Here is a 115,343-nt window from a genome sequence, read left to right as displayed (position 1 = left end):
CTGAGCGATCAGTGGCGCGAGGGCGTGCTGCGTCTCGGCGTGCCGGAAGATTTCGCCGCGCCGACCGCGGGCCTGCTGGCGAATTTCAGTCGTGCCCATCCTCAGCTGCGGCTGGATGTGATGAGCGGAATGCAGGTGGAGCTGCGGCGGGCCTGGCAGCGTGAAGAGCTGGATATCATGCTGATCAAACAGACCTATGGCGAGCGGCCGCTGGCGTCACGTCCGGAACCGCTGCTGTGGCTCGACAGCGCCGCGTCACCCTGCTTTGAGCAGACGCCGGTGCCGCTGGTGCTGTTTCCGCAGCAGGGATTGTACCGCGATGAGGTCTGCCAGACGCTCGACGCGCTGGGCCGTAGCTGGCGTATCAGCTACAGCAGCGCCAGTCTGGTGGCGCTTGCTGCCGCCAGCGCCGGGGGGCTCGGTCTGACGCTGCTGCCCGCCAGCTGTCGCCTGCCGCAGCATCGGGTGCTGGGCAGCGAACAGGGACTGCCGGTGATCGATAGCTTCGAGCTGGCGCTGTTCTGCCGTCAGCCGCAGGATCCGTTGCAGCGTGAACTGGCTGAGGCGCTGGTAACATTTGGTCAGTTGCGCTGGCAGTGACATTTCGAATAGCCAGCAGTGGAAAATAGCGCAGCAAGCCGGGCTGCCGTTTGTCAGATTAGGGTCTTGTTCATTTTGCAGGAGCCTCTGATGCCCACTTCCCCTTCTCCGAGCCGTCGTGACTTCCTCGGCCAGAGCGTACGCTGGACCGCAGCCGGTGGTTTACTGGCCGCAGGCCTGAGCCAGGCCAGCGTGGCGACCCGCGTCGTATCCCCTGTTGCCGACCGCGCCGCTGCCCTGCCGCAAAAGGATCACTACCTGCTGCGTAATGTGCGGCTGGAAGAAGGATTTGAACGCGAGGGCGATGAGATTATTGCCACCCGGACTGCGCTGTATGACATCAGCGTGCGGAACGGAAAAATCGATCGACTGCAACCCGCAGGCCAGGGCGACGGCACGTTACCGGCGTGGGATGCAGAGGGCGCGCTGCTGCTGCCTTCGACCCAGGATATGCATATCCATCTTGATAAGACCTTTTATGGCGGCCCGTGGCAGGCACCGCGTCCGCGTCAGGGCAAAACCATCATGGATATGATCGCCCGGGAACAGGTGCTGATCCCGCAGTTGCTGCCACATTCTCAGGCACGTGCCGAGGCCCTGATTGCGCTGCTACACGCCAAAGGCACCACCCGCGCCCGCAGCCACTGCAATATCGATCCGGTCAGTGGTCTGCAAAGCCTCGATCATCTGCAGGCCGCGCTGGCGAATCACCCCAATTTTCCCTGCGAAATCGTGGCGTTTCCGCAGCATGGATTGCTGCATTCTCAGGTCGATGGCCTGATGCGCGAAGCGATGCAGCGCGGCGTTCAGTATGTCGGCGGCCTCGATCCCACTAATGCGGATGGCGCAATGGAAAAGTCACTGGATGCGATGTTCCTGATAGCACTCGACTATCAGCGCGGCGTCGATATTCACCTGCATGAAACGTCCGCGGCCGGCGTGGCCGCGATTCAGTACATGATCGATACCGTGGCCCGCAACCCGGCGCTGAAGGGCAAAGTGACGCTGAGCCACGGTTTTGCGCTGGCCACGCTGGAGGGCAGCGCGCTGGACAGGATGATAGAGGGGCTGGCTGAGCAGCAGTTCAGCGTCGCCTCGACTTTGCCGATCGGTAAACTCACCATGCCGATTCCGCAGTTACAGGCGGCTGGCATTCACGTCATGACCGGGACCGACAGCGTGATCGATCACTGGTCGCCGTTTGGCACCGGCAGCATGCTGGAGAAAGCGAATCTGTACGCGCAGCTTTATCGGGGATCGGATGAGTTTTCGCTGTCACGGGCGCTGTCCATTGCCACCGCTAATCAACTGCCATTGTCAGCGACCGGCGAGCGTCAGTGGCCGAAATCGGGTGATGAAGCCAGCATGATGCTGGTTGCAGCAAGCTGTTCTGCTGAAGCGGTGGCCCGCATTTCACCGGTGGTGGCGACCTTTTCGCGCGGCAAGCCGGTCTTTGCGCTGGCCTCTGCCTGAAACAACAGAGCCTCCGAATCGGAGGCTCTGCATTTACCTGAATGGACCAAACCGTCAGGCGGTTTTAGCCCATTTATCATTCGACATTAATTCCATTGCCAGCGCATATAAGCGACGATCTTCCTGATCACAGGGCTCATCTTCCGCATAACAGCCGATCATTGAAGCGATCTTATCGGCTGATAAGCTCTCTCCATGAACGTGCAGTGTCAGTACGGCGCGGCCTACTATTTTAAGCACATTCTCATGTGGTCCCTGGATGCTATTACTCAATGAAAATACCCTCTACCGGTCGTTGTACCAGGAATATGGCGCGCTAAATATAAAGCAATTAGCGCCAGATTTTTATCGGCATTAAGGGTGATATTTTTTAATGATTAATTCTTTTACTGGAGTCACTATTAAGGAGTTATCTGATTAACAATGAAATAAAGTTTTAAAAACGGTGAGTTATAAACTAATAACTGGCCTTGATGGATAACCGTAACGGCAGGTCGTTCTTTCACCAGCGATAAAGGATTAAAAAAAACCACCAATTTCAGCCCCACTTCGGCTAATTTTTAGTCGTTCCGCCATAAATTGTTTCATACTGCTAACCTCAAGGTTCCCGTTGCCGTCAGCCCGGCTTTCTGCCAGACTTGCGCGCGCAATACTGCCCTTCACTATTAGCCTCAGAGGCCGCGCCCGTGACCGCTTTTTCTACCCTCAATACCCTTCCCGACAGCCAGCTCGATAACCTGCGCGAGATGGGCTATACCAGCATGACGCCGGTTCAGGCCGCCACGCTGCCCGCCATTTTGCAGGGTCGTGACGTGCGCGCGCAGGCAAAAACCGGCAGCGGAAAAACCGCCGCCTTTGGTATTGGCTTACTGCACCATATCGACAGCGCCCGGTTTCAGACCCAGGCGCTGATTCTCTGCCCGACCCGTGAACTGGCGGATCAGGTCGGCAACGTGCTGCGTCAGCTGGCACGCTTCACCCGTAACATTAAAGTTCTGACCCTGTGTGGCGGCCAGCCGATGAGCGCCCAGCGTGATTCGCTGGTGCATCCGCCGCATATTGTGGTCGGTACGCCGGGTCGTATTCTGGACCACATCAAGCGTGAAAACCTGAAGCTGGAACAGCTGCGTACGCTGGTGCTGGATGAAGCTGACCGGATGCTGGAGATGGGTTTCCGCGACGACATGGAAACCATTATTGAGGCGACGCCAGCGTCACGCCAGACGCTGCTGTTTTCCGCCACCTGGCCCGAGGGCATTGCCGCCATCAGCAGCCGCTTCCAGCGCGATGCGCTGAGCGTGGTGACGGAAGAAGTCAGCGAACTGCCGTCGATTGAACAGCAGTTCATTGAGGCCAGTCACGGTGAAAAATTAGCGCTGCTGATCGCCCTGCTGAGCGAGCGCCAGCCCGCCTCATGCGTCGTCTTCTGTAACACCCGTCGCGAATGCGATGAGATTGCTGCAGCGCTGAACGCGCGTGATATCAGCGCCCTGCCGCTGCATGGCGATCTTGAGCAGCGCGATCGTGAGCGGGTGCTGATCCGCTTCGCCAACGGCAGCGGCCGGGTACTGGTCGCCACCGACGTGGCCGCCCGTGGTCTCGACATCAAATCGCTGGCGATGGTGGTGAACTATCAGCTGGCCTGGGACCCGGAAGTGCATCTGCACCGCATTGGCCGTACCGCCCGCGCCGGCGAGCACGGCGTCGCGGTCAGCCTGGTTGCGGCCGATGAGATGGCACGCGCCCATGCGCTGGAAGATTTCCTGCAGCAGAAACTGCCGTGGATCGCCGCCAACACTGTGAAAAAGGGCAACAGCAAACCCTTGCCTGCCGCGATGATGACCCTGTGCATTGATGGTGGCCGCAAAGCCAAGATCCGTCCGGGGGATATCCTTGGCGCACTGACCGGTGAAGCGGGCTATCGCGCTGAGCAGATCGGTAAGATTGTGCTGACGCCGACTCACGCCTACGTCGCGATTGATGCCGCGCAGGCGAAAGGCGCACTGGTGAAGCTGAAGCAGGGGAAAATCAAAGGCAAAACCTGCCGGGCGATTCTGCTGAAGGATTAATATTCAGGGCGAGGCTGACGCCTCGCCCGGTTTATTATGGCTCGTCAATCTGCGTGACGTGCAGCGTGGTTTTGTCCCCTTTACCCTGCACCTTGCCGCTGACGCGTACTTTGTCCTCAGCGCTGTAGGTTTTACCATCAAAGGTTTTCTTCGGCGCAATGATCGGTAATGTGCCGGTATTATCGCGGAACTGATAGGTATCACCCTGCTGTTTCTTTACGATATAACCTTCCAGCGTCACGTATCCGCCCTGACGGAAATCGCGAATCTGGTTGATATGAGTCTGCCCGGTATCTTCCGATCCCTTATAGCCTGCATCCTCTTTATGCTGCGGCGGCGGTGCTTCACCCGCTTTGTATCCCCCCTCTTCGGCATACACGCCAGCACTCATTACCACCAACAGCGACGCTAAAATTACTTTTTTCATTTCACACTCCTGTATTGGAAAGGTGTCCATGTCGAACCTTCACCGATAAGCCTGGCACAATAATTGGCGTCCGTTTTATTTCACCCTTCTGTTCTCACCTTTTTCCTTTTGCTGCCGATAACCTGTTCACACCCTATTTCACCAGCTGCGTTAATGCAGAGGCAACGATGGATAATTTTCAAAAAGAGATTGATGAGAGAGCAAACCTCGCGTTATCGAACAAATTTGAACTGCTGCTGTTTCGCTTAGGCTCCGACCAGTTGAAAGGCAAGTCAGAACTGTTTGGCATTAACGTCTTCAAGCTGCGTGAAATTGTGCCGATGCCCGCCATCACCAAAGCCGCCGGGATGCGTTCACCGCTGCTGGGTATGGCCAGCATTCGCGGTCAGTTCATTCCGGTTATCGATCTGCCGGCGGTTGCCGGCTGCGTGCCGGAGACCGGCCTGAATCTGCTGCTGGTCACCGAGTATGCGCGTAACACGCAGGCCTTCGCGGTGGAGTCGGTGGAAAACATCGTGCGCCTCGACTGGAGCCAGGTACATACCGCAGAAGCCGGTATCGGTGGTCGCAACATCACCAGCATTGCCTGTCTCGACAGTGACAAACAGAGTAACGATCTGGCGATGGTGCTGGATGTTGAACAGATTCTGTATGACATCATTCCTTCTGTTCGCGGTGTGGAACCGGAAGCAACCAAAGCGCGTGAATTTAACTATCGCCCTGGCGCCGTCGCCATTGTGGCGGAAGATTCCAAAGTGGCGCGTCAGCTGCTGGAACAGGGCCTGAAGAGCATGGGCATCCCGTCGCTGATGTTCAATACCGGCCTGGAAGCATGGGAAAAGCTCAAGCTGATGAGTCAGGAAGCGCAGGCAGCGGGCGAGTCGATTCACGACAAAATTGCCTTTGTGCTGACCGACCTGGAAATGCCAGAGATGGATGGCTTCACCCTGACCCGCAACATTAAGCGTGACGAAGTACTGAAGCGTCTGCCGGTGGTGATCCACTCTTCACTGTCAGGCAGCGCCAATGAAGACCACGTACGCAAAGTGGGTGCCGACGGATATGTCGCTAAATTCGAATTAAACGAACTCTCTGATGTGATTTTTAACGTTCTCGAAGCAGCCCGCTAAGCAAAAGGCAGATTGAGGCGTTTCAGCATCGGTCTGCCGCTCTGGTCTGTTTCGTACTGCGTCTTTACTCTTTAGCCAGGAATTTACCCATGCACAGCGAAACCTTACCTGTTACCTCCCGTCAAAACGTGCTGCGTGGCCGTTTACGTCAGCTTGCCTGGATCAGCGCAGTGACCCTTAGCATTCTGTTCTGGGTCGGCCTCTATTTTTTAGTTTTCTAATCTTTCATCTCCCTGACGGTTCAGGCTGCCAGTGTCATGGCTGTCAGCCCAGCCGATCCCATCCGGCTTTCCTCTTTTATCGGGACGGTTTTGTTAAACACGATTAATCCAGGCGATTAATGGTGCGCTTTTCCCTGCCTGTTACTTCAAAAAAATTAAAGGTAAAGCTTAACGCTCCGATAACAGTGTGCGCGGGATCACCTTTTTTTCGGCGCCACGACGCCGGGCACAGCAGTGGAATCGCGCACAGCAGCAAGGAATCTGATTGCTGATAACAGAGTGATAAATAATAAAACGGGGAAAAGAACATGGTCAGTATCAGGAATATGAAGGTGGGTATGCGGCTCGGCGCAGCCTTCGGTATTGTTGTGACGTTACTGATAGTTATTGGTGTGACATCCATAACCAAAATTAACAGCATTAACACCGCCATTGCCTCGATCGTTGACGATCGGTACGTAAAAGTGCGACTGGCATTTGATGTGCGCGATGGTGTCAACGATCAGATCAAATACCTGCGCGGCATCGTGATCGACACCAACCGTCCGGAAATGAACGTGAAACGTTATGGTCAGCTGGATGAAGCCACTCAGCGGACTAACGTCGCAATGAAAAAGATCGCTGATATTCAGGTTACCGCGGTCGGTAAGAAAAAAATTGCCGGTTTGCTGGCTTCTGCTGAAGCGTTTGAAAAGGTTAAAGCGGAGTTGATTACGCTGGTGAAAAGCGGCAATTTCGATGCGGCCAGCGCTTATGTACTGAAATCGATGACCGCGACCCAGAACAAATTCCTTGATGATGCTGTCGCTTTTGCCAATTCTCAGGATGCTCAGCTGCGCGGTGAAGGTCAGAGCATTGTGGCGAATGGTGAGTCGGCTATCACCATCACGCTGATTTTCTCTGCGCTGGCGATTCTGGCCTCCATCATGCTGGGTATTTTCCTGACGCGTTCGATCGTGCGCCCGCTGGTGGCCGCGGTGGATGTGGCCGAACGCGTTGCTGCTGGCGATCTGAGCTCAAAAATTCAGGTGACGTCACGCGACGAAACCGGCGTGCTGATGCAGGCGCTGCAACAGATGAATGATAACCTGCTCTCCATCGTGACGGAAGTGCGTACCGGTTCCGATACCATTGCGGTGGCGTCGAACCAGATTTCCAGCGGCAATCTTGATCTCTCGACCCGTACCGAGCAGCAGGCCAGTTCGCTGGAAGAGACCGCATCTGCGATGGAGCAGATGACCTCAACCGTGAAGCACAACGCCGATAACGCCCGTGAAGCTAACCAGCTGGTGGCGAGTACCTCCAGCGTCGCGCGCGAAGGTGGCGTGGTGATGGAGCAGGTGATCGAGAAGATGGAGGCCATTGCCCTGTCGTCGAAGAAAATTGTCGATATTATCAGCGTGATCGATTCCATCGCCTTCCAGACCAACATTCTGTCACTCAACGCCGCCGTCGAAGCAGCGCGTGCCGGTGAACAGGGACGGGGTTTTGCGGTAGTTGCCTCTGAAGTGCGCAATCTGGCGCAGCGTTCGGCCTCTGCCGCCAAAGAGATCAAAGTGCTGATTGAAGATTCAGTAGCGAAGGTGGATGAAGGCAGCAAACTGGTGACTCACGCTGGCTCAACTATCGGCGAAGTGGTCAACAGCGTACAGAGCGTGGCAAACATCATGAGTGAAATCACCATCGCCAGCAGCGAGCAGAGCAGCGGCATCAGTGAGATCAACATGGCGATTACCCAGATGGAAGCGGTGACGCAGCAAAATGCCGCGCTGGTGCAGGAAGCGTCCGCGGCCTCACAGGCGTTGCAGGATCAGGCTGAGCGGATGGCGCAGGCGATGAGCGTGTTTAAAGTTGGACAGCTCTCGCTGAATGCTGCGCACACAGCGTGATAGTCGGTTTCTGATCACTATCCAGCGGCCTGCTTCGGCGGGCCGTGACGATGTTATCCCGCCGCGTTGTGGCCGGATGAGTGCCTGAACTGGCGTTAATATCGGTGGCATTGAGAAGCGATGACGTCAGGGCTTTCGCCAGCAACCCGCGGAGCCATGAGTAAGAAACGGAATAGCGGGAACATCAGAGGAAGAAGAAGCAGAAGCAGAAGCAGAAGCAGAAGCAGAAGCAGAAGCAGAATGACAGAAACAAAAAAGGCTGCCAGTGGCAGCCTTTCATTACAGTCAATGCAACAACGCTATAAAGCTCAGTTAGCCTTAAATCAGAAAGCGCGAGGCTGGTTCTGAAGTGCAATCCTCGCCGCGTTCACCTGAACAACGACAGATTTGCAGAAAATGCATTTCGCTCCATGCGGATTGGCTCTTGTAACATCAAAGTGTGATGTACGAAACTGTGAGCCATTACAGTGAGGACATTTAAATGTAATTTTCAGTCCTTAGAGACCAACAACGTTCGCAGCAGCTGGGCCTTTGGCGCCATTTTCTACTGTAAACTCAACTTGTTGACCTTCATCTAATGAACGGAAATCAGTGCCCTGGATTGCAGAGAAATGTACGAATACATCTTTGCTGCCGTCCTGAGGAGAGATGAAACCGAAGCCTTTCTCTGCGTTAAACCACTTAACGGTACCGCGAATTTTGTTAGACATGCTTAAATCCTTAATATATCGAGCCTTCCGGCATAATGGCCTGAGAACAGATTTTAATCAGAACGTAAGAGAAGACTCAAAAAGAAGGGATGTCTCGCGACAAACTTAGAGATGAGAACTGCTTTGGATACTTACTTTGATAGTGTCTGTTAATCAAACCGACGATTCATTAGGCCACACTTCGCCGGGTGACGCAAGCAGCAATTCAAATTAATCGTCAGTAACCCTTAATTGAATCGCCGCCAGCTTGGTCGCAACGGGCCCGCAGGCGCCTCAGTGTGAAGCGCCACCATTCAATCGGTTAAACAGAATGCTGCGCATCTCTGCAGAATCGGTCGGATTAAAGTTCATCCAGCTGAGCGTCTGGCGGTCGCTTTTCGTATCGTACTCAGAGAAGAGACCATGAATCGCCCCGTTAGTCGCTTTTCGTATCGTACTCAGAGAAGAGACCATGAATCGCCCCGTTATCAGGTGAATAAAGGATGGCGATAGATTGCACCGGGCAGTGATGAGGCTTACAACCGGAAAGAACCTGATACTTCACGCCTTTCATCACGACCTCATCGGCCGGAAAGCTGGTCCCGCCATTTCTGACCCATGCGGGCAACCTGTAGCGCTCAACCAGCCTGTTATAAGCCGCCCCACTCTCTTTAGCCTGAATAAAATCAAACAGGTAAGGCTTGTCAGCTGCATTCGCAAGAAATGACCCCATCGTCAGGGCAGCAGCCAGCAGAATTTTTTTCATCTCCGTTTCCTCGTTCAGGATGCTTCAGACGTCGGCCGATGGTCGTCCGGTACATCACTGCATCACTCCATCAGCGCCACGGGCTGAGAGCCAGCACGGGCGGTCAGGCTGAATATTACATCTGGCTGCAATTTTTATGGCCTCCTTAATAGAAGCAGGAGAACGGCTGTTGACGATCGGTTGTAGGGGATAAAAGGGAAGATACGGCTGGAAGGTAACTGACTGATATAACTGGTGCCGGTAAGAGGAGTCGAACCTCCGACCTTCGCATTACGAATGCGCTGCTCTACCAACTGAGCTATACCGGCAAACGGGTGGGATTAGCGAGGAAATACCTTAGAAAAAAAGCGGAAATGCGTCAAGAGAGCGGCCATTCAACTGCGGATTTTCGCACCACCTCATGCCAGAATGAGACCGCGGTGGGCGAGTTTCAGACAAAAAAGGGCGAGGCCGCCGCCTCGCCCAAAAAGTGCCGATCATCAATCGTAGTAAGGAACCTTACGGTCAACGCCGTTGATATTGATCAGCACAAACCCGGTTGGTGCCGTTTTGTTCGCCGGGGTTCCCGCCGCCGTGGCGAGCGTCACCACCCCTTTTTCATTGGCACCAATACCCGCCAGTCCGTTATGCATACCAAAGCGTGCCGCCGGTTTCAGCGTCCCGACTTTAGTGATATCGGTGACCACCGACATATCGGACTGGAACAGCGAACAGGAACCGGTATCGAAGCGGGTCGGCCCGGTGGTTTTGAGGTTGAACATGGTTTCGCCACTGTTGGCCCGCAGCTTAACCCAGACCACCGCATAGGTGGTGCCGACCCGGTTGTAACGGATATCCATCACCGACGGCTGGCCCATGTGATAGGCATCCGCCCACACCGTCTCCAGTCGCTGCAGATTAATCAGCGTTCTGCCGGTTCCCGGCAGGTTTACCGGCGATCCCGCCGTGCCGGAGGGCGTCGTGGTATCCGCTTTCCCGATCAGTTCCATAACCCACGCCTGATTAGGTGCCGGGAAATAGAGCTGCCCCAGCCGATACCAGTTATCAGTATCGGTATTGTTCACCACCTTATATCCGCTGAAATAGCCGACACGTAGCGAACCGGTTAAATAGCTGCCGTGGTTTTCATCACGACGATAACCATATTCAAAGGTCGACAGCCATTTACCGGCGGCCAGGTCATTACTGATTTTCGCCCCGGCCTGCAGGTTGATCTGACGCATGATGACGCGGGCATTGTTGAGATTGAGCGGCGTACCGCAATCTTCAATGTTCAGCGTATCGATGGTCCAGCCGCCATCCGACAGATCGCCGGGATTACGGGTATGCTCAATCCAGACGTTACGCAGGATGCCCTGAGTCATACGCGGCATATAGAGCGTGGCGTCGCCATAACCCGACTGGAAGTTGGCATTGCTTAACTCAATAGCGGTGGAGTGATCCCAGACGCCATTCGGCGAGTTAGACCAGCCAACATCAAACACCCGTGAGAAGGTGCTGGTGGTGTAGATCTGGTCGAACTTGCTGTCGAGCGTATCCTGCAGTTTAAATACCGTGCCGCCGGTGCTTTGCGCCCGGAAGCAGCTGATATTGACGGTTTGCCCTTCGATACAGGTATTTTCGAAGAATGGCTGATTGTTGCTGCACTGCTCGGGTAAAATGGTGACTTTGGCAGTGGTATCGGCGCTGGCCTGCCCGTTCCAGACGATCCCTTTGATCGCGGTACGGCGGGCCTTTACTTTAAACACGGTATTGGCGCTTTTATCGGAAACAATGGTGGTGCGCGGCAGTGAGCCCAGCTCCAGATCGTCGCCTAACAGGCCAAAGAACGGGATTTCCGTGTCGCTGAGATCGATGGGTGAAATCAGGAAGCGGCCACCGGGAAAACGTACCGGCAATGCTTTGACGTAGGTGTTGTAGGTCTGGGTCCACGCCAGCATCCGCTTAAACGCGTCGGTATCATCGGTGACGCCATCCCCTTTCGCGCCAAAGTGCAGAATATTCACTTCAGTGGGATCGTTAATGGTGCGTTTCCAGTAAAAACCGTTGCCAATCGCCACCGTACCGCCATCATCCTTCAGGACGGTGGTGCTGAGAAAGCCGACAAAATCCGCGCCGCCACGAAAACTGGAATCTTTATCGTAATAGCGTTTCAGAATCGCAACTTCACCTGATTTTGACGGGACTGTGGTGCGCAGTTCAGCAAAAGAGTTAACTTCGATCATAGAATCCTCCTCAGGATTACTTAGATAAAACACTGATTATCAGCAGGTTACTTAGCAGTGGCCGGATGGCCGCAGAGGGTGTCCCACATGTCGTTGTGGGTGTTGATAGCGCGCACGGTGCGAACGTCCATCTTTTGTGCGTCATCGCCGTAGGTATAAAGAGGGGAAAACAGCACGCAGGCTGAATCGGTTATCGCTACCGGCTCAGGGTTTGTGGTATTTCGACTGCTGCAGCTTGTCGCGAGCAGCAGCGTCATCAAGGTTGTGATTGTCAGTCGCCACACGGTTGGCCTCCTCACGGTTACGTTGTTGTTGCTGCGCGACCGCTTCGACGCGGGACGCCTGTTGTTGCGCGTTATCGACGTCAGAACGGGCTTTTTGCTGCACTTTGCCGATTTTCTTTCCGCCAAAATAACTGGCGCCCAGTGCCGCAATCACCGCAGCCAGCGCCGCGATCCAGTGCCAGCCGCCGCCGAGTAAAGTGGTTAACAGGGTCATGATTTGGTTACCTCCGCCTGCTGCTTCTCATTCAGCAGGTTTTTCTGACGAACAAACTGGGCAATGACCCCCATCGCCACCATGAAGGCGCCGACCAGTCCGAGGTAGTTGTGCGGCAGTATCGATTTGACGTCTTCCGGCAGCACGTTCCAGGCATCCACCGCCGCTGAGGGAAAGGATTGCGCCCAGGCGCTGAGCATTGATCCCAGCGACGCAAGCCAGACTGACCAGGTTTTGAATAACAGACGGGCATGGGAGACAAACTGCAGCGTGGTAAAGCGCTGAAGCAGCAGGAGAATAATGATCGCCGTCAGCACGGCGATGAGAAACATGAGCCATCTCATAGCAGCCCCCGATAAACGGCATAGGTGCCGCTGCGCATGACTTCGGCATGACGTCTGGCCCGGCCCGGCGTCTGACGCGCCCACAGGCTGTTCATCATGGCGTCAGCCGCCTCGTTGAAATTTTCACTGGTGATGGCGCTGAGCATGTTTCTGAACTGCAAGACGCCATCGACGCCCAGCTGATAAGCCATGCTCAGCAGCACATCGGTGCGGGCGTCATTACATTTCGCCAGCGCATTGCGCAGCAGCTCGCGGCTCTGCATCTCCTGCACCTTGCCTTCCACGATGCACTGCTTCCAGACATCTCCGACGCGTCGCGGCACCCGAAACGCATAGTTACTCAGCGAAGCCCCTTTCGGGCCGATGCGGATGCCGCCCGCGACGGTCGGGAAGCCCAGCGTGTCGAGATAAGGCACGTCGGCATACCCCTCTTCAAAGTTCAGCATTGCAATGATCTGGCTCATAACGATTCCTCAATGACGGGTCAGAGCGACTCAGCCCTGTGAAAAAATACATAACGCCCGCTGATCAATACCCACCACCACGCCCGCCGCAGAGAGGGATAACCCTGCAGCAAAACTGAACAGTAATTAACCGGATTGCGGCCAGTTAAAAATGGAGGTGACGGACGGAGAACGGAGGGTAAAACGGGGGATTTCTGACGCTATTCAGCGCACTGCGTAGAGATGCACATGCGGCAGACAGCAGTTGTCGAAACTGGGCGTTTCCTGATTTTTAGCGCGTGGCGCGGTGATAGCGCGATCCACGCGCGGAGTGACCTGACGCTGGCAGATTTGTTCCGCTCGCCGCAGGGTGGGTGTTTCCGGTGGGAAGTTCAGGGCCTGGTCAATGCTCTGTTTCAGGCTGCTGAGAGGTTGGCGCCGCCGATGGCGACGAGTACGTGCGTTGCCCATAAAAACGCTTTTGCCATAGTGAATTATCGCCATAACTCCTCCTGTGAATGAGTCTTTGGCGATGGGGTGGCAGGCGCGAGCTTTCGGCGAACCGAACGGGCCCGAATGTCGCGATTCACGCTCACACACTCACCGCCCGGCTGCGTGAGCAGCCAGGTGGAAAGTAGGCGAAGGGGAATAAACGGCATCTGACGACGCTGCATTTTGCGCATCCACCCCATCCCAAAGTTCACTGACTTTTGGGTGGTTTGATTCGCGCTTGTGCAGCGCCTCAATTGTTTAAGAGCGGCTCATCCCTGAAAGAACTGCTTCGTTCATCCATGTTCAAATTATTAACAGGTTCTTATGCTTTATCAAACACTGTTGGTTAATTTTTTATTTACCGCTGGTTAAATTTTTGAATTTATGTCGATTATTTTTTTGCAGGCAATCGGATCCGGACCGCTGACAACGGGCTTAGCCGAGGATCTGATAGTCTCGCGCCTGGCTCATGATGACTTTGGCGAGTACCTTGAGGCTGGCCACGTCATCGTGGTTGAGATACCAGGTTTCGTAGCGCTTATTGTCTGATATAACAGCTATTTTCTTATGCTGAAGCTGCAGGCGTTTCAGGTAGAGCTGCTCGTCCAGCGTGAAAATGTAGATGCCGTCACCGTCAAACATCCGCACGCTGATGTCGACAAACAGCTGATCGCGGGGCGCGAAGGTGTCCGCCATCGAATCGCTGTTGATGGCAATTAAGCGGATATTTTCTGCCGGGCGGCCATTGAACAGCACCCGCGCCTCATCCTGACCATATTCGATCGCGTGGATGGTTTCGACAAACTCATCGCGCGCAGGCACGCCTGCCGCGCTTTTCTGGCCGATATCGAGGCTATCAACGCGAAACACGTTTTTATGGCTGGTCAGCGCGCTGAACGTCACCGGTTCAGCCGGATGATCCATACCGTACTGCAACCACTCGACCCGGACGCCCAGCAGCTGGCTGAGGGCCAGCAGGTTACCTCCATCGGGCACTGACTGGGCGTTAAACCACTTCCACACCCCCGGCGTTGAAATCTTACAGCCTTGCTGTTGCAGGGCCTTAGCAACCTGTTTGTTTCGTCCATGTCCGACAATGCCGGCACTCTCACAGGCCGCAATCAGCCTGGCGGTGAAAGCTTGTCTTGTACTTTCTTTTTTAACCATTAGTTAATAATCAGCCATAGAGGAGGTACTGGATGTTATTTTCATTATTGCTACCAGTTCATTTTATATTACCGTCCGTTTACTACCTAACCGCTTTATCAAGCATTTCTAATTATCATTATCCTCTGCCGTTTGCGCCTGAACAAAAAATATTGCCTCAGGCCGCGTATAGCACCGGCTTTCAGGAATCTTCCGTAAGGAATTGCGTGAAATTCAGTCAGCTTTTTCCGCTGAAGCGACCCGACAGCGGCAGAAAATTATCTTACAGGCGAGAAACTCTAACTTTGAATGGCCCGGAATTGACCGATAAAAAAAACGGGAGTCTGTAAAAAGACTCCCGTTTTGTTAAAGAAAAGAGGGGGATTATGCCCGCAGGGTGTCGTCGCCCCAGGCAATCCATTTGTAGGTGGTCAGCGCCTCTAATCCCATCGGGCCACGCGCGTGCAGCTTCTGGGTACTGACGGCAACTTCCGCTCCCAGCCCAAACTGTCCGCCATCAGTAAAGCGGGTGCTGGCGTTAACGTAGACCGCTGAAGAATCCACCTGACGAACAAAGCGGGTAGCATTACGGGTGCTGCGGGTCAGAATGGCATCGGAATGCTGAGTGCCGTGCGTGCGGATGTGATCGATCGCCTCATCCATATTCGCCACCCGCTTCACATTGAGATCCAGCGACAGCCATTCATCATCATACTGAGACGGATTAACCGGTTTAACCTGCGCCGGCCCCGGTTGCAGCTGCGCCAGCACGTTGCTGTCAGCGTGCAGCACAATATTTTCCTGCGCCATGCGAGCGCTGAAGGCGGGCAGAAAACGGTCGGCAATCGCCTGATCCACCAGCAAGGTCTCCAGCGAATTACAGGCGCTGGGACGCTGTTTCTTGGCGTTTACAATCACCTCAAGCGCCGGTTCGATCTCCATGGTTTCATCAATGTAGATGTGGCAGACGCCGATGCCGCCGGTGATCACCGGAATGGTGGAGTTTTCACGACACAGCTTGTGCAGCGCCGCGCCGCCGCGCGGGATCAGCATATCAACGTAACGATCCAGCCTGAGCAGCTGATTCACCAGTTCACGATCGGGATTTTCAATCGCCTGGATAATCGCCGCCGGCAAGCCGTGCTGCTGCAGGGCGTTCTGGATAACGCGCACCGTGGCGGCGTTGGTGCGCCACGTCTCTTTCCCGCCGCGCAAAATCGCCGCGTTGCCGGTTTTCAGGCACAGGCTGGCGACATCCACCGTCACATTGGGGCGCGCTTCATAAATCACCGCCACCACGCCGAGCGGCACACGGCGGCGCTCGATACGCAGCCCGCTGTCAAGCAGACCGCCATCAATCAGCTGCCCGACCGGATCGGCCAGCTGACAGACCTGACGGACGTCGCTGGCGATGCCGCTCAGCCGCTGCGGATTCAGCGTCAGCCGATCTAACAGGGCTGCGCTCATGCCGTTCTGGCGCGCATCGGCTAAATCCAGTTCATTAGCGGCCAGGATATCGGCACTTTCGTTTTCCAGACGATCGGCAATGGTCATCAGGACCTGGTTTTTCTCTGCGGTCGACAGATCGGCCACGCGATAGGCTGATGCGCGGGCCGCTTTTCCCATCTCTTCAAGCATTGTTTGCTCCTTAACTGACGATCATGTCGTCGCGGTGAACCGCCACCGGGCCATATTCATAGCCGAGGATTTCACTGATCTGCTGGCTGTGGTGTCCGGCAATCATCCGCATGGCGTCGCTGTTATAGCGCGATACGCCGTGGGCGATATCCCGTCCCTGCAGGCTGCGAATGCGGATCACTTCACCGCGGGAAAAATTACCCTGGATAGCGCGGATGCCTTTCGGCAGCAGCGAACTGCCCCGTTCGATAATCGCCGCCAGCGCGCCGTCATCCACCGTCAGTTCACCGGCAGGCGGTGCACCAAAAATCCAGCGTTTGCGGTTTTCCAGCGGCGACTGCTGAGCGTGAAACAGCGTCCCTACCGGCTTGCCGTCAATCACATCACCGATCACGCCGCTGCGGCTGCCTGAAGCGATGATCACATCGATACCGGCACGACAGGCGACATCCGCCGCCTGCAGCTTGGTCGACATTCCACCGGTGCCCAGTCCCGAAACGCTGCCGCCTGCTAATGAGCGTAACGCATCGTCAATCACATGCACGTCGCTGATCAGCTCAGCGTCGGGATTACTGCGCGGATCGGCGGTAAACAGGCCCTGCTGATCGGTCAGCAGCAGCAGTTTGTCCGCGCCGCCGAGCATCGCCGCCAGCGCCGACAGGTTGTCATTGTCGCCCACCTTAATCTCGGCGGTTGCCACCGCATCGTTCTCATTGATCACCGGCACAATGTGGTTATCGAGCAGTGCGCGCAGCGTGTCGCGGGCATTCAGAAAACGCTCGCGATCTTCCATGTCGGCGCGGGTCAGTAACATCTGACCGATGTGAATGCCATAGATGGAGAATAACTGCTCCCACAGCTGGATCAGACGGCTCTGCCCCACCGCAGCCAGCAGCTGCTTTGAGGCGATGGTCGGCGGCAGTTCGGGGTAACCCAGATGTTCGCGTCCGGCCGCCATCGCGCCGGAGGTGACGATCACAATGCGGTGGCCTGCAGCATGCTGCTGAGCACACTGACGAACCAGCTCCACCATGTGCGCCCGATTCAGCCGGCGTGACCCGCCGGTGAGAACGCTGGTACCCAATTTGACCACTAAGGTCTGACTGCCACTCATATTTCCTGCCGTAGTGAAAAATTTTTACGAAAGGACGTTTTAACAGGAGTCGATAAGGAAGCCAACAGCCAGCGGGGGAAAAGCACGATTTTACGCGGACAAGGGCGTAGACCAAAAGTTCACGGTTAACAAGAAATCACGAAAAGTGTCATAAAAAGTTCATCGCCGACCGGTAAAAAGTCGGTGTTTTACAAAAACTTTCACAACTTTTTGACGTACACATTGGGATTGATAGCAAATGAAGAAAAGCACACTGGCAATGATCATCTCCGCTCTGGCGCTGGCGTCTACCGCACAGGCTGCCGAAGTCTATAACAAAGATGGCAACAAACTGGACTTTTACGGCAAAGTGAAAGCTGAACATTACTTCAGCGATAATGCCGGCTCAGATGGCGACAAATCCTACGTGCGTATCGGCTTCAAAGGCCAGACGCAGATCAACGACCTGATGACCGGTTACGGTCAGTGGGAATATCAGTACAACGTCAACAACTCCGAAGGCAGCGATGCCAACAACGGTAACAAAACCCGCCTCGGTTTTGCCGGTCTGAAATTCTCACAGTATGGATCTGTCGACTACGGCCGTAACTATGGCGTGCTGTATGATGTTGAATCCTGGACCGACGTGTTCCCGGAGTTTGGCGGTGACGGCACCGCGCGTTCTGATAACTTTATGACCCAGCGCGCCACCGGCGTGGCGACGTACCGCAACAACAACTTCTTCGGCCTGGTGGATGGTCTGAAATTTGCACTGCAGTATCAGGGCAAAAATGACGCCAGCAGCGCCAACAGCCGTACCGACATCAACCGCCAGAACGGCGATGGTTACGGTGCGTCACTCGGCTATGCCCTGGGCGATAGCGGCGTGAGTCTGATGAGTGCCATTACCTCCTCTGACCGCACCAACCAGCAGCAGGCGCGTGCCTATGGCGGCGGTGACCGTGCAGATTCATGGGGCGCAGGCGTGAAGTATGATGCCAACAGCGTTTACCTGGCGGCTATCTATACCGACACCCGCAACATGACGCCAATCAGCGGCACCAACCGCAACACCGGTGCTGCCGTAGCCGGTGCCGCCAACAAAGCCCAGAACATCGAACTGGTGGCGCAGTATCAGTTTGATTTCGGCCTGCGTCCGTCTATCGGCTATGTCCAGACCAAAGGCAAAGACATCGAGAACGGCATCGGCGATGCGGATCTGGTGAAATATATCGATGTGGGTGCCACCTACTACTTCAACAAAAACATGTCCGCTTTTGTGGATTACAAAATCAACCAGCTGGATGACGATAACGCCCTGTCAATCAACAACGATGACGTGGTTGCCGTGGGTATGACGTACCAGTTCTGATATCTGTCGCACCCGCGCCGTCCCTGTTGATTGCTGTGGCGGACGCGGGTACGCAGTGCGTTACCCTTAATCTGAATGTGTCTGCATAAAAAAAGGGGCGAGTGTTTAACTCGCCCCTTTTCTGTTATTAAACCCGCCGATCAGGCACTGAGCTTAACCGGTTTCTCATCGAAATCGCTGGCCGGAATCAGCCCAAGCTCAAATTCCTGCAGCATCGCTTTCAGGCGGGTATGGAAATTCCGTAAGGTTTCTTCCACGCGCGCCGTGTTCTCTTTGCCTTTTACGGTTGCCACCGACCAGTCGCCCTCTTTATCGAACAGACCGATATGGTAGACGTAGGTAAAGTGATCGGCCTGCGCTTCCAGCTCCATCCACCAGCCCCAGAACTCACGCAGTTCCGGTGCCGGTTTCACATTGACGCAGGCAGCCAGGCAGTCGAAAAAGAAACGGGTTTCACCACATTTCCCATCGCGAATATACGGCCCCAGCTCAGTGAAGCGCTTAAGCAGGCGACTGCGGGGATGACCACTCGGTAACGTCATGCTAATTCTCCATAGGTTTTGACCGATATCGATCCTCAATCATCCGGACTGCCGCCGTCTGCTCCACGTCATGTCGCCGGCATCACAGCCTGAGGTGAGTGAAGTGCGGCACCGCAGTCGGAATAATTCAGGTAATAGTTGTAGCAAATACTGTAAATTTTGCCAGTTACCTTTTTAAACGCTTCTCCAGCCAGTCGCAAATTTCATTTAGCGCCCGGTCAAAACTGGCCATCATCGGTTTCACCGGGATCAGCAACGCTTTGCCCTCTGCCGAGGAGTTGGCAATCAGCTTGCTCTCCTCTTCCGGGCTGAACAGGTCGTTCTGCCAGTAGCCGGACAGCATCGGCGTCGGCGTGCGGCGGCCCAGCAGTCCCTGAGTTTTCAGCGAATAGCGGTTAAGTTCGGTTCGCAGGGAGCGGTCAGACGAGGAAGCCATTCCCAGCCGGCTCGCCAGCATATCCATGTACATATCCGGAATCTCATCCTGCAGCGCCGTCTGGGTCAGCAGCGCATGCACAATCGGGCCGAGACAGGCCACCGCGCGCAGCCGCTGTGATTCGAGGTAAGCCAGCCGCACCGCCACGTTGGCACCAAAGCGATAGCCAAAGGCCGCCACGCGGGTGTGATCGATCCACGGCACGGTTTCCAGCTGGCGCAGCACCTGCTGGTGCAAAAAGCTGGTGTCCTGATTCAGGGTCCACTTCACCGAGTTGCCAACGGACGGCACATCAATGGTCAGCATCGCGATACCGCGCGGCGCCAGATAGTCATGAAACAGACGATAGTGGTCACTCTGGAGGGAATCGAGCGCGCCGCAGAACAGCACGGTGGGATAAGGCGCCTCGACGCCAGCGGGCATATGCAGGAAACCGCTGACCGGGCTGCCGCCGCTGATGGCAAATGTCAGCGGCTTCAGCTCACCCGGCAGCCGCTGCGTCGCCTCTTCATAAGCGCGATTCGCCAGCGTCTGCGCCTGATCGGCCAGCTCATCGCCTTTAATATAGGGATAGGCGGCCACGCTATAGAGATGCGCCGCGTGCAGCCAGTATTCGCCCGCTTCACTGTCGTCGCTGCACTCCAGCGCTTTCTGCTGCCAGATACCCGCCTGGCGACACCATTCAAAGTTCCAGTTGCCGCCACGGAAACCGATCACCGTGTCCAGCAACGTCTCGTCGGTATGCTCTACGTTGCTGATGGCGATGCGCGCCAGCACTTCGCTGATCTCCTGCGGCGTGAGGCCGCGCCAGGTCCACATCAGCTTGTTCAGCATACGATACCAGCCGCGCTGGCTGTCGCCATCCAGGGCGGAGTGCAGCTCGGGCGTCGCGTGATGCTGGCGACGAACTAAAGAAGAGGTTTCAGGATGTTTAAAGCGGGGTTTGAACAACTCCTCGCTGAGATTTTTGCTCGACATACTCACTTCTCCTGCGGCAGAAACGGCGATGGCTAAGTCTACTGTACGCCAGTTCAGGGTGCGAGGTGCAGAAAGCACAACGCCCGGAAAACCGGGCGTTGTTTGAGGCGCATCAATCAGCTTTTAACGATTGGCGGAATGTAAACCACGCCCATGTCCCACGGCTGCTCGATCCAGGTATTCTGCGGGATGTCGACGATGTAATCATCCACCAGCTGGCGTCCGGCCGGCTTGGCAAAAATGGTGCAGAAGCGGGCTTTCGGGTACATCTCGCGGATCGCCTGTGCGGTGCCGCCGGTATCGACGAGGTCATCGATCACGATAAAGCCTTCGCCATCGCCTTCTGCGCGCTTCAGTACTTTCATTTCGCGCTGATGATCGTGGTCGTAGCTGGAGATGCAGACGGTATCGACATAGCGAATCCCCAGTTCACGCGCCAGCAGCGAAGCCGGTACCAGACCGCCGCGGCTGACCGCGATAATGCCTTTCCACTGTTCAACAGGAAGCAGGCGCTGAGCCAGTTTACGGGCATGAATCTGTAGCATGTCCCAGGTAACGACGTATTTTTCGCTCATAGAATAGGAATCCCAGCCAACCGGAGTGGCTTAAAAATGTGCAACGGGGAAAAGGTTGCGCGAGATTATAAGGAGTTGACGCGCTAAAAACCAGCACCCGCGCATCGGTTGCGGCTTTTTAGCGCGTCTGAGTGCACACCCGACGAAAAACAGTGATATTCTCAGGCCATCTCGCCAGATTCTCTGGCGGCGATCTTTCACTGGAAACTCGCGATGTCCGGCTGGTCCGGCGCACTGACACAGGAGACTTGTCGTGTCTGAATTGTCTCAACTCTCTCCACAGCCACTGTGGGATATTTTCGCTAAGATTTGCTCTATTCCTCATCCCTCTTTTCATGAAGAAGCGCTGGCGAGTTACATCGTCGGCTGGGCCAAAGAGCAAGGCTTCTGGTGTGAGCGCGATCAGGTCGGCAATATCCTGATTCGTAAACCCGCCACTGCCGGGATGGAAAACCGCAAGCCCGTTGCGCTGCAGGCGCACCTCGATATGGTGCCGCAGAAGAATAACGATACCGTACACGACTTCACCAAAGATCCGATTCAGCCGTGGATTGATGGCGAATGGGTGAAAGCGCGCGGCACCACACTGGGCGCAGACAACGGCATCGGTATGGCCTCGGCGCTGGCGGTGCTGGCTGACAGCAGCCTGACTCACGGTCCGCTGGAAGTGCTGCTGACCATGACCGAAGAAACCGGCATGGACGGGGCTTTTGGTCTGCAACCGAACTGGCTGCAGGCTGACATCCTGATCAACACCGATTCGGAAGAAGAAGGTGAGATCTACATGGGCTGCGCGGGTGGTATCGACTTCGTCACTACCCTGCCACTGACCCGTGAAGCGGTGCCTGCTGCGTTCGAGACCCTGAAGCTGACGCTGAAAGGGCTGCGCGGCGGTCACTCCGGTGCCGATATTCATATGGGCCTCGGCAACGCCAACAAACTGCTGGCGCGTTTCCTGGCGGCGCACGCTGCCGAACTGGACCTGCGTCTGCTGGCGTTCAGCGGCGGTACGCTGCGTAACGCCATTCCGCGTGAAGCCTTTGCGACCGTTGCCGTCGAGAGCCACAAGGCCGATGCGCTGAAATCTGCTGCGGCGCATTTCCTGACCGCCATCCAGAACGAGCACGGCATTAAAGAGCCGAACATCGCGCTGGTCACCGAACCGCTGGCCCATCAGGGTGAAGCATTAACCACTGACAGCCGCGATCGCTTCCTGAATCTGCTGAACAGCACGCCAAACGGTGTGATCCGTAATTCGGATGTGGCGAAAGGCGTGGTCGAAACTTCGCTGAATATCGGCGTAGTGACGATGGACGCGGATAAAGCCGAAATCAACTGCCTGATCCGCTCGCTGATCGACACCGGACGCGATTATGTGGTGCAGATGCTGACCTCGCTGGGCCAACTGGCAGGCGCGCAGACCAAAGCGAAAGGCGGCTACCCAGGCTGGCAGCCGGACGCGGACTCGCCGATCATGGCGCTGACCCGTCAGACCTATATCGCGCTGTTCGACAAAACGCCCAACATTCAGGTGATTCATGCCGGTCTGGAGTGCGGTCTGTTCAAAAAACCTTATCCGCAGATGGATATGGTGTCGATCGGTCCGACCATCACCGGTCCACACTCACCGGATGAGCAGGTGCATATTGAAAGCGTCGGCCTTTACTGGAAATTGCTGACCACCTTGCTGAATGCGGTGCCAGAAAAGTAATCTCACCGCAAAAAGTTTAACCAGGCTCCGGCCTGGTTTTTTTATGCCTGCCGTGCCGCAATAGCATAATTCACCACCCTGAACGCCCTTCCCCACCTGAAACCGCCACGCTTTCGCGCTTCGCTGGTTATAGCCACCATTATGTCCAGATGTCTGGATGGCTAAGACCGTTTCGTGCTAGCTTATGCGCTTTCGGTCGTTGCCGCGCCTGAAGCTTCAGGAAAAAATGCGGCCAGTGATTCTTCAGGAGAATGGTGACATGGCTGCGTTAAACCGCCTTGAGATGCGTAACATCTCCATCGCTTTTGGCGGGTTCGCCGCGCTCACGTCGGTCGATTTTGTCAGCGAAGGCCACTCTGTTCACGCGCTGACCGGCGCGAATGGCGCAGGCAAATCGACCCTGATGGCGATACTGTCCGGTGCGCACAGCCACTACAGCGGCGAGATCCTGCTGGATGGTGAGCCGGTCTCCATCCGCACGCCGCGTGATGCTAAACAGCTCGGTATCCATCTGGTTCAGCAGGAAGTAGACGTGGCACTGGTGCCGCAGCTCAGCGTGGCGGAAAACATTCTGCTGGATCGGCTGGCGGAGCCGGGTCACGGCTATCACTGGGGCGAGATCCGTCGCCAGGCGCGCACTCTGCTGGCACAGCTGGAGGTGACGCTGGACGTTAACCGGCTGGTTGAGCGCTGCACTCTGGCTGAAAAGCAACAGATTCTGCTGGCGCGTGCGCTGTCGCATCATTGCCGCTTTCTGATTCTGGATGAGCCGACCGCCCCGCTGGATCAGCATGAGAGCGAACGCTTGTTCACCGTGGTGCGTCGCCTGCAGGCCAGCGGCATCGGCGTGATTTTTATCTCACACCGTATTCACGAACTGAAAGCGATCTGCGATCGCCTGACGGTACTGCGCGACGGCCGGCTGATTGAGAGCGGTCCGATGGCGGCGCTGAGTGGCGAGCAGATCGTGGAAAAAATGCTTGGGCATCAGCTCACCGATATCTATCCCGCCCGGCGTGAACCGCAACCGCAGCCGCTGCTGCTGGCGGTTGACGGGCTGCATGATGAACATCTGCTGCAGGATATCTCGCTGCGGCTGCACAAAGGGGAAATTCTCGGCATCGCCGGACTGGCCGGTGCCGGCAAAACCGAACTGTGTAAAGCGCTGTTTGGCGCCAGTAAAAGCCGCATCACTAAAGGCGAGCTGCACGGCCAGCCGTGGCGGCCGAAATCCCCGCACGATTCAGTCAGCCGGCGCATGGCGCTGGTGCCGGAAGAACGGCGTAAAGAAGGCATTTTTATTGATGAGTCGGTAGCGATGAACCTCAGCGTCAGTGCGGACGACAGTTTCTCACGCTGGAGCCTGTTCGGGCATCGCCAGGCGTGGCGGTGGGCAGAACAGGTGATTCAGCGGCTTCAGGTGCGCACCACCGGCCCGGCCCAGCCGCTTCGTCGCCTCTCTGGCGGTAACCAGCAGAAAGTGGCGATTGGTAAATGGCTGCGCAACAACGCCGATGTCCTGATTTTCGATGAGCCGACCAAAGGCGTCGATATCAAAGCCAAAACCGAACTCTTCACCCTGATCGACAGCCTGGCGCGCGAAGGTAAAGGCATTATCTACGCGTCAGGTGAATTTTCTGAACTGGTCGGCTTATGCGACCGGATTTGCGTGCTGTGGGATGGACGCATCGTAGCCGAACTGGCCGCGCGCGACGTTACCGAAGAGACGCTTTTGCTTTATTCCACCGGAGGAACCCCTGCGTGAGCAGCAAAGAAACCAGCCTGAATCTGCCGTCCACGTCGTGGCGTCATCAACTGTTCGATTTCCTCTATAAATGGGGCATGTTACTGACGGTGGTGATCCTGATCGCTGCCTTTGGCCTGGCCTCAGACAGTTTTCTCGAACCCAATAACATCATCAATATTCTGCGATCGATTGCGATTGTCACGGTCATCGCGGTTGGCGTATCGATTTCACTCACCGTCGGCGGCTTCGATCTGTCGGTCGGCTCAACCGCTTCGCTGGCCAACGCGCTGGTGATATCGCTGTTTGTCTGGTACGGCATGGACACCACTCAGGCGATCCTGATCACCCTGGCGCTCTGCACCCTGGTCGGGCTGTTTAACGCCTTTCTGATTGTGATCCTGCGCATCCCCGACATGCTGGCGACGCTGGCAACGCTGTTTGTGATTCAGGGCGTGGCGATGACCTACAGCTTTGGCGGCTCCATCACCGAAAACATGGTGCTGCCAGGCGGCGATATGGCGGAAGGCACCATTCCGGCAGCGTTTGGCCTGCTGGGCCAGGTGCCGACCATCGTCATTATTATGCTGGTGGTCACGGTGGTGGCGCAGCTCGCGCTGTCGCTGACCAAACATGGCCGCCGGATGTATGCGCTGGGCGGCAATCCCGAAGCGGCGCGGCTCTCCGGTATCCGCACTACCCGCTATCGCGTGCTGGCCTATGTGATCGCCTCGCTGCTGGCCGGACTGGGCGGCATTCTGCTCGCCTCGCGTATCGGCTCATCGCAGGTTAACGCCGGCGGCGGCTATCTGATGGACGCGGTGGCGGCAGCGTGGATCGGCTTCTCGCTGGCGGGATCGGGCAAACCGAATGCGCTCGGCACGCTGGTCGGTGCGGTGATCCTCGGAGTGCTGCAGAACGGGCTGGTGATGCTCTCCGTCCCCTACTACGCCATGGACATTATTAAAGGACTGGTGCTGGCTCTGGCACTGGCCATGACCTATATTCAGCGCCGCTAAGGCGCATTACCCGGAGTTGATAATAATGCAAAAAATAACGCTCTCGCTGCTGGCACTGAGCCTGCTGAACGCCAGCGCCGCTTTCGCGGATACCGTCACCCCGGTACCGGCTGCCATCGCCAGCCATGACGGCCCGATCCGCATCGCGGTGATCCGTAACCTCGGTTCTGACGATAACACCACCCAGTTTGTCGCCGGTGCCATTCAGCAGGGTCGGCAGCTGGGCTTTAAGGTCAGCACCTTTCTGAGCAACGGCGACGATGCGCGTTTCCAGGATTTCGTTAACCAGGCGATCAGCCAGAAGTATGACGGTATCGTGCTGTCGCACGGCAAAGCGCCTTACGCCAGCGGCCTGGTCAAACGCATCGCCGACGCGGGCATTAAAGTGTCGGTGTTTGATACCCCGGTTGATAGCCCGATTGACGGTGTCACCGTCACCGCGCAGGATGACGCCTCTCTGGCGCAGCTGTCGCTGGGTCAGTTAATTAAAGATTTCAACGGCAAAGCCAATATCGTCAAACTGTGGGTCGCCGGTTTCCCGCCTATGGAACGCCGTCAGGTGGTGTACGAGAAACTGCTGAAGGAGAATCCAGGCATTCATCAGCTGGAGTCGATTGGCGCCGTCTCCACCGATGTTCAGGGCGATACCGCCAACAAGATTGGCGCCATTCTGGCTAAATACCCGAAAGGCAAAATCGATGCGATCTGGGGCGCGTGGGATGCGTTCAGCCAGGGCGCCTATAAAGCGCTACAGGAGAATGGCCGTACCGAGATCAAGCTCTACAGCATTGATGTCTCGAACCAGGATCTGCAACTGATGCGTGAGAAGAACAGCCCGTGGGTCCAGACCGTGGCAGTAGACCCGAAAACCATCGGCGCGGTGAACATGCGTCTGGTAGCGAAAAAGATTGCCGGTGAAGCGACGCCAGCCACGTATCAGTTTAAGGCGGCGTCGATCTCTCAGCAGCAGCTCAACAGCCAGCCCGGCGCGGTGAACGTTGCCTCGCTGAATAAAATCGTGCCCGGCTGGGGCGGTAATGATGATTTCGTCGCGCCGTGGTTTGCCACGCTGGCGGCGAAATATAAAAAGTAATCGGATGTCAGCCTTACCAGTCGGTGAGGCTGACGGTTACAACCCCAGCAGCAGCTGCCGTTCCAGCTGCGGATCGAGCAGGGTGACGTGCAGCCCCACCAGCCTGACGCCCCGTCCGGCCCGGCGCTCATCCCAGGTTTTTCTGGCAATCGCGATCATGTCCTCTTTATTCAGCACCGGCCAGATATGCTCCTGGGTGGTCTGCTGAAAGTCGCTGAACTTGAGTTTCACCCCCTGACGCGCGACCTGCTTATCGGGTCGGATCTGGCCCAGCCGGCGATCCAGCTCGGCGTAGAGAAAATCGATGATCTCCAGGCAGGCGTCCCAGTCGTTAATGTCTTCTGCCAGCGTACGCTCCACGCCGAGTGATTTACGTTCCCGCTCAACCACCACGTCACGCTCGTCGATGCCGTTGCTGCGCTCCCACAGCACCCGACCAAATTTACCAAAGCGCTTCAGCAGCTGGGCTAAATCTGCCTTCTGGACATCACCGCAGGTGACCAGCCCCATCTCTTCCAGCTTTTTTGCCGAGACCTTGCCGACGCCAGGGATTTTTGCCAGCGGCAGCGTCAGTAAAAATCCGGACATCTCCGCCGGCGTGATAACAAACTGCCCGTCCGGCTTATTCAGGTCGGAGGCGATTTTTGCCAGGAATTTAATCGGGGCGATACCGGCCGAGGCGGTGAGCCGGGTCTCACGCAGGATGGTGGCGCGAATATCCTGGGCGATCAGGGTGGCGGAGCCGTGACAGTGTGGACTGTCTGTCACATCCAGATAGGCTTCATCCAGCGACAGCGGTTCAATCAGCGGTGTGTAGCGCGAGAAGATCTCGCGGATCTGCGCCGAGGCTTCTTTATAGGCGTCAAAGCGTCCGGGCAGCAGCCGCAGATGGGGACATAACTTCAGCGCCATCCCGGTCGGCATGGCGCTGCGCACGCCATATTTTCGCGCCGGATAGTTAGCGGTACTGATGACGCCGCGACGTTCGCGGCTGCCACCAATGGCAATCGGGATGTCACGCAACAGGGGATTATCGCGCATCTCCACCGCAGCATAGAAGCAGTCCATATCGACATGAATGATTTTACGCATACCCCCTCCAGCACTGGATAAGTATACAGTTGGCGAAGGTAACTGCAATATTTGTCGCGACCGGCATTAAAGTTTACAAATTTCTGGCCGTATTCTGTTCAGGAAATTGCGAATTTCTGGCGTGCTGTCTTGCTAAAAAAACAGACAGTGTTTAATGTTGCGCTGCGGTAGCGGATAGTTCCGATAATGCAAGCAGAGACGCACGATGGCGTCATTGTTCTCTTCACCTCAAGGTACACACAGCATGGGCAAAATCGCACTCCTGTTTGCGATGATTTTACTGCCAGCCCTCAGCATGGCAATGACCCCCGAACCCGCGCAGCAAGCGGCACCGGTCAGTAAAGAATTAAAGAAACAGTTACTCGGCACGCCGGTCTATATTCAGATTTTCAAGGAAGAGCGTACCCTCGAACTGTACGGCAAAATTGGTAACGAATACCGCCTGCTGGATACCTACCGCATCTGTAATTTTTCTGGTGGCCTCGGCCCGAAACGTCGTGAAGGCGATTTCAAAAGCCCGGAAGGATTTTATAACGTCAGGCTGAACCAGCTGAAACCGGATAGCCGATTTTATCGCGCGATCAACATCGGCTTTCCGAATCAGTACGATCGCAATCAGGGCTACAGCGGTAACTACCTGATGATCCATGGCGACTGCAAATCGATTGGCTGCTACGCGATGACTAACGCCTATATGGATGAGATTTTTACTTATGTGAATGCGGCGCTGCGTAACGGCCAGCAGGATATCAGCATCAGTATCTATCCGTTCCGCATGACCGACAGCAATATGCAGCGTCACCGTTACTCCACCTACGCCAGTTTCTGGCAGCAGTTGCAGCCGGGTTACGCTTATTTTGCGAAGTATCACCAGCCGCCGACGGTGAATGTCACCAGCGGTAAGTATGTGATGAACAGCAGCCCGGTCGTGACCAATCCCGATGCTGCTTCACGCTCATTCCTGGCGCTCTCCAAGGCAGAATAACGCCCACTCACCTGGCACAATCCGCTGCCAGGTTTCATTGGCCGTCAGCGGCTGCGTGGCAATCACCGTCACCACGTCGTGCGGCGTGGTGTGCTGCTGGAAATCAACTTCGACATCCTGATCGAGCAGCTGCGCGCGGCCAAACGGCGCGCGCCGGGTGATCCAGAACAGGTTGGTGGAGCAGAAAGCCATCAGATAACGCCCATCCGACAGCAGCATGTTAAACACCCCTTTCTGCCGCAGGCTGCCCGCCAGCTCGCCGATAAAGCGAAACACCGCGGGCCAGTTGCCCGGCGTGCGCGGATAACGCGTCGCCAGCTGATGCAGAATCCAGCAGAACGCTTTCTCGCTGTCGGTCTCACCGACCGGGCGAAAGGTGCCGGTCTCAAGCTGACGGTAGCCTTTTAACTGTCCGTTATGGGCATAAGTCCAGTTGCGGCCCCACAATTCGCGGGTAAACGGATGGGTATTTTCCAGCGAGACCTGACCACGATTCGCCTGGCGGATGTGCGCCACCACCGAATGCGATTTGATCGGATACTCCTGCACCAGCCGCGCTATCGGTGAGTTGAAGCTCGGCAGCGGATCTTTAAAGGTACGACAGCCCTTATCTTCGTAAAAGGTAATGCCCCAGCCATCTTTATGTGGGCCGGTTCCGCCACCACGCTGCACCAGGCCGGTAAAGCTGAAACAGATATCCGTGGGAACATTGGCGCTCATCCCGAGCAATTCGCACATAGCCACCGCCTTAGAGTCAGACGCCTCTCGCCAGGCGAGAGGCTAACGAGTTACTTCACCATCTCTTTTTCAATCAGCAGCATCAGGATATGGATCACTTTAATGTGGATCTCCTGAATGCGATCGGCATAGCCAAAGTGCGGCACCCGGATTTCAATATCGGCACTGCCCGCCATCTTACCGCCATCTTTGCCGGTCAGGGTGATCACTTTCATCCCCTGCGCCCGTGCCGCCTCAATCGCCTTGATAATGTTGGCAGAGTTACCGGAGGTGGAGAGCCCCAGCAGCACGTCGCCCGGACGGCCTACCGCTTCAATGTAGCGTGAGAATACATAATCGTAGCCGAAGTCATTACTGACGCAGGAGAGATGGCTGACGTCTGAAATGGCGATCGCCGGATAGCCAGGACGATTTTCACGATAGCGGCCGGTCAGCTCTTCAGCAAAATGCATCGCGTCGCAGTGCGACCCACCGTTGCCGCAGGAGAGCACCTTGCCGCCCGCCTTAAAGCTGTCTGCCAGCAGCACCGCAGCACGCTGGATCGCATGGATATTGGCGTCATCGCTAAGGAATTTATTTAGCGTATCAGCGGCTTCGTTAAGCTCAGAGCGGATGATGTCCTGGTACATAGGCGTGTCCTTTTTTAGGAGAGGTTAATCGCAGCAAGTTTAACGGAATGGCCGGGCAGCGCAAAGCATCACGCCATCCCCACCCGACTGCCGCTGGCATTATCTCTGCACAGCCGGAAGCGAAACGGGTCGAAAAATTGATTTTGTGAGTCAGGTTGTAATTGCGATGTAAACGAATTGATAAAAACAGCCAACTATTCTAAACCTCTATGCATAACAGGTCAGACCTCTTACTTCTTATGGAGTGGTTCATTATGATGGTTGTTTCGATACTTGCCACGGTGGTGCTGATTGGCGCCCTGTTCTATCACCGCCTGTCATTGCGGCTGAGCAGCCTGATTCTGCTGCTGTGGACCGCAGCGATGGCGGCCGCACACCTCTGGACGCCGTGGCTGCTGCTGCCGCTGGCAATTATTCTGCTGCCGTTTAACCTGCCGTCGCTGCGCCGCAACCTGTTCTCAAAACCGATGCTGCAGCGTTTTCAGCAGGTGATGCCGCCGATGTCACGCACCGAGAAAGAGGCGATCGATGCCGGTACCACCTGGTGGGAAGGCGATCTGTTTCAGGGCAAACCGGACTGGCAGAAGCTGCACAACTATCCGCAGCCTCGACTGACGCCAGATGAGCAGGCCTTCCTGGATGGTCCGGTTGAAGAAGCGTGCCGGATGGCGAATGATTTCCAGATTACCCATGAATTGGCCGATCTGCCGCCGGAACTGTGGGCTTATCTGAAACAGCATCGCTTCTTCGCCATGATCATCAAAAAAGAGTATGGCGGGCTGGAGTTTTCCGCCTACGCTCAGGCGCGCGTGTTGCAGAAACTGGCGGGCGTATCGGGCATTCTGGCGATTACCGTTGGCGTACCGAACTCACTCGGTCCGGGCGAACTGCTGCAGCACTACGGTACTGAAAAACAGAAAAACCACTATTTACCGCGTCTGGCGCGAGGTGAAGAGATCCCCTGCTTCGCCCTGACCAGCCCGGAAGCGGGCTCGGATGCCGGTGCGATTCCCGATACCGGCGTGGTCTGCATGGGTGAATGGCAGGGTCAGCAGGTGCTGGGTATGCGGCTGACCTGGAACAAACGCTACATTACGCTGGCACCGATCGCCACCGTGCTGGGGCTGGCATTTAAACTCTCCGATCCCGACCATCTGCTCAGCGACAACGCCAGTCCGGGCATTACCTGCGCGCTGATCCCGACTAACACCCCCGGTGTCGAGATCGGTCATCGTCACTTCCCGCTGAACGTGCCGTTCCAGAACGGTCCGACGCGCGGCAAGGATATTTTCGTGCCGATCGATTACATTATCGGCGGACCGGAAATGGCCGGACAGGGCTGGCGTATGCTGGTTGAATGTCTGTCAGTGGGTCGCGGCATCACTCTGCCATCCAACTCGACCGGCAGCCTGAAAAGCGCGGCGCTGGCGATTGGGGCCTATGCCCATATCCGCCGTCAGTTCAGACTGTCGATCGGTAAAATGGAAGGGATTGAAGAGCCGCTGGCGCGTATCGCCGGTAACGCCTACGTGATGGATGCGGCGGCGACGCTGATCACCGCGGGCATTATGCAGGGCGAAAAACCGGCGGTGCTGTCGGCGATTGTGAAATATCACTGCACCCATCGTGGTCAGCGGGCGATCATCGACGCGATGGATATTGCCGGGGGTAAAGGCATTATGCTCGGCAACAGCAACTTCCTGGCACGCACCTATCAGGGTGCACCGATCGCCATTACCGTTGAAGGGGCCAACATCTTAACCCGCAGCATGATCATCTTCGGTCAGGGCGCTATTCGTTGCCATCCTTATATTCTGCAGGAAATGGCGGCCGCGGCGAGTAACGACGTTAATGCCTTTGATCGGGCGCTGTTCAGCCATATCGGCCACGTCGGCAGTAATCAGGTACGCAGCCTGTGGCTCGGCTTAACTGGCGGACGCACCAGCGCGACCCCAACCCGCGATGCCACGCGCCGCTATTATCAGCAGCTCAACCGCATCAGCGCTAACCTCGCGTTGCTGTCGGATGTCTCAATGGCGGTGCTGGGCGGCAGCCTGAAACGCCGTGAACGCATTTCGGCGCGACTGGGTGATGTTCTGAGCCAGCTCTATCTGGCCTCTGCCACCCTGAAACGCTATGACGACGAAGGCCGCAATGAAGCGGACCTGCCGCTGGTGCACTGGGGCGTTCAGGATGCGCTGCATCAGGCGGAAGTGGCGATCGATGACCTGCTGCGCAACTTCCCTAACCGGATGGTGGCAGGCGCATTACGGCTGGTGATTTTTGCCGGTGGCCACCACTGCCCGGCCCCGTCCGATCGTCTGGATCATCAGCTGGCAAAAATACTGCAGCTGCCGTCTGCCACCCGTACCCGTCTGGGACGCGGACAGTATCTGGCGTCGGTGGAAAATAATCCGGCCGGTCAGCTGGAACAGGCGTTGCAGGATGTGATGGCCGCAGAAGTGATTCACGACAGACTGAGCAAACAGCACAAGCAGCATCTCTCCTTTACCCGGCTGGATGAGCTGGCAAAACGGGCGCTGGAGCAGGGCTGGATTGACGATAAAGAAGCAGAGATATTGCGCCGCGCTGAAACCAGCCGCCTGCGTTCTATCAATGTGGATGAGTTTGAAGCGGATGCGCTGGCAGTGCCGGTGCCGGAGAAGAAACCACAATCCGCTTCGCCACGCGCCAGCGAGGCGGCATAAGGTTGCGGGCCGATGTGATGTCGGCCCGTTAATTCAGCGACGCCCTCCGTAAAGAGGCAAAAAAGCCATCCCTGGCACGCTCAGCGCGAGCCAGGGATGGCTTTAACGTTTAATCTGATGGTGTTTCCGGCGCGGGCACACCCTCATCGCCGACAATCTTTGTTTTATCTCAAGGCCGACATCACGTCGGTCTTTTTTATCCTGCCTGACGGATGCGGGCAATCAGCGCATCGGCATCTTCAACGTGATCGGCCGCCAGAATCAGCGTGCGTCCAAGGTTAATCGCGTTACGGATGCAGTCAGTGCGCATCGCCGGATCGGCAATCAGCTTCATATCCGCCACGTGTGACATGCCTACCGTGCGGCGAATCAGTTCGGTTCCGCAGTAGCCGATAGTATCCGCCCATACTTTGCGCAGAAACGCCCCGACATAGCCGGGATAGGCCAGCGCCACGTCAGCCGTTTTCTCGGCAGCCAGCGCCTGGAAACGGCTGGAGAAGGTTGTCCAGACGCGATGCACATCGCTGAGGCGTTGTTCGCGCCCATCAGCCGCTTCACGCGGTGGCAGCAGGCCAGGCAAGCCACAGTAATTGATCAGCAGGTTGCCAAGCGCGGTGCCGACGTCAAAGCCTATCGGTCCGAAATAGCCAAATTCCGCATCAATCGCCTTCAGGCTGCCGTCTGCGACGAAAATCGATCCGCTGTGAATATCGCCATGCAGCAGAGCTTCGGCGTGGGCGAAGAAGCGGTGCTTGAGACCGGCCACCGCAATACGCAGCACATCATCGTGACGCAGGCTGTCAACCAGCGGCTCCAGCGCTGCCGGATAGCTGTTGCGCGGATGATCGGTGTAGGGATCGTTAAAGAAGAGATCTTCGGTGATTTCACACATTTCCGGATTAATAAAGCGCGCCACTTCCGCTTTCTTGTGATGCGGATGCAGCACGAAATCGGAGGTGTGAAACAGGGTCTGCGCCAGATACTCGCCCAGCTGCCGTGGCGCGTCAGGATAGTGAACGCCCTTCACCAGCTCGCTGCGCCAGATATGATGGCTGGAGAGATCTTCCATTACCATCACCGCCAGATCCGCGTCGTAATGGGTAATCTGCACCGTGTGCTGCGGACAATATTTGTAATGCTCGACCAGGGTCTGCGCTTCAAGCCGCGCCCGATCCAGCGTCAGAGGCCAGGACTCACCGACACAGCGCACGTACGGCAGTGCCTGCTTGACCACCACCCGGCTGTTGCCCTGGTTATCATAAATTTTAAACACCAGGTTGAGGTTGCCGTCGCCAATCTCTTCGGCACGGCTCAGGACGGAGGGATCGTCCAGCCCGCCAAATTGTCGGGCATAGTCCACCGCGTCAGCAGCGGTGAAGGTACGGTATTGCGACATTGCCTGTTCCTCATCATTCGAAGGCGGAATAATCCCGGTGTAAAAGCCGTTCAGACGTCTATACATCCGCCGAGCATGTTGGCACAATAACCGACATTAACGCAACAGGGATTTAACCCACCATGCAGACTCTTCAGACCACCAGCTTACAGGTTCGTGACAATCAGCTCTGGATACTCGATCAGCAGGCATTACCGCAGCAAAAAAACTGGCTGCCGGCGCACAGCGTCGCGCAGCTGGTTGAGCATATTCACGCGTTGCGGGTACGCGGTGCGCCGCTGATTGGCCTTTCCGCCTCGTTGCTGCTGGCGTTGCTGGCAGAACAGGGTCAGAGCCAGACGCAACTGGCAGAGTCGCTGGCGATCCTGCGTGCCGCCCGCCCTACCGCCGTCAATCTGATGAACAACCTTGATCGGATGAAACAGGCGCTGGCGCAGCCGGCGTTCGCGACCGCGCTGGCAGAAGAAGCCTGGCGGCTGGTCGAAGAAGATAAGCAACTGTGCGAAGCGATTGCCACCGCAGGCAGCGCGCTGGTGAAACCTGGCAGCCAGTTGCTGACCCACTGCAACACCGGCGGGCTGGCCACGGCGGGCGTCGGCACCGCGCTGGGAGTGATTGTTCGCGCTCATCAGCAGGGCCGGGTTAATAATGTCTGGGTCGATGAAACCCGCCCGCTGTTACAGGGTGGCCGGTTAACCGCGTGGGAGCTGGGCGAACTGGCGGTTCCTTATACCCTGATTACCGACAGCATGGCCGCCAGCCTGATGGCCACTAAACAGGTGGATGCAGTGTGGGTCGGCGCGGACCGGATTGCCGCCAACGGCGACGTTGCCAATAAGATCGGCACTTACAGCCTCGCGGTGCTGGCACACTACCATCAGATCCCGTTTTACGTTGCCGCGCCGCACACCACCCTGGATCGCGGATGCCCGAACGGCGCAGCGATCCCGATCGAGCAGCGCGCCGCCAGCGAAGTGACCGGCGTGGCTGGCAGTTTTGGTAGCGTGCAGTGGGCGCCTGAAGCGGCGAACGTCTATAACCCGGCGTTTGATGTGACGCCAGCCGCCCTGATCAGCGGCTGGGTGCTGGACACCGGCGTGGTGACACCTGAGCAGGTTCAGGCCGGGATTTTCCAGCCACAGTAAGTCAGCCGGTGATCCCGCTGCGCTCAGCGGGATCACCGATAGGATCTGACCGATTACGCCAGACGCGGATAAGCATCCGCAATCTTATCGCCGGTAAAGTTCGCCACCCAGCCTTCCTGATTATCAAAAATCCGGATGGCGGTGAAATGCGGTGACGATCCCATATCAAACCAGTGTGGCGTGCCGGCCGGCACTGAGATCAGATCGTTCTTTTCGCACAGGATCTGCAGGATTTCGCCATCCAGATGCAGGCAAAAGAGTCCGGCACCCTCAACAAAGAAACGCACCTCATCTTCGCCGTGGGTATGCTCGGAAAGAAACTTTTCGCGCAGCACGGTTTTCTGCGGATTATCGGCGCGCATGCTGATCACGTCCCAGCTCTGATAGCCCTTCTCCGCCACCAGCCGATCGATAGCGTGCTGATAGGCGTTGATCACCGTTTCGGGGTCCGGATTTTCACCCAAATCGCGATCGGCTTCCCAGCGTTCAAAACGAACGCCTTTGGCATTCAGTCTCTCACGAATCGCTTCTGCCTCGGTGCTGTGCCATATCGGCTGGCTGGCTTCGCTGTCGGTAAAAATAGTCAGTGCACTCATTCTAAATCGACTCCGGTTTAATCTCAGAAAAATCAGTGACCTGACGGTGGCGGCTTTCGCCATCCGCCTCACCGCGTATCAACTGCAGGGTATGCCAGCCGGCCTGAGCAGCCGCATCCAGTTCCTGATGGATATCCGACAGGAACAGCAGCTGTTCGGCTGGCAGGCCAATCTGTGCGGCAATGGTGTGATACGCTGTGACGTCACGTTTCGCGCCGACATGAGTATCGAAGTAGCCGCTGAATAAGCCAGTAATATCACCTTCGTCGCTGTAGCCAAATAACAATTTCTGCGCCGCCACCGAGCCTGAGGAATATACATAGAGTTTAAGGCCTTGCGCCTGCCAGGCGGTCAGCGCAGGCAGCACATCGGGATAGAGATGTCCGGTAAAACTGCCGTTGAGATAGCCGTCGCGCCAGATCATCCCCTGCAGCGCTTTCAGGCCGGTAGATTTGCGATCCTGATCCATAAAGCTGAACAGGATCTGCGTCAGGGTGGCGAGATCGGCTTGCGGCTGATCGACCTCCTCCCGCACCGCCTGAAGCGCAGCCTGCACTTCTGGCTGCTGCTGCTGGTCACGCAGGAAAGTCGCCAGATGCTGACGCGCGTACGGAAACAGGATGTTATGGACAAAGCGGATATCGCTGGTGGTGCCTTCAATATCGGTAACAATGGCGCGGATCATGCGTTCTCCAGCAGGCGACGTTGACGTTCACATTCAAATAAAAATTCCAGCCCTTCCAGCTGGCGACGCGCTTCGCTGACATCACGGCCCCAGCAGGTTAAGCCGTGACCGCGCAGCAGGAAGCCATAGCGCAGCGGAAACCGGGCGGCGTAATCTTCAATTTCCGACGCCAGCGCCGGAATGTCCTGACTGTTGTCGAACACCGGAATGGCCACAGTATCCAGATGATTATGCTGACCGGTGAGGGTTTTCTGCATCTCATAGCCGTGCAGCAGCAGCGCAGCGCCCTGCTCGACCCGCGATAACACCGTCGCATTGACGGTGTGGGTGTGCAGCACCGCGCCCGCCTCGGGGAAGAGCCGATAGATCAGCGTATGCAGGCCGGTTTCCGCCGACGGCTTACGGCCTGACAGCGCCTGGCTGGTAGCAATATCGACCTGAATAAAGTCATCGCGGGTCAGCGTGCCTTTATCTTTACCCGATTCGCTCAGCAGGCAGATCTGCGCATCCTGACGCACAGACATATTACCGCCGGTCGCGGGTGCCCAGCCCTTCGCGCCAATCCAGTGACAGGCGGCGACCAGTTGATCTAACGGGTGAATATCCGACATAGAGTTTCCTTGCGGTGGAATGTGATGTCTGGTGACTCAGATAACGGTAACGGCCTCTAAAATACAACAGGTTATGTTTGCTACATTCTTAATGAATAAGACTCACGCCCCTGCCAAATATTTCCTTGCGGTGGAATGTGATGCCTGGTGACTCAGATAACGGTAACGGCCTCTAAAATACAACAGGTTATGTTTGCTACATTCTTAAGGAGTAAGACTCACGCTCCTGCCAAATGATCCGTGTGTCAGCAAGGCGGTAAGTGCGCTTATCCCCGCGAGCTGACATCAGTCAGTGACCGGGGTAAGCAAGCGCAACCAACGCCGCTGACGCGCGGAGCATGACGGCAGGAGCAAACGCAGCCAACGCCGTGGAGATGCGTAGCATGACGCATTTAGCCGTCTAAGCGTCTCGATTGCCAAATACTACCATCCTGTTTATAGTGGCACAAACACCGGGTGACTCCGCATCGACATTCGCGCTGAAGGCCAGATAACCATGACGCAGCACAACCTGATTCCCGAGAGCAAACTTCCGGCGCTTGGGACCACTATTTTTAGCCAGATGAGTGCGCTGGCGCAGCAGCACAACGCCATCAACCTTTCTCAGGGCTTCCCTGATTTTAACGGACCGGACTATTTGCAGCAGCGGCTGGCGTATCACGTTAGCCAGGGCGCGAACCAGTATGCGCCGATGACCGGTGCGTTGCCGTTACGCGAGGCGATTGCGGAGAAGACCGCGGCGCTTTATGACTATCGTCCGGATGTGGATCAGGAGATTACGGTCACGGCCGGGGCGACGGAAGCGCTGTATGCGGCGATTACCGCGCTGATCAGGCCGGGCGATGAGGTGATCTGTTTCGACCCCAGCTATGACAGTTATGCGCCGGCGGTTGAACTGTCGGGTGGCGTGCTGAAGCGCATCGCCCTGCAGCCACCGGCTTTTCGCGTTGACTGGACGGCTTTTAGTGCACTGCTGAGTGACAAAACCCGGCTGGTAATCCTGAATACGCCGCACAATCCGTCGGCCACCGTCTGGCAGCGCGAGGATTATGCCGCGCTGTGGCAGGCTATTGCCGGGCTGCCAGTCTATGTGCTGAGCGACGAAGTGTATGAGCATATCTGCTTCGATCCGGCCGGTCACGCCAGCGTGCTGGCCCATCCTGAACTGCGTCAGCGCGCCATTGCCGTCTCATCGTTTGGTAAAACCTTCCATATGACCGGCTGGAAAGTGGGTTATTGCATTGCGCCTGCGGCAATCAGCGCTGAAGTACGCAAGGTGCATCAGTATCTGACCTTTTCGGTGAATACCCCGGCGCAGCTGGCGATTGCCGATATGCTGCGCCACCAGCCGGAACATTATCGCGAGCTGCCAGCGTTTTATCAGGCACGGCGCGACCAGCTGATCGCCGGATTGCAGCACAGCCGCTTCAACGTGCTGCCGTGCGAAGGCACCTATTTTTTACTGGTGGATTACAGCGCGATCTCCGATCTGGACGATGTCAGTTTCTGCCAGTGGCTGACCAAAGAAGTGGGTGTGGCGGCGATACCGCTGTCGGTGTTCTGCGCCGATCCCTTTCCTCATAAACTGATTCGCCTCTGTTTCGCTAAACAGCCGGCGACGCTGGATGCCGCCGCGGAGCGCCTATGTCAGCTTTAAACATCACCCTATTGCAGGAAACACTGAGCTGGATGGATGGCGAAGCCAATCTGCGCCATTTTGATCAGCAACTGGCTGGCATCACCGGACGCGATTTAATTCTGCTGCCGGAGATGTTTACCACCGGCTTTGCGATGGAGGCGGCAAAAAATTCGCTGCCGCAGGCGCAGGTAGTGGAGTGGCTGCAGCAGCACGCCCGGCAGACTGACGCCCTGATCGGCGGCAGTGCCGCGATCCAGACCGAAAACGGCGCGGTAAATCGCTTTTTACTGGTCGAGCCGGACGGCACGCTGCATCAGTATGACAAGCGGCATCTGTTTCGCATGGCGGACGAGCATCATCACTATCTGCCCGGCGAGCAGCGTCAGATTGTGGAATGGCGCGGCTGGCGCATTCTGCCGCAAATCTGTTACGACCTGCGTTTCCCGGTCTTTTCGCGTAATCGCAACGACTACGATCTGGCGCTGTACGTCGCCAACTGGCCTGCGCCGCGTGCGTTGCACTGGCAGGCGCTGCTGTTGGCGCGCGCGATTGAAAATCAGGCTTACGTGGCGGGCTGTAACCGGGTCGGCAGTGACGGCAACCAGCATCAGTACCGCGGCGACAGCCAGATTATTTCGCCGCAGGGTGAGATCCTCAGTGCCGCCGAGCCGTTCCAGCGCGCCCGGCTGGATGCGGAGCTGTCGCTGGAGGCGCTCAATGCCTATCGTGAACGCTTCCCGGCGTGGCAGGATGCGGATCGTTTTTCATTGTAAACGACCCGGCTGAGGTTCAGGGGAGACGATCAGCTGCCGCGATAGGTTGACCACGACCACGGCGAGATCAGGAACGGCAGATGGAAATGGCTGCCCGCCTCGGCAATGACAAAATCGATCTGGGCGCTGACGTAGAGCGCATCCCGACCGGCGGCGGCAAAATAGTCGCCAATCTCCGCCGTTAAGCGATAGTGGCCTGGCGCCAGCGGTTCCGGGGTTAAGGTTTTCAGACGACCGTCGCTGTCGGTCTCGCCCTGAGAAATCGGAAACCATCCTTCCGGGCTGTTTTGCTCCAGCGAAATCGCCACGCCGCTGGCCGGTTTGCCTAGCGCCGTATCAAGAATATGGGTGGTGACGGTGCTCATTCAATACTCTCCTCCAGGCGTAACAGGGTAATTTCCCGCAGCTGATCCAGCGCTTCCTGCTGCTCAGCCTGTTGATCATTCTGTAACCGACGCTGCAATTCCGCCAGCATCTGCTCTGCACTCCGTCCTTTGGCGCGGATTAAAAACACCCGGCCAAAACGCGCCTCATAAGCCTGATTGCCCTGCTGCATCGCCTGCTGCAGCGACCGATCGGCCTGCTGCATGGCGGACTGTTCACCGCGCGACAGGGTGGCCTGTTTGTCGCTGCCGCTGGCCCGCTCGCCGATACGCGGATGGGCAGCCAGCGCCGCCTGTAAATCATCGCTCTGCCACTGACGCGCCAGACTGTCGCCGGTGGCGAGCAGCGCCGCCACTGAAGGATAGGGCCGCGCCGCCACCAGCGCCTGCTGCCAGTGTGGGATCGCCACACAGTGGGCAATCGCCGCCAGCGCCTGCTCCGCCGGTAACTGATTAAAGAGGGTTAATTCCATGCTCAGCTCCGTTCAGCTATCAGACAGACCGCCTGCAGATAGGCCTGCAGCGCCGGGGCGACGTCGTTCACCGCTACCGACTCCGCCGGATGGTGGCTGATGCCGCGGTGATTACGCACAAACAGCATCCCGACCGGCCAGCGTTCGGCAATCGCGATCGCATCATGGCCCGCGCCGCTTGGCAGCGACAGGCTGCGTCCCTGTACCGTTTCCACCGCATGACTCAGCGCCTGTTGCAGCGCGGAGTCACAGGCGGTGGCCCCGATGCGGTAATATTCGTTCGCCTCAAAGTGGAGTCCGCGACGCAGCGCAATCGCCTCTGCCTGGGTTAACAGGCTGGAGAGCAGCGCTTCCAGCGGATTGTCCTGCGGCCCGCGCACGTCCAGCGACAGCGCTACCTCGCCAGGGATGACGTTCACCGCACCCGGCGCGCAGTTAATTGTACCGACGGTGGCGACCAGCTGCGGGTCCTGCTCACGGGTCGCCTGCTCAATAAACACCATCCATTCGGCAGCGGCGGCCAGCGCATCTTTGCGGTGGGCCATCGGTACCGTGCCGGCATGACCGGCTTCGCCGATGAAACGGCAGTTGAGCCGACGCGCACCGTTGATCGCCGTCACCACACCCAATGGCAGATCCGCCTGCTCCAGGCAGGGTCCCTGCTCAATGTGCAATTCAAGGTAGCCGACAATATCCTCAACCCGACGCGCCGCTGAGGCGATTTCACGGCTGTCGAGCCCGACATCCGCCATCGCCTGCGCCACGGTAATGCCGTTGCCGTCAGGATGGGTTACCCAGCTCTGCGGCCAGCTGCCGGTAATGCCGCGACTGCCGAGCAGCGTAATGCCAAAGCGCGTACCCTCTTCATCGCAAAAACCGATCACCTCAATCGCCAGCGGCAAACGCTGCTGGTGCTGATGCAGCCACTGCACGGTTTCGATGGCGCTCAGCACGCCCAGCATCCCGTCGTAGCGACCGGCGTTACGCACCGTGTCGAGATGCGAGCCCAGCAGCAAGGCGGGCGCGCCGGCTTGCGCGGCTTCATAGCGACCACAGATATTGCCGACCGCATCCTGCCATACCTGCATTCCGGCGGCGGCCATCCACTCGCCGACGCAGGCGTTGGCGCGCAGATGCTCTGGCGACAGATAGACGCGCGTCAGTCCTTGTGCCGTTTCGCTGATCGCTGCCAGCGCATCACAGCGCGCCATGACGCGCTGCGCGGCGGCGTGGGCTTCGCTGGCATTCATCATCATGCCTGGCTCCCGTAGTAGTCCCAGGCCGCCTGCGCGGCAGCGCCCTGCGGCGTGCGATAGCCCAGATAGGTCAGCACCGTTTCCAGCGCCGCCAGCGTCTGCATCACGCAATCCTTACGCGCGTTATAACCCATGGTGCCGATGCGCCACACCTTACCGTGCAGCGGGCCAAACGAGGTGCCAATCTCAATGCCGAAATCTTCCAGCATCAGCTTGCGCACCTGGTCGCCGTTCACGCCGGACGGGATCATCACGCCCAGCACGTTATTCATTTTGTGTTGCAGATCGCCAAAGGTCTCCAGGCCCATGCCCTGAATCCCTTTCAGCAGCGCCTCTCCGTGCAGTTTGTGGCGGGCGATGCCGTTATCCAGCCCTTCCTGCAGGATCAGACGGGCACATTCGCGGGCGCCAAACAGCGCGCTGGTCGCCTCTGTATGATGATTAAGCCGCTCCGGTCCCCAATAATCCATGATCATGCCGAGATCAAAATAGTTGGAGTAGATCATCTCCTCTTCGCCATCCTGATGCGCGGCGGTGCGGATCCCCTGCTCGACGCACTTCCGCTTGCGGATCACCGCTTCCATCTGTTCGCTCAGGGTGATCGGCGAGGTGCCGGATGGCCCGCCGAGGCACTTCTGCATCCCGGCTGAGACCGCATCCAGCCCCCAGGCATCGGTTTCCAGCGCATTACCGGCCAGCGACGCGGTGGCATCGGTGTAGAACAGCACGCCATACTGTTTGCAAATCGCGCCCAGCTGCGCCAGCGGTTGCAGCATGGTGGTAGAGGTGTCGCCCTGCACCGTCAGCAGCAGCCGTGGCCGCACCTTTTTGATCGCATCTTCAATCTGATCCGGAGTAAAAACTTCGCCCCACGGCACCTCAATGGTGTGGACCTCGGCGCGGCAGCGGCGGGCGATTTCACACAGCAGATGACCAAAGCGGCCAAACACCGGCACCAGCACTTTGTCACCGGGCCGGATGGCGGAGAGCAGAATCGCTTCGATCCCGGCGCGCGAGGTGCCATCAATCAGCAGCGTCCAGCGGTTTTCAGTGCGAAACACGCCGCGATAGAGCGCCATCACCTCATTCATATAGTGGGTCATGGCGGGATCGTACTGGCCGAGCAGCTGGCTCGACATGGCGCGCAGCACGCGCGGATCGGCGTTGATCGGTCCAGGCCCCATCAGCAGACGTTGCGGTGGATTGAGTTGCGGGTAGCGAGTGATATCCATGATAAATTCCTTGTTGAAGACCTACAGGCGGACCGAGGAGATAAACTGTTTCAGCTCTGGCGATTGCGGCTGTGCAAACAGCGTTTTGCTGTCGCCCTGCTCCCAGACGCGCCCCTGATGCATAAAGACCACGCGATCGCCCACGTCGCGGGCGAAGTTCATTTCATGGGTGACGAGGATCAGCGTCATTCCTTCTGCTGCCAGCTGCTCCAGCACTTTGAGCACTTCGCCGACCAGCTCAGGATCGAGCGCAGAGGTGATCTCATCACAGAGTAAAACTTTCGGCGTCATCGCCAGCGCCCGGGCGATTGCTACCCGCTGCTGCTGGCCGCCAGAGAGGCTGGCGGGATAGTAATCGAGGCGTTCGCCCAGGCCGACCTTCTCCAGCATCTGCGTCGCCAGCGCCCGGCACTCCGCCTCGCTCTTTTTCAGTACCCGACGCGGTGCCAGCATCACGTTTTCCAGCGCGGTCATGTGCGGGAACAGATTGAAACTCTGAAACACCATGCCGACTGAACGGCTGATCTCGCGGGCCTGCGAATCGCGATCGGTAATGGTCATGCCGCCCAGTTTGATGCTGCCTTCCTGATAGCCTTCCAGCCCATTGATGCAGCGCAGCAAGGTGCTTTTGCCTGAGCCGCTGCGACCGATAATCGAGATCACCTCGCCCATGTCGATATCCAGATCCACGCCTTTCAACACATGGTTGTCGCCGTAATATTTTTGTACCTGATTAATGGTGATGAGCGGCATTGAATTTTTTCTCCAGATACTGGCTGTAGCGAGACAGCGGATAACACATCAGGAAGTAACCGAGCGCCACCAGCCCAAAGACTTTAAATGGCTGGTAGGTCACGTTGTTCAGAATGGTGCCGGCTTTGGTCAGCTCGATAAAACCGATAATCGACGCCAGCGCCGTGCCTTTGATCACCTGCACAGCGAAGCCCACGGTCGGGGCGATGCCGATGCGGATCGCCTGCGGCGCAATTACCCGCGCCAGGGTCTGACCGAAGCTCAGGCCAAGACAGCGTGACGCTTCCCACTGCCCTTTCGGCAACGCACGAATACTGCCGTACCAGATATCGACCAGAAAGGCGCTGGTGTAGAAGGTCAGCGCCAGCGAGGCCGCCGTCCAGGGCGCGACGTCAATCCCGAACAGGCCGACGCCAAAAAAGGCGAGAAACAGCTGCATCAGCAGCGGCGTGCCCTGGAACAGCGCGGTATAGCCGCGCACCCAGCGCGTCAGCCATTTACGCTGCAGCAGCCGCATAAACAGCAGCGGCAGCGTCACCAGCGTGCCGCCGACAAACGCCACCAGAGAGAGCAGCAGGGTCCAGCGCGCCGCCAGCAGCAGGTTGCGCACGATGTCCCAGTCGGTGAAGGTTGTCATCATGCCTGCACTCCAAACCATTTACGGCCAATGGCCAGCAGCAGCTGACGCATCGCAATCGACAACGCCAGGTAGATCAACGTGGTCACCAGATAGACCTCAAAACTTAAAAAGGTGCGCGACTGGATCAGGTTAGCGGCGAAGGTGAGCTCCTCGTAGGAGACCTGCGACACCACCGACGATCCGAGCATCACAATGATGCACTGACTCACCAGCGCCGGATAAATGCGCTGCAATGACGGTGGCAGCACCACCCGCAAAAAGGTCTGGCTACGGGTTAAGCCCAGCACCCGGCCCGCTTCCCACTGCCCTTTTGGCGTCACCTGAATACCGGCGCGGATGATTTCGGTGCTGTAGGCGCCGAGGTTGATCAGCATCGCCAGCAGCGCCGCTTCGCCAGCGGTGAGTTTCAGGCCCAGGTTAGGCAGACCAAACACGATGAAGAACAGTTGCACCACGAACGGCGTATTGCGGATCAGCTCGACGTAGACGCCCCACAGACGGCTCATCCAGCTCGGTTTGCCGCTGCGCAATGCTGCGCCGACAATGCCGAGGCTGACGCCGCCGACGGTGGCCAGCAGCGTCAACTGGATGGTGACCCACAGGCCGGAGAGCAGCTCCGGCCAGTAAGGCCACAGGGCGGGAAAGTTAAGTTGCCCGATCATTATCCGTTCCTCAGGCGCCGAGGCTGGCGGGCAGCGGGGCTTTCAGCCACTGTTCTGACAGGCTATTCAGGGTGCCATCTTTGATACCCTGCTCAATCAGCGCATCAATCTTCGCTTTCAGTGCTGGCTGGTCTTTCTTCAGGCCAATAAAGCAGGGCGAATCTTTCAGCATAAACTGCGCCACCGGGGCTTTGGCCGGGTTCTGGCGGGCAATCGCGGCCACGACCAGGTTACCGGTCGCCACATACTGCACCTGACCGGAGAGGTAGGCTGACAGCGTGGTGTTGTTATCTTCGTAGCGTTTTACCTGGGCGTCCTTCGGTGCCACCTCACTCAGCACCATATCCTCCACCGCACCGCGTGTGACGCCAATCGACTTGCCGCTAAGTGCCGCCGCCGATTTGATCTCTTCGCCCTTCGGCCCAAAGACGCCAAGGAAGAACGGCGCATAGGCGCGGGTGAAATCGATCACTTTTTCACGTTCAGCATTTTTGCCCATGCTGGAGATCACCAGATCGACCTTGTCGGTTTGCAGATAAGGCACCCGGTTAGCACTGCTGACCGGCACCAGCTGTAACTTAAGTTTCATCTGCTTCGCCAGGTACTTCGCCATGTCGATGTCGTAACCCTGCGGTTGCAGATCCGTGCCGACTGATCCAAACGGCGGGAAATCCTGGGGCACAGCCACGCGAATCACGCCACGCTGCTGGATATCCTGCAGTTGATCGGCCAGCGCGCTGCCTGCCTGTGCCATCAGTAATGCCGCTGCGGCAACCGCCATCAAAACTTTTTTCATTATGCACCCCGGTGAGATTGTGTGAAACAAAAGATTCTTTAGCTTCCAATCTGCAACTAATGTGCCAATCAGCGCAGCGGGAGAAAAAAGGTGGAGTGGCAATGAGATGGTGAGAAAAGCGGCGTTATCCGTCGCGATACGCCGTCGGGAAAGGTTGTACTAAAATGGGGCAAGGCACCAAAACGGTGCCTGTTAGCGGTGCTCCAGCTCGTCAAACTGCTGGTAAAGGTCGGCAATCTGATGAATGCGCTGGCGGCCCTGCGCCAGCATTTCATGCAGTAGCGCGTTGGCGATCAGGTTGATCAGGCTCATTGCCGAGGCGTAGCTATCAAAGGCCGAGACGCTGTCGAGCGGCGCACAGAGCTGCCAGCGTGCCAGCGCAATCACCGTTTGCGCCTGCGGCTCACACAGCGCCAGCAGTGGGATGCCGGCGGTTTGTAGCTGCTGCATCAGCGGGCGAATCATCCGGGTGCGACGGCGGAACGCCATCACCACCACCATATCGTCCGGCGTAATATCCACCAGCTCCTCGGCCAGCGTCTGGCCTGGCTGCGGCAGAATATGCACCTGCGGCCGCGCCTGCATCAGCTGCTGACGCAGGTGCAGCGCCACTGGATAGGCGTTGCGCATCCCAATGATAAACACCCGTTTTGCCTGCGCCAGCTGCTGGATCACCTCGCCGAAATGCTGCGCGTCCAGGCTATTGACCCATTGCGTCAGGTTAGCCATCTCCTGCTTATAGTGGCGCGACAGCAAGGTGTTGCCCTGCACCGCATCGCGGTTATCGGTCAGCGGCATACCGCTCTGTCGCAGGGTACGCAGCTCATCGCGCATCTCTTTGTACTTTTCATAGCCCAGCCGTTTGAACAACCGGCTGACGGTGGCTTTCGACACGCCGCTGAGCCGCGCCAGCTCGGCGCTGTTGTAGCTGATCAGATCGTCAAAATGGTCAAAAACAAAGTCAGCAATACGCTGCTCTTGCGGTGAGAGCTGGGAATAGTGGCTTCTGAGTCGTTCATCAAGCTGTTGCATAACAGGTCCTGTAACTTTTGTTTCAGCTGAAGCTAGCATAATTTGCGCCAGGTTAACGCGGCTGTCATAACGGCCGGAATGAAAACTGGAACAGCTCTTGCTTTGTATACCGTTCTGTCACCCGATAACAGAACGAGAAAAGCATGAATCAAAGCAATATGGCCCCGCAGGGGATGGCGGTGACGCCGCACCATCTGGCCAGTGAAAGTGCGCTGGCGGTGCTGCGTGACGGCGGCAACGCCATTGAAGCGATGGTGGCGGCGGCCTCAACCATCGCCGTGGTCTATCCGCACATGAATGGCCTTGGCGGCGACGGCTTCTGGCTGATTATGCCGCCGGGCGGCGATCCTGTCGCGATTGATGCCAGCGGCGCCGCCGGATCGCTGGCCCACTTCGACTTTTACGCCGATCATCAACAGATCCCGCATCGCGGTCCGAAAGCCGCATTAACCGTTGCCGGCACGGTCAGCGGCTGGCAGGAAGCGTTACAGCTGGGCGCGGAGCTGGGCGGTACGCCGCTGCCGCTGGCGCGTCTGTTGCGCGATGCCATTCGTTATGCCGCCGATGGCATTCCGGTCACCACTTCGCAGACCGCCGCCACGACGACATTCCGCCACGAGTTGCAGCATCAGCCCGGCTTTGCCGCCACGTTTATGCCCGATGGCGATGTGCCGCAACCGGGCAGCCGCTTTACTCAGCCAGCGCTGGCGCAAACGCTGTGTCAGCTGACGGAACAGGGACTCGACAGTTTCTATCGCGGTCCGCTGGCGCGCCATCTCGCCAGTGAGCTGTCAGCGCTGGGTATGCCGATCACCCTTGAGGATCTGCAACAGCAGCGCGCCCGCCGCTGTACGCCGCTGCATCTGTCACACAGCGAAGGCGATATCTGGAATATGACGCCGCCGACCCAGGGCATGGTGTCGCTGGCGATCCTGGGCATCACCGACGTGCTGGAAATGGGCGACGCCACTGAAGCGCAGACTATCCACCGCATCGTTGAGGCGACCAAAAAAGCCTTTGCGCTGCGTGATAAACACATCACCGATCCGCGTCACGTTACCGAAGATTTGCAGGCGCTGCTCGACAGCGATCATCTTCGCACGCTCGCCAGCCAGATTGACGATCGCCAGGCGGCGCCCTGGGGCAACGGCCGCGGGCCGGGCGATACGGTCTGGATGGGCGTGATGGACAGCAGCGGCCTCGCGGTATCGTTTATTCAGAGTATCTATCACGAATTTGGCAGCGGCGTGGTGCTGCCCGGCACCGGTATCACCTGGCAGAACCGCGGTGCGGCCTTCAGTCTCGATCCCGATCATCTACTGGCGCTGGCCCCTGGCAAGCAGCCGTTCCATACCCTGAATCCCGCGGCTGCGCGGCTGAAAGATGGCCGCACGCTGGTTTATGGCTCGATGGGAGGCGACGGCCAGCCACAGACCCAGGCGGCGATTTTTACCCGTCATGTGATTCAGGGCCTGCCGCTGCAGCAGGCGGTGAGCGCGCCACGCTGGCTGCTGGGCCGCACCTGGGGCCAGTCTTCCGACTCGCTCAAACTGGAGAGCCGCCTGGCACCGGAAACGGTAGAGCAGCTGCGCCAGTGGGGACATCAGGTCGAACTGCTGCCGGCCTTCAGTGAATTTGTCGGCCATGCGGGCGCAATTGTGCGTCACAGCAATGGCATGTTTGAAGGCGCCAGCGATCCGCGCAGCAACGGCAGCGCCGCCGGTTTTTAACAGGAGCCCACCATGAACTCACCAGACTGGACCCACTACATCGCTCATATGGAGCAGATACTGCAACTGGAGCTGGATGACGCCCGGCGCGCAGAGTTATTAATCCAGCTCACGCGAATTGCGCAGATGGCGGAGCCGCTGATGGCTTATCCGCTCGACGATCGGCTGGACGTCGCGGGAGTGTATCAGGCATGAAATTGAGCGACGTTTCGATTCAGGCATTACGGCTGGCGATCCACAGCGGTGAGATCAGTGCCAGAGAGGTGGCTGAAACCACACTGCAGGCGATTGAGCAGCACAATCCACAGCTCAATGCATGGACTGAGGTGACCGGGCAGCGGATGCTGAAAGAGGCAGAGAGTATTGATGCAAAGCGGCAGCGCGGTGAAGATCTGCCGCCGCTGGCGGGCATTCCCTACGCGGTAAAAAACCTGTTTGACGTTGCAGGCTACAGTACGCTGGCCGGTGCCAGCCTGTTCAGCCAGCGGCCCGCGGCGCGTGCCGATGCCTTTGCCATCGACCGGCTGCGGCAGGCGGGCGCGACGCTGTCGGGTATGCTGAATATGGACGCCTACGCCTATGGCTTTACCACCGAAAACAGCCACTACGGCGCGACCCGTAATCCGCGCGACCTGAGCCGCGTAGCTGGTGGCTCATCGGGCGGTTCAGCCGCGGCGGTGGCGGCCGGTCTGGTCCATTTTTCACTTGGCACTGACACCAACGGCTCGATCCGGGTTCCCGCCTCGTTGTGCGGCACCTTTGGCCTGAAGCCCACCTTTGGCCGCCTGTCGCGTAGCGGCAGCCATCCGTTTGTCGCCAGCCTTGACCACATCGGTCCCTTCGCCCGTCGGGTCGACGATCTGGCGCTGGTCTATGACCAGCTACAGGGCGCAGACAGCGCCGATGCGTTTCAGGCCAGTCGTCCTGCTGCCGCGACGCTGCCAGGCTTGTCCCGGGGTCTGGAAGGGCTACGCTGCGGCGTACTGGGCGGCTTTTTCAGTGAATGGTGTGATGAGGAGGCGCGGGCTGCGGTGGCCGTTGTTGCCGCCGCGCTCAACGCGCAGGACGAGGTGATGATGCCGGAAGCCGAGCTGGCACGCTCTGCGGCCTTTATTATGACGGCGGCGGAAGGCGGCACGCCTTATCTGCCCGCCTTGCGCCAGATGCCGGAACAGTTTGAGCCCAACTCGCGCGAGCGTTTACTGGCGGGAGCGATGATGCCCGCCGCCTGGTATCTGCAGGCGCAGCGTTTCCGCCGCCATTTCCAGCAGCAGGTGCTGCCGCTGTTCAGCAAGTTTGATCTGCTGATTGCCCCGGCGACGCCGTGCAGCGCGATCACCATTGGACAGCAAACGATCACCATTAATGGGGAGGAACTGCCCGCCAAAGCCAGCATGGGTATGCTGACGCAGCCGATCTCGTTCCTGGGATTGCCGGTCTGTACCGTGCCGCTGGCGACCCGAAGCGGTCTGCCGATTGGCCTGCAGTTAATCGCCCGTCCCTTTAATGAAGCCGCGGTGCTGCGGGCTGCCTGGGTACTGGAGCAGCAAGGGTTCACCGTGGCGCAAATCAACATGGCAGGAGCCTGATGGACATTCAACAGATCAATTTACCGCAGATAGTCAGTGAAGTGACGGCGCAGTTTACCCGCTACGAGCAGGCGCTGATCGGCAACGATATCGCCGAACTGGATGCGCTGTTCTGGCATGATCCCCGTACCGTGCGGCTGGGTGCCGGTGAGAATTTGTATGGCATTGATGAGATCCGCGCATTCCGGGCGGCCCGCCCTTCCGCCGGGCTGGACCGGACGCTGCGCAACACGGTGATCACCACCTTTGGCGAAGATTACGCGGTGTGCAGCACCGAGTTTACCCGCGCCGGCAGCGATAAAATCGGCCGCCAGCAGCAAACCTGGGTGCGGTTGCCGCACGGCTGGTGCATCGTTGCGGCGCAGGTAAGCCTGATGAGTTAAGCGGGCTGGCGAGGCGTTTCATCCGGCCTGACGGCTGAATGAAACGCCTTGCAGTCATCAGGACGCGTCGGGTGCCGGATGCGTTTTGATCCAGTGATCGGCAATCTGCTGACGGCTGCAAATCCAGACGTCATCGTGCTGCTGGATATGGTCGAGGAAATTCTGTAAGGCACGGAATTTTCCCGGACGGCCCAGCAGGCGGCAATGCATCCCCACCGACATCATTTTCGGTGCGGTTTCGCCCTCTTCATACAGCACGTCAAAGGTATCACGCAGATAAGTGAAGAACTGTTCAGCGGTGTTGAAGCCCTGTGGCGAGGCAAAGCGCATGTCGTTGCACTCCAGGGTATAAGGGATGATCAGATGCGGTTTGACCGTACCATCCTGGCAGGTGACCTGGGTCCAGAACGGCAGGTCGTCGCCATAGTAATCACTGTCGTAGCTGAAACCGCCCTGCTCCACCACCAGACGTCGGGTATTCGGGCTGTCGCGCCCGGTATACCAGCCGGTCGGCGCTTTACCAAACAGGTCGAGCAAAACGTCCACCGCCTGCTGCATGTGCTGGCGTTCGGTTTTTGCGTCCATGCCCTGATAGTGGATCCAGCGCCAGCCGTGGCTCACCACGTCGTAATCCGCCTGTTTGATCGCCTCAACGATTTCCGGATGACGCGCCAGCGCCATCGCCACGCCAAACACGGTTAATGGCAGACCGCGCTTCTGAAATTCGTTATGGATGCGCCAGAAACCCGCGCGTGAGCCGTACTCATACAGCGACTCCATCGACATGTGGCGATCCGGATAACTGGCCGCGCCAATGATGTCGGAAAGGAATTGCTCTGAGCCGGCATCGCCGTGCAGCACGCTATTTTCCGCCCCTTCTTCGTAATTCAGGACAAACTGCACCGCCACGCGGGCGTTGTTGGGCCAGGCGGCGTGCGGCGGGTTAGCGCCATAACCGATTAAATCGCGCGGATAGTTTTTGTTAAAGCTGTACTCTTTTTTCTCTGCAGCGTCAGTCATTACTCGCTTCCTGTGATCAATCGGGAGAGTTCCGTTAGTTTAGATGCTGAAACGCACCTGAGAGAGGTTTCTGCAAAGGCCAGGCCAGATCGCCATGTTTACTGGTGCCAAAGCCCAGCGCCACCAGCGACTCCACCATTTTGACCGCCGCACCCACGCCATCAATCACCGGCAAACCGAGTTCCTGCGTCAACGAAGCGGCCAGTGTTGCCATGCCGCCACAGCCCAGCACAATCGCCCCGCTGCCATCTTCACGCTTCGCCTGAATGCAGCGCTGACGTACCTTCTCCTGCGCAACACCGCTGCCATCTTCCAGCGCCAGTACCGGCAGATCGATGGCGTGCAGCGCCGCGCAGTGATGGGTAAAGCCATATTGTTGCAGCAGATGACGCGCAATGACCAGGGTGCGTGGCAGCGTGGTGACAATCGAGAAACGCGTCGCCAGCAGCGTCGCGGTGTGCATCGCTGCTTCCGCTATCCCCACCACCGGCCCGCTGGCCAGCTCCCGCGCCGCCAGTAAGCCCGGATCGCCGAAGCAGGCAATGACATGACCGCTGACACCCTGCGCTTTACCCAGTTTGATCTGCTCCAGCACGCCGATAGCGGCTATCGCTTCATCGAAGTGCCCCTCAATCGACGGCACGCCGTGTGCCGGACAGACGGCCAGAATGTCGGTACCGGGTGCCGCCACGGCGCGGGCCGCCTGACCGATGGTTTCGGTCATTGCCAGGCTGGTATTCGGGTTGATGACCTGAATCAGGCTCATGATGCGTTTCCTTTGTCGCTGCCAAACAGCCGGCTGAAATCGGGCAGCGTCTCGCCACTGCGCTCAAAGTGCAGGCTGGAGACGATATGATCAAAATGGTGTTGCAGGGCCTGGGTCAGCGGCGCTAAGGCGCGTTCCCGCAGCAGGCTGAGCAACCGGCTGTGATCGTCGCAGCGACAGCCGTGCTGCCACGGCGCGCCATAGGCGGCAATCACCAGCGATGAGCGCTGCGTCAGGCGGGTTACGATCCCGGTCAGCACCTGGTTACCTGAGATCGCCTGCAGCTGTATATGAAAGGCCGCCGATAACCGAATCGCGGCCGCGCCGTCACGATCGGCGTGCGCCTGATTCTCCTGCTCAATCAGTTGTGCCAGCGCCGCCAGATGCGGGGCCTGCAGATGCGCCAGCACCGCAGGCAGATTGGCGCACTCCAATAAGCTGCGGGTACGAAAAATATCGCGCGCCTCATCGACGCCTGGGGTGGTGACCTGTGCACCGCGTTTGGGCGTCAGCGTGACCATTTGCACTGCGGCGAGGCGTTGCAGCACTTTACGAATCCCGGTCCGACTGACGCCAAACACCGCAGAAAGGGCCTCTTCCGGCAACTTACTGCCGGGCGGCAACTGATGTTCAACGATGGCGTTCATCAACGCCTGGTAGATAACCTCATCTTTATCATGCCGTTCGGTAGCCTGTCTCTGGCCTGTTTCACTCTTCATTACCCGCTCCGGTAGGTGACTGTGCGCACTCATATCGTATACGTGAACAATAATTTTTGTATACAAGAAATCAAATCTGGCCTGAATCCTGCAGTAGCGTTTCACGCAATTATTCATTCCATTCCCGGGTAGAGGAGCAGGTTTCATGCCAAATCATTCAACGGTGGCCAGCAAGGCCTCTGAAGCCAACGCCAGCTACAGCCCAAGGCTGTGTAACGACGACCTGGCACCGACCCGCGATCAGAACTGGTCGTGGTACAACATCTTTTCGTTCTGGATGTCAGATGTGCACAGCATGGGCGGATATGTGGTGGCTGCCAGCTTCTTTACGCTGGGGTTAGCCAGCTGGCAGGTGCTGCTGTGTCTGCTGGTCGGCATCTGTATTGTGCAGCTCTGCGCCAACCTGGTGGCGAAACCGAGCCAGATGGCGGGCGTACCTTACGCGGTGATCTGCCGCCAGGCGTTTGGCGTGTTTGGCGCCAATATTCCGGCGGTGATTCGCGGCCTGATCGCCTTTGCGTGGTATGGCATTCAGACCTATTTAGCCGCCAACGCCCTGATGCTGGTGCTGCTGAAGTTTGTGCCGTCGCTGTCATCCATGACTGAAAGCAGCTGGCTGGGCCTGTCGCTGCTGGGCTGGTGCTGCTTCGGTACGATGTGGCTGCTGCAGGCGATGGTGTTCTGGCACGGCATGAGCGCCATTAAGCGTTTTATTGATGTTGCCGGACCGGCAGTTTATGTCGTGATGGTGGCGCTGGCGGGCTGGATTGTATACAAGACCGGTTTTGATGGTATCTCATTCACCCTTGCCAGTAAGTCGCTGTCGGCGGGTGAGCAGACCTGGCAGATGATTACCGCCACCGCATTGGTGGTCTCTTACTTCTCCGGTCCGCTGCTGAACTTTGGTGATTTCTCACGCTACGGTAAAAGCATGTCGGAGATCCGTCGCGGCAACCGCTGGGGTTTACCGTTCAACTTCCTGCTGTTTTCGATTGTGACGGTGGTGATTGTCTCAGGTACGCAGTCCCTGTTCGGCAAAATGATCACCGACCCGATCGAAACAGTCAGCCGGGTCGGCAACGATCTGGCGGTGGCGATTGGCCTGCTGACCATGATCATCGCCACCATCGGCATCAACATCGTTGCCAACTTTGTTTCACCCGCCTTCGACTTCTCTAACTGTTCGCCGCAGAAGATCAGCTTCCGGACGGGCGGGATGATCGCCGCGGTGGGTTCGGTGCTGCTGACGCCGTGGAACCTGTTCCAGTCACCGGAACTGATTCACTACACGCTCGACGTGCTGGGCTCCTTTATCGGGCCACTGTTCGGCATCCTGCTGACTGATTTTTATCTGATTAAACGTGGCCGGATCGATGTCGACGATCTCTTCAATGATACTCCGGCAGGCCGTTACTGGTATCGCGGCGGCTTTAACCCGAAAGCCATTGGCGCCCTGCTGCCGTCGGTGGCGATCTGTCTGGTGATCAGTTTTATTCCGTCACTGCATGAGGTTGCGAACTTTAGCTGGTTTATCGGTGCAGGTCTGGCAGCCGGCTGTTATCGCTTTATCGCCCGTGACGAGCGTGAAGGAGAAGACGTTGCAGCCTGGCGCAGTGATGTGGCGGTGCAGAAGGATTAAGCACGCCTAAAGGCCTGGCGCGCAGACAGCAAAAAGCCGATTCATTTCTGAATCGGCTTCTTTAAAGAGATTGGCGGAACGGACGGGGCTCGAACCCGCGACCCCCTGCGTGACAGGCAGGTATTCTAACCAACTGAACTACCGCTCCGCGCTTTGTTCCCCGTCGAGAACGAGGCGAATATTAATGGCAGGCTGTTAACACGTCAACGCTTTTTCCGGCAGCAGAAATCGTTTGCTGGTTTTTTCACCTTCTCGTTGATTTTACCCGCAAAATCATCGATCTCAGCCGCGCCACAGGCAGCTACCGCCCTTCTTCATTACTAAATCGAGACGCGATTCATGCGCAACGATCTCCTCATCGCTGGCGGTCACCACCCGTAAGGCGGATGCCGGACGCACGATACGCTGAATGCTTTCGCCCTGCGCCTGGCGTGCGCTTTCACTCTCCGATAAAAATGAGAGTGAAGTCTGCCCGCCGGTCATGGTCAGAAAGACGTCAGCCAGGATCTCGGCATCGAGCAGTGCGCCGTGCAGGGTTCGTTTGCTGTTGTCGATCTCATAGCGTGAGCAGAGCGCGTCAAGGCTGTTGCGCTTGCCCGGGAACATCCGGCGCGCCAGCGCCAGGCTGTCGGTAATTTTGCAGAAGGTTTCGGTTTTTTCGATGCCGCGCTGCAGTTTGGCAAATTCGTAATCCATGAAGCCGATATCAAACGGCGCGTTGTGAATTACCAGCTCAGCGCCGCGGATGTAGTCGAGAAACTCATCGGCGATCTCGCTGAACGTCGGTTTGTCAGCAAGGAACTCATCCGCAATGCCGTGCACGCCAAAGGCTTCCGGATCCACCAGCCGATCGGGCTTCAGATACATATGAAAGTTGTTACCGGTCAGGCGGCGGTTAATCACTTCGACCGCACCAATCTCAATGATGCGGTGACCCTCATAATGCACCCCGATCATGTTCATGCCGGTGGTTTCAGTATCGAGTACGATCTGGCGGTTATTTGCAGTGCTCATAGGACCCGTTTTATGTCAGACTTAGCGTTTTTGAGAGGAAGTCTACCAGAGATGCGCAAACAGGTAGAAATATTCACCGATGGATCCTGTCTTGGAAATCCCGGCCCCGGCGGTTACGGTGCCATTTTACGTTACGGCCAGCATGAGAAAACCTTCAGCGCCGGTTATCACCTTACCACTAATAACCGGATGGAGCTGATGGCGGCGATTGTCTCGCTGGAGGCGCTGAAACAGCCGTGCGACGTGGTGCTCAGCACCGACAGTCAGTATGTCCGTCAGGGTATTACCAGTTGGATCCACAACTGGAAGAAACGCGGCTGGAAAACGGCCGACAAAAAACCGGTGAAGAATGTCGATCTCTGGCAGCGTCTCGATTTGGCGCTCAGTACCCATAAAATCCAGTGGGAGTGGGTTAAAGGCCATGCCGGTCACCCGGAAAATGAGCGCTGTGATGAACTGGCGCGCAGTGCCGCTGAGAATCCCGCCTTTGATGACATCGGTTATAAAACCGAATCCTGATCCTCTTTCTGCCGGAACTGGCGCGTGGCGTTGACCGTCTGACGAATTTTACTGGTGCTGAGGCTTTTCTTCGCCCGGGTCGGAATCAGCGGGAAGGTGCGTTTACGCGCCACCACAATATTCAGACATCCCAGCGCCGGCAGATGGGCGCTGATCAATTTCCCGCCCTGCCGGTGCCACGGCAGCACCTGAAAGCGGGTGCGGTAGACCACTTCGTAATTGAGCAATCCCAGCCAGTCCAGTAGCCGCATCTGGCTGAACATCCTGCCGCTCCACGGCGCTTTGCGCGGTAAACCCGGCACGATTTTACTGACGCCGAGCAGGCTGAATGGGTTAAAGCCACTGATGATCATCCAGCCATCGTCAATTAACACCCGATCGACTTCACGTAATACCCGATGCGGGTCCTGACTCCATGCCAGAGTGTGCGCCAGTAAACAGGCATCAATGGATTTCGATTCAAACGGCAGCTGCATCGGATTGGCCAGCACCTGTAACAGCTCGCCCTCACTGCCGACGTTGACCTGATGTGAAATAGCGCAGTTTTCGGTGTTGATTTCTGCGCTCAGGTTGCCAAGCTTAAGCATATGAAAGCCATATAGCTTTCCGAGGTAAGGCTGAAGCTGCTGCGTCAGCGCGTCACGAAAATAGTCTCCCCATGGCATATCGCGCCATGAGAGCGGCGCATTCAGAATCTGGCGTGTTTTAGCGGGCTTCATGCGTTACCCTCTTCCTTTTCCTTCGGCCTGCGAGAGGTGATGATGAATCTTACCAGTATTCCTGCGTTGCAGGATAACTACATCTGGACACTGACAGATGATGACGGGAAATGCCTGATTGTCGATCCCGGCGAGGCACAGCCGGTGTTGGAAAAAATGGCCGCCAACGGCTGGCAACCGGTCGCCATTCTGTTAACCCATCACCATAACGATCACACCGGTGGGGTAAAAGCGCTGTGTGAGCAGTTCCCGCAGCTTGAGGTTTTCGGTCCAGAGGAAACCGTCAGTAAAGGGGCAAAAACCCGGGTTCGCGAAGGTGATCGGGTCGAGGTAATGGGTTTGTCCTTTGAGGTGATCGCCACGCCAGGACACACTTTAGGACATATCTCATATTACAGCGCACCTTATCTTTTTTGTGGTGATACGCTGTTTTCAGGCGGCTGTGGACGTCTTTTTGAAGGGACCGCCGAGCAAATGTACCATTCCTTTCAAAAGCTTAATCAGTTACCGGGCGAAACACTGGTCTGCTGCGCACATGAATATACTTTATCCAATTTGAAGTTTGCTGCGGCTATTCTGCCCCATGACCCGCAAATAACGGCTGAATATCAGAAAATTAAGGACTTACGCGCCGAAAATGGCATTAGTTTGCCAACAAAACTGGCGCACGAACGGTCAATAAATTTATTTCTTCGTACGCAAGATCCTGATTTACAAAGGGCTTTAAGCGTTAATTCGCCTGCAGAGCCGGTATGGCAAACATTTGCCGTTCTACGCGAGAAGAAAGACGCTTTTTGATTTTTCGGGTTGTGTTGTGAAAAGTCGTCACGTATAGTTGCTCGTCTTTTAAGCGAACTATTGACACACACATGAAGGCTAAAGCGATATTACTCGCCTCGGTCTTGCTGGTGGGATGTCAGGCATCACGGAATGACGCCAATATCCCCGAACAGCATGCCCAGAGTCTGTCTTCAGCTGGTCAAGGTGAAAATGGAAAGTACGGAGACGAGTTTTTGTCGCCGCGTTGGCAGGAAGATGGAACTGGCCTCGCAGCAGACGCAGATCTCTGGAGTTTCATTAGTGACGAGTTGAAGATGGGGATTCCGGAAAACCCGGCAATCCGCGAACAAAAAAGAAAATTTTTAAAAAATAAGAGCTATCTCCACGATGTAACATTACGGGCAGAGCCGTACATGTACTGGATAGTCGAGCAGATACAGAAACGTAAAATGCCGATGGAACTGGTACTGCTACCCATAGTGGAGAGCGCTTTTGATCCTCATGCAACCTCATCCGCCAATGCCGCTGGTATCTGGCAGATTGTTGCGGCAACGGGTCGAAACTATGGTTTGAAACAGAACCAATATTACGATGGGCGACGCGATGTGGTCGCATCCACCAAAGTTGCGCTGGATATGATGCAGCGTCTTAACACCATGTTTGACGGTGACTGGTTACTGACCATTGCCGCCTACAACAGTGGTGAAGGGCGGGTGCTCAAGGCGATTAAGCAGAATAAGGCGCGCGGTAAGCCGACGGACTTCTGGCACTTATCGCTGCCACGCGAAACGACGGTGTATGTGCCGAAAATGTTAGCCCTGAGTGAGCTGCTCAAGAATAACAAGCGTTACGGTATCAAACTGCCGACACCGAACGAAAGCCGTGCTCTGGCACGGGTGGAAGTGGGTCAGCAGATTAAACTGACGCAGGCTGCCGAAATGGCGGGTATGTCGCTCACTAAGTTAAAGAGCTTCAATACTGGCTACAAAGGCGGTGCAACAGCGCCAAACGGACCGCACTATATTATGGTGCCCAAGTCCAACGTCGCGAAGTTGCGTAACTCACTGGCATCGGGTGATATCGCAGCCGTGCAACCGACCCAGTTGGCGAAAGCCAGCGCCAGTGGCGGTTACAAAGTGCGACGGGGTGATACCCTGTCAGGGATTGCCTCGAAACTTGGCGTTAGCGTGAGCACACTGAAGCAGGATAACAACCTGCGCGGTGCTGATATCCGACCGGGTCAGACTCTGACTATCGGTTCGAATGGCACCCGACTGGCTGATAACGGCAACAGCATCACCTATCGTGTTCGTAAGGGTGATTCTCTTGCCAGTATTGCACGGCATCACGGCGTCAATATCAAAGACGTGATGCGCTGGAACAGTGTGCTGGACAATGCGAAAGATATTCAGCCCGGCGATAACTTAACGCTGTTTGTGAATAATAACGCGAATCCTGATACCTGATACGTTGAAAAGGCTGACAAATGTCAGCCTTTTTCTTTTATTTGCCCCGCTTGTTCACCCTTCCTGCCCTGCCGCGACAGCCGGATTAACTTACGCCATCCGCACCGATTAGCCTCTCGGGTTAAACTCCACCAGTAACGGATTATGGTCAGACGCACGCGTGACCAGCACCGAGGCTTCACTCACCGCCAGATCGCGATAAAAGACGAAGTCCAGCGGACGGCCAAATGCTTTGCGGCGATGATCGGCGGTAAACATTACCTCCTCCAGCTTCATCCGATGGGCAAAGCGATAGAGCGCATTAATGCGCTGGCGGCTCCAGGCATTGAAATCCCCTGCCATGATCACCGGTCCGCGATGGTGCATGATCTGTTCGCCAATCGGTCCCAGCTGCTTGCTGTAGACATCGATGCCTAAACTAAAGTTGACCGCATGGATGTTCACCACCATCAGCATATCGCCGGTGGGTAACGGGTAGGCGGTGACCAGCGCCGATTTTGCCAGCCTGAGAAGCGGCTCACGCTCGCGCAGTGGACAACAGTAGACTGGGTGAGCCGAAGCCAGCGTCATCACGCCTGAGGGGTGCTGAGGCAGCACAAAGGCGGGCACCTGATCGGCAGCCAGATAATTGCTGGTGGCGAACTGCACCAGCTCCGGTGTGGTCTGCGCCTCCTGCAACAACACCAGATGAGCGTCTTTGCCGAATCCTTCCAGTACTGACATCCAGTCGGCACGCTGCTGTTTGAAGATATTCCATACCAGAACTTTCAGGTTGGGATGAGCGGGCAATGGCGCGCCGGGTGGCAGTCCCTGACCGAGATGTAGCATCGCGCCCGGCGGAAAAATCTGTTCCGCTGGTTGTCCCGCAACATATCGCATTGCATAAGTTTTTTTGCGCACTTTCCCGCCTGGCTGATGATTCAAAAACAGATAACACTGATCTGTTATAGGGATTTTAGACCGGGGTTTCAATGGATGCTGATCAATGTCGGAATCCATGCCGCTTTTCGTCAGCAAATCCGCCTTTTTTGTCCGGTCTGGCTCTGTTACCCCGCTAAAAGGCACCGCGCTATTCGGCCAGAGGTTGAACAAGCCCCTATAATGATGACAAATAATGGCCTCACACCCCAGTCTATCGGTCCGGTAACCGATTTTACGTCACTATACGGAGAGGAGTCATGAAGGCGTCTTCCGACGAGCTGAAAGTGTTTGTCAGTGTAGTAGAAAGTGGCAGCTTCAGTCGTGCTGCTGAGCAGATGCAGATGGCGAACTCTGCTGTCAGCCGGACGATAAAAAAGCTTGAGGGCAAGCTGGGCATTGCGTTACTGACCCGGACTACTCGTCAACTGGCGCTGACTCAGGAGGGCGAGCGCTATTTCCGTCATGTGCAACGCTTTTTGCAAGAGATGACCCGTGCGGAGAGCGAGTTGATTGAGAGCCTGCAGGCACCTAAAGGGTTGTTGCGTATCGATGCCGCGACGCCGGTGATCCTGCATTTACTGATGCCGATGATCAAACCGTTCCGTGCGCGCTATCCGGAAATTACGCTCTCTCTGATCTCTTCAGAGAGCTTTATCAACCTTATTGAACGCAAAGTTGATGTGGCCATTCGCGCAGGCAGCCTGACGGATTCTACGCTGCGCGCACGACTGCTGTTTAATAGCTACCGCAAGCTGGTTGCGTCGCCAGCCTATCTGGCTGAATACGGCATGCCGAAAACAGTCGCGGATCTGGCTCAACATCGCTGTCTCGGCTTCGCTGACCCATCACGTCTCAACCGCTGGCCTGTCGCCCAGGAAAATGGCGAACTTTACGATATCAGGTGGGAAATTGCGTCTAACAGCGGTGAAACCATCAAGCAGTTGAGCCTGAACGGTAACGGCATTGCCTGCCTGTCTGACTATATGATCGATCGCGAAATTGCTGAGGGGGAACTGATTGAGGTGCTGGCAGAGCAGCGTTTGCCGGTTGAGATGCCCTTTAATGCCGTTTATTACAGTGACACTGGTCTGAGTCAGCGGGTACGCGCCTTTATCGATTTTCTCAGTGAGTGGACCGCCGATCAACCCTGGCGGATCGAGGATCGTTCGGCGACAGAATCACCTTAACTGGCCCGATTGTACGTGCGATTGCAGATTTTCGCAGCGCTGCCGTAAGACCACGCCAGCTTTCTTCGCCGCAATGGAAAAAGCCCTGACCGTTAAGTCAGGGCTTTCCAATTAAGTGGCGGAACGGACGGGGCTCGAACCCGCGACCCCCTGCGTGACAGGCAGGTATTCTAACCAACTGAACTACCGCTCCACCGATTCTTTCACAGCTGTCAGCAACTGGCTGATGGCCGTCTGTTCCTGTTTTTTCCTTGTCAGGGGAAAAGGAACGAATTTGATGCCTGGCAGTTCCCTACTCTCGCATGGGGAGACCCCACACTACCATCGGCGCTACGGCGTTTCACTTCTGAGTTCGGCATGGGGTCAGGTGGGACCACCGCGCTACAGCCGCCAGGCAAATTCTTTGTGCTCTGTCCTGTGTCTTTTGTGCTGATGCTGCGTTGGCCGCCCTCGCGCTACTCCGTCACATACTTCAGTATGCTCCTTCGTATCGCTCGGTTGCCGCCCTGCCTCAGCGCAAAATCCTCCGGACCCGGGCCCGCAGGACACAAACGTATCCGGTAACAAGCTGAAAATCTGTCTCTTAAAAACGCCTCTGGCGTTGTAAGGTTAAGCCTCACGGGTCATTAGTACCGGTTAGCTCAACGCATCGCTGCGCTTACACACCCGGCCTATCAACGTCGTCGTCTTCAACGTCCCTTCAGGACTCTCAAGGAGTCAGGGAGAACTCATCTCGGGGCAAGTTTCGTGCTTAGATGCTTTCAGCACTTATCTTTTCCGCACTTAGCTACCGGGCAATGCCATTGGCATGACAACCCGAACACCAGTGGTGCGTTCACTCCGGTCCTCTCGTACTAGGAGCAACCCCCCTCAATTCTCCAGCGCCCACGGCAGATAGGGACCGAACTGTCTCACGACGTTCTAAACCCAGCTCGCGTACCACTTTAAACGGCGAACAGCCGTACCCTTGGGACCTACTTCAGCCCCAGGATGTGATGAGCCGACATCGAGGTGCCAAACACCGCCGTCGATATGAACTCTTGGGCGGTATCAGCCTGTTATCCCCGGAGTACCTTTTATCCGTTGAGCGATGGCCCTTCCATTCAGAACCACCGGATCACTATGACCTGCTTTCGCACCTGCTCGAGCCGTCACTCTCGCAGTCAAGCCAGCTTATGCCATTGCACTAACCTCACGATGTCCGACCGTGATTAGCTGACCTTCGTGCTCCTCCGTTACGCTTTAGGAGGAGACCGCCCCAGTCAAACTACCCACCAGACACTGTCCGCACCCCGGATCACGGGGCCACGTTAGAACATCAAACATTAAAGGGTGGTATTTCAAGGTTGGCTCCACGCAGACTGGCGTCTGCGCTTCAAAGCCTCCCACCTATCCTACACATCAAGGCTCAATGTTCAGTGTCAAGCTGTAGTAAAGGTTCACGGGGTCTTTCCGTCTTGCCGCGGGTACACTGCATCTTCACAGCGAGTTCAATTTCACTGAGTCTCGGGTGGAGACAGCCTGGCCATCATTACGCCATTCGTGCAGGTCGGAACTTACCCGACAAGGAATTTCGCTACCTTAGGACCGTTATAGTTACGGCCGCCGTTTACCGGGGCTTCGATCAAGAGCTTCTCCTTACGGATAACCCCATCAATTAACCTTCCGGCACCGGGCAGGCGTCACACCGTATACGTCCACTTTCGTGTTTGCACAGTGCTGTGTTTTTAATAAACAGTTGCAGCCAGCTGGTATCTTCGACTGGCTTCGGCTCGGGGAGCGAGTCCCTCCACCTACGCGCCAGCGTGCCTTCTCCCGAAGTTACGGCACCATTTTGCCTAGTTCCTTCACCCGAGTTCTCTCAAGCGCCTTGGTATTCTCTACCTGACCACCTGTGTCGGTTTGGGGTACGATTTTGTGTTACCTGATGCTTAGAGGCTTTTCCTGGAAGCAGGGCATTTATCACTTCAGCACCGTAGTGCCTCGTCGTCACGCCTCAGTGTAAAGTGAACCGGATTTGCCTGGAACACACACCTACACGCTTAAACCGGGACAACCGTCGCCCGGCTGATATAGCCTTCTCCGTCCCCCCTTCGCAGTAACACCAAGTACAGGAATATTAACCTGTTTCCCATCGACTACGCCTTTCGGCCTCGCCTTAGGGGTCGACTCACCCTGCTCCGATTAACGTTGAACAGGAACCCTTGGTCTTCCGGCGAGCGGGCTTTTCACCCGCTTTATCGTTACTTATGTCAGCATTCGCACTTCTGATACCTCCAGCATGCCTCACAGCACACCTTCGACGGCTTACAGAACGCTCCCCTACCCAACAACGCCTAAGCGTCGCTGCCGCAGCTTCGGTGCATGGTTTAGCCCCGTTACATCTTCCGCGCAGGCCGACTCGACCAGTGAGCTATTACGCTTTCTTTAAATGATGGCTGCTTCTAAGCCAACATCCTGGCTGTCTGTGCCTTCCCACATCGTTTCCCACTTAACCATGACTTTGGGACCTTAGCTGGCGGTCTGGGTTGTTTCCCTCTTCACGACGGACGTTAGCACCCGCCGTGTGTCTCCCGTGATAACATTCTTCGGTATTCGCAGTTTGCATCGGGTTGGTAAGCCGGGATGGCCCCCTAGCCGAAACAGTGCTCTACCCCCGAAGATGAGTTCACGAGGCGCTACCTAAATAGCTTTCGGGGAGAACCAGCTATCTCCCGGTTTGATTGGCCTTTCACCCCCAGCCACAGGTCATCCGCTAATTTTTCAACATTAGTCGGTTCGGTCCTCCAGTTAGTGTTACCCAACCTTCAACCTGCCCATGGCTAGATCACCGGGTTTCGGGTCTATACCCTGCAACTTAACGCCCAGTTAAGACTCGGTTTCCCTGCGGCTCCCCTATACGGTTAACCTTGCTACAGAATATAAGTCGCTGACCCATTATACAAAAGGTACGCAGTCACCCCATAAAGAGGCTCCCACTGCTTGTACGTACACGGTTTCAGGTTCTGTTTCACTCCCCTCGCCGGGGTTCTTTTCGCCTTTCCCTCACGGTACTGGTTCACTATCGGTCAGTCAGGAGTATTTAGCCTTGGAGGATGGTCCCCCCATATTCAGACAGGATACCACGTGTCCCGCCTTACTCATCGAGCTCACAGCATGTGTGTTTTTGTGTACGGGAGTATCACCCTGTACCCTGCGACTTTCCAGACGCTTCCACTAACACACAAGCTGATTCAGGCTCTGGGCTGCTCCCCGTTCGCTCGCCGCTACTGGGGGAATCTCGGTTGATTTCTTTTCCTCGGGGTACTTAGATGTTTCAGTTCCCCCGGTTCGCCTTGCAGCACTATGTATTCATGCTGCAATGATGCACTGAGTGCACCGGGTTTCCCCATTCGGACATCGACGGCTGTAGCGGTTCATATCACCTTACCGTCGCTTTACGCAGATTAGCACGTCCTTCATCGCCTCTGACTGCCAGGGCATCCACCGTGTACGCTTAGTCGCTTAACCTCACAACCCACAGGCGTTTTTCAACGCTGCGTGTTGCAAGCATTTGAGAGACTCGAACACATCGTGTTTTTCATTCTTATTACGGAGAATGAAAACGACATGTCGTTTCAATTTTCAGCTTGTTCCGGATTGTTAAAGAGCAAATATCTCAAACGCGGCTCCGCTGCTTACGCAGCCGAATCGGTTTTGAGATACTTCGTGGAGACACCTTTCACCTGTCACCAAGCAAGTGGCGTCCCCTAGGGGATTCGAACCCCTGTTGCCGCCGTGAAAGGGCGGAGTCCTAACCGCTAGACGAAGGGGACACGATAGTGTCACGACTTCGCAGCCGTCTTGCTCATTACTTTTCTATCAGACAATCTGTGTGAGCACTGCGCGGGAAGGTATCTTCAGGTAAGGAGGTGATCCAACCGCAGGTTCCCCTACGGTTACCTTGTTACGACTTCACCCCAGTCATGAATCACAAAGTGGTAAGCGCCCTCCCGAAGGTTAAGCTACCTACTTCTTTTGCAACCCACTCCCATGGTGTGACGGGCGGTGTGTACAAGGCCCGGGAACGTATTCACCGTGGCATTCTGATCCACGATTACTAGCGATTCCGACTTCACGGAGTCGAGTTGCAGACTCCGATCCGGACTACGACGCACTTTGTGAGGTCCGCTTGCTCTCGCGAGGTCGCTTCTCTTTGTATGCGCCATTGTAGCACGTGTGTAGCCCTACTCGTAAGGGCCATGATGACTTGACGTCATCCCCACCTTCCTCCGGTTTATCACCGGCAGTCTCCTTTGAGTTCCCGACCGAATCGCTGGCAACAAAGGATAAGGGTTGCGCTCGTTGCGGGACTTAACCCAACATTTCACAACACGAGCTGACGACAGCCATGCAGCACCTGTCTCAGCGTTCCCGAAGGCACCAATCCATCTCTGGAAAGTTCGCTGGATGTCAAGAGTAGGTAAGGTTCTTCGCGTTGCATCGAATTAAACCACATGCTCCACCGCTTGTGCGGGCCCCCGTCAATTCATTTGAGTTTTAACCTTGCGGCCGTACTCCCCAGGCGGTCGACTTAACGCGTTAGCTCCGGAAGCCACTCCTCAAGGGAACAACCTCCAAGTCGACATCGTTTACGGCGTGGACTACCAGGGTATCTAATCCTGTTTGCTCCCCACGCTTTCGCACCTGAGCGTCAGTCTTTGTCCAGGGGGCCGCCTTCGCCACCGGTATTCCTCCAGATCTCTACGCATTTCACCGCTACACCTGGAATTCTACCCCCCTCTACAAGACTCAAGCCTGCCAGTTTCAAATGCAGTTCCCAGGTTAAGCCCGGGGATTTCACATCTGACTTAACAGACCGCCTGCGTGCGCTTTACGCCCAGTAATTCCGATTAACGCTTGCACCCTCCGTATTACCGCGGCTGCTGGCACGGAGTTAGCCGGTGCTTCTTCTGCGGGTAACGTCAATCGACGCGGTTATTAACCACATCGCCTTCCTCCCCGCTGAAAGTACTTTACAACCCGAAGGCCTTCTTCATACACGCGGCATGGCTGCATCAGGCTTGCGCCCATTGTGCAATATTCCCCACTGCTGCCTCCCGTAGGAGTCTGGACCGTGTCTCAGTTCCAGTGTGGCTGGTCATCCTCTCAGACCAGCTAGGGATCGTCGCCTAGGTGGGCCATTACCCCGCCTACTAGCTAATCCCATCTGGGTTCATCCGATAGTGAGAGGCCCGAAGGTCCCCCTCTTTGGTCTTGCGACGTTATGCGGTATTAGCCACCGTTTCCAGTGGTTATCCCCCTCTATCGGGCAGATCCCCAGACATTACTCACCCGTCCGCCACTCGTCACCCAAGGAGCAAGCTCCTCTGTGCTACCGTCCGACTTGCATGTGTTAGGCCTGCCGCCAGCGTTCAATCTGAGCCATGATCAAACTCTTCAATTTAAGTTTGATTTGCTTAAACAAGTTAAGCGGTGCTCATCTGTAAAACGTCATAATGAATTTCATTATGTGTTCACTCGTGAGACTTGATATTTTTTACGTCCGGAGACGCTGATATCAATCCTGCGAGTGCCCACACAGATTGTCTGATAAATTGTTAAAGAGCAGTGCGAACAGTGCGTTAGCTTCCTGTCGCGAGGTGGCGTATATTACGCCTTCCTCCTTCAGAGTCAACTTCTTTTTCAGAAGTTTTCTCCGGCGGCGCAGTCTCCTGTGCCTGCTGACCCGTTACTCCGTAAACCGGTGTTCCGTGTCAGTGGAGGCGCATTATAGGGGACGCTTCAGATAGCGCAAGTGCAAATTTAAACTTTTTTGCTGTTCGTCTGAAATTTGCACAAAAGCGCCGTTTTAGCCCTGTTTGATGCGTGCTGGCAGCACGGCGAGGCTATCAATCACCCAGTCTGCTGCAGCTTCGCCTTCAGCGGTGACCGGCTTACCACTACGGACCAGTACTTTCTTACCCACGCCTGCAGCCTGACCCGCCAGCATATCTTCCAGCTTATCGCCCACCATATAAGAAGCCGCCATATCAATGTGCAGTTCCTGCTGCGCCGTTAACAACATCCCCGGCTGTGGTTTGCGGCAATCACACACCTGGCGAAACTCTTCAACAGTCGCCTCAGGATGATGCGGACAGAAATAGATGCCATCGAGATCCACATCACGATCGGCTAATGACCAGTCCATCCATTCGGTCAGCCGCATAAAGGTATCTTCGGTAAACATGCCGCGCGCAATACCAGACTGATTGGTCACTACGACCAAAGCAAAACCCATCTGCTTCAGTTGTTGTAGCGCCTCAATCGTGCCGTCAATGAACTGGAAGTTATCAATTTCATGGACATAGCCATGGTCGACGTTGAGGGTGCCATCGCGATCAAGAAAAATGGCTGGGACTTTATTCGCCACGTAGAAACTCCTGCTGTAAAAATTGCCGATCAGTATCGCATGATTGCTATAAAAGGGAGAATGCCAGATTGAATCACTTCCATTGATTTAGACGTCTGGATGCCTTACCATCCATCCAGCTTTGACAGCATATCAGGCTTAACCGCCTGCCACACCACGGACAACGCAACACGATAATAAATAACGTAATGATTAAATTAGAAAATATCACCAAGGTGTTCCAGCAAGGCAACCGCACCATTCAGGCGTTATCTGACGTCAGTCTGCACGTGCCTGCCGGACAAATTTATGGCGTCATCGGGGCTTCCGGTGCCGGCAAAAGTACATTGATCCGTTGCGTTAATCTGCTTGAGCGCCCGACTTCGGGCCGGGTACTGGTAGATGGTGCTGACCTGACTGCACTTAGTGAACGCCAGTTAACCCAGGCGCGTCGTCAGATCGGCATGATCTTTCAGCACTTTAACCTGATGAACTCCCGTACCGTCGCCGGCAACGTTTCACTGCCGCTGGAGCTGGGTAACCTGTCACGCGAGCAGATTAAGGCGCGGGTCGCTGAATTGCTGGAACTGGTCGGCCTGTCCGATAAGCATGATGCCTGGCCCGCAAACCTTTCAGGCGGCCAGAAGCAGCGCGTCGCCATTGCCCGCGCTCTGGCCAGTAATCCTAAGGTGCTGTTGTGCGATGAAGCCACCAGCGCGCTCGATCCGGCCACGACCCGCTCGATTCTGGAGTTGCTGAAAGACATTAACCGCCGTCTCGGCCTGACCATCCTGCTGATCACTCATGAAATGGATGTGGTGAAACGCATCTGTGACCAGGTCGCGGTTATCAGTCAGGGCGAACTGATCGAGAAAGACAGCGTCAGTGAAGTCTTCTCGCATCCGAAAACGCCGCTGGCGCAGCAGTTCATTCAGTCAACGTTGCATCTGGATATCCCGGATGACTATCAACAGCGTCTTTCGGCCGTCGCCAGCCATGACAGTGTGCCGCTGCTGCGTCTGGAGTTCACCGGTAAATCGGTCGATGCGCCACTGTTGTCGGAAGCGGCCCGCCGTTACAACGTCAATAACAACATTATCAGTGCCCAGATGGATTATGCCGGCGGTGTGAAGTTCGGCATTATGCTGGCCGAAATGCACGGCACAGAAAGCGATACCCGTCAGGCCATCGCCTGGCTGCAGGAGAATCACGTGAAAGTAGAGGTGTTAGGTTATGTCTGAGGCGATGATGTGGTTGCTGGGGCGCGGCGTATGGGAAACGCTGATGATGACCTTTGTCTCGGGCTTCTTTGGCTTTGTGCTGGGGCTGCCGGTCGGCGTGCTGCTGTATGTCACCCGTCCAGGCCAGATTCTGCAGAATCAGGGACTCTACCGGGTGCTCTCGGCGCTGGTGAATATTTTCCGTTCGATTCCCTTCATTATTCTGCTGGTCTGGATGATTCCGTTCACCCGCGTCATCGTCGGCACTTCAATTGGCTTACAGGCCGCCATCGTGCCGTTAACCGTCGGTGCCGCACCTTTTATTGCGCGTATGGTGGAAAACGCCCTGCTGGAGCTGCCAACCGGACTGATTGAAGCGTCACGCGCGATGGGCGCCACGCCAATGCAGATCGTCCGTAAGGTTCTGCTGCCGGAAGCGATGCCAGGCCTGGTCAACGCCGCGACGATTACCCTGATTACGCTGGTCGGTTACTCAGCAATGGGTGGTGCAGTCGGCGCTGGCGGTCTGGGTCAGATCGGTTATCAGTACGGTTATATCGGCTACAACGCCACCGTGATGAATACGGTATTGGTGTTGTTAGTGGTTTTGGTGTATCTCATTCAATTCTGTGGCGACCGCATCGTACGTGCGGTGTCCCATAAGTAAGCCAGCAATAACACTATTAAGGAAAGGATATGTCTTTCAGATTTAAAAAAATTGCCGCTGTGGGTGCACTGATTGGCGCGATTGCGCTGGCAGGATGCGATCAAAAAGAGAAAGATCCCAATCATATCAAAGTGGGCGTGATTGTCGGTGCTGAGCAGCAGGTAGCTGAAGCGGCACAGAAAGTCGCGAAAGAGAAGTATGGCCTCGACGTTGAGCTGGTGACGTTTAACGATTATGTGCTGCCTAACGAAGCGCTGAGCAAAGGCGATATCGACGCGAATGCCTTCCAGCATAAACCGTATCTGGATCAGCAGATCAAAGATCGTGGTTATAAGCTGGTCTCCGTCGGTAACTCCTTCGTCTACCCAATCGCGGGCTATTCGAAAAAGATTAAATCACTGGATGAGCTGCAGGAGGGCGCTCAGGTGGCGATTCCCAACGATCCGACCAACCTGGGCCGTACCCTGCTGCTGCTGCAGAAAGTGGGTCTGATCAAACTGAAAGATGGCGTGGGCCTGCTGCCGACCTCGCTGGACATCACCGAGAACCCTAAGCATCTGAAAATTGTTGAGCTGGAAGCACCGCAGCTGCCGCGTTCACTCGACGATCAGCAGATTGCGCTGGCGGTCATCAACACCACCTACGCCAGCCAGATTGGTCTGACACCAGCCAAAGACGGTATCTTTGTCGAAGATAAAGATTCCCCTTACGTGAACCTGATTGTGGCGCGTGAAGACAATAAAGATGCGGAAAACGTGAAGAAATTCGTTGAGGCTTATCAGTCTGACGAAGTCAGCGAAGCCGCGAATAAAGTCTTCAACGGCGGCGCCGTTAAAGGCTGGTAATACGGTTACTCATTTCTACCAGGGCGGCGCGATGCCGCCCTTTCTGTTATTGGGTCTCCTGCCCGACTTGTTATTTATTCTGGTCCTTGTTTCAATAACGCCACTTTTTGAAACCTGAGGATGTTGCCATGCGTTTTTTACCGCTCTGCTTGTTAGCATTGATGCTGACCGGGTGTGTCCATGAATATCACCCGATAAGCAGCGCACCTTCTCGTCCGCAGCAATCCAGCGAACCGGCCCGCAAACCTGCGTCGCGTCCTGCACCGGTTAAGCTCTACACCGATGCGGCTGACCTGGTCAGCAAACCGTTCCGCGATTTGGGCGAAGTCTCGGCTGAAGATTGCCAGATCAGTAACCAGAACTCGCCGGCTAACATCGCCACCGCGCGTAAACGCCTGCAGATCCGCGCCTCGCAGATGAAAGCCAACGCGGTGCTGCTGCATAAATGTGAAATTGTGACCGGAACGCCAGGCTGCTACCGCCAGGCGGTATGCCAGGGTTCGGCGCTGAAAGTCAGTAATCAATGAGTGAATTCGCCTTTGCGCAAATTGGGGTAATCCGCTCACCGTGGAAAGAGAAGTTTGCCGTACCGCGCCAGCCCGGTCTGGTGCAGGACGGCGGCGGCGAGCTGCACCTGCTGGCACCCTATAACCAGCCGGAAGCGGTACGCGGGCTGGAAGCCTTCAGTCATCTCTGGCTGCTGTTCGTGTTTCATCAGACCATGGCCGGTGGCTGGCGACCGACGGTCCGTCCGCCCCGGCTCGGCGGCAATGCGCGCATCGGGGTGTTCGCGACCCGCTCAACCTTCCGCCCTAACCCGATTGGCATGTCGCTGGTTGAGCTCAAGGGCATTCATGTCGATAAACAGCAGGTGATCCTGCAGCTTGGCAGTCTGGATCTGGTCGACGGAACGCCGGTGGTTGATATCAAACCCTATCTGCCGTTTGCGGAAGCGATACCGCACGCCGAGGCTGGTTTTGCTCAGGCCGCACCGGCGGCTGATATGCCGGTCCGCTTCTCGGCTCAGGCGCAGCAGCAACTGCAACAGCAGCAGGTGCGCTACCCGCATCTGGCGCGCTTTATCAGTGAGGTGCTGGCGCAGGACCCTCGTCCCGCTTACCGCAAAGGTGAAGTGGAGCAACGGGAATATGCCGCCTGGCTGATCGATTTTAATGTGCGCTGGCGCATCGACGAGGCCGGAACGGAAGTGATCGCCATCGACCCGCGTTAAAACCCGCTTTTGAGCCGGTGATCTCACTGGTACACTAGCCGCCAGCAAAATTCTGTCTGTGACTTTCCGATCAACTGGAATCGTAATCAATGCGTACTACTCAATATCTGCTCTCTACTCAGAAAGAGACGCCTTCCGACGCTGAAGTGATCAGCCATCAGCTGATGCTGCGCGCCGGAATGATCCGCAAACTGGCTTCTGGCTTGTACACCTGGTTGCCGACCGGGGTGCGCGTGCTGAAAAAAGTCGAAAACATCGTGCGTGAAGAGATGAACAACGCCGGCGCGATTGAGATTTCAATGCCGGTGGTGCAGCCTGCCGACCTGTGGCAAGAGAGCGGTCGCTGGGAAGAGTATGGCCCGGAACTGTTACGTATTGCCGATCGCCACGATCGTCCATTCGTGCTGGGTCCGACGCATGAAGAAGTGGTCACTGATCTGATCCGCAACGAGCTGAGCTCTTATAAGCAGTTGCCGCTGAATCTGTATCAGATTCAGACCAAATTCCGTGATGAAGTGCGCCCGCGTTTTGGCGTGATGCGTTCACGTGAATTCATCATGAAAGATGCTTACTCATTCCACGTTTCGCAGGAGTCACTGCAGGAAACGTACGAGGCGATGTATCGCGCTTACAGCCAGAGCTTCACCCGTATGGGACTCGATTTCCGTGCGGTGCAGGCGGATACCGGCTCGATCGGCGGCAGCGCGTCACATGAGTTCCAGGTGCTGGCGCAGAGCGGCGAAGATGATGTGATCTTCTCTACTGACTCTGACTATGCGGCTAACATTGAACTGGCCGAAGCCGTTGCCCCAGCCGGCGAACGCGCCGCGCCGACCCAGGAAATGCGCATCGTTGATACCCCAGATGCCAAAACCATCGCCGAACTGGTTGAGCAATTCCAGCTGCCGATTGAGCAGACGGTGAAGACGCTGATCGTCAAAGGTGCGGAAGAGAGCGGCCATCCGCTGGTTGCCCTGCTGGTCCGCGGCGATCATCAGTTGAATGAGATCAAAGCGGAAAAAGCGGAGATCGTCGCTGCGCCGCTGGTGTTCGCCACCGAAGAAGAGATCCGGGCTGCCGTCGGTGCGGGTCCGGGTTCTATCGGTCCGGTCGGGCTGAAGATGCCAATCATCGCCGACCGTACCGTGGCGAAGATGAGTGATTTCAGCGCTGGCGCAAACGTCGACGGTAAACACTATTTTGGCATCAACTGGGAGCGCGATCTGCCGCTGGCCAGCGTGGCGGATATCCGTAACGTGGTCGAAGGCGATCTCAGCCCGGATGGCAAAGGCACGCTGCAGATTAAACGCGGCATCGAAGTGGGTCACATCTTCCAGCTTGGCACCAAATATTCTGACGCGATGAAAGCCTCGGTTCAGGGTGAAGATGGCCGCAATCAGGTGATGAGCATGGGCTGCTACGGCATCGGCATCACCCGTGTCGTCGCGGCGGCGATTGAACAGAACCATGATGAACGCGGCATTATCTGGCCTGCGGCGCTGGCACCGTTCGAAGTGGCGATTCTGCCAATGAACATGCAGAAATCGTTCCGGGTGAAAGAGCTGGCGGAAGAGCTCTACGCGACGCTACGCGCCAAAGGTGTGGATGTCATTCTGGATGACCGTAAAGAGCGTCCGGGCGTGATGTTTGCCGACATGGAACTGATTGGTGTGCCGCACACCATCGTGATTGGCGATCGCAATCTCGACAATCAGGAGATTGAATATAAAGCGCGCCGTGCCGGTGAGAAGCAGATGATTAAGCAGGATGAGATCGTCGACTTCCTGCTGAAGGCTCTGAATAAGTAAGTTCTTAGCGATAGTCAAAGCGGGCTGAATCTGGCTGCAACGGATGAGCTCAACGCGAAGGAAACCGGGTCAGAAGAGGAAAGCGTCCCGCCGCCCGGATAAAAACGCCGGGAGCGTTTTTGAACAACGCATAGCGTTGGCCCCTCTACGGGCGCACCTCAGGGATGAGGTGCGTAATTGTGCGGGCCGAGCGGCCATAGATGGCTTTAGCGACTTTCCGATCTGACCTTGTTCTCTGAGCAGGCTCGATTTCATCGCCGCACGAACCTGACTTTTTCAGCTCTCAAACGCCCCGCTTGCGGGGCGTTTTTTATTGTACTTTGCCGCGCATCGACTTAGTGGTACTGCGCCGTGCTTTCCCCTCCAGCCGTCGCTCTTTAGAAGCGCGGGTCGGCCGCGTCGCGCGCCGGGCCTTTTCCACCGTACTCAGTTCCCGAATCAGATTCACCAGACGCTGAAGCGCGGCTTCACGGTTCATCTCCTGACTGCGATGCTCCTGCGACTTAATCACCACGATCCCTTCGCGGGTAATCAAATGATGACTGGCGCTCAGCAATCGCTGTTTATAAAAGTCCGGCAACGAGGACGCGGCGATATCGAACCGCAAATGTATCGCCGTGCTGGCTTTATTGACATGTTGTCCTCCGTTGCCTTGCGCACGAATCGCGGTCAGCTCAATTTCACTTTCCGGGATTTCAACACTGCGTGACAGCATAATCATCTGCCACCTTCCCCTGCGCTTATGGCGCTTACTGCCGATAACCTGTTCATCAACTTAACCTTTTGTGCTTTGACTCTTTCCGCGTCAGACAGCGGAATCTGTCACTTTAGCAGTGATTTGCGCGCTGTTCCTGCTTTAAGCGGGCTGATTTCCTGCAAATGGCTGTGATATAGTCGCCAGTTAACCAGAGTATTGACGCTCTGCTGAGGAGGGCCACGTGCAAAATTATTGTGAGTTAGTTCGCCGAAAATATGCCGAAATCGGCAGCGGGGATTTAGGTTACATACCCGATGCGATTGGCTGCGCATTGAAGGCGCTTAATGATATTGCCGCAAATACTGCGCTAAACTCTTCTGTCAGGGAACAGGCGGCCTACGCCGCTGCTAACTTATTGGTGAGCGACTATGTTGATAAATGAAGCGTACCAACCCATCAATTGCGATGATTACGACAATCTGGAACTCGCCTGCCAAAATAACTGGATGCTGTCGCTGGAGATGAAAAATGGCGAGCAGCTCAAGGCGAAGGCCGGCGAGATATTTTCACGCAAGAATGTGGAATATCTGTCCATTGATCTTGCCGGTGAAACCCGCGAGTTACGCCTCGACCATATCGCCAGCTTCAGTCACCCTGAACTGGGAACGGTCGTTGTCAGCGCAGAATAATCCACGTTTTCCGGGCGGGACTTTCCCGCCCTCTTCCGTTTCAGGGTTGTAACGACCCGTAGTAGGCCGCCAAATCTGCCATATCGGCATCACTTAATCCCGCGACGAACGCTTTCATCACTTCAGCCTGCCCCCCGTTACGCTCACCTTTCTTATAAGCCTGCAGGGCATGTTCAAGATATTCAGCGTGTTGCCCGGCCAGATTGGGATAGAGCGGCACCGTGGCTTTTCCTGCTGCACCGTGACAGGCCATGCAGCTGGCTGCCTTCTGCGCCCCACTCTGCGCATCACCCGCCGCCCAGGCCGGTAGCGCGGCGGCCACTAAACACGCCGCGATCCACGTTTTCATCATTGCTCTCCTGCGTTTCTATTTCGAATGCCAGACAACCTGCCAGCCATCCGCATCGATGGCCGCGCCCTCACGGGTAATAAAAAGATCCGGCGCGCAGATCAGCGTCTGGTTGTAAAAAATTAATGGAATCCGTTCGCGTTGCCACGGCGGAATGTGCAACGCCTGCCACAGCTTCTTCATTTCCCGTCCGCCGCTACGCCCTGCCAGATGAACCTGGCCCTGCGCATGGAACCGCACGCTGATCTGCTCATCCGGCTGGGGAAGACGTAACGGGCGCTGGGCCTGGCTGGCCTGCAGCAGGCCAAGATTGTCCGGCAACGCCAGCGGCTGGCTAATATCGGGCCACGCCAACTGGATATCGCGTAGTGAGCTGAGCCGCGGCAGCCAGTAGAGCTGCTGGCGATAGCGTCGCAGTTCAGCCTGACCAGACTGCAGCCGCGGCTGGGCATCTTCGCGACTCGCCATCACTTCATGACGGATACGGTTCAGCGCATCGCGTGACGGCATCGATCCACCCTGCCCGGCAATCCAGCGGCGCAGCAGCGCATTGGCGCGCGCCTCACTCATCGTCAGTAAAGGTGGAAAGTGTAAGCTGCCGTCGGGCTGAGTCAGTGCGGCGAGCTGTTCGGCCAGCAGCTCATCCAGCAGCTGCTCCTGCTCAGCACAGAGTGCCGCGCTGCGCGCCGTCGCCTCGGCAAAATGGGGCCAGCGCTGACTCAATTCCGGCAGCAGACGCTGGCGCAGAAAGTTACGGTCGTAGCGCAAATCCTGGTTGCTCTCATCCTCAACCCACACCAGTTGATGCGTTCGGGCATAGTGCTCCAGTGACTGGCGGGAATGATTAAGCAACGGACGTAGCAGGCGATGCGCGCCCAACATGCGGGATGGCGGCATCGCGGCTAAGCCCGCCGGACCACTGCCGCGCTTCAGCGCCAGCAAAAAGGTTTCGCACTGATCGTCGAGATGCTGGGCAGTGAGTAACGTTTCGCCAGGCTGTAGCGCCGCGCTCAGTGCCTGATAGCGGGCAGTGCGGGCGGCGGCTTCAATGCCGCTGTCGCGGCTATCGATCCTGACCCGCAGCACCTCGCAAGGTAGCTGCCATTGCTGGCAGAGCGCCAGACAGTGCGCCGCCCAGCGATCGGCATTAGGACTCAGGCCGTGATGAACATGCAGCGCCCGCAGGCGGGATTGAGGAGAGTGCTGCTGCCAGCGCCATGCCTGATGCAGCAGGACGGTGGAATCGAGTCCGCCACTGAACGCCACCACCAGCGCGGCATCCGGTTGCAGCAAAGAATCAAGAGCGGACAAAGACATGGTGCAATCCAGACAATCGGGCCACCGGATGTGGCCCACTGAGCGCGCTATTTTACGCCTGATAAAGCTCCAGCGGCAAACCATCTGGATCGGCAAAGAAGGTGCACTGTTTACCGGTCAGCTCATCAATTCGGATCGGTTCGCACACCACGCCTTTCCCCGCCAGCGTTGCGGCGGCGGCGGCGACATCCGGCACGGTAAACGCGAGGTGACGCAATCCGCAGGCTTCAGGATGACTGACCCGTGCCGGCGGCTCAGGGAAAGAGAAGAGTTCGATGGTGTACTGGCCCTGTAACGCCAGGTCCCCTTTCCAGGAGTCGCGCGCTTCGCGGTAATATTCGCCCATCAGGCTGAAGCCCAGCACGTCACAATAGAACGCTTTGCTGCGCTGATAATCTGACGCGATGATCGCAATGTGGTGGATAGCCGTTAACTGCAGCATTTCAATTCCTTAATTTCAGACGAGCGCCTACCTTACGCAGGCACCCGATAGCTGACAATCTACAAAGTTCTTAACTGGCGTCGTTTTTCAGCACCCGAACGCGATATTCCCCTTCGTCGGTCAGCGTGGCACCATGGATATCGGTTTCAAAGCCCGGATAGTGGCGGCCAATGCTGCACAGCATTAACAGGAAATCGAGTACCGCACGGCTCTGTTCCGTGATCATCTCACCCGGCATCACCAGCGGCACGCCCGGCGGATAGGGCAAAATCATGTTGGCTGACACCCGCCCGACCAGCTCGCTGATATCGACGGTTTCAATATTGCCTTTCACCTGCTGCTGGAAAGCCTGATGCGGCGTCATTTTCATCTCCGGCAACACATCAAACGCCTGCAGCATCAGACGCGGCAGATCGTGATGGCGGATCAGCTGATGGATGCCCTGCGCCAGCGTCTGGATCCGCATATTGCGATAGAAGTCGGGATCTTCAGCGTAGAGATCCGGCAGCATATTTTTCACCCGCAAATTGAGATCGTAAGCGCGCTTGAACTCGGTCAGTCCGCGCAGCACGCTCATCGCTTTGGTTTTGTCGATGCCAATACTGAACAGGAACAGCAGGTTGTAAGGGCCGGTTTTCTCTACCACGATGCCGCGTTCATCCAGAAACTTCGCCACCAGCGCAGCCGGGATCCCCTCTTCGGCCATCTCACCCAGTTCGCTCATGCCCGGCGTCAGGATGGTGACCTTGATCGGATCGAGATACATGTGATCGCGATCGGCCTGGGTAAAGCCGTGCCACGCCTCGTCGCCAGGCTGGATCGGCCAGCACTGCGCCTCATCGATCTGTTCCGGCTGCCAGATATCAAAGAACCAGCTGTCAGACTCTTCACGCAGACGCTGGATCTCGCGGCGGAAATGCAGCGCGCGCTCCACCGAACGGTTGATCAGCCGCTTGCCCGGATTACCGCGCAGCATCGCCGCCGCGGTTTCAATCGACGAGACAATGGCGTAGTTCGGCGAAGTGGTGGTATGCATCATGTAGGCTTCGTTAAAGGTCTGCTCGTCGTAGTCGCCTTTAATATGAATCATCGACGCCTGTGAAAAGGCCGCCAGCAGCTTGTGGGTCGACTGGGTTTCGTACACCACTTTGCCCGGAATACGTTCGCCGCTCATGCCGCTTTTACCGGCGTAAATCGGGTGAAAATTGGTATAGGGCACCCAGGCGGAATCAAAGTGAATCGACGGCACATCCAGCGTCTCTTTAATGTACTGGGTGTTATAAAGCAGGCCGTCATAGGTCGAGTTAGTGATCACCGCATGGACCGGCCAGCTGGCACGTTCCGTGGCCGCGACTTTCTGTGTGATGCTGGCGCGGGTAAATTCCTGTTTTGGAATCCCGCCAAGAATACCCAGCGCGTTGCGGGTCGGCTTCAGCCAGATCGGGATCAGATCGCTCATCATCAGCAGATGCGTCAGAGACTTGTGGCAGTTACGGTCGATCAATACCGTGCTACCGGCCGGTGCCGCATACATGCCGACAATTTTATTTGAGGTCGAGGTGCCGTTGGTCACCATGTAACTTTGCTCCGCGCCAAAGGTGCGCGCCACATACTCTTCCGCTTCCAGATGCGGGCCGGTGTGATCGAGCAGCGAGCCCAGTTCAGTCACTGAGATCGAGATATCGGACTTCAGGGTATTCGCGCCGAAGAAATCGTAGAACAGGCAGCCGACCGGACTTTTCTGGAAGGCGGTCCCCGCCATGTGACCGGGCGTGCAGAAGGTATATTTCCCCTCTTTGACATAGGTGAACAGCGCTTTGGTCAGCGGCGGCGTAATGTGGTCAATGTAGTCATCGGTGTACTGGCGGATATGCAGCGCGATATCGTCGGCGGCATTGAGCGCGTATTCAAAGAAGTGCAGCGGCATCCGCATCTCATTGATGCTGATATCCATCTGCGAATGGGTGTTGATGAAAGCATAGAGCGGCAGGTATTCGTTGAGCTGATTGATCTCGCCACAGAGTTCCGGGCTGTTATGCGCGTCCCAGTCGAAGATCACGCCGCTGATACGCGGATTGTGTTCAATCAGTTTCAGCAGATCGTCGCTGTTTTTTGGGTAAAGTAGCTGAAAACCTTGCAGATTTAATGCCGCGTCGAGTTCACGCAACGGCTCATCTTTATAAAACACGCCGTGCGCGCCCATGATCGCCAGAATATTCAATGCTCACCTCCCTTTGTCGTGGCATCGGGTAAGCATATACGCTAACCGATTGAAGGTGTAGCCAGCCGGCAAGCCACCTGCCGGATGAACAGCATGAAGGCGCAACGGTGGGCATTAAACAGACAGGAGAGGCTGGCGGCATAAAAAAAGCGGACCGGAGTCCGCTTTTTTAGCTATCTACCTAATCAGAATCAGGCGTAGCCGTAGCTCATCAGGCGCTGATAACGACGATCCAGCAGCTCTTCCGTGCTCAGGCCGTCGAGATCGGCCAGGTCGGCCAGCAGCTGCTGTTTCAGCGACTGCGCCATATCGACCGGATGACGGTGCGCTCCACCCAACGGCTCAGGAATTACCGAGTCGATCAGCTTCAGTTCTTTCAGACGGTGAGCGGTAATGCCCATCGCTTCCGCAGCCAGAGGCGCTTTATCGGCGCTCTTCCACAGAATCGAGGCGCAGCCTTCCGGTGAAATCACTGAATAGGTGCTGTACTGCAGCATGTTAACTTTATCGCCCACGCCAATCGCCAGCGCACCACCAGAACCGCCTTCACCAATTACGGTACAGATGACCGGCACTTTCAGGCCAGACATCTCACGCAGGTTGCGCGCAATAGCTTCTGACTGACCACGCTCTTCGGCACCCACGCCCGGATAGGCGCCAGGAGTATCGATGAAAGTGATGATGGGCATTTTAAAGCGTTCAGCCATCTCCATCAGGCGCAGCGCTTTACGGTAGCCTTCCGGTGCTGGCATGCCGAAGTTACGGCGAATTTTCTCTTTGGTTTCACGCCCTTTCTGGTGACCGATGATCATCACCGGACGGCCATCAAGACGCGCAATACCGCCGACAATCGCTTTGTCATCCGCATAAGCACGGTCGCCCGCCAGCTCATCGAAATCGTCGAACGCGTTACGGACGTAGTCAAAGGTATAAGGACGCAAAGGATGGCGCGCCAGTTGGGCGATTTGCCATGCGCCTAAGTCGGCGAAGATTTTACGGGTCAGCTCAACGCTTTTTTCGCGCAGGCGCTGAACTTCTTCGTCCAGATTAACGTGTTTATCATCCTGACGGCCAATCGAGGTCAGCGAATCGATCTTCGCTTCCAGTTCTGCGATCGGCTGTTCAAAATCCAGGTAATTAAGACTCATAATGTTCCTGTTTTAGTCAAACTCCAGTTCCACCTGCTCCGATCCAATCAACGAGCGCAGATCGTTAAGTAAACGATCGCTGGGCGAAATTCGCCACGCTGCACCAAAGCGCAGCTTCGCTCGCGCGTCGGCTCTCTGATAGTAGAGATGCACCGGAATGGTCCCTGAGCGATGAGGTTCCAGGGACTGACGGAGTCGGTTTAATAGCTGGTCATCAATTTGCCTGTCCGTCAGCGAGATAGCAAGTCCGCGCGCGTATTTTTCGCGCGCTTCGTCGATGTCCATGACTTCCCGGGCGGTCATTTTAAGGCCGCCGCTGAAGTCATCAAAGCTGACCTGTCCGCTGACGATCAGGATACGGTCTTTCTCCAGCAACTGCTGGTATTTGTCTAACGCATCGGTAAATAACATCACCTCAAGACGGCCGGAACGGTCGTCCAGAGTACAGATACCAATTCGGTTGCCGCGTTTGGTCACCATTACGCGTGCAGCGATCACCAGACCGGCCGCGACGGTAATTTTACCGCGATCGGTAGGATGCATATCTTTCAGCCGCACCCCGCCGACATAACGCTCAATTTCTTTCAGATACTGATTGATCGGGTGGCCGGTCAGATATAACCCCAGCGTTTCCCGTTCGCCATCGAGCTGAACCTGTTCTGGCCACGGCGTCACGCTGGCGTAGGATTTCTCAACCTGCTCCGGCTCCTCGGCCAGCACGCCGAACATGTCAGCCTGACCAATCGCTTCCGCTTTGGCGTGCTGATCGGCGGCTTTCAGCGCATCGCTGAGTGAACTCATCAGCGCGGCACGGTGCGGTCCGAGACGATCGAAGGCGCCAGACATGATCAATTTTTCCATCACCCGACGGTTGATCTTTTTGGTGTCGGTTCGGGCGCAGAGATCAAACAGTTCGCGGAAGTAACCGCCTTCGTTACGGGCATCAATGATCGCTTCGATCGGGCCTTCGCCGACGCCTTTGATTGCGCCGATACCGTAGACGATCTCGCCCGCTTCATTGACGTGGAACTGATAGAGACCGGAGTTGATGTCTGGCGGCAGCACTTTCAGTCCCATGCGCCAGCATTCATCCACCAGACCCACCACCTTCTCGGTGTTGTCCATGTCAGCGGTCATGACCGCCGCCATAAATTCGGCCGGATAGTGCGCTTTCAGCCACAGCGTCTGATAAGAAACCAGCGCATAGGCGGCGGAGTGTGACTTGTTAAAGCCATAGCCTGCAAATTTTTCTACCAGATCGAAGATTTTCATCGACAGTTCGCCGTCGATGCCCATTCTTTCCGCACCGTCCCGGAATACCGAACGCTGCTTGGCCATCTCTTCCGGTTTCTTTTTACCCATCGCACGGCGCAACATATCCGCGCCGCCCAGGGTATAACCGGAGAGAACCTGGGCGATCTGCATCACCTGTTCCTGATAGAGGATGATGCCGTAGGTTGGTTCCAGTACCGGCTTCAGGCTTTCGTGCTGCCACTGAATATCCGGATAGGAGATCGCTTCACGACCATGTTTACGGTCGATGAAGTTATCCACCATGCCGGACTGCAGCGGACCGGGACGGAACAGCGCCACCAGGGCGATCATATCTTCGAAGCAGTCAGGCTTCAGACGCTTGATCAGATCCTTCATGCCGCGTGATTCCAGCTGGAACACCGCGGTGGTTTCCGAGCGCTGCAGCATGTCGAAGCTTTTCTTGTCATCCAGCGGGATGGCGGCGATATCGATCGGCTCCAGGCCCTGCTTTTCCCGGCGCGGGTTGATCATCTTCAGCGCCCAGTCGATGATGGTCAGCGTACGCAGGCCGAGGAAGTCAAACTTCACCAGCCCGGCATATTCCACATCATTCTTATCGAACTGGGTGACCGGAAACTGGCCGTGCTCATCGCAATAGAGCGGTGCGAAATCGGTAATTTTGGTCGGCGCAATCACCACGCCACCGGCATGTTTACCGGCGTTACGCGTGACGCCTTCCAGCTTACGCGCCATATCAATCAGCGCCTTCACCTCTTCATCCGCATCATACATGGCCGGCAGCTGCGGCTCCGCGATAAAGGCTTTTTCCAGCGTCATGCCCGGATCGGGTGGGATCAGTTTTGAAATGCGATCGACGAAACCGTAAGGATGCCCCAGTACGCGGCCCACATCGCGGATCACCGCTTTCGCCGCCATAGTACCAAAGGTGATGATCTGGGAAACCGCTTCGCGTCCGTACATGTCAGCGACATGCTCAATCACCTGATCGCGCTTTTCCATACAGAAATCGACGTCGAAATCGGGCATCGACACACGTTCCGGGTTAAGGAAACGTTCGAACAGCAGGTCAAATTCCAGCGGATCGATATCCGTGATCTTCAGGGCGTACGCCACCAGCGAGCCGGCACCAGAGCCACGGCCCGGTCCGACCGGTACGCCGTTATCTTTCGACCACTGGATAAACTCCATCACGATCAGGAAGTAGCCTGGGAAACCCATCTGGTTGATAACGTTGAGTTCAATCTCCAGACGTTCATCATATTCCGGGCGTTTCTCTGCGCGTTCCGCTTCATCGGGGAACAGGAAAGCCAGACGATCTTCCAGTCCTTCACGCGACTTCACCACCAGATAATCTTCGGTGGTCATGTCGCCGGTCGGGAATTGTGGCAGGAAATACTCACCCAACCGGACGGTAACGTTACAACGCTTAGCAATCTCTACGCTGTTTTCCAGCGCTTCGGGGATGTCCGAAAACAGCTCGCACATCTCCGCTTCGCTGCGCATATATTGCTGAGGACTGTAGTTGCGTGGACGTTTTGGATCGTCCAGCGTGTAGCCATCGTGGATGGCAACGCGGATTTCATGGGCGTCGAAATCCTCTTCATTAATGAAGCAGACTTCGTTGGTGGCGACGACCGGTACGCCTTCTGCGATTGCCAGTTCAACCGCCGCATGCAGGTAGCTCTCTTCATCCTGACGACCGGTGCGCACCAGTTCCAGATAGTAGCGATCGGCAAAATGCTGCTGATAAAACGCCAGACACTGCGAAACCAGCGCCGTATTGCCACGCAGCAGGCTGCGTCCCACATCGCCGCGACGTCCGCCCGACAGCAGGATCAATCCCTCGTTTAACTCCACTAGCCAGTCACGATCGATGATCGGTCCGGCCACGCCGTAACCTCGCTGATAGGCGCGGGAAATCAATAGCGTCAGGTTCTGATAACCGGTGTTGTTAGCGGCCAGTACCGTCAGTTGGGTTAACTCATCCCCCATCAGTTCGCTGGCGACGTTGAAGTCGGCGCCAATGATCGGCTTGATCCCTGCGCCGTGCGCGCCACCGTAGAATTTCACCAATCCACACAGGTTAGTAAAATCGGTAATCGCCATCGCCGGCATACCCAGGGCAGCCGCCTTCTTGATCAGCGGCCCGGTTTTCGCCAGGCCATCAACCATCGAATAGTCACTGTGGACACGCAGATGTATAAAACGGGGTTCAGCCATATCAGTTTCCGGTTAAAACAGTGTCAGGCTATTAAAGCGTAAGGGGCTGGCGGGCTGCCAGTACGTCGGCATCAATCAGCGCGTTGCGTACCGGAGCAAAACTGCGACGGTGGTGCGGCGTGGCGCCATACTGCGTCAATTTTTCCATGTGCAGCGCCGTCGGATAACCTTTGTGCTGCGCGAAACCATACTGCGGGAACAGCAGATCGAGTTCCGCCATCTCACGGTCACGCGTCACTTTGGCGATGATGGAGGCGGCGCTAATCTCTGCGACCAGGCTGTCCCCTTTCACCACCGCCTGCGACGGCATCGGCAGCGCCGGACAGCGGTTACCGTCAATCAGCACGTAGTCCGGCAGAATGTGCAGACCGGCGACCGCGCGCTGCATTGCCAGCATGGTGGCGTGCAAAATGTTCAGCTGGTCAATTTCTTCCGGTTCCGCACGACCCAGACTCCAGGCCAGCGCTTTTTCTTTAATTTCGTCATACAGCGCCAGCCGGCGTTTTTCTGACAATTTTTTCGAATCCGCCAGGCCAACGATCGGCTTCGCCGGATCGAGGATCACTGCGGCAGTGACGACCGCGCCGACCAGCGGCCCGCGCCCTACTTCGTCCACGCCGGCAATCAGCCCGGCAGCAGGATAGATAAAATCAGGCATTGGCCAGCTCCAGTACCGCATCCGCCGCCTGTTCATCGGCGTTCCAGCGGATCTGTTGATGTAATTCATGAAACGTCTGCAGCAGAGTGTCGCGCTCAGGCCCGGCGTGCAGCAGCGGATCTAAGGCGGTTGCCAGCGCATCCGGCTGACATTCATCCTGCAGCAACTCGGTCACCAGCTCGCGCCCGGCCAGCAGGTTGGGGAGCGAAACGTAGGGCGTTTTCACCAGCCGCTTCGCCAGCCAGAAGGTAGCAGGCTTCATCCGGTAACCGACCACCATCGGGCATTTTGCCAGCATGCATTCGAGTGCGGCAGTGCCGGACGCCAGTAATGCGGCGTCGCTCGCAATCATCGCTTCACGCCCGTGACCATCTAACAGATGCATCGGGAGTTCAGGTGCCACTTCGGCTTTGATTTTCTCAAACTGCTCGCGGCGTCGGGCGTTAACCAGCGGCACCACAATCTCCAGCGCCGGATAGTGCTGACGCAGTCGCTGGGCGGTTCTGAGAAAATCACCGCTGAGCATCTCCACTTCTGCACCGCGACTGCCAGGCAGCAGCGCCAGGCAGAGCGCATCATCGGCAATCGCCAGGTGACGGCGCGCGGCCAGCTTATCGGGTTGCAGCGGCATTGCATCCGCCATGGTATGGCCGATAAAGCGACAGGGGACGTTATAACGATCGTAGAAGGCTTTTTCAAACGGCAGAAACGCCAGCACCAGATCGGTGTTACGGCCAATCTTAAACACGCGCTTTTGCCGCCATGCCCAGACGGACGGGCTGACGTAGTGGATAGTGCGAATGCCCGCGCGCTTGAGGTTGCCTTCCAGCGTGATATTGAAATCGGGCGCATCGATACCGACGAACACATCCGGTTGCAGTTCGGTAAATCGCTGAGTCAGATCGCGGCGAATGGTCAGCAGGCGTCGCAACCGGCCCAGCACTTCAACAATGCCCATCACCGCCAGTTCTTCCATCTCGTACCAGGCTTCGCAGCCTTCCGCCTGCATCAGCGGACCGGCTACGCCAACAAAGCGAGCCTCAGGATGGCGCGCTTTTAACGCGCGGATCAGACCGGCACCAAGAATATCGCCGGAGGTTTCTCCGGCGACCAGGGCAATCGTTAAGGGACGCGCTGACATGGATTAACGAATTAATCCACGGGTTGAGCGGGCAAAGAAATCGTAGAAAGGCTGCACTTCGCTGTGCTGCTTCGCGATCGCTTCAATCTCCGGCTTCACTTCATCCAGCGTTCTGCCGCTGCGATAAAGCAATTTGTAGGCATTACGAATCGCGTGTAGTGACTCTTTGCTAAAGCCACGACGCTTCAGACCTTCAATGTTGATCCCGAAAGGCGTGGCGTGGTTGCCCTGAGCAATCACGTAAGGCGGGACATCCTGCGCTACGCCGGAACAGCCGCCAACCATCACATGCGCACCAATTGTGCACCACTGATGTACCGCCGTCATGCCGCCAATAATGGCGAAATCATCGACCGTGACGTGACCACCCAGGGTCGCGTTGTTGGCGAAGATGCAGCGGTTACCGATCACGCAGTCATGCGCAATGTGCGCATTCACCATCAGCAGATTATCGCTGCCCACCTGGGTGACATGGCCGCCCTGCGTCGTGCCGCGATGAATCGTCACGCTTTCACGGATGCGGTTGCGATCGCCGATTTCAACCCGCGTCGGTTCACCGGCATATTTCAGATCCTGGTTCACTTCACCAATCGAGGCGAACTGATAGATCTGATTATCTTTGCCGATACGCGTATGGCCGTTAATCACGACGTGTGATTTCAGGACCGTTCCCTCACCGATTTCAACGTTGGCCCCAACAAAGCAAAACGGACCAATGTGAACGTTAGCGCCAATAATGGCGCCTTCTTCGATGACAGAACTGGCATGGATAGTGGCGGTAGGATCAATCACGAATTATGCCTCCCGGCTACGGGCACACATCATGGTCGCTTCACAAACGATTTTGCCATCGACGGTCGCCACGCCTTTAAAGCGGGTCAGACCACGGCGGGTTTTCTCGAAAGTGACTTCCATGATCATTTGATCGCCCGGCACGACCGGACGCTTGAAGCGGGCATCGTCGATACCGGCAAAGTAGTAGAGTTCACCCGGTTCCAGTTTACCCACGCTTTTGAACGCCAGAATACCGGTGGCCTGCGCCATCGCTTCCAGGATCAGAACGCCAGGAAAAATCGGTTTACCAGGGAAGTGCCCCTGGAAAAACGGTTCATTAACAGAAACGTTCTTTACTGCGCGCAGGTATTTGTGCTCTTCAAATTCCAGCACACGGTCTACCAGCAGAAACGGATAGCGGTGCGGCAGCAGCTCTAAAATCTCTTCAATTTTCAGAGTATGAGTTTCAGTAGTCAAAATACTCTTCCCGTCCTAAAAATCTGATGACATCAATAACACGGCCTGCACAGATCAATATGATCGTCCGCAGGCCGCAAATAGGTTCTGTGGCGCCTGGCTTCCCTGCTTAACACTTTTATTATGAAAGCCGGTCAGTTTTGGGATGGCGGTTAGTCGTCTTTACCGACCTTGCGCTCGATGGCTTTTAAGCGTTTGCTCATGTCATCGATGTTCATCACCAGCGCTGCAGTTTTGCGCCAGGTTTTGTTGGGTTGTAGCGGAATGCCCGACGAGTATACACCAGGCTCTGTGATCGGACGCATGACCATGCCCATACCGGTCACCGTCACTTTGTCACAGATTTCCATATGACCGTTAATGACGCTGGCACCGCCAATCATACAATAACGACCAATTTTTAAACTACCCGCCATGATCACACCGCCTGCAACCGCAGTATTGTCACCAATAACCACGTTGTGGGCGATCTGACACTGGTTGTCTATGATAACACCATTGCCGATCAGAGTGTTATCCAGCGCACCGCGATCAATGGTGGTACAGGCACCTATTTCCACACGATCGCCGATAATGACAGCACCTAACTGGGGGATTTTCACCCAGTTACCGCGATCGTTGGCATAACCAAAGCCATCAGAACCAATGACGGTACCGGACTGAATCAGACAATCCTGACCGATCTGAATTTCATGATAAACCGAGACATTGGCCCACAAACGCGTGCCGCTGCCGATGCGGGTTTTTTTGCCAACAAAGCATCCCGCGCCGATCACCACATTGTCGCCCAGTTCAACATCCGCTTCGATCACTGCATTCGCGCCAATGGCGACATTCGCGCCGAGTCGGGCGCTGGGATCGATAACGGCGCTGGGCGCAATATTGCTGGCCGGTTGAGGCGTAGTATCGAGTATTTGCGCCATACGCGCATACGTCAGGTAAGGGTTTTTTACTACCAGCGCTGCGGTGTGGCACCACTCCAGATCCGCTTCCGTCAGCACCACGGCTGAGGCCTTAATCAGGGCGAGTTGCTCGCGGTAACGGCTGTTTGCAAGAAAAGTGATTTGGCCAGTTGTGGCGGATTGCATAGAAGCAATGCCGGAGATGACGATATCGCCATCTCCGTGCAATTCTGCATCCAACTGCTGGGCTAAATCAGCCAGTCGAATAGATGACATCAATTATTTAACCTGTTTCAGCACGTCGGCAGTGATGTCTTTTGCGTTTGATGCATAAGCCACCGCGTTAGCGTCGATTACGACGTCGTAGCCATCGCTGTCAGCGACTTTCTTCACGGCATCCTGAATACGGCTCAGCAGCTTGTTACGCTCTTCCATCTGACGACGGCGATTATCCTGCTCGAAAGCCTGCGCTTTAGAGGAGAAGGCTTCACGCTGCGACATCACGTCTTTTTCCATGCGGCTGCGTTCGCTGGCCTTCATGGTAGAACCGTCACGCTGCAGACGCTGCATTTTGGTTTGCAGATCGCGTTCCTGGCTCTGCAGTTCGGTGGCGCGGCCTTTGAACTCATTTTCCAGCTGTTTAGCAACAGTCGCACGTTGCGGTAACTGTTGGAAAATGCTGGACACGTTTACCACTGCAATTTTGTCAGCAGCCTGAACACCAGCGGAAACCGCTAAAGCAAGACCCAGACCTGCGGCACACAACAACTTTTTCACTATAAACTCCTTACCATCAACGTTTGTGTCAGCGACACAGTGTTTGCCCCGGAACAGCAACATGAGCTGCCCGGTAGCAAGACTTCAGCTATGCATCCTTGCTCAGAACATTACCAGGTTTTACCAATGTTAAACTGGAACTGCTCTGACTTGTCTCCATCAATTTTCTTGATCGGCTGGGCGTAAGAGAACACCAGTGGGCCGAGCGGCGACATCCACTGCAGCGCAACACCGCTTGATACGCGGATATTGTTTGGATCGCTGTAGTCCGGAATACCCGCTGCACGCGTTTCCGCCGTATTTTCCCACTTGGTATCCCACGCCGTACCGGCATCGACAAACACCGAGGTACGGACCGAGTTAGCATACTTCTCGCTCAGGAACGGCGTTGGCGTAATCAGCTCCAGGCTGGCTATCGCCATGGCGTTACCGCCCACCGCATCATCCGACTTACAGATACCGTTTGGATCGGCGATCCGGCAGTTGGACGAGTTATTATTGTAGTACGCAGCCTTCGGACCAATGGTATTGGACTGGAAGCCACGAACGGTGCTGGAACCACCGGCATAGAAGTTCTCATAGAACGGCATCTCTTTGCCGTCGAGACCATCGCCATAACCGACACGACCACGGCCTAACAGCACCCAGGTGCGATCCTGGTTAATCGGCACATATTGCTGAGTATCCAGCGTGGCCTTGTAGAAGCTGTTATCCGAACCTGGAATGGTGACCTTACCGTTCAGGTTGGTCCGGTTACCGGAGGTCGGGAAGAAACCGCGATCCAGGGTGTTATAGGTCCAGCCGTAGTTGAAGGTGAAGTCATCTGCTGAGAAATCCCCTTCGTCATTGAGCTGCTGCGGCTTGCCGACCGAATTAAGATAACGCCACATCGCAACCTGCGGCTGCATGTTTGACAGGTCATTATGGACATAGCCCAGACCGACACGCAGGGTGTTGTTTTCATTAATCGGGAAGCCAAGCGTTCCGTCTACACCATAACTTTTGTTGGTATAGTCAGAAAGGTCAGCGTTGTCTGCTTTAAAGTCGTTATAGAACAGACGACCACCCAGACTGACACCGTCAACGGTGAAGTAAGGGTCAGTCAGCGAGAACTCGGCATAGGTCTGGTAGTCGTTTTTGGTACCGCTGATGCCAACGGTATTACCGGTGCCCAGCCAGTTGTCCTGCGTAACGCCGACCTGGAAGCTGACGCCACTTTCGGTGCCGTAACCGACGCCGAAGTTAAAGGTACCGGTGTTACGCTCTTTAACTTTGTAGACCACGTCAACCTGATCAGGCGAACCGGGCACACGCTGCGTATCGACATCGACGGTTTCGAAGTAGCCGGTACGGTTCAGACGCTCTTTGCCCTGCTCAACCAGATCGCTGCCCAGCCATGCCCCTTCCATCTGACGCATTTCGCGACGCAACACCGAATCTTTCGAGGTGTCGTTGCCTTCGAAACGGACGTTACGGACATAGTAGCGGTTGCCGGCATCCACGTTGATATGCAGTTTTACCGTCTTATCGGCATCGTTAATTTCTGGCTGAGAAACCACGCGCGGATAGGCGTAGCCATAGCGACCCAGCAGCTTCTTGATGTCATCTTCCATCTTCGTGACTTTCGCGCCGTTATACAGCTCGCCCGCCGGAATCTTGGTCAGATGTTCAATTTCTGCTGAATGGCCTGCCATGCTGCCATTGACGATCACGCCAGCGATTTTGTACTGATCGCCTTCGGTGATGTTGACCGTAATGTAGATGCCCTTCTTGTCCGGCGTCAGGCTGACCTGCGTGGAGTCGATGTTGAAGCGGGCATAACCGCGATCGAGATAGAAGCTGCGCAGGGTTTCAAGGTCGCCCGCTAGTTTCTGTTTCTGGTATTTACGATCGCCGACCACGTTCCACCACGGCACTTCATCGCGCAGCTGGAAACGGGAGATCAGTTCATCGGAACTGAAGGCTTTGTTCCCGACGATGTTGATCTGCTGAATCTTGGCAGAGACACCTTCGGTGAACACCAGTTTCAGATCGACACGGTTACGCGGCAGCGGCGTAACGACCGCTTTCACGCTGGCAGTATATTTACCGACGCTGTAGTAGAAATCTTCCAGTCCCTTCTCAATGGAAGAGAGCATGGTACGGTCCAGCGCTTCGCCGACGCGTACACCAGAGGCTTCCAGATTTTGTTTAAGCTGATCCTCTTTCACCGCTTTGTTACCGGTGAAGGTAATGCTGGCAATGGTAGGACGTTCTTTGACCTGGACAATCAGCGTTGTACCGTCTCGCAGGACCTGAACATCCTCAAAGTTGCCAGTAGCGAACAGCGAGCGAATGGTATTTCTGACATCATCGTCATTCACCGTATCGCCAACCCGTACTGGCATGCTCAGCAGAGCCGCGCCGACGGCGACTCGCTGCAGCCCTTCGAAATGAATATCCTTCACCACGAAATCGTCTGCACCGTAAACGGTGGCGCTGCTAAACAGCAGCGACGCTATGAGCAACTTTTTCATCGCCATCGTTATTATGCGTTTTCCTAACACATCCCTCGAATGTTCGCGTTTCCGCGATTACAGACGGGAGAAATCATTGAAAAGTGCAAGCCCCATTAACAGCACCAGTAAAATCGAACCGATGCGATAACTAAAGTCCTGAACTCGCTCGGACACCGGTCCACCTTTGATCTTTTCGATCGCCAGGAAGAGCAAGTGCCCACCATCTAAAACCGGCAGAGGAAACAGATTGATGATGCCCAGGTTGACGCTAATCAACGCCAGAAACATCAGGTAGTAAATCAACCCATACTCTGCTGACAATCCTGCACCCTGCGCAATCGAAATTGGTCCGCTCAGGTTGTTCAGCTTTACATCACCGGTTATTAACTTGCCCAGCATAGAAACGGTGAGCTTCATCAGTTGCCAGGTTTTTACACTGGCTTCGCCGATTGCCGCAAACGCGCCATACTGTCTTACCGTTTTATACTCTTCTGGCAGTGGAACAATTCGGGGAATGACGCCCGCAAACCCTTCCGCTTCGTTGCCAGGTTTCGCCTCTGGCGTCATCGTCAGCGTGATGTTGTCACCGCCGCGATCCACCTCAAGCGCCATGCTTTTGCCGGGATTATCCCGGACCTGAGCGACAAAAGCCTGCCACTGCGATAATGGCTGACCATCGACTTTAACGATCCTGTCGCCTGCTTGCAAACCGGCTTCACTGGCTGGCGAGTTCGCCTGAACTTCGGCGAGGGTGGTTTCTATCTGCGGACCGCGCGGACGAATACCCAATGCCACCACCGGGTCCTGCTTATCAGGTTCAAACTGCCAGTTACGTAAATCCAGCGGCTTCTGTTGCGTGGCCTCTTCGCCGAAACGCGCCACGGTTAAGGTGGCAGTGCTGTCGCCGATTTTACCGACCAGCGCCATGCGTACAGCATCCCAGTCAGGCGTTTCGATACCGTCAACCGCCTTTAGTTCCATGCCAGGCTTAATTTGCGCTTCTGCAGCCACCGAACCGTTTAAAATTTCGCCAACGACCGGACGTACGCCAGGCACGCCGTGAATAAACACAACCCAGTAAGCGAAGATGGCGAAAAGGAAATTGGCGATGGGACCGGCCGCAATGATCGAGGCTCGTTGCCAGATAGCTTTGTTATTGAACGCCTGATGGCGCAGCTCAGCCGGTACGCTTTCAACGCGTTCGTCGAGCATTTTGACGTAGCCGCCGAGTGGGATCAGCGCGATAACAAATTCGGTGCCGTGACGGTCGCGGCGCTGCCAGAGTGACTTACCGAAACCGATGGAGAAGCGCTCGACTTTGACACCGCAGCGGCGAGCGACCCAGAAGTGGCCAAACTCATGTACGGTAATCAGCACGCCCAGCGCGACGATAAAGGCGACAAAACTCCAGATTATACTCAACATCGTTGCCTGTCCTTAAAGGGTGCGGAACACCAGCAGCAGTAAACAGGCAAACACCGGCACTGCCGCCGTCAGACTATCGATGCGATCCAGAATGCCGCCGTGACCGGGAATCAGGTTGCCACTGTCTTTAATCCCCGCTTCACGTTTGAACATGCTCTCGGTCAGGTCACCCAGCACCGAGGCCAGCGTGGCGATAATCGCGCAGATCACCAGCGTGCCGGCTGATACCGTCAGCGGTGCCAGCGTGGCAAACAGCAGTGCAATCAGCGCCGACGACACCAGACCGCCAAGAAAACCTTCCCAGGTTTTACCTGGAGAGACTTTCGGTGCCAGCTTGTGCTTACCAAACATTTTGCCAAACATGTAGGCACCCGAATCGGCGCCCCACACCAGCAACATCACAAACAGCAGCCACCAGGCACCGGCGAAATGGTCGGTATCGTAATGATACTGACGCAGCGCCATCATGCCCCAGAAGAAAGGCACCAGCGTTAACACGCCAAACAGTAAGCGGAGCGGACGCGAATGGCGCCAGAACGACGCCGAAGCAGGATAGGAGAGCACCAGCAACAGCGCAACAACCCACCACACCAGCGACGCCCAAAGCGAGGTCGCGACCTGCGGCAGATGCACATCATGTTGATAAGGTGGCAAGGTAAACAGCATCAGCGCCAGCAGCAGCCCACAGAGCACGGCCAGCCAGATGCGTTGTTGACGGGACGCCATGCCAGCCAGTTGCCCCCATTCCCAGGCAGCCAGCATGCAGATAACGATGGTGGTAATAGCAAAACCCACCGGCGGTAACCAGAACAGAGCAGCAATTACCAGCGGAATTAATATCAACGCGGTAATCAGACGAGACTTCAGCAAAGGTTACCCCCAGATTGCTCAGGCGCCGCCTGGTGCAGCGCCGCCAAAACGACGCTCCCGCAGAGAGAATGCATTCAGTGCACCTTCAAAAACGTGTTCATCGAAATCCGGCCAGAGCACATCGGTAAAATAGAATTCAGCATAGGCAATTTGCCACAGCAGGAAGTTGCTAATCCGATGCTCTCCCCCGGTCCTTATCACTAAATCCACTGGCGCCAGCTCATGCATACAGAGCTGCGACGTCAGGCTCTCTTCGGTAATCTGGTCAGGACGCAGTAAACCTTCCTGTACCTGTTCTGCCAGTTTTTTCACGCCTTCGATAATATCCCAACGGCCGCCGTAGTTCGCAGCGATGTTGAGCGTCAGGCCATCATTATTTGCGGTCAGCGCCTCAGAACGACGAATCCGCTCCTGAATACGCGGGCTGAACCGGCTGGTATCGCCAATGATGCGTAAACGGACATTGTGCTTGTGCAGGCTCTTTACTTCACTGTCGAGCGCCCAGACAAACAGCTCCATTAATGCGGTGACTTCCTGCGCCGGACGACTCCAGTTTTCACTACTGAAAGCATAGAGCGTCAGCGCCTCAAGGTTATTACTCACGGCAAAACTGACCGCGCGGCGAACCGATTTCACGCCCGCTTTGTGGCCGGAAATACGCAATTTTCCCTGATTTTTGGCCCAGCGACCATTGCCATCCATGATGATAGCGACGTGGCGCGGACCGGTTTCCTGCTGGTCATCAGTGTTGTTGTGATTGTTAGACGACATAACGCGTACTCTATTCCTTTCATCAGAAATGCTGTGGTTTCTGAATACATTGCGCCCGATCTAAATCCTGACACCTTATGTCAGGCTACACCGAATCCGGTGACAGACCGTGAAACGCGAGCCAGCGACTATACCATTTTCACCTGAAGCGAACAAATGGCCTCATAACGATCGGCGTCACGACGTGAAGCGCGACAACATTTCTGTCGCCAGCGCGCGTGCGGTGCGATCGATTTCAAGGACAGCGTCCACCGAATCCGGTTCCGGACACGCCTGTGCCGCCAGCACAGCGCTGTTCAGCGCGGCGATGTCGGTAAAGCGAATCTGGTGATTCAGGAAAGCCGCAACGGCAACCTCGTTGGCAGCATTGAGCGTGGTGGTCGCCGCCTGCCCTGCTTCACAAGCGTCAATCGCCAGCTTCAGACAGGGGTAGCGACCAAAATCAGGTTCTGCAAACGTCAGCGCCGACATGCGGGTGAAATCCAGCGGCGTGACGCCAGCGTGAATACGCGCAGGCCAGGCCATGCTGTGGGCAATCGGCGTACGCATATCGGGAGAACCCAACTGAGCCAGCACGCTGCCATCGCAGTATCGCACCATGGAGTGAATCACCGATTGTGGGTGCAGTATCACTTCCATCTGCGCTGCGCTGGCATTAAACAGCCAACGGGCTTCAATGTATTCAAGACCTTTATTCATCATGGTGGCCGAATCAACGGAGATTTTTCGCCCCATTGACCAGTTCGGATGTGCACAGGCTTGATCCGGCGACATGGCGCTAAGATCCGCTAAATCTGTGTCACGAAAAGGACCACCTGATCCCGTAAGGATAATCGACTCAATGCCGTTATCCTGCAGGTCAGCGTAACCTAACTGATGCTGGATGGTAGCCGGTAAACTCTGAAAAATGGCGTTATGCTCGCTGTCGACCGGCAGTAATTGAGCATTATGATGGCGCACCGCCTCCATAAACAAACGGCCGCAGGTGACAAGCGATTCTTTATTCGCCAGCAGCACGGTTTTGCCGGCGCGGATCGCTGCCAGCGTCGGCAGCAGACCGGATGCGCCGACAATTGCCGCCATCACCTGATCGACCTCATCCAGCGCTGCCAGCTCACAGGCTGCCTGAACGCCGGAGAGCACTTCAGTGTTTACCTTGAGTGCTCTCAGTCGCTCACGCAACGCGGCCGCTGACGTTTCGTCGGCCATTGCGGCATAGCGCGGATGGAAAGTGGCACACTGTTCGGCCATCAGCGCTACGTTTTGGCCGGCAACCAGCGCCGTAATCTGGTAACGCTCCGGATTGGCGCGCACCACCGCCAGGGTACTGGTGCCGATCGACCCGGTTGAGCCCAGCAGAGTTAATCGCTTCATGATGCTATCCATGTGAAGTCAACAGACGTGCCCGCAGGCACAATGTAAAACGCCGCCAGATGTCGCATTCATACGAATACCTCTCTGTACGGCGTTTTGTCCGGCAGTGATGGGATTAGAAATCCATCAGCTCCGTCTCTTTTTCTGACAGTGCAGCATCAACTTTCTTGATGTGTGCATCGGTCATTTTCTGAATTTCATCCTGCGCACGACGCTCGTCGTCTTCGCTGATCTCTTTATCTTTCAGCAGCGCTTTGATTTTATCGTTGGCATCGCGACGGACGTTACGTACCGACACGCGGCCCTGCTCGGCTTCGCCGCGCACGATTTTGATCAGGTCTTTACGGCGCTCTTCCGTCAGTGCAGGCAGCGGAACACGAATATCCGTGCCGGCTGAACTTGGGTTCAGGCCCAGATCGGAGGTCATGATCGCCTTTTCGACTGCCGGACCGAGGGAGCGATCAAACACGTTGATTTTCAGCGTGCGTGAATCTTCCACGGTGACGGAGGCGAGCTGACGCAGCGGCGTTGGCGTACCGTAATATTCGACGACGATGCCGTCGAGCAGCGAAGGTGAAGCACGACCGGTGCGCACTTTGCTGATGGTGGTTTTGAATGCTTCGACGCATTTGTCCATGCGCGTATCAGCATCTTTTTTGATGTCGTTAATCACGTTGAAACCCTTGGATTCGGTTTGACCTGGCCAGTTCCGGCATAACCGGAAGCGGGATCGATAATCATCGATAATCCTGACTGGTGCGCGATGCGTTATCATCGCGCTGACAGAATATACCTTATTTTATCTCGCCTCGGGTATTAATGCGTAATCAGGGTGCCTTCTTTTTCACCCATCACTACGCGACGCAGTGCGCCAGGTTTATTCATGTTGAAGACGCGGATCGGCAATTTATGGTCACGCGCCAGAGTGAAGGCGGCAAGATCCATCACTTTCAGCTCCTGATCCAGCACTTCAGCGTAGGTGAGCTGTTCATACAGCGTCGCGTCCGGGGTTTTCACCGGGTCGGCAGAGTAAACGCCGTCAACCTTGGTTGCTTTCAGTACCACGTCGGCTTCAATCTCAATGCCGCGCAGGCAGGCAGCAGAGTCAGTGGTGAAGAACGGGTTACCGGTACCGGCAGAGAAAATCACCACGCGGTTGTTGCGCAGCAGGCTAATCGCTTCCGCCCAGCTGTAGTTGTCACAGACGCCGTTCAGTGGAATTGCCGACATCAGGCGTGCGTTCACATAGGCGCGGTGCAGTGCATCACGCATTGCCAGGCCGTTCATCACGGTCGCCAGCATTCCCATGTGGTCGCCCACGACGCGGTTCATGCCCGCCTGTGCCAGGCCTGCGCCACGGAACAGGTTACCCCCGCCAATCACAACGCCAACCTGGATGCCCAGTTCAACCAGTTCTTTTACCTCTTGTGCCATACGGTCAAGCACACTCGCGTCAATACCAAAACCTTCAGCGCCTTGCAGGGCTTCGCCGCTCAGTTTCAGCAGGATACGTTGATAAACAGGTTTTGCGTTGGTCGCCATGGTCAGTTCTTCCTGGAAGATAGGGTGATAAGGAGAAGTAAAATCTGATCGATCATCCGCTTACCGCAATCAAATTGCTATTGGGATGAAACTGAAAACGTGTCTGTTGCGGTTCACAGACAAAAAAGAACCGCCTTCTGGCGGTTCTTTCAGAGCATTAAGACTGTTTGGACATGGCTGCAACTTCTGCAGCGAAGTCAGACTCAACTTTCTCGATGCCTTCACCCACTTCGAAGCGGATGAAATTGATGACGTCAGCGCCCTGCTCTTTCAGCGCCTGGCCAACGGTTTTGCTTGGGTCGATAACGAAAGCCTGACCGGTCAGAGAAACTTCACCGGTGAATTTCTTCATACGGCCTTCAACCATCTTCTCTGCAATCTCTTTTGGCTTGCCAGACTGCATCGCGATGTCCAGCTGAACCTGGTACTCTTTCTCTACCACGTCGGCAGAAACGTCTTCTGGCTTAACAAACTCAGGCTTGCTCGCCGCAACGTGCATCGCGATCTGCTTGATCAGATCTTCGTTTGCGCCAGTGGTTGAAACCAGTACGCCGATACGTGCGCCGTGCAGGTAGCTGCCCAGCTCTGCGCCTTCCAGGATTGCCACACGGCGGATGTTGATGTTCTCACCGATTTTAGCAACCAGCGCAACGCGCTCTTCTTCGAACTGCGCTTTCAGGACTTCAACGTCGGTAACGCGATCCGCTGCAGCCGCATCCAGAACTTTGTCTGCGAATGCCTGGAAACCACCATCTTTCGCAACGAAGTCAGTCTGGCAGTTCACTTCCAGAATCACGCCGTAGTCACCAACGATTTTGGTTTTGATTACGCCATCAGCAGCAACGTTGCCTGCTTTTTTCGCTGCTTTGATTGCGCCAGACTTACGCATGTTCTCAATCGCCAGCTCAATGTCGCCGTTCGCTTCAGTCAGCGCTTTTTTGCAATCCATCATGCCCGCGCCAGTACGTTCGCGCAGTTCTTTTACCAATGCAGCGGTAATGTCAGCCATTCCAGAATCCTCGGTTCGTGCCCCGGTACGTTTGCACCCACAGACACTTATTTGCGGAAAATTTACTCTGTCCCGCTGTCCCGAAGGGAGCGTGACAGACTTAGATAAAATAAAGGGGCCAGCATTGGCCCCTTACAGATCACATCTGAATACTAAGGGCTCTTATGCAGAGCAAACCTTATTAAGCGTTTTCTAAAGACGCTTCTTCAGCTTGCTCAGCCAGGTCCTGAGAACGGCCTTCGCGCACGGTGGTCGCAACGGCAGTCAGGTACAGGTTTACAGCACGGATCGCATCGTCGTTACCTGGGATAACGAAATCAACGCCATCTGGATCTGAGTTGGTATCAACGATAGCAAATACCGGGATACCCAGGTTGTTTGCTTCTTTGATTGCGATGTGTTCGTGGTCGGCATCAACAACAAACAGCGCGTCTGGCAGACCGCCCATATCTTTGATACCGCCCAGGCTGTTTTCCAGCTTGGCCAGCTCACGCCCACGCATCAGCGCTTCTTTTTTGGTCAGTTTGTCGAAAGTACCATCCTGAGACTGAGTCTCAAGATCTTTCAGACGTTTGATTGACTGACGTACGGTTTTCCAGTTGGTCAGCATGCCACCTAACCAGCGGTGGTTTACGAAGAACTGGTCGCAGCTCAGTGCAGACTCTTTTACCGCTTCAGCAGCAGCGCGCTTAGTACCTACGATCAGGATCTTACCTTTACGGGAAGCGATCTTGTTCAGTTCAGCCAGAGCTTCGTTGAACATAGGGACAGTTTTTTCCAGGTTGATGATGTGAACCTTGTTACGAGCACCAAAGATGAATGGCTTCATTTTTGGGTTCCAGTAACGGGTCTGGTGACCGAAGTGAACACCAGCCTGGAGCATGTCGCGCATGGAAACAGTTGCCATGATAACCTCTAAAAGTTTGATTGGGGTTGGGCCTCCATGTATCCCATACGACCGACCTCTTTCAAGGCACCCCGGCGTATGTGTCGATACATGTGTGTTTTATTACACATAATGAGAGTTATGCGTTTCCTGCCGACCGATAGACCCAGCCTGCAGAGAATCGTCGGCGCGCTTTATACCATAACCGCGCCCTGGACGCCAATAAATGATCGCTGACGGAGGCCAGCGCGTTCTCTATTTGGCAGCCCATTTACTGGCTGCTAACATGACAGCACAGAACTTATTATTGTCGAAAATTTCGACAAATGCGGATTAATTTAATGGCAATTTCAATTAAAACCCCTGAAGAAATCGAAAAAATGCGCGTTGCGGGCCGTCTGGCTGCCGAGGTGCTGGAGATGATCGAGCCACACGTTCAACCGGGTGTCACCACCGGTGAGCTGGACCGCATCTGCCACGACTACATCACGCAGCATCAGCAGGCAGTTTCTGCCTGCCTCGGCTACCACGGCTTTCCGAAGTCGGTCTGCATTTCGGTCAATGAGGTGGTCTGTCACGGTATACCCAGCGATGACCGCCAGTTAAAAGATGGCGACATCATCAATATCGATGTCACCGTGATTAAAGATGAATACCACGGTGATACCTCGAAGATGTTTATCGTGGGTAAGCCGACCATTCAGGGCGAGCGTCTGTGCCGCGTCACGCAGGAGAGCCTCTATCTTTCATTGCGCCTGATTAAGCCAGGCATCCGTCTGCGTGAGCTGGGCCGCGCGATTCAGAAATATGTGGAGGCGAATGACTTCTCGGTGGTGCGTGAGTATTGCGGTCACGGCATCGGCAAGGGCTTCCATGAAGAGCCACAGGTGCTGCATTACGATGCGGACGATGGCGGCGTGGTGCTGCAGGCGGGCATGACCTTTACCGTAGAACCGATGGTCAATGCGGGCGATTACCGCATCCGCACCATGAAAGATGGCTGGACGGTAAAAACCAAAGATCGCAGCTTGTCCGCGCAGTATGAGCATACTATTGTGGTGACGGAAAACGGCTGTGAGATCTTAACCCTGCGCAAAGATGACACCCTGCCTGCGGTGCTGGTTGCTGAAGGGTAATTCCCCCACTACAGAATCAAGCCGGCGCTATGCCGGCTTTTTTTTGGCTGAAGAAGAGAAGAGCTGCATGAGCGTGAGCCTGTCGGAAGAGGTACAAAACGGTCTGGTCGATTCCCCGGCCGAATGGGATGACGATCAGCTCACCCGCGACATCCTGAAACAGCGGCTGGAGCAGTTTCATCAGTACCTGTCCACCGCGTTCGACGCCGGTGAACCGGTCGAGCCGCTGATTGACGCCCGCACGCTGTTTATCGATCGCCTGCTGCGTCGCCTGTGGCGCTTCTTCGGCTTTGACCCGATGAGTGATATCGCCCTGGTGGCCGTCGGCGGTTATGGCCGTGCCGAACTGCATCCGCTGTCGGACATCGACGTGCTGATCCTCAGCCGTCAGCCGCTGGATGACCAGGCGGCACAGCGCACCAGCGCGCTGCTGACCCTGATGTGGGATCTGAAGCTGGAAGTCGGCCACAGCGTGCGCACTCTGGAAGAGTGTCTGCTGGAAGGCTTATCGGATCTGACCGTTGCGACCAACCTGATTGAGTCACGGATGCTGACCGGTGATGTGGCGCTGTTTCTTGAACTGCAGAAAAACGTCTTCAGCGACGGATTCTGGCCCTCGTCATCCTTTTTCGCCGCCAAAATCGAAGAGCAGCAGGAGCGCCATAAACGCTATCACGGCACCAGCTATAACCTTGAGCCAGACATCAAAAGCAGCCCTGGCGGTCTGCGCGATATCCACACTCTGCAATGGGTGGCGCGCCGCCATTTTGGAGCCACCACGCTGGATGAGATGGTCGGCTTCGGTTTCCTCACCGAAGTGGAGCGCAGCGAGCTGAACGAGTGCCAGGAGTTTCTCTGGCGCATCCGCTTCGCCCTGCACCTCTCCCTGCCCCGCTACGACAACCGCCTGCTGTTCGATCGTCAGCTCAGCGTGGCGCAACGCCTCAACTATCAGGGCGAAGGCAACGAGCCGGTCGAGCGGATGATGAAAGATTTTTACCGGGTCACGCGGCGGATCGGTGAACTGAATCAGATGCTGCTGCAGCTGTTTGATGAAGCCATTCTGGCGCTGCCGACCAGTGAAAAGCCCTGCCCGATCGACGATGACTTTCAGCTGCGCGGCGACCTGATTGACCTGCGCGATGCCACCCTGTTTGAGCGTGAGCCGCAGGCGATTCTGCGCATGTTCTACGTTATGGTGCGCAACGACGCCATTAAAGGCATCTACTCCACCACGCTGCGTCATCTGCGCCATGCGCGCCGCCATCTGAAACAGCCGCTGTGTCAGATCCCGGAAGCGCGTCGCACCTTTATGTCTATTCTGCGTCATCCTGGCGCCGTCAGCCGGGCGCTGGTGCCGATGCATCGTCACAGTGTGTTATGGGCTTACACGCCGCTGTGGGGTCATATTGTCGGCCAGATGCAATTCGATCTGTTCCACGCCTATACCGTTGATGAGCACACCATTCGCGTCCTGCAGAAGCTGGAGAGTTTCGCCAGCGAAACGACCCGATCGCAGCACCCGCTGTGCGTTGAGCTCTGGCCGCGCCTGCCGCAGCAGGAGCTGTTGCTGATGGCTGCGCTGCTACATGACATCGCCAAAGGGCGCGGCGGCGATCACTCGATTCTCGGCGCCCAGGATGCGCTCGACTTCGCTGAAATGCACGGCCTGAACTCGCGTGAAACCCAGCTGGTCGCCTGGCTGGTGCGCCATCATCTGCTGATGTCAGTCACCGCGCAGCGCCGCGACATTCAGGACCCGACGGTGATCCAGCAGTTCGCCGAGGTGATGCAGAATGAAAACCGGCTGCGCTATCTGGTCTGCCTGACCGTGGCGGATATCTGCGCCACCAACGAAAGCCTGTGGAACAGCTGGAAGCAGAGCCTGTTGCGCGAACTGTTTTTCGCCACCGAGAAACAGCTGCGGCGCGGTATGGAGAACAGCCCGGACCTGCGCGAACGGGTGCGCCACCATCGTCTGCAGGCGCTGGCGCTGCTGCGGATGGACAATATCGATGAAGAGCGGTTGCACCAAATCTGGAACCGCTGCCGCGCCGACTATTTCCTGCGGCATACGCCGAATCAGATCGCCTGGCACGCCCGGCATCTGATGGGCCACGATCTGACAAAACCGCTGGTGCTGGTCAGCCCGCAGGCGACGCGCGGCGGCACCGAGATTTTTATCTGGAGTCCGGATCGACCGCACCTGTTTGCTGCCGTGGCGGGCGAGCTGGATCGCCGCAACCTCAGCGTGCACGATGCGCAAATCTTTACCAGCCGCGACGGCATGGCGATGGATACCTTTATTGTGCTGGAGCCCGATGGCAGTCCGCTGTCACCCGACCGCCATCCGATGATTATTCAGGCGCTGGAACAGGCGATTACCCAGTCAGACTGGGTGCCGCCGCGAACCCGTCGTCCGTCGGCCAAACTGAAGCACTTCAGCGTGGATACCGAAGTCAATTTCCTGCCAACCCACACCGACCGCCGCAGCTACCTGGAACTGGTGGCGCTCGATCAGCCCGGCCTGCTGGCGCGGGTCGGTGAAGTGTTTGCCGATCTCGGCGTCTCGCTGCACGGCGCGCGCATCAGTACCATCGGCGAGCGGGTCGAGGATTTGTTTATTCTCGCCAACAGTGAGCGCCAGGCGCTGAGTGAAGAAATGCGTAAAGCGTTGCAACAACGGTTGACAGAAGCCCTTAATCCAAACGATAAAGTGTGACCAAAGTCGATTTGTGAATCTTAAACTTTTTACTGGTGTCGGGGGATTGCCCGGCACTGCACATGACAGATCAGGAAAAAAATATGCAACAGTTACAGAGCGTTATTGAATCCGCCTTCGAACGTCGTGCTGATATCACCCCAGCCAGCGTCGACAACGAAACCCGTGATGCCATCAACCAGGTGATCTCTCTGCTGGACAGCGGTGCACTGCGCGTTTCCGAAAAGATCGACGGCGAGTGGGTAACGCATCAGTGGCTGAAGAAAGCGGTCCTGCTCTCTTTCCGCATCAACGACAACCAGGTAATGGAAGGCGCGGAAACCCGTTTCTACGACAAAGTACCCATGAAATTTGCTGGCTGGGATGAGGCGCGTTTCAAAGAAGCGGGTTTCCGTGTCGTGCCACCTGCGGCGGTGCGTCAGGGTGCCTATATCGCCCGCAACACCGTGCTGATGCCTTCTTACGTCAACATTGGCGCCTTTGTGGATGAAGGCACCATGGTGGATACCTGGGCGACCGTAGGTTCCTGCGCGCAGATCGGTAAAAACGTTCATCTCTCTGGCGGCGTGGGTATCGGTGGCGTGCTGGAACCGCTGCAGGCAAACCCGACCATCATCGAAGATAACTGCTTCATTGGCGCGCGCTCTGAAATCGTTGAAGGCGTCATCGTTGAAGAAGGTTCGGTGATCTCGATGGGCGTTTACATCGGCCAGAGCACCAAAATTTATGACCGCGAAACCGGTGAAGTGCATTATGGCCGCGTGCCGGCGGGCTCGGTGGTGGTTTCCGGTAACCTGCCCTCTAAAGATGGCAGCTACAGCCTCTACTGTGCCGTTATCGTCAAGAAAGTAGATGCGAAAACGCTTGGCAAAACAGGTATCAACGAACTGCTGCGTACCATCGACTAATGTCACTGACGGGCTGGAAACCGGCCCGTCATCTTTTCTTTACAGCCATTCCCAAATAACATGCTTCGCGCCGCGAATTAACTGGTGCGTTTAGTTTTTATTCAGGTCATAATCCGCGCCAGTTAAATCCCGTCGCGCAATGTTCATCCAGCTTATTTATGTCTACAGTTGTTTAACGTCATGAACACGACTGCGCGCTTCTCACTTTTTGATGGAAACAACGCTATGTATGACAATCTGAAAAGCTTAGGTATCAGTAATCCGGACGATATTGATCGCTACAGCCTGCGTCAGGAAGCCAATAACGATATTCTCAAGATCTACTTCCGCAAAGACAAAGGGGAGTTTTTCGCCAAAAGCGTAAAATTCAAATATCCGCGTCAGCGCAAAACCGTAGTAGCCGATCACGCCACGCAGGGCTACAAAGAAGTGCAGGAAATCAGTCCGAATCTGCGCTATGTGATCGACGAGCTGGACCAGATTTGCCAGCGCGACCAGGTTGAAGTGGACCTGAAACGCAAAATCCTTGATGACCTGCGTCATCTGGAAAGCGTGGTATCACACAAGATTACCGAAATTGAATCGGATCTGGAAAAGCTGACCCGCAGCGGTCGTTAATTCCCTGCCAGACCAGCGATGAAAAAGGCCAGCAGTGCTGGCCTTTGCTTTTTCTGCCGCGCCGTTTCTCTCAGCCCTGCTCATCCAGCTGCAGTGCCACGTAGAGCAGCAGCCGATCGTCAAAATGGCTGAGATTCAGCCCGGTTAACTCCGAAATCCGGTTCAGTCGATATTCCAGCGTATTGCGGTGGATAAACAGCGCACGCGCAGTCGCACTCGGCTGCACATTATGCGTAAACCACGCAATCAGCGTCCGTCGCAGCAAGCCGTTGTTATCCATGCTCTTGAGCTTCGCCAGCGGCCGCGCCAGTTCATTGGCCTGCCAGCCGCCGCGCAGGCTGTCGAGCAGCACCGGCAGCACCAGATCCTGATAAAAATAGCTGCGCACGTCCGGCATCCGCTGTTTACCGACCATCATGGTGGTGCGGGCAGTTCGGTAAGAACGTGCAATGCTGCCAGGACCGGTGAAGAAGTTCCCCAGCGCAATCCGCATCCGCAGATGACCACTCTCTTTCATCCGCTGCAACAGCTGCTCTACCCGTCGGCGGTGATCCTCCTGATCGTAACGTCCATGCCCGTTCAGGGCCGGTTTCAGCACCACCATTTCGGTTAGCGAAACAATGGCGATCAGATTGTCACGCTCCGGCGTGGTCAGCAACGTTTGAAGCTGTTGCAGTTCTGACATGGCGCTATCCACACCGAGCTGGCCGCTATCGACCTCAACCACAGCGACCACCCGCGGCTGGTTAAGATCGATGCCGAGCCGCTGCGCCCATTCGGTCAGCTGGGGCGACAGGGTATCGCTGCGAATCAGGTTCAGCACCAGCTCTTCACGCAGGCGGCTGTCCTGCGCCAGCATATGCAGCAACCGCGCCTGCTCCAGCATCATCTCTGCCGTCATACAGACCAGTTCACCATAATGGCGCAGCGCCAGCGGCTCACCGGTCAGACCGATCACCCCGACAATATCGCCATCAATCCGCAACGGCAGGTTAATGCCCGGCCGTACCCCGTGCAGATGTTTCGCCACCGCTTCATCAATATCGACCACCCGTCCCTGAGAGAGCACCAGCAGCGCGCCTTCGTGCAATTCCCCAATCCGCTCGCGATCGCCGCTGCCGATAATCCGGCCACGCGCGTCCATCACGTTGACATTGCTGTCAATAATTTTCATGGTGCGCGCCACGATATCCTGCGCCAGCCGGGCATCAAGATGATAGGTAGCCATCCATTACTCCAGAAAAAGAGGGGGAGAGATAGAATACGCATGGATGGCGGCCAGAACATTGTGCAACTGCACAGAGCCAGCCGGGCATTTAGCGAATTTGCGGTCAGCATCACATTCTGCCCGGTGACGGACAGAGGAAATAAAAAAGGCGGACCGAAGTCCGCCTGATAGCCTTGCGTTATCGCTTACTGCATCAGCAGGTAGATGCTGCTGTCGCCGCGCTTGACGTTCAGCGCCAGTACCGACGGCTTAGAATCAAGGATCTTACGCAGTTCGCCCAGATTGGTCACCGGCTGCTGGTTCACGCCCTGAATCACATCGCCCTTTTTCAGGCCGATACGCGCAGCAGCGCTGCCCGCTTTGACGTTATCCACGCGAACCCCTTTATCGCCGACTTCGCTGTTGCTGAGGTCCGCGCCTTCAATACCGGTGTAGATGGTGGCGGATTGCACTTTCGCCTGGCTGCTCTGCTGCAACTGAACCGAAACATCCACTGGCTTACCGTCGCGCAGCAGGCCCAGCTTCAGGGTGGTGCCGATGGGCAGAGAACCCACTTCGGCACGCAGCGCCGCAAAGCTGGTCAGTGGTTTACCGTTCATTGACACCACCACATCGCCCGCTTTGATACCGGCTTTCGCCGCTGCCGAACCTGGCAGCACCTGACTGACAAAGGCACCGCGCTGCGCATCGACTTTCATCGCTTTCGCCAGCTCAGAGTTCAGCTCGGTACCCAGCACACCCAGCTCACCGCGCTTAACCTGACCAAACTCCACCATCTGCGCAGTCAGGTTTTTCACCATATTACTCGGGATGGCAAAGCCGATACCGATGTTGCCGCCATCCGGTGCCAGAATCGCCGTATTGATACCGATCAGTTCACCGTTAAGATTAACCAGCGCGCCGCCGGAGTTACCCCGGTTGATCGCCGCATCGGTCTGGATAAAGTTCTCGTAATTTTCCACGTTCAGGCCGCTGCGGCCCAGCGCGGAGACGATGCCCGAGGTCACGGTTTCACCCAGGCCATACGGGTTACCGATCGCCACGGTGTAGTCACCGACCCGCAGATTGTCAGAGTCGGCCATTTTCACTGCGGTGAGGTTTTTCGCATCCTGCAACTGAATCAGGGCAATGTCGGAGCTTGGATCTTTGCCGATCACTTTCGCGTCATAGCGACGGCCATCGCTCAGCTGAACCTGAATTTTGGTGGCGTTATTCACCACATGGTTGTTGGTGACCACATAGCCTTTTTCAGCGTTGATCACCACACCCGATCCCAGCGCACGGAATTTTTCCTGCTGCGTATTCGGGCCAGGCGCGCCGCCCTCAGCACCGCCGCCGCTCTGGCACATCGGTGAACTCTGGAACGGTGAGCCATCCTGGCAGAAAGGCGAATTATCGCCAAAGAACTGCTGGAACTGCTGCGGCATACGCGGCGTTTTTACCGTGGTGGTGCCTTCTACACTAATACTGACCACTGAAGGCATCACCTTCTCCAGCATCGGTGCCAGACTTGGCAGTTGCTGACTATCAGAAGAGGCGGTTTGCGCAGCGGAAACGGTCACGGGCGCCAGTGCCATACTCAGGCTCAGGGCCAGCGCACTTAACATTAAGCTCTTTTTTTTCATTTTTTGGTTTCTCTTGAGGATAACTGTCCAGACCATTGCTGTGGTCGATGAGTGAGATAATTGTTTTAGCGCGAAGTTCCTTTTAAAGTTTCAACCAAAGGTAAAAATTTATTCCCGACCTTTACAATTGACGATTATTCGACGGCCATTAAACGCCGGTACTCATCCCAGGCGTAGAGATCGGTCATCCCGCTAATATAATCCTGAATCAGGCGAAAACGATAATAACGTTCCCACAACAGCCGCTCATATTTATGCTCTACCACCAGCGTACGCATTTTATGCAGATAGGCTTTACGGTGTTTGCCGGAGAGTTTATGGAACAGCCGGGTCTCTATCGGGTGCTGCCGCAAAAAGTCCTCGTTTATCAGGGTAGTAAAGGCTTCGTAATTGAGACGCATCAGCGGTTGATAAATTTCCAGCAATCCCTTGATCACCCGATAGCCCTGTAATTCCAGCTGTTCTACTTCGGAATGATTAAATACCTGCTGGCGCGCTACCGTTTTGAATAACTGTAGCAGACGGCCCTCTTCGCCATCATCTTCCAGCAGCGCATGATTGAAGTGACCGTCGAATATCGCGGGCAGATTATCAACAAAACGCTTCACGGCATAGGTCACTAACACACTCTGAACATTTACGCGTAATGACATAAAAAATTGATCGCTGCGGCTGCGGCGTTTTTTACTGCAGGCTTCACGCCAGGCTTCGCCAATGGTGCGGCTGAATGCGTCATTATTTTTAACCGGACCCCAGGCTTTATTGAGAAATTCATACAAACTCTCAACATTAAATATATCTTTTTCTACAGCGTCGTCCAAATCGGCAATACAATAGGAGATGTCATCGGCCGCTTCCATTATATAGGTCAGCGGAAAACGGTGATGTTCGGCCATATTGGTCGCGGCGCGCAGGTCGCTAATATAGTCCTGCTCGGAAAGATAAAAGCCCGGCTTCTTCATTAATACGCTAAATTCAGCGGGCTTCTCGCCCTGCCACCAGGCTGGCGCGGTATATTTGAGAATGCAGGCCACCTGCGAATAGCTGAGGTTGAGTTGCAACAGGCTATGAACCATCCGTATCGCCTGTGCATTGCCTTCGAAATGACACAAGTCCTGACGGATCATCGCATTTAACTGGTCGAAGGCGCGGCGTTGCGTGTCGCCTTCCACGCCCGCCACCAGCGGATCGACCAGCTCAGCGGGAAGATTATCTTCAAACCAGTCGTTGATCGCCGCCTCGCCGAAATGACCAAACGGCGGATTACCCACGTCATGCAGCAGGCACGCCATCTCGATCAGGCTTTCAAATGCGCCTTCCAGCTCGTCCAGCCCATACTGCGCCAGCCCGCCCTGCATTTTCAGGGTCTGCAGGATCTCCTTGGTGATGTAGCGACCGGTCTGCTGCACTTCCAGCGAGTGGGTCAGCCGTGAGCGCACCGCGGCGTTACGCTCCAGCGGAAAGACCTGGGTTTTCTGCTGCAACCGGCGGATGGCCGCGGAATTAATGATCCGTCCGCGGTCGCTCTCAAAGTGGCGGGTAATGTAATATTCCCCCTCCGGATCTTTTCGACTGGTATAAGGGCGTGAGAAGCTGATCTTCTTCCTGAAATTGATCGCTGACATTGATTACCCCTTATTTTTTCGTGAATTAATCCCCTGTTAGCCATGCTAGACTATGCCCTAAATTTCGACCTTTTACATTAGCGGGACTCACTATGAAAGCAGGCATTATTGGTGCGATGGAGCAGGAAGTTACCCTGCTGCGCGACAAAATCGAAAACCGTCAAACTTTATCGCTGGCTGGCTGTGAAATTTATACCGGCATCCTGAACGGCGTTGAGGTTGCACTGCTGAAATCGGGCATTGGTAAAACCTCCGCCGCGCTGGGTACCACCCTGCTGCTGCAGCTGTGTAAGCCAGACGTGGTGATCAATACCGGTTCTGCCGGTGGCTTAGCCTCTTCGCTGAGCGTGGGCGATATCGTGGTATCGGAAGAAGTGCGTTATCACGATGCTGATGTCACCGCCTTTGGTTATGAGCCAGGCCAGATGGCCGGCTGCCCGGCAGCCTTTGTCGCCGACAGTGGTCTGATTGCCGCCGCCGAAGCCTGCATTCAGCAGCTCGATCTCAATGCGGTACGTGGCCTGGTGGTCAGCGGTGACGCCTTTATCAACGGTGCCGGGCCGCTGGAACGCATTCGTCAGCAGTTCCCGCAGGCGATCGCCGTAGAAATGGAAGCCGCGGCCATCGGCCATGTCTGTCACCAGTTCCAGGTGCCTTTTGTGGTGGTTCGCGCCATCTCTGACGTCGCTGACCAGGCTTCGCATCTGAGCTTTGATGAGTTCCTCAGCGTTGCGGCTAAGCAGTCGTCGCTGATGGTGGAGAACCTGCTGGCGCGCCTGGCGCGTGGCTAAATCGCTACTGCTCTGCTGGCTGCTGCTGATCAGCGGCAGCCTGCTGGCTTCCCCACCGCGTGTTATCACCCTCGCTCCCCACCTGACTGAACTCGCCTTTGCCGCCGGGATTACCCCGATTGCGGTCAGCGCCTGGTCTGACTATCCGCCGCAGGCGAAACCGATTGAGCAGGTTGCCAACTGGCAGGGAATTAACCTCGAACGTATTCTGCAACTGAAGCCGGATCTGATTTTAGCCTGGCGTGGCGGCAACCCGCAGCGGCAGATCGATCAGCTACAGCAGCTCGGAATGAAAATAGAATGGGTCGATCCGGTTACGCTGGATCAGATGATCGCCACGCTGGACAAGCTGGCGCAGTGGAGCCCGCATCCTGAACAGGCCGTGAAAGCCGCACAGCAATTGCGACAGCAGGAAGCCGGGCTGCGTCAGCGCTACGCTCACCTGCCGGTGGTGCCGCTGTTTTTACAGTTTGGTCAGCAGCCCCTGTTTACCGCCGCCAGATCGACCTTACAAAACGAGATCATTGAACTCTGCAGCGGTCGGAATATCTTTGCTGACAGCCGTGTCAGCTGGCCGCAGGTCAGCCGCGAACAGGTGCTGATGCGTCATCCGCAGGCGATTGTGATCGGCGGGACTGCCCGCCAGGCTGAGAACGTCCGGACATTCTGGCAGCCGCAGCTCAGCGTGCCGGTGATCGCGATTAATGATGACTGGCTCAGCCGTCCCGGCCCACGGCTGTTACTGGCGGCCGGACAGCTGTGTGCCGCCCTGCATCCCGCACAAAAATCCAACTAATCGGTTAAAGAAACAGCTTTTTTTGCCGTTAATCAAGATATGAGACGCGCGCGCCACGTATGCTCGCCGTCCTTTTAGCGCTTAGCGCTTTTTGAACAACACCAGGAACCTTACATGACCAGAGCACTGCTACTGGCGATGGGGCTGCTGATCCCGGCGTACACGCTGGCGGGATCGGTGAGCGGCTCTATTGGCGTCAGGCTTGTCATCTTTTCACGCTGTGAAATTCAGCGTCCTGAAGCGCGGTCTGTGCCGCAGATCGACTGCGGCGGACAGGCAAGTGCGCAACCGCGGGTGACGCGCAGCGTCATTCAGTCAGAGGGGAGTGAAAGAAAAAACCATCAGCTGGTAACGATAGAGTGGTAAGCGAGGCCGTCAGGAAGACGGCCTGCATCATCAGATACTGAACGAAGAACCACAGCCACAGGTGGTTTTGGCGTTCGGGTTAGTGACGATAAAACGTGAGCCTTCCAGCCCTTCGGTGTAATCCACCGAACCGCCCACCAGATACTGCAGGCTCATCGGATCGACCACCAGCGAAACGCCCTGTTTCTCGATAGTCATATCGCCGTCGTTCATCTGGTCATCAAAAGTAAAACCGTACTGGAAGCCGCTGCAACCTCCGCCGGTGATATAAACGCGTAATTTCAGCGCCGGGTTCTCTTCGTCGGCAATCAGGTTCTTCACCTTGGTGGCTGCTGCGTCGGTAAACTGCAACGGCAGTGCTGCTACATCATCACTCATGTTTTACTCCGCTAAACGTCCAGGTCAGAAAACGACCTTAATACCGCTATTATCTGCCAGCACCTCAGCGCAATCAAGCTCTGCCCTTCGCACTCTGTGCCGCTTTCACTAAGGTTAAGTATAGCGGCTGGTGAAACCGGCTTTCGTCTGCTGCGCCTCTTCCGTAGAATGGCGCGATATTTTTATGAACCGCTGGAGCCGAAAATGAGTAAGTCCGAACAACTGTTTGCCGAGGCACAACGCCTGATTCCGGGTGGCGTAAACTCGCCGGTACGCGCATTTACCGGTGTGGGCGGCGTTCCGCTGTTTATCGAACACGCCAATGGCGCCTACCTGTATGACGCCGATGGCAAAGCCTACATTGATTATGTCGGATCATGGGGTCCGATGGTGCTGGGTCACAATAATGCCGGGATTCGCAACGCAGTGATTGAAGCCGCTGAGCGCGGCCTGAGCTTTGGCGCGCCAACCGAAATGGAAGTCACCATGGCACAGCTGGTGTGCGAACTGGTGCCGAGCATGGAGATGGTGCGCATGGTTAACTCCGGCACCGAAGCCACCATGAGCGCCATTCGCCTGGCGCGAGGCTTTACCGGCCGCGATAAAATCATCAAGTTCGAAGGTTGCTATCACGGCCACGCCGATCATCTGCTGGTCAAAGCCGGCTCGGGCGCATTAACTCTCGGCCAGCCTAATTCACCTGGCGTGCCGGCCGATTTTGCGAAGCATACCCTGACCTGCACCTATAACGATCTCGATTCAGTCCGCACCGCCTTTGAACAGTATCCCGCAGCGATCGCGGCGATCATCGTCGAGCCGGTCGCCGGCAATATGAACTGCATTCCGCCGCAGCCAGACTTCCTGCCCGGCCTGCGGGCGTTGTGTGATGAGTTCGGCGCGTTGTTGATCATTGATGAAGTGATGACCGGTTTCCGCGTGGCGCTGGGCGGCGCGCAGGAGTATTACAACGTCCGTCCGGACCTGACCTGCCTTGGAAAGATTATCGGTGGCGGGATGCCGGTTGGCGCGTTTGGCGGCCGTCGTGAAGTGATGGCGGCGCTGGCCCCGACCGGTCCGGTCTATCAGGCGGGTACGCTGTCGGGCAACCCGATCGCGATGGCGGCCGGTTACGCCTGTCTGACTCAGATTGCGCAGCCTGGTACCCATCAGACGCTGGATGCCCTGACCCGCAAACTGGCGACCGGCCTGCGTGACGCGGCGCAGCAGCAAAACATTCCGCTGGTGGTTAACCACGTCGGCGGCATGTTTGGCCTTTTCTTCACCGATGCTGACAGCGTGACCTGTTACGCCGACGTCACCCGCTGCGATGTGGAGCGCTTTAAAACCTTCTTCCACCTGATGCTGGAAGAAGGTGTCTACTTTGCGCCGTCGGCCTTTGAAGCGGGCTTTATGTCGCTGGCCCATAGCGAAGAAGATATTCAGCGCACCATCGACGCCGCGCGTCGTTGTTTCGCGAAGCTGTAATCGCCAGTAATAGCAATCTCAGACCGGCAATCGCCGGTCTTTTTTTTAGCCTGAACGCCGCAGCAGCCAGATAAAGTAAGGTGCGCCTAAAAAGGTCGCCATCAGCCCGGCCGGGATTTGATCCGGAAACGCCAGCATCCGCCCGCACCAGTCCGCCAGCACCATCAATCCCGCCCCCAGCAAGCCTGACAGCAGCAACTGCGGTAAGGCCCGCCGGAAGCCCAGCATCCGGGCCATATGCGGTGCCATGAGTCCGACAAAGCTCAGCGGTCCGATAGTCAGCGTGGCGCTGGCAGTCAGCGCCGCAGCCAGCAGCAGCAGGCTGAGCCGGGCCGGGGTTAATGCCATGCCAGCCGAGCGTGCCGTTGCGCTACCGAGCGGCAGCAGCGTCAGCCAGCGGCTGGCCAGCGGGGCCAGCGCCACCAGCAGCAGCGCACAGATCGCGCTCTGTATCGCCTGACTGCCGCTGATGTTATAGGTGGAGCCGGAAATCCAGCTCAGCAGGCCGCCCATGCGCGGATCGCCACTGGCCAGCAGCAGCATCAGCAGCGTGACAAAGGCGCTGTTAAGCGCCATCCCCGCCAGCAGCATCCGCTCCGGCGAGAAGCCGCCGCGGCTGGCTACAGCCATGATCACCAGCAGGGTCAGCGCTGCGCCGATCGCGCCAGCGGGCAGCAGCCACATCAGCGCATCGCCCGGCACGAAGAACATCATCACCACCACACCACAGGCGGCACCGGAACTGATGCCGAGCACTTCCGGGCTGGCCATCGGATTACCGGTCAGACGCTGGATCAGACTGCCCGCCACGCCGAGCATCAGCCCGGTCACCAGCGCGGCCAGCACGCGCGGGGCGCGCCACGGCAGCAGCTGATGCAGCATCTCGCCCGCAGACCAGATCCAGCCCTGCGCATTGCGGCCAAACGCCAGGCCGCCCCACGCCAGCAGTGCCAGCACCAGCAGGCCAGCCAGCGCCCAGCGCAGCAGATGCTGTCGCTCAGCCGGAACCTTATCGCCCTGGTTCAGCGCCGGTGCCACCGAGCCGGTCCGCAGTCGTGGCAGCAGCCACAGCAGAATCGGCACGCCCAGCAGCGCGGTGGCGGTGCCGGTCGGGATATCGCGCCAGTGGACGCTCAACCACTGCACGCAGCCATCCGCCAGCCACAGCAGCAGCGCGCCGATCAGCGGTGCCAGCATCATCCGGCTGATTAACCGGCGTCCACCCAGCAACTTCGCCAGCAACGGCGCAAACAGCCCGATAAAACCGATAATCCCGGCGACATTGACCAGTTGCGCGCTGAGCAGGATCGCCAGCGCCAGCGCGCCGATACGCGCCAGCGACAGCGCCAGCCCCAGATTCTTCGCCACGCCATCATCCAGCCCCATTAGCGTCAGCGGACGCAGCAGCGCCAGCGCCAGCAGCAGTGCCAGCAGCAGACGCGGCCAGAGTTGCAGCACGTTTTCCCAGCTCATCTGATTCAGCGCGCCGGTGCTCCACAGGAACATGTTCTGCAACTGATCGTGATTGAAGATGGCAAAAATCTGGTTCACCGCGCCGCTGTAGAGACTCAGCACCAGGCCAGCCAGAATCAGTGTGACCGGTGACAGACGCTTGCGCCACGCCACGCCAAACACCAGCACGCCAACCCCGACGGCCCCGATCAGGGCAGCGAACTGCTGAGTGATCGCGCCGCCGGGCAACTGCCACAAGGTCGCCACGGTGATGCCGAGCTGTGCGCCAGAGGAGACACCCAGCGTGGTCGGTTCGGCCAGCGGATTACGCAGCACCTGTTGGAACAGCAAACCGGCTAAGCCCAGCCCGGCCCCAACCAGCAGCGCCAGCGCCAGACGCGGCAGCAGGCTGTAGTGAAACACCATCTGCGCCACGTTATCGGTGACAGGCGACCACAGCGCCTGCGACCACTGCGCCGGCGGTAACGCCTGATGCAGGTTAACCAGCGTCAGGCCCGCCGCCAGCAGAAACAGCAGGCTGAGCAGCGCCGTGGGAAACAGAGCATGGCGCATCAGTTCGTCTCCAGCGCGCGTTCCAGCACGCGCACAAAGTGCAGCGCCGACAGCGTCGCGCCGTAATACCAGACCGCTGGTACGCGCTGAAAGCGCCCGGCCCGTACAAACGGCATTGACTGCCACAGCGGGCTACGCATCAGTTGCTGCATATCCGCCTCGTTATCATGATCAAAGCAGATGACATCCACCTCGCCCAGCGAGGCCAGCTGTTCGATACCCACCACCGCGCTGCCCCAGAAGTTGGTTTCGCCCTGCCAGCCATTTTTCAGGCCCAGCAAGGTCATGACTTCAAGAAACAGGCTGTTTTTGCCGAAGGTAATGGCGTGGCGACTGTCGAGCAGCGACATCAGCAACAGCGTCCGTCCGGCATAAGGTGCCAGACGCTGGCGCGCCGCAGCCAGTTCATTGTCGACCTCGCGCAGATGCTGCCCGGCCACCGCGCTTAATCCAAGGCGTGATGCCAGCTGACGAAGCGAGGCGCGCGCGGTGCTAAAAGGTTTACCGTCACCGCTGTTCAGATCGAAACCCATAATGGGCGCAATACGCGTCAGCTTCTCTTTCGACGGACCGTAGCCGTTAGAACAGAGGATCAGCGACGGCTGCATCTGCGCCATCAGTTCCAGATTCGGTTCAGTGCGCAGGCCCACATCCACCACCGCGTCGGGCAGTGACGGCTCGCCGACCCAGATGTTGTAATTGTGCAGATCCGCTACCCCATAGGGCG

Annotated in this window: 108 protein-coding genes, 4 tRNA genes and 3 rRNA genes (2 of these 115 running past the window's edge); 41 read left to right on the top strand and 74 right to left on the bottom strand. The window is 56.5% G+C overall.

Annotated elements, in window-relative coordinates:
* Together ACX3P5_RS03735 and ACX3P5_RS03730 are read left to right on the top strand one after the other, a co-directional pair.
* On the top strand, positions 1–600 hold the 3' portion of the coding sequence (locus ACX3P5_RS03735; RefSeq protein ID WP_233985178.1) for a LysR family transcriptional regulator. Its footprint begins 261 nt before the window's first position; the window shows 600 of its 861 coding nt (coding positions 262–861); its start codon lies beyond the left edge, outside the window; its stop codon occupies positions 598–600.
* A gap of 90 nt (positions 601–690) precedes the next feature.
* The gene (locus ACX3P5_RS03730) at positions 691–2,073 is read left to right on the top strand and encodes an amidohydrolase (protein ID WP_458968302.1); all 1,383 of its coding nucleotides are present in this window, start codon (positions 691–693) and stop codon (positions 2,071–2,073) included.
* A 54-nt stretch (positions 2,074–2,127) separates the two neighbouring features.
* Here ACX3P5_RS03730 and ACX3P5_RS03725 read toward each other — a convergent pair whose 3' ends face one another.
* Complete coding sequence (locus ACX3P5_RS03725) at positions 2,128–2,346, bottom strand: hypothetical protein (protein ID WP_031375001.1); 219 nt, start codon at positions 2,344–2,346, stop codon at positions 2,128–2,130.
* A 413-nt stretch (positions 2,347–2,759) separates the two neighbouring features.
* Here ACX3P5_RS03725 and dbpA point away from each other — a divergent pair, with 413 nt between their 5' ends.
* Positions 2,760–4,142 carry an ATP-dependent RNA helicase DbpA gene (gene dbpA / locus ACX3P5_RS03720; RefSeq protein WP_458968301.1) on the top strand — a complete coding sequence of 461 codons (1,383 nt, stop codon included), beginning with the start codon at positions 2,760–2,762 and terminating at the stop codon, positions 4,140–4,142.
* A 34-nt stretch (positions 4,143–4,176) separates the two neighbouring features.
* On the opposite strand, the gene ACX3P5_RS03715 is transcribed toward dbpA, so the two are convergent.
* Positions 4,177–4,569, bottom strand: coding sequence for a YgiW/YdeI family stress tolerance OB fold protein (locus tag ACX3P5_RS03715; protein ID WP_233985181.1), 393 nt, complete (start codon positions 4,567–4,569; stop codon positions 4,177–4,179).
* Positions 4,570–4,736: 167 nt separating this feature from the next.
* Here ACX3P5_RS03715 and ACX3P5_RS03710 point away from each other — a divergent pair, with 167 nt between their 5' ends.
* The 3 genes from ACX3P5_RS03710 to ACX3P5_RS03700 all read left to right on the top strand — a co-directional run bounded on the left by ACX3P5_RS03710 (position 4,737) and on the right by ACX3P5_RS03700 (position 7,809).
* A complete protein-coding gene (locus ACX3P5_RS03710) occupies positions 4,737–5,699 on the top strand; it encodes a chemotaxis protein (protein WP_336754767.1) in 963 nt (320 codons plus the stop codon).
* An 89-nt stretch (positions 5,700–5,788) separates the two neighbouring features.
* Entirely contained in the window at positions 5,789–5,920 is a 132-nt protein-coding gene (locus ACX3P5_RS03705; RefSeq protein ID WP_336754766.1) for a hypothetical protein, read from the top strand.
* A 308-nt stretch (positions 5,921–6,228) separates the two neighbouring features.
* Positions 6,229–7,809 (top strand): methyl-accepting chemotaxis protein, encoded by a 1,581-nt coding sequence (locus ACX3P5_RS03700; protein WP_458968300.1) that lies wholly within the window; start codon positions 6,229–6,231, stop codon positions 7,807–7,809.
* Between the two features lie 323 nt (positions 7,810–8,132).
* Here ACX3P5_RS03700 and ymcF read toward each other — a convergent pair whose 3' ends face one another.
* From ymcF to proB, 12 genes are all read right to left on the bottom strand, one after another.
* A complete protein-coding gene (gene ymcF, locus ACX3P5_RS03695; protein WP_143807302.1) occupies positions 8,133–8,303 on the bottom strand; it encodes a cold shock small protein YmcF in 171 nt (56 codons plus the stop codon).
* A gap of 3 nt (positions 8,304–8,306) precedes the next feature.
* On the bottom strand, positions 8,307–8,519 hold the full coding sequence (gene cspE, locus ACX3P5_RS03690) for a transcription antiterminator/RNA stability regulator CspE (protein ID WP_009091867.1): 213 nt from the start codon (positions 8,517–8,519) through the stop codon (positions 8,307–8,309).
* Positions 8,520–8,934: 415 nt separating this feature from the next.
* The gene (locus tag ACX3P5_RS03685; protein WP_458968299.1) at positions 8,935–9,264 is read right to left on the bottom strand and encodes an Ivy family c-type lysozyme inhibitor; all 330 of its coding nucleotides are present in this window, start codon (positions 9,262–9,264) and stop codon (positions 8,935–8,937) included.
* A 232-nt stretch (positions 9,265–9,496) separates the two neighbouring features.
* A tRNA-Thr gene (locus ACX3P5_RS03680) sits at positions 9,497–9,572 on the bottom strand.
* A 171-nt stretch (positions 9,573–9,743) separates the two neighbouring features.
* A complete protein-coding gene (locus ACX3P5_RS03675; protein WP_233985185.1) occupies positions 9,744–11,489 on the bottom strand; it encodes a glycosyl hydrolase family 28-related protein in 1,746 nt (581 codons plus the stop codon).
* A 204-nt stretch (positions 11,490–11,693) separates the two neighbouring features.
* Entirely contained in the window at positions 11,694–11,987 is a 294-nt protein-coding gene (locus ACX3P5_RS03670) for a hypothetical protein (protein ID WP_233985186.1), read from the bottom strand.
* Positions 11,984–12,331, bottom strand: a complete 348-nt coding sequence (locus ACX3P5_RS03665) for a DUF7940 domain-containing protein (RefSeq protein WP_233985187.1) — start codon at positions 12,329–12,331, stop codon at positions 11,984–11,986. Before ACX3P5_RS03665 ends, ACX3P5_RS03670 begins: the two co-directional genes overlap by 4 nt.
* Complete coding sequence (locus ACX3P5_RS03660) at positions 12,328–12,795, bottom strand: lysozyme family protein (RefSeq protein WP_233985188.1); 468 nt, start codon at positions 12,793–12,795, stop codon at positions 12,328–12,330. The genes ACX3P5_RS03665 and ACX3P5_RS03660 overlap by 4 nt, the downstream gene beginning before the upstream one ends.
* A 204-nt stretch (positions 12,796–12,999) precedes the next feature.
* Complete coding sequence (locus ACX3P5_RS03655; protein WP_031374992.1) at positions 13,000–13,278, bottom strand: transcriptional antitermination N peptide; 279 nt, start codon at positions 13,276–13,278, stop codon at positions 13,000–13,002.
* Between the two features lie 423 nt (positions 13,279–13,701).
* Positions 13,702–14,433, bottom strand: coding sequence for a S24 family peptidase (locus ACX3P5_RS03650; RefSeq protein WP_233985189.1), 732 nt, complete (start codon positions 14,431–14,433; stop codon positions 13,702–13,704).
* Between the two features lie 363 nt (positions 14,434–14,796).
* Positions 14,797–16,050 carry a glutamate-5-semialdehyde dehydrogenase gene (gene proA / locus ACX3P5_RS03645; RefSeq protein WP_458968298.1) on the bottom strand — a complete coding sequence of 418 codons (1,254 nt, stop codon included), beginning with the start codon at positions 16,048–16,050 and terminating at the stop codon, positions 14,797–14,799.
* Between the two features lie 10 nt (positions 16,051–16,060).
* Positions 16,061–17,164 (bottom strand): glutamate 5-kinase, encoded by a 1,104-nt coding sequence (gene proB / locus ACX3P5_RS03640; RefSeq protein ID WP_233985191.1) that lies wholly within the window; start codon positions 17,162–17,164, stop codon positions 16,061–16,063.
* A gap of 238 nt (positions 17,165–17,402) precedes the next feature.
* Here proB and ompC point away from each other — a divergent pair, with 238 nt between their 5' ends.
* The gene (ompC, locus tag ACX3P5_RS03635; protein ID WP_233985192.1) at positions 17,403–18,515 is read left to right on the top strand and encodes a porin OmpC; all 1,113 of its coding nucleotides are present in this window, start codon (positions 17,403–17,405) and stop codon (positions 18,513–18,515) included.
* 140 nt (positions 18,516–18,655) lie between these two features.
* Here the strand turns inward: ompC and crl are convergent, their stop codons facing one another.
* The 3 genes from crl to gpt all read right to left on the bottom strand — a co-directional run bounded on the left by crl (position 18,656) and on the right by gpt (position 21,046).
* The gene (gene crl, locus ACX3P5_RS03630; RefSeq protein WP_094120461.1) at positions 18,656–19,057 is read right to left on the bottom strand and encodes a sigma factor-binding protein Crl; all 402 of its coding nucleotides are present in this window, start codon (positions 19,055–19,057) and stop codon (positions 18,656–18,658) included.
* Between the two features lie 166 nt (positions 19,058–19,223).
* Positions 19,224–20,471: an esterase FrsA gene (gene frsA, locus ACX3P5_RS03625; RefSeq protein ID WP_458968297.1), complete on the bottom strand. Its 1,248-nt coding sequence runs from the start codon at positions 20,469–20,471 to the stop codon at positions 19,224–19,226.
* A 116-nt stretch (positions 20,472–20,587) separates the two neighbouring features.
* Positions 20,588–21,046 (bottom strand): xanthine phosphoribosyltransferase, encoded by a 459-nt coding sequence (gene gpt, locus ACX3P5_RS03620; protein WP_233985194.1) that lies wholly within the window; start codon positions 21,044–21,046, stop codon positions 20,588–20,590.
* Between the two features lie 253 nt (positions 21,047–21,299).
* Between gpt and pepD the strand changes: the two genes are divergently transcribed.
* From pepD to ACX3P5_RS03600, 4 genes are all read left to right on the top strand, one after another.
* Positions 21,300–22,757: a beta-Ala-His dipeptidase gene (gene pepD / locus ACX3P5_RS03615; protein ID WP_233985195.1), complete on the top strand. Its 1,458-nt coding sequence runs from the start codon at positions 21,300–21,302 to the stop codon at positions 22,755–22,757.
* Positions 22,758–23,016: 259 nt separating this feature from the next.
* On the top strand, positions 23,017–24,522 hold the full coding sequence (locus tag ACX3P5_RS03610; protein ID WP_233985196.1) for a sugar ABC transporter ATP-binding protein: 1,506 nt from the start codon (positions 23,017–23,019) through the stop codon (positions 24,520–24,522).
* Positions 24,519–25,520: an ABC transporter permease gene (locus ACX3P5_RS03605; protein ID WP_293001199.1), complete on the top strand. Its 1,002-nt coding sequence runs from the start codon at positions 24,519–24,521 to the stop codon at positions 25,518–25,520. Before ACX3P5_RS03610 ends, ACX3P5_RS03605 begins: the two co-directional genes overlap by 4 nt.
* Before the next feature lie 25 nt (positions 25,521–25,545).
* Entirely contained in the window at positions 25,546–26,613 is a 1,068-nt protein-coding gene (locus tag ACX3P5_RS03600; protein ID WP_336754757.1) for a sugar ABC transporter substrate-binding protein, read from the top strand.
* Between the two features lie 36 nt (positions 26,614–26,649).
* On the opposite strand, the gene dinB is transcribed toward ACX3P5_RS03600, so the two are convergent.
* On the bottom strand, positions 26,650–27,705 hold the full coding sequence (gene dinB, locus ACX3P5_RS03595; protein ID WP_233985199.1) for a DNA polymerase IV: 1,056 nt from the start codon (positions 27,703–27,705) through the stop codon (positions 26,650–26,652).
* Positions 27,706–27,949: 244 nt separating this feature from the next.
* Between dinB and dpaA the strand changes: the two genes are divergently transcribed.
* Positions 27,950–28,690, top strand: coding sequence for a peptidoglycan meso-diaminopimelic acid protein amidase (gene dpaA / locus ACX3P5_RS03590; RefSeq protein WP_233985200.1), 741 nt, complete (start codon positions 27,950–27,952; stop codon positions 28,688–28,690).
* On the opposite strand, the gene ACX3P5_RS03585 is transcribed toward dpaA, so the two are convergent.
* On the bottom strand, positions 28,661–29,428 hold the full coding sequence (locus ACX3P5_RS03585; RefSeq protein WP_031374981.1) for a class II glutamine amidotransferase: 768 nt from the start codon (positions 29,426–29,428) through the stop codon (positions 28,661–28,663). The genes dpaA and ACX3P5_RS03585 overlap by 30 nt on opposite strands.
* Positions 29,429–29,478: 50 nt before the next feature.
* Complete coding sequence (lpcA, locus tag ACX3P5_RS03580; protein ID WP_003851153.1) at positions 29,479–30,057, bottom strand: D-sedoheptulose 7-phosphate isomerase; 579 nt, start codon at positions 30,055–30,057, stop codon at positions 29,479–29,481.
* Between the two features lie 254 nt (positions 30,058–30,311).
* On the opposite strand from lpcA, the gene fadE reads away from it, so the two are divergent.
* Positions 30,312–32,765 carry an acyl-CoA dehydrogenase FadE gene (gene fadE / locus ACX3P5_RS03575; protein ID WP_233985201.1) on the top strand — a complete coding sequence of 818 codons (2,454 nt, stop codon included), beginning with the start codon at positions 30,312–30,314 and terminating at the stop codon, positions 32,763–32,765.
* Positions 32,766–32,961: 196 nt separating this feature from the next.
* Here fadE and mtnK read toward each other — a convergent pair whose 3' ends face one another.
* Positions 32,962–34,161, bottom strand: coding sequence for an S-methyl-5-thioribose kinase (mtnK, locus tag ACX3P5_RS03570; protein WP_458968296.1), 1,200 nt, complete (start codon positions 34,159–34,161; stop codon positions 32,962–32,964).
* A 122-nt stretch (positions 34,162–34,283) separates the two neighbouring features.
* On the opposite strand from mtnK, the gene mtnA reads away from it, so the two are divergent.
* Positions 34,284–35,306, top strand: coding sequence for an S-methyl-5-thioribose-1-phosphate isomerase (mtnA, locus tag ACX3P5_RS03565; RefSeq protein WP_233985203.1), 1,023 nt, complete (start codon positions 34,284–34,286; stop codon positions 35,304–35,306).
* A gap of 53 nt (positions 35,307–35,359) precedes the next feature.
* Here the strand turns inward: mtnA and ACX3P5_RS03560 are convergent, their stop codons facing one another.
* Genes ACX3P5_RS03560 through ACX3P5_RS03550 form a run of 3 tightly spaced genes read right to left on the bottom strand, consistent with a single transcriptional unit; the run spans position 35,360 to position 37,198 of the window.
* Positions 35,360–35,902 (bottom strand): 1,2-dihydroxy-3-keto-5-methylthiopentene dioxygenase, encoded by a 543-nt coding sequence (locus ACX3P5_RS03560; RefSeq protein WP_233985204.1) that lies wholly within the window; start codon positions 35,900–35,902, stop codon positions 35,360–35,362.
* Between the two features lies 1 nt (position 35,903).
* The gene (gene mtnC / locus ACX3P5_RS03555) at positions 35,904–36,587 is read right to left on the bottom strand and encodes an acireductone synthase (protein WP_458968295.1); all 684 of its coding nucleotides are present in this window, start codon (positions 36,585–36,587) and stop codon (positions 35,904–35,906) included.
* A complete protein-coding gene (locus ACX3P5_RS03550) occupies positions 36,584–37,198 on the bottom strand; it encodes a methylthioribulose 1-phosphate dehydratase (RefSeq protein WP_458968294.1) in 615 nt (204 codons plus the stop codon). The genes mtnC and ACX3P5_RS03550 overlap by 4 nt, the downstream gene beginning before the upstream one ends.
* Positions 37,199–37,694: 496 nt before the next feature.
* Here ACX3P5_RS03550 and ACX3P5_RS03545 point away from each other — a divergent pair, with 496 nt between their 5' ends.
* Together ACX3P5_RS03545 and ACX3P5_RS03540 are read left to right on the top strand one after the other, a co-directional pair.
* On the top strand, positions 37,695–38,855 hold the full coding sequence (locus tag ACX3P5_RS03545) for a pyridoxal phosphate-dependent aminotransferase (protein WP_458968293.1): 1,161 nt from the start codon (positions 37,695–37,697) through the stop codon (positions 38,853–38,855).
* Positions 38,843–39,610 carry an amidohydrolase gene (locus ACX3P5_RS03540; protein ID WP_233985208.1) on the top strand — a complete coding sequence of 256 codons (768 nt, stop codon included), beginning with the start codon at positions 38,843–38,845 and terminating at the stop codon, positions 39,608–39,610. Before ACX3P5_RS03545 ends, ACX3P5_RS03540 begins: the two co-directional genes overlap by 13 nt.
* 29 nt (positions 39,611–39,639) lie before the next feature.
* On the opposite strand, the gene uraH is transcribed toward ACX3P5_RS03540, so the two are convergent.
* The 9 genes from uraH to hpxU form a co-directional block, all read right to left on the bottom strand.
* Positions 39,640–39,975 carry a hydroxyisourate hydrolase gene (gene uraH / locus ACX3P5_RS03535; protein WP_233985209.1) on the bottom strand — a complete coding sequence of 112 codons (336 nt, stop codon included), beginning with the start codon at positions 39,973–39,975 and terminating at the stop codon, positions 39,640–39,642.
* Positions 39,972–40,466: a 2-oxo-4-hydroxy-4-carboxy-5-ureidoimidazoline decarboxylase gene (gene uraD, locus ACX3P5_RS03530; RefSeq protein WP_233985210.1), complete on the bottom strand. Its 495-nt coding sequence runs from the start codon at positions 40,464–40,466 to the stop codon at positions 39,972–39,974. The genes uraH and uraD overlap by 4 nt, the downstream gene beginning before the upstream one ends.
* A gap of 2 nt (positions 40,467–40,468) precedes the next feature.
* Positions 40,469–41,722, bottom strand: coding sequence for an allantoate amidohydrolase (gene hpxK / locus ACX3P5_RS03525; RefSeq protein WP_336754753.1), 1,254 nt, complete (start codon positions 41,720–41,722; stop codon positions 40,469–40,471).
* Entirely contained in the window at positions 41,719–42,954 is a 1,236-nt protein-coding gene (locus ACX3P5_RS03520; RefSeq protein ID WP_336754752.1) for a pyridoxal-phosphate-dependent aminotransferase family protein, read from the bottom strand. Before ACX3P5_RS03520 ends, hpxK begins: the two co-directional genes overlap by 4 nt.
* A 21-nt stretch (positions 42,955–42,975) precedes the next feature.
* A complete protein-coding gene (locus ACX3P5_RS03515; RefSeq protein WP_233985213.1) occupies positions 42,976–43,707 on the bottom strand; it encodes an amino acid ABC transporter ATP-binding protein in 732 nt (243 codons plus the stop codon).
* Entirely contained in the window at positions 43,688–44,344 is a 657-nt protein-coding gene (locus tag ACX3P5_RS03510) for an amino acid ABC transporter permease (protein WP_233988218.1), read from the bottom strand. The genes ACX3P5_RS03515 and ACX3P5_RS03510 overlap by 20 nt, the downstream gene beginning before the upstream one ends.
* The gene (locus tag ACX3P5_RS03505) at positions 44,344–45,009 is read right to left on the bottom strand and encodes an amino acid ABC transporter permease (RefSeq protein WP_233985214.1); all 666 of its coding nucleotides are present in this window, start codon (positions 45,007–45,009) and stop codon (positions 44,344–44,346) included. Before ACX3P5_RS03505 ends, ACX3P5_RS03510 begins: the two co-directional genes overlap by 1 nt.
* Positions 45,010–45,019: 10 nt before the next feature.
* A complete protein-coding gene (locus ACX3P5_RS03500) occupies positions 45,020–45,805 on the bottom strand; it encodes a transporter substrate-binding domain-containing protein (RefSeq protein ID WP_233985215.1) in 786 nt (261 codons plus the stop codon).
* Between the two features lie 192 nt (positions 45,806–45,997).
* Positions 45,998–46,837, bottom strand: coding sequence for a MurR/RpiR family transcriptional regulator HpxU (hpxU, locus tag ACX3P5_RS03495; RefSeq protein ID WP_031374964.1), 840 nt, complete (start codon positions 46,835–46,837; stop codon positions 45,998–46,000).
* 143 nt (positions 46,838–46,980) lie between these two features.
* On the opposite strand from hpxU, the gene ACX3P5_RS03490 reads away from it, so the two are divergent.
* From ACX3P5_RS03490 to hpxZ, 4 genes are read left to right on the top strand one after another with little or no spacing between them, the layout of a single operon-like run.
* Entirely contained in the window at positions 46,981–48,567 is a 1,587-nt protein-coding gene (locus tag ACX3P5_RS03490) for a gamma-glutamyltransferase family protein (protein ID WP_458968292.1), read from the top strand.
* A 12-nt stretch (positions 48,568–48,579) separates the two neighbouring features.
* Complete coding sequence (gene hpxX, locus ACX3P5_RS03485; protein WP_233985217.1) at positions 48,580–48,762, top strand: oxalurate catabolism protein HpxX; 183 nt, start codon at positions 48,580–48,582, stop codon at positions 48,760–48,762.
* Positions 48,759–50,156: an AtzE family amidohydrolase gene (locus ACX3P5_RS03480; RefSeq protein WP_458968291.1), complete on the top strand. Its 1,398-nt coding sequence runs from the start codon at positions 48,759–48,761 to the stop codon at positions 50,154–50,156. Before hpxX ends, ACX3P5_RS03480 begins: the two co-directional genes overlap by 4 nt.
* Complete coding sequence (gene hpxZ, locus ACX3P5_RS03475; protein ID WP_094120435.1) at positions 50,156–50,539, top strand: oxalurate catabolism protein HpxZ; 384 nt, start codon at positions 50,156–50,158, stop codon at positions 50,537–50,539. The genes ACX3P5_RS03480 and hpxZ overlap by 1 nt, the downstream gene beginning before the upstream one ends.
* 57 nt (positions 50,540–50,596) lie before the next feature.
* On the opposite strand, the gene puuE is transcribed toward hpxZ, so the two are convergent.
* From puuE to ACX3P5_RS03460, 3 genes are read right to left on the bottom strand one after another with little or no spacing between them, the layout of a single operon-like run.
* A complete protein-coding gene (puuE, locus tag ACX3P5_RS03470) occupies positions 50,597–51,559 on the bottom strand; it encodes an allantoinase PuuE (protein WP_233985219.1) in 963 nt (320 codons plus the stop codon).
* A gap of 34 nt (positions 51,560–51,593) precedes the next feature.
* Positions 51,594–52,325, bottom strand: coding sequence for an allantoin racemase (hpxA, locus tag ACX3P5_RS03465; RefSeq protein WP_094120433.1), 732 nt, complete (start codon positions 52,323–52,325; stop codon positions 51,594–51,596).
* The gene (locus tag ACX3P5_RS03460; protein WP_233985220.1) at positions 52,322–53,044 is read right to left on the bottom strand and encodes a GntR family transcriptional regulator; all 723 of its coding nucleotides are present in this window, start codon (positions 53,042–53,044) and stop codon (positions 52,322–52,324) included. Before ACX3P5_RS03460 ends, hpxA begins: the two co-directional genes overlap by 4 nt.
* 145 nt (positions 53,045–53,189) lie before the next feature.
* Here ACX3P5_RS03460 and ACX3P5_RS03455 point away from each other — a divergent pair, with 145 nt between their 5' ends.
* Positions 53,190–54,683 (top strand): NCS1 family nucleobase:cation symporter-1, encoded by a 1,494-nt coding sequence (locus ACX3P5_RS03455; RefSeq protein WP_233985221.1) that lies wholly within the window; start codon positions 53,190–53,192, stop codon positions 54,681–54,683.
* Positions 54,684–54,754: 71 nt separating this feature from the next.
* Here ACX3P5_RS03455 and ACX3P5_RS03450 read toward each other — a convergent pair.
* Positions 54,755–54,831: transfer RNA gene (locus tag ACX3P5_RS03450), tRNA-Asp, on the bottom strand.
* Between the two features lie 134 nt (positions 54,832–54,965).
* Positions 54,966–55,697: a DNA polymerase III subunit epsilon gene (dnaQ, locus tag ACX3P5_RS03445; RefSeq protein WP_069727889.1), complete on the bottom strand. Its 732-nt coding sequence runs from the start codon at positions 55,695–55,697 to the stop codon at positions 54,966–54,968.
* 51 nt (positions 55,698–55,748) lie between these two features.
* Here dnaQ and rnhA point away from each other — a divergent pair, with 51 nt between their 5' ends.
* Positions 55,749–56,216: a ribonuclease HI gene (rnhA, locus tag ACX3P5_RS03440; RefSeq protein WP_233985222.1), complete on the top strand. Its 468-nt coding sequence runs from the start codon at positions 55,749–55,751 to the stop codon at positions 56,214–56,216.
* Here the strand turns inward: rnhA and ACX3P5_RS03435 are convergent.
* Entirely contained in the window at positions 56,198–56,935 is a 738-nt protein-coding gene (locus ACX3P5_RS03435) for a class I SAM-dependent methyltransferase (protein WP_233985223.1), read from the bottom strand. The genes rnhA and ACX3P5_RS03435 overlap by 19 nt on opposite strands.
* Before the next feature lie 42 nt (positions 56,936–56,977).
* Here ACX3P5_RS03435 and gloB point away from each other — a divergent pair, with 42 nt between their 5' ends.
* Together gloB and mltD are read left to right on the top strand one after the other, a co-directional pair.
* Positions 56,978–57,733, top strand: coding sequence for a hydroxyacylglutathione hydrolase (gene gloB, locus ACX3P5_RS03430; RefSeq protein ID WP_233988219.1), 756 nt, complete (start codon positions 56,978–56,980; stop codon positions 57,731–57,733).
* A 71-nt stretch (positions 57,734–57,804) separates the two neighbouring features.
* Complete coding sequence (gene mltD / locus ACX3P5_RS03425; protein WP_233985224.1) at positions 57,805–59,181, top strand: murein transglycosylase D; 1,377 nt, start codon at positions 57,805–57,807, stop codon at positions 59,179–59,181.
* Between the two features lie 108 nt (positions 59,182–59,289).
* Here the strand turns inward: mltD and ACX3P5_RS03420 are convergent, their stop codons facing one another.
* Entirely contained in the window at positions 59,290–60,081 is a 792-nt protein-coding gene (locus ACX3P5_RS03420; protein WP_094120479.1) for an endonuclease/exonuclease/phosphatase family protein, read from the bottom strand.
* Between the two features lie 278 nt (positions 60,082–60,359).
* On the opposite strand from ACX3P5_RS03420, the gene yafC reads away from it, so the two are divergent.
* Positions 60,360–61,289, top strand: coding sequence for a DNA-binding transcriptional regulator YafC (gene yafC, locus ACX3P5_RS03415; RefSeq protein WP_233985225.1), 930 nt, complete (start codon positions 60,360–60,362; stop codon positions 61,287–61,289).
* Between the two features lie 116 nt (positions 61,290–61,405).
* Here yafC and ACX3P5_RS03410 read toward each other — a convergent pair.
* From ACX3P5_RS03410 to gmhB, 6 genes are all read right to left on the bottom strand, one after another.
* Positions 61,406–61,482, bottom strand: a tRNA-Asp gene (locus ACX3P5_RS03410).
* Positions 61,483–61,568: 86 nt separating this feature from the next.
* Positions 61,569–61,684 (bottom strand): 5S ribosomal RNA (rrf, locus tag ACX3P5_RS03405).
* 210 nt (positions 61,685–61,894) lie between these two features.
* A 23S ribosomal RNA gene (locus tag ACX3P5_RS03400) occupies positions 61,895–64,799 on the bottom strand.
* A gap of 230 nt (positions 64,800–65,029) precedes the next feature.
* A tRNA-Glu gene (locus ACX3P5_RS03395) sits at positions 65,030–65,104 on the bottom strand.
* An 89-nt stretch (positions 65,105–65,193) separates the two neighbouring features.
* Positions 65,194–66,735 (bottom strand): 16S ribosomal RNA (locus ACX3P5_RS03390).
* Together the 16S, 23S and 5S rRNA genes with 2 tRNA genes alongside form the textbook arrangement of a ribosomal RNA operon.
* A 405-nt stretch (positions 66,736–67,140) precedes the next feature.
* Positions 67,141–67,701 (bottom strand): D-glycero-beta-D-manno-heptose 1,7-bisphosphate 7-phosphatase, encoded by a 561-nt coding sequence (gene gmhB / locus ACX3P5_RS03385; RefSeq protein WP_458968290.1) that lies wholly within the window; start codon positions 67,699–67,701, stop codon positions 67,141–67,143.
* A gap of 188 nt (positions 67,702–67,889) precedes the next feature.
* On the opposite strand from gmhB, the gene metN reads away from it, so the two are divergent.
* The 6 genes from metN to proS all read left to right on the top strand — a co-directional run bounded on the left by metN (position 67,890) and on the right by proS (position 73,451).
* Positions 67,890–68,921 carry a methionine ABC transporter ATP-binding protein MetN gene (metN, locus tag ACX3P5_RS03380; RefSeq protein ID WP_233985227.1) on the top strand — a complete coding sequence of 344 codons (1,032 nt, stop codon included), beginning with the start codon at positions 67,890–67,892 and terminating at the stop codon, positions 68,919–68,921.
* Positions 68,914–69,567: a methionine ABC transporter permease MetI gene (locus tag ACX3P5_RS03375; protein WP_009091958.1), complete on the top strand. Its 654-nt coding sequence runs from the start codon at positions 68,914–68,916 to the stop codon at positions 69,565–69,567. The genes metN and ACX3P5_RS03375 overlap by 8 nt, the downstream gene beginning before the upstream one ends.
* A gap of 29 nt (positions 69,568–69,596) precedes the next feature.
* The gene (locus tag ACX3P5_RS03370; protein ID WP_458968289.1) at positions 69,597–70,412 is read left to right on the top strand and encodes a MetQ/NlpA family lipoprotein; all 816 of its coding nucleotides are present in this window, start codon (positions 69,597–69,599) and stop codon (positions 70,410–70,412) included.
* A 128-nt stretch (positions 70,413–70,540) separates the two neighbouring features.
* On the top strand, positions 70,541–70,939 hold the full coding sequence (gene rcsF / locus ACX3P5_RS03365) for an Rcs stress response system protein RcsF (RefSeq protein ID WP_233985229.1): 399 nt from the start codon (positions 70,541–70,543) through the stop codon (positions 70,937–70,939).
* A complete protein-coding gene (gene tsaA, locus ACX3P5_RS03360) occupies positions 70,936–71,643 on the top strand; it encodes a tRNA (N6-threonylcarbamoyladenosine(37)-N6)-methyltransferase TrmO (RefSeq protein ID WP_233985230.1) in 708 nt (235 codons plus the stop codon). The genes rcsF and tsaA overlap by 4 nt, the downstream gene beginning before the upstream one ends.
* A gap of 89 nt (positions 71,644–71,732) precedes the next feature.
* The gene (proS, locus tag ACX3P5_RS03355) at positions 71,733–73,451 is read left to right on the top strand and encodes a proline--tRNA ligase (protein WP_233985231.1); all 1,719 of its coding nucleotides are present in this window, start codon (positions 71,733–71,735) and stop codon (positions 73,449–73,451) included.
* Positions 73,452–73,761: 310 nt separating this feature from the next.
* Here proS and arfB read toward each other — a convergent pair whose 3' ends face one another.
* Positions 73,762–74,172, bottom strand: a complete 411-nt coding sequence (gene arfB / locus ACX3P5_RS03350) for an alternative ribosome rescue aminoacyl-tRNA hydrolase ArfB (RefSeq protein ID WP_094120992.1) — start codon at positions 74,170–74,172, stop codon at positions 73,762–73,764.
* A gap of 217 nt (positions 74,173–74,389) precedes the next feature.
* On the opposite strand from arfB, the gene ACX3P5_RS03345 reads away from it, so the two are divergent.
* Positions 74,390–74,590 (top strand): YaeP family protein, encoded by a 201-nt coding sequence (locus ACX3P5_RS03345; RefSeq protein WP_031375293.1) that lies wholly within the window; start codon positions 74,390–74,392, stop codon positions 74,588–74,590.
* Positions 74,577–74,837, top strand: a complete 261-nt coding sequence (gene rof, locus ACX3P5_RS03340) for a Rho-binding antiterminator (RefSeq protein WP_233985232.1) — start codon at positions 74,577–74,579, stop codon at positions 74,835–74,837. Before ACX3P5_RS03345 ends, rof begins: the two co-directional genes overlap by 14 nt.
* 40 nt (positions 74,838–74,877) lie before the next feature.
* On the opposite strand, the gene ACX3P5_RS03335 is transcribed toward rof, so the two are convergent.
* From ACX3P5_RS03335 to rpsB, 21 genes are all read right to left on the bottom strand, one after another.
* Entirely contained in the window at positions 74,878–75,186 is a 309-nt protein-coding gene (locus ACX3P5_RS03335) for a c-type cytochrome (RefSeq protein ID WP_233988220.1), read from the bottom strand.
* A gap of 18 nt (positions 75,187–75,204) precedes the next feature.
* Positions 75,205–76,503, bottom strand: a complete 1,299-nt coding sequence (gene tilS / locus ACX3P5_RS03330; RefSeq protein WP_458968288.1) for a tRNA lysidine(34) synthetase TilS — start codon at positions 76,501–76,503, stop codon at positions 75,205–75,207.
* 52 nt (positions 76,504–76,555) lie between these two features.
* Entirely contained in the window at positions 76,556–76,945 is a 390-nt protein-coding gene (locus ACX3P5_RS03325; RefSeq protein ID WP_458968287.1) for a VOC family protein, read from the bottom strand.
* Between the two features lie 70 nt (positions 76,946–77,015).
* Positions 77,016–79,166 carry a lysine decarboxylase LdcC gene (locus ACX3P5_RS03320; RefSeq protein WP_233985235.1) on the bottom strand — a complete coding sequence of 717 codons (2,151 nt, stop codon included), beginning with the start codon at positions 79,164–79,166 and terminating at the stop codon, positions 77,016–77,018.
* A gap of 191 nt (positions 79,167–79,357) precedes the next feature.
* A complete protein-coding gene (gene accA, locus ACX3P5_RS03315; RefSeq protein ID WP_031375289.1) occupies positions 79,358–80,314 on the bottom strand; it encodes an acetyl-CoA carboxylase carboxyl transferase subunit alpha in 957 nt (318 codons plus the stop codon).
* Positions 80,315–80,326: 12 nt separating this feature from the next.
* Positions 80,327–83,809 carry a DNA polymerase III subunit alpha gene (gene dnaE, locus ACX3P5_RS03310; protein WP_233985236.1) on the bottom strand — a complete coding sequence of 1,161 codons (3,483 nt, stop codon included), beginning with the start codon at positions 83,807–83,809 and terminating at the stop codon, positions 80,327–80,329.
* Positions 83,810–83,840: 31 nt separating this feature from the next.
* Entirely contained in the window at positions 83,841–84,467 is a 627-nt protein-coding gene (gene rnhB / locus ACX3P5_RS03305; RefSeq protein ID WP_262287783.1) for a ribonuclease HII, read from the bottom strand.
* Positions 84,460–85,608 (bottom strand): lipid-A-disaccharide synthase, encoded by a 1,149-nt coding sequence (gene lpxB / locus ACX3P5_RS03300; protein WP_458968286.1) that lies wholly within the window; start codon positions 85,606–85,608, stop codon positions 84,460–84,462. The genes rnhB and lpxB overlap by 8 nt, the downstream gene beginning before the upstream one ends.
* Before the next feature lie 3 nt (positions 85,609–85,611).
* On the bottom strand, positions 85,612–86,400 hold the full coding sequence (lpxA, locus tag ACX3P5_RS03295; protein ID WP_233985239.1) for an acyl-ACP--UDP-N-acetylglucosamine O-acyltransferase: 789 nt from the start codon (positions 86,398–86,400) through the stop codon (positions 85,612–85,614).
* Between the two features lie 3 nt (positions 86,401–86,403).
* Entirely contained in the window at positions 86,404–86,859 is a 456-nt protein-coding gene (fabZ, locus tag ACX3P5_RS03290) for a 3-hydroxyacyl-ACP dehydratase FabZ (RefSeq protein ID WP_031375286.1), read from the bottom strand.
* Between the two features lie 152 nt (positions 86,860–87,011).
* Positions 87,012–88,037, bottom strand: a complete 1,026-nt coding sequence (gene lpxD, locus ACX3P5_RS03285) for a UDP-3-O-(3-hydroxymyristoyl)glucosamine N-acyltransferase (RefSeq protein WP_233985240.1) — start codon at positions 88,035–88,037, stop codon at positions 87,012–87,014.
* Positions 88,038–88,040: 3 nt separating this feature from the next.
* Positions 88,041–88,538 carry a molecular chaperone Skp gene (gene skp, locus ACX3P5_RS03280; RefSeq protein WP_003852644.1) on the bottom strand — a complete coding sequence of 166 codons (498 nt, stop codon included), beginning with the start codon at positions 88,536–88,538 and terminating at the stop codon, positions 88,041–88,043.
* Positions 88,539–88,648: 110 nt separating this feature from the next.
* Positions 88,649–91,060: an outer membrane protein assembly factor BamA gene (bamA, locus tag ACX3P5_RS03275; protein ID WP_336755807.1), complete on the bottom strand. Its 2,412-nt coding sequence runs from the start codon at positions 91,058–91,060 to the stop codon at positions 88,649–88,651.
* Between the two features lie 51 nt (positions 91,061–91,111).
* Positions 91,112–92,461 (bottom strand): sigma E protease regulator RseP, encoded by a 1,350-nt coding sequence (gene rseP, locus ACX3P5_RS03270; protein ID WP_233985242.1) that lies wholly within the window; start codon positions 92,459–92,461, stop codon positions 91,112–91,114.
* Between the two features lie 12 nt (positions 92,462–92,473).
* The gene (gene cdsA, locus ACX3P5_RS03265) at positions 92,474–93,331 is read right to left on the bottom strand and encodes a phosphatidate cytidylyltransferase (protein ID WP_233985243.1); all 858 of its coding nucleotides are present in this window, start codon (positions 93,329–93,331) and stop codon (positions 92,474–92,476) included.
* An 18-nt stretch (positions 93,332–93,349) separates the two neighbouring features.
* A complete protein-coding gene (gene ispU / locus ACX3P5_RS03260) occupies positions 93,350–94,102 on the bottom strand; it encodes a (2E,6E)-farnesyl-diphosphate-specific ditrans,polycis-undecaprenyl-diphosphate synthase (protein WP_233985244.1) in 753 nt (250 codons plus the stop codon).
* Between the two features lie 177 nt (positions 94,103–94,279).
* Positions 94,280–95,476: a 1-deoxy-D-xylulose-5-phosphate reductoisomerase gene (gene ispC / locus ACX3P5_RS03255; RefSeq protein WP_233985245.1), complete on the bottom strand. Its 1,197-nt coding sequence runs from the start codon at positions 95,474–95,476 to the stop codon at positions 94,280–94,282.
* Between the two features lie 115 nt (positions 95,477–95,591).
* Positions 95,592–96,149 carry a ribosome recycling factor gene (frr, locus tag ACX3P5_RS03250; protein ID WP_031375279.1) on the bottom strand — a complete coding sequence of 186 codons (558 nt, stop codon included), beginning with the start codon at positions 96,147–96,149 and terminating at the stop codon, positions 95,592–95,594.
* Between the two features lie 143 nt (positions 96,150–96,292).
* On the bottom strand, positions 96,293–97,018 hold the full coding sequence (gene pyrH / locus ACX3P5_RS03245; RefSeq protein WP_031375278.1) for a UMP kinase: 726 nt from the start codon (positions 97,016–97,018) through the stop codon (positions 96,293–96,295).
* Between the two features lie 157 nt (positions 97,019–97,175).
* Positions 97,176–98,027 carry a translation elongation factor Ts gene (gene tsf / locus ACX3P5_RS03240; protein WP_094120979.1) on the bottom strand — a complete coding sequence of 284 codons (852 nt, stop codon included), beginning with the start codon at positions 98,025–98,027 and terminating at the stop codon, positions 97,176–97,178.
* A 181-nt stretch (positions 98,028–98,208) separates the two neighbouring features.
* Positions 98,209–98,934 (bottom strand): 30S ribosomal protein S2, encoded by a 726-nt coding sequence (rpsB, locus tag ACX3P5_RS03235; protein ID WP_233985246.1) that lies wholly within the window; start codon positions 98,932–98,934, stop codon positions 98,209–98,211.
* A 320-nt stretch (positions 98,935–99,254) separates the two neighbouring features.
* Between rpsB and map the strand changes: the two genes are divergently transcribed.
* The 4 genes from map (at position 99,255) to ACX3P5_RS03215 (ending at position 104,297) form a co-directional block, all read left to right on the top strand.
* Positions 99,255–100,049 (top strand): type I methionyl aminopeptidase, encoded by a 795-nt coding sequence (map, locus tag ACX3P5_RS03230; RefSeq protein ID WP_233985247.1) that lies wholly within the window; start codon positions 99,255–99,257, stop codon positions 100,047–100,049.
* A 67-nt stretch (positions 100,050–100,116) separates the two neighbouring features.
* Complete coding sequence (gene glnD / locus ACX3P5_RS03225; RefSeq protein WP_233985248.1) at positions 100,117–102,771, top strand: bifunctional uridylyltransferase/uridylyl-removing protein GlnD; 2,655 nt, start codon at positions 100,117–100,119, stop codon at positions 102,769–102,771.
* Positions 102,772–102,854: 83 nt separating this feature from the next.
* Complete coding sequence (gene dapD / locus ACX3P5_RS03220) at positions 102,855–103,679, top strand: 2,3,4,5-tetrahydropyridine-2,6-dicarboxylate N-succinyltransferase (protein ID WP_458968285.1); 825 nt, start codon at positions 102,855–102,857, stop codon at positions 103,677–103,679.
* 225 nt (positions 103,680–103,904) lie between these two features.
* The gene (locus ACX3P5_RS03215) at positions 103,905–104,297 is read left to right on the top strand and encodes a DUF3461 family protein (protein ID WP_193585240.1); all 393 of its coding nucleotides are present in this window, start codon (positions 103,905–103,907) and stop codon (positions 104,295–104,297) included.
* Between the two features lie 70 nt (positions 104,298–104,367).
* On the opposite strand, the gene ACX3P5_RS03210 is transcribed toward ACX3P5_RS03215, so the two are convergent.
* From ACX3P5_RS03210 to dgt, 3 genes are all read right to left on the bottom strand, one after another.
* Entirely contained in the window at positions 104,368–105,525 is a 1,158-nt protein-coding gene (locus ACX3P5_RS03210) for a CdaR family transcriptional regulator (RefSeq protein WP_233985250.1), read from the bottom strand.
* A gap of 185 nt (positions 105,526–105,710) precedes the next feature.
* Entirely contained in the window at positions 105,711–107,150 is a 1,440-nt protein-coding gene (gene degP, locus ACX3P5_RS03205; protein WP_233985251.1) for a serine endoprotease DegP, read from the bottom strand.
* A gap of 134 nt (positions 107,151–107,284) precedes the next feature.
* Positions 107,285–108,775, bottom strand: a complete 1,491-nt coding sequence (dgt, locus tag ACX3P5_RS03200) for a dGTPase (protein WP_233985252.1) — start codon at positions 108,773–108,775, stop codon at positions 107,285–107,287.
* 92 nt (positions 108,776–108,867) lie between these two features.
* On the opposite strand from dgt, the gene mtnN reads away from it, so the two are divergent.
* The 3 genes from mtnN (at position 108,868) to ACX3P5_RS03185 (ending at position 110,728) form a co-directional block, all read left to right on the top strand.
* On the top strand, positions 108,868–109,566 hold the full coding sequence (gene mtnN, locus ACX3P5_RS03195; protein WP_233985253.1) for a 5'-methylthioadenosine/S-adenosylhomocysteine nucleosidase: 699 nt from the start codon (positions 108,868–108,870) through the stop codon (positions 109,564–109,566).
* Positions 109,559–110,362, top strand: a complete 804-nt coding sequence (gene btuF, locus ACX3P5_RS03190; RefSeq protein WP_458968284.1) for a vitamin B12 ABC transporter substrate-binding protein BtuF — start codon at positions 109,559–109,561, stop codon at positions 110,360–110,362. Before mtnN ends, btuF begins: the two co-directional genes overlap by 8 nt.
* Positions 110,363–110,476: 114 nt before the next feature.
* The gene (locus ACX3P5_RS03185; RefSeq protein ID WP_233985255.1) at positions 110,477–110,728 is read left to right on the top strand and encodes a hypothetical protein; all 252 of its coding nucleotides are present in this window, start codon (positions 110,477–110,479) and stop codon (positions 110,726–110,728) included.
* 30 nt (positions 110,729–110,758) lie between these two features.
* Here the strand turns inward: ACX3P5_RS03185 and erpA are convergent, their stop codons facing one another.
* Positions 110,759–111,106, bottom strand: coding sequence for an iron-sulfur cluster insertion protein ErpA (gene erpA / locus ACX3P5_RS03180; RefSeq protein WP_031375266.1), 348 nt, complete (start codon positions 111,104–111,106; stop codon positions 110,759–110,761).
* Positions 111,107–111,310: 204 nt separating this feature from the next.
* Between erpA and hemL the strand changes: the two genes are divergently transcribed.
* Positions 111,311–112,591 (top strand): glutamate-1-semialdehyde 2,1-aminomutase, encoded by a 1,281-nt coding sequence (gene hemL, locus ACX3P5_RS03175; protein WP_233985256.1) that lies wholly within the window; start codon positions 111,311–111,313, stop codon positions 112,589–112,591.
* Between the two features lie 45 nt (positions 112,592–112,636).
* Here the strand turns inward: hemL and fhuB are convergent, their stop codons facing one another.
* Both fhuB and fhuD read right to left on the bottom strand, forming a co-directional pair.
* Positions 112,637–114,616: a Fe(3+)-hydroxamate ABC transporter permease FhuB gene (gene fhuB, locus ACX3P5_RS03170; protein ID WP_458968283.1), complete on the bottom strand. Its 1,980-nt coding sequence runs from the start codon at positions 114,614–114,616 to the stop codon at positions 112,637–112,639.
* Positions 114,616–115,343, bottom strand: partial view of a Fe(3+)-hydroxamate ABC transporter substrate-binding protein FhuD gene (gene fhuD, locus ACX3P5_RS03165; protein WP_458968282.1) — the 3' portion only. Its footprint extends 151 nt past the window's final position; 728 of the gene's 879 nt are visible here — the last part of the coding sequence; its start codon lies off the right edge, out of view; it ends in the stop codon at positions 114,616–114,618. Before fhuD ends, fhuB begins: the two co-directional genes overlap by 1 nt.

Source organism: Pantoea sp. S-LA4, assembly GCF_054482835.1.
This window is presented reverse-complemented; position numbering and strand designations above follow the sequence as displayed.

Coding starts and splice junctions, on each gene's coding strand:
- ACX3P5_RS03325 (WP_458968287.1), bottom strand. CDS start 76,945: ATGCTGCAGTTAACGGCTATCCACCACATTGCGATCATCGCGTCAGAT.
- bamA (WP_336755807.1), bottom strand. CDS start 91,060: ATGGCGATGAAAAAGTTGCTCATAGCGTCGCTGCTGTTTAGCAGCGCC.
- ACX3P5_RS03675 (WP_233985185.1), bottom strand. CDS start 11,489: ATGATCGAAGTTAACTCTTTTGCTGAACTGCGCACCACAGTCCCGTCA.
- ACX3P5_RS03670 (WP_233985186.1), bottom strand. CDS start 11,987: ATGACCCTGTTAACCACTTTACTCGGCGGCGGCTGGCACTGGATCGCG.
- hpxA (WP_094120433.1), bottom strand. CDS start 52,325: ATGAGCCTGATTCAGGTCATCAACCCGAATACCAGCCTGGCAATGACC.
- rcsF (WP_233985229.1), top strand. CDS start 70,541: ATGCGTTTTTTACCGCTCTGCTTGTTAGCATTGATGCTGACCGGGTGT.
- hpxX (WP_233985217.1), top strand. CDS start 48,580: ATGAACTCACCAGACTGGACCCACTACATCGCTCATATGGAGCAGATA.
- rpsB (WP_233985246.1), bottom strand. CDS start 98,934: ATGGCAACTGTTTCCATGCGCGACATGCTCCAGGCTGGTGTTCACTTC.
- gpt (WP_233985194.1), bottom strand. CDS start 21,046: ATGAGCGAAAAATACGTCGTTACCTGGGACATGCTACAGATTCATGCC.
- rseP (WP_233985242.1), bottom strand. CDS start 92,461: ATGTTGAGTATAATCTGGAGTTTTGTCGCCTTTATCGTCGCGCTGGGC.
- ACX3P5_RS03585 (WP_031374981.1), bottom strand. CDS start 29,428: ATGTGCGAATTGCTCGGGATGAGCGCCAATGTTCCCACGGATATCTGT.
- yafC (WP_233985225.1), top strand. CDS start 60,360: ATGAAGGCGTCTTCCGACGAGCTGAAAGTGTTTGTCAGTGTAGTAGAA.
- frsA (WP_458968297.1), bottom strand. CDS start 20,471: ATGTCGAGCAAAAATCTCAGCGAGGAGTTGTTCAAACCCCGCTTTAAA.
- hpxK (WP_336754753.1), bottom strand. CDS start 41,722: ATGATGATGAATGCCAGCGAAGCCCACGCCGCCGCGCAGCGCGTCATG.
- ACX3P5_RS03560 (WP_233985204.1), bottom strand. CDS start 35,902: ATGAGTGCACTGACTATTTTTACCGACAGCGAAGCCAGCCAGCCGATA.
- ACX3P5_RS03370 (WP_458968289.1), top strand. CDS start 69,597: ATGTCTTTCAGATTTAAAAAAATTGCCGCTGTGGGTGCACTGATTGGC.
- degP (WP_233985251.1), bottom strand. CDS start 107,150: ATGAAAAAAAAGAGCTTAATGTTAAGTGCGCTGGCCCTGAGCCTGAGT.
- ispU (WP_233985244.1), bottom strand. CDS start 94,102: ATGTCGTCTAACAATCACAACAACACTGATGACCAGCAGGAAACCGGT.
- accA (WP_031375289.1), bottom strand. CDS start 80,314: ATGAGTCTTAATTACCTGGATTTTGAACAGCCGATCGCAGAACTGGAA.
- ACX3P5_RS03460 (WP_233985220.1), bottom strand. CDS start 53,044: ATGAAGAGTGAAACAGGCCAGAGACAGGCTACCGAACGGCATGATAAA.
- lpxB (WP_458968286.1), bottom strand. CDS start 85,608: ATGTCAGCGCGTCCCTTAACGATTGCCCTGGTCGCCGGAGAAACCTCC.
- metN (WP_233985227.1), top strand. CDS start 67,890: ATGATTAAATTAGAAAATATCACCAAGGTGTTCCAGCAAGGCAACCGC.
- glnD (WP_233985248.1), top strand. CDS start 100,117: ATGAGCGTGAGCCTGTCGGAAGAGGTACAAAACGGTCTGGTCGATTCC.
- ACX3P5_RS03375 (WP_009091958.1), top strand. CDS start 68,914: ATGTCTGAGGCGATGATGTGGTTGCTGGGGCGCGGCGTATGGGAAACG.
- ACX3P5_RS03600 (WP_336754757.1), top strand. CDS start 25,546: ATGCAAAAAATAACGCTCTCGCTGCTGGCACTGAGCCTGCTGAACGCC.
- ACX3P5_RS03685 (WP_458968299.1), bottom strand. CDS start 9,264: ATGAAAAAAATTCTGCTGGCTGCTGCCCTGACGATGGGGTCATTTCTT.
- ACX3P5_RS03550 (WP_458968294.1), bottom strand. CDS start 37,198: ATGTCGGATATTCACCCGTTAGATCAACTGGTCGCCGCCTGTCACTGG.
- mtnA (WP_233985203.1), top strand. CDS start 34,284: ATGCAGACTCTTCAGACCACCAGCTTACAGGTTCGTGACAATCAGCTC.
- ACX3P5_RS03700 (WP_458968300.1), top strand. CDS start 6,229: ATGGTCAGTATCAGGAATATGAAGGTGGGTATGCGGCTCGGCGCAGCC.
- ACX3P5_RS03500 (WP_233985215.1), bottom strand. CDS start 45,805: ATGAAAAAAGTTTTGATGGCGGTTGCCGCAGCGGCATTACTGATGGCA.
- ACX3P5_RS03455 (WP_233985221.1), top strand. CDS start 53,190: ATGCCAAATCATTCAACGGTGGCCAGCAAGGCCTCTGAAGCCAACGCC.
- proA (WP_458968298.1), bottom strand. CDS start 16,050: ATGCTTGAAGAGATGGGAAAAGCGGCCCGCGCATCAGCCTATCGCGTG.
- ACX3P5_RS03665 (WP_233985187.1), bottom strand. CDS start 12,331: ATGAGATGGCTCATGTTTCTCATCGCCGTGCTGACGGCGATCATTATT.
- tsf (WP_094120979.1), bottom strand. CDS start 98,027: ATGGCTGACATTACCGCTGCATTGGTAAAAGAACTGCGCGAACGTACT.
- ACX3P5_RS03185 (WP_233985255.1), top strand. CDS start 110,477: ATGACCAGAGCACTGCTACTGGCGATGGGGCTGCTGATCCCGGCGTAC.
- uraD (WP_233985210.1), bottom strand. CDS start 40,466: ATGGAATTAACCCTCTTTAATCAGTTACCGGCGGAGCAGGCGCTGGCG.
- uraH (WP_233985209.1), bottom strand. CDS start 39,975: ATGAGCACCGTCACCACCCATATTCTTGATACGGCGCTAGGCAAACCG.
- ACX3P5_RS03210 (WP_233985250.1), bottom strand. CDS start 105,525: ATGGCTACCTATCATCTTGATGCCCGGCTGGCGCAGGATATCGTGGCG.
- dnaQ (WP_069727889.1), bottom strand. CDS start 55,697: ATGAGCACTGCAAATAACCGCCAGATCGTACTCGATACTGAAACCACC.
- ompC (WP_233985192.1), top strand. CDS start 17,403: ATGAAGAAAAGCACACTGGCAATGATCATCTCCGCTCTGGCGCTGGCG.
- mtnK (WP_458968296.1), bottom strand. CDS start 34,161: ATGTCGCAATACCGTACCTTCACCGCTGCTGACGCGGTGGACTATGCC.
- ACX3P5_RS03335 (WP_233988220.1), bottom strand. CDS start 75,186: ATGAAAACGTGGATCGCGGCGTGTTTAGTGGCCGCCGCGCTACCGGCC.
- lpcA (WP_003851153.1), bottom strand. CDS start 30,057: ATGTACCAGGACATCATCCGCTCTGAGCTTAACGAAGCCGCTGATACG.
- ACX3P5_RS03215 (WP_193585240.1), top strand. CDS start 103,905: ATGTATGACAATCTGAAAAGCTTAGGTATCAGTAATCCGGACGATATT.
- gloB (WP_233988219.1), top strand. CDS start 56,978: ATGAATCTTACCAGTATTCCTGCGTTGCAGGATAACTACATCTGGACA.
- mltD (WP_233985224.1), top strand. CDS start 57,805: ATGAAGGCTAAAGCGATATTACTCGCCTCGGTCTTGCTGGTGGGATGT.
- ACX3P5_RS03505 (WP_233985214.1), bottom strand. CDS start 45,009: ATGATCGGGCAACTTAACTTTCCCGCCCTGTGGCCTTACTGGCCGGAG.
- lpxD (WP_233985240.1), bottom strand. CDS start 88,037: ATGTCATCTATTCGACTGGCTGATTTAGCCCAGCAGTTGGATGCAGAA.
- ACX3P5_RS03710 (WP_336754767.1), top strand. CDS start 4,737: ATGGATAATTTTCAAAAAGAGATTGATGAGAGAGCAAACCTCGCGTTA.
- ACX3P5_RS03490 (WP_458968292.1), top strand. CDS start 46,981: ATGAATCAAAGCAATATGGCCCCGCAGGGGATGGCGGTGACGCCGCAC.
- fadE (WP_233985201.1), top strand. CDS start 30,312: ATGATGGTTGTTTCGATACTTGCCACGGTGGTGCTGATTGGCGCCCTG.
- ACX3P5_RS03660 (WP_233985188.1), bottom strand. CDS start 12,795: ATGAGCCAGATCATTGCAATGCTGAACTTTGAAGAGGGGTATGCCGAC.
- ACX3P5_RS03730 (WP_458968302.1), top strand. CDS start 691: ATGCCCACTTCCCCTTCTCCGAGCCGTCGTGACTTCCTCGGCCAGAGC.
- dinB (WP_233985199.1), bottom strand. CDS start 27,705: ATGCGTAAAATCATTCATGTCGATATGGACTGCTTCTATGCTGCGGTG.
- mtnN (WP_233985253.1), top strand. CDS start 108,868: ATGAAAGCAGGCATTATTGGTGCGATGGAGCAGGAAGTTACCCTGCTG.
- map (WP_233985247.1), top strand. CDS start 99,255: ATGGCAATTTCAATTAAAACCCCTGAAGAAATCGAAAAAATGCGCGTT.
- ACX3P5_RS03435 (WP_233985223.1), bottom strand. CDS start 56,935: ATGAAGCCCGCTAAAACACGCCAGATTCTGAATGCGCCGCTCTCATGG.
- crl (WP_094120461.1), bottom strand. CDS start 19,057: ATGACGTTACCGAGTGGTCATCCCCGCAGTCGCCTGCTTAAGCGCTTC.
- ACX3P5_RS03520 (WP_336754752.1), bottom strand. CDS start 42,954: ATGGATATCACTCGCTACCCGCAACTCAATCCACCGCAACGTCTGCTG.
- rof (WP_233985232.1), top strand. CDS start 74,577: ATGTTGATAAATGAAGCGTACCAACCCATCAATTGCGATGATTACGAC.
- hemL (WP_233985256.1), top strand. CDS start 111,311: ATGAGTAAGTCCGAACAACTGTTTGCCGAGGCACAACGCCTGATTCCG.
- dgt (WP_233985252.1), bottom strand. CDS start 108,775: ATGTCAGCGATCAATTTCAGGAAGAAGATCAGCTTCTCACGCCCTTAT.
- pyrH (WP_031375278.1), bottom strand. CDS start 97,018: ATGGCGACCAACGCAAAACCTGTTTATCAACGTATCCTGCTGAAACTG.
- dpaA (WP_233985200.1), top strand. CDS start 27,950: ATGGGCAAAATCGCACTCCTGTTTGCGATGATTTTACTGCCAGCCCTC.
- rnhB (WP_262287783.1), bottom strand. CDS start 84,467: ATGCCTGATTTTATCTATCCTGCTGCCGGGCTGATTGCCGGCGTGGAC.
- cspE (WP_009091867.1), bottom strand. CDS start 8,519: ATGTCTAACAAAATTCGCGGTACCGTTAAGTGGTTTAACGCAGAGAAA.
- proS (WP_233985231.1), top strand. CDS start 71,733: ATGCGTACTACTCAATATCTGCTCTCTACTCAGAAAGAGACGCCTTCC.
- dapD (WP_458968285.1), top strand. CDS start 102,855: ATGCAACAGTTACAGAGCGTTATTGAATCCGCCTTCGAACGTCGTGCT.
- ACX3P5_RS03515 (WP_233985213.1), bottom strand. CDS start 43,707: ATGCCGCTCATCACCATTAATCAGGTACAAAAATATTACGGCGACAAC.
- ACX3P5_RS03480 (WP_458968291.1), top strand. CDS start 48,759: ATGAAATTGAGCGACGTTTCGATTCAGGCATTACGGCTGGCGATCCAC.
- hpxZ (WP_094120435.1), top strand. CDS start 50,156: ATGGACATTCAACAGATCAATTTACCGCAGATAGTCAGTGAAGTGACG.
- hpxU (WP_031374964.1), bottom strand. CDS start 46,837: ATGCAACAGCTTGATGAACGACTCAGAAGCCACTATTCCCAGCTCTCA.
- puuE (WP_233985219.1), bottom strand. CDS start 51,559: ATGACTGACGCTGCAGAGAAAAAAGAGTACAGCTTTAACAAAAACTAT.
- ACX3P5_RS03510 (WP_233988218.1), bottom strand. CDS start 44,344: ATGACAACCTTCACCGACTGGGACATCGTGCGCAACCTGCTGCTGGCG.
- ACX3P5_RS03650 (WP_233985189.1), bottom strand. CDS start 14,433: ATGGTTAAAAAAGAAAGTACAAGACAAGCTTTCACCGCCAGGCTGATT.
- erpA (WP_031375266.1), bottom strand. CDS start 111,106: ATGAGTGATGATGTAGCAGCACTGCCGTTGCAGTTTACCGACGCAGCA.
- ACX3P5_RS03655 (WP_031374992.1), bottom strand. CDS start 13,278: ATGGCGATAATTCACTATGGCAAAAGCGTTTTTATGGGCAACGCACGT.
- mtnC (WP_458968295.1), bottom strand. CDS start 36,587: ATGATCCGCGCCATTGTTACCGATATTGAAGGCACCACCAGCGATATC.
- tsaA (WP_233985230.1), top strand. CDS start 70,936: ATGAGTGAATTCGCCTTTGCGCAAATTGGGGTAATCCGCTCACCGTGG.
- ACX3P5_RS03545 (WP_458968293.1), top strand. CDS start 37,695: ATGACGCAGCACAACCTGATTCCCGAGAGCAAACTTCCGGCGCTTGGG.
- proB (WP_233985191.1), bottom strand. CDS start 17,164: ATGAGTGGCAGTCAGACCTTAGTGGTCAAATTGGGTACCAGCGTTCTC.
- ACX3P5_RS03715 (WP_233985181.1), bottom strand. CDS start 4,569: ATGAAAAAAGTAATTTTAGCGTCGCTGTTGGTGGTAATGAGTGCTGGC.
- dnaE (WP_233985236.1), bottom strand. CDS start 83,809: ATGGCTGAACCCCGTTTTATACATCTGCGTGTCCACAGTGACTATTCG.
- ACX3P5_RS03705 (WP_336754766.1), top strand. CDS start 5,789: ATGCACAGCGAAACCTTACCTGTTACCTCCCGTCAAAACGTGCTGCGT.
- rnhA (WP_233985222.1), top strand. CDS start 55,749: ATGCGCAAACAGGTAGAAATATTCACCGATGGATCCTGTCTTGGAAAT.
- ACX3P5_RS03540 (WP_233985208.1), top strand. CDS start 38,843: ATGTCAGCTTTAAACATCACCCTATTGCAGGAAACACTGAGCTGGATG.
- arfB (WP_094120992.1), bottom strand. CDS start 74,172: ATGATTATGCTGTCACGCAGTGTTGAAATCCCGGAAAGTGAAATTGAG.
- ACX3P5_RS03610 (WP_233985196.1), top strand. CDS start 23,017: ATGGCTGCGTTAAACCGCCTTGAGATGCGTAACATCTCCATCGCTTTT.
- ispC (WP_233985245.1), bottom strand. CDS start 95,476: ATGAAGCGATTAACTCTGCTGGGCTCAACCGGGTCGATCGGCACCAGT.
- fhuB (WP_458968283.1), bottom strand. CDS start 114,616: ATGCGCCATGCTCTGTTTCCCACGGCGCTGCTCAGCCTGCTGTTTCTG.
- tilS (WP_458968288.1), bottom strand. CDS start 76,503: ATGTCTTTGTCCGCTCTTGATTCTTTGCTGCAACCGGATGCCGCGCTG.